Raw genomic sequence first — 112,536 nt, forward strand, 5'->3', positions numbered from 1 at the left:
GGACAGAAGTTGCAACTCGTCGAGTTCTTCGGAGACGAGCAGGACGGCCCCGCCCGCTTCGCGGAAGTCGCGCAGGATACCGTGGATCGCGGCGATCCCGTTCAGATCCACGCCTCGCGTCGGCTGCGAGACGAGAAGCAGGGGCGGGGAGCCTGCGACCTCGCGGGCGAATACCACCCGCTGCTGATTGCCGCCCGACAGGCTGCCGACCGGATCGCGCAGGGTGCCGAAACGCACGGCGAGCCGCTCGAGCCGGTCCTGTGCGATGCGCCTAACCGCGCTGCGGGCGAGCCAGAGCCCATTCGAGATCGGTGATTGCCGATGCGATCCGGCAATTGTGTTTTCCTCGATGCTACCCAGTATCGACAGGCCTTCGTGGCGACGGTCCGCGCTGATATATCCGATCCCGGCGCGGCGGCGGCGTTCGGCGCCCATGCCGGAAATGTCGAGGCCGGCCAGTGTCACCGAACCTTTGGCGCGGCGCAGACCGAACAAGGCCTCCATCAGTTCAACCTGACCGTTGCCCGCCACCCCCGCGAGGCCGACGATTTCGCCGGCATGGACGGTGAGGCCGATGTCGTGCAAGGGGTGGGATTTCTCGACCGAGGGTGCCGAAAGGTTCGCGACCGTCAGCACCGGCGCGCCAGGGGTGCCGCGCGTCATGTCGTCGATGACCGGGTTTTCACCGTCCACGATATGCGAGGCGATTTCGGTGCCGTTGGAGTCCGCGACGTTGGAGGCGAAAACCACTTCACCGCGCCGGATCACGGTGACCTTGTCGGCCAGCGCGGTGACCTCGCGGATCTTGTGGCTGATGAAGAGAATGGTGGTGCCGCTGTCACGGATATGGCGCAGAAGATTGAAGAGTTCGTTGACCTGCTGAGGGGCCAGAACCGCGGTTGGCTCGTCGAGGATCAGAATGCGGGTGCCGCGCCGTAGGAGGCGGATTATTTCTACGAATTGCTGGATGTGGACCGGAGCGCTTCCGGCCCGGCGATGCCAGTCGACGTCGATGCCGATGCGGTTGGCCAGTTCGTGGCCCTGCGCCTCGGCCGCGGCCCAGTCGATCTTGGCGAGAGCGCCGCGCCCGACCGCTACGGGTTCGTCGCCGAGGACCAGGTTTTCCAGAAGGCTCAGGTCCGGTGCGAGCATGAATTCCTGATGGACCATGCCGATCCCCTGCGCCAGCGCTTCGGCCGGACCGGAGAAGGACACGGGCATATCCATCACCGTGATTTGCCCACGGTCGGGCCGTTCGATGCCCTGCAGCACGCGCATGAGTGTCGATTTCCCGGCTCCGTTTTCCCCCACGATGGCGTGGATTTCGCCGGGGGCGACGGAAAGCGAGATGCCGCGGTTGGCCTGAACCGGACCGTAGCTTTTCCAGATGTCGGTGGCGCCGAGTGCGATGGCGGTCATAGCAGGCTCACAGCATAGCTAACTGGTGCGGTGGGCCGCTCATGCGGCCCATCGCGGGTGCGAGTGGTTCGATCTGAAACAGAGAGAGTTACTGGTAAAAGTCCGGATAGCCCTGGGCGGACACGTCCCAGACGTCGATGTCACCTGCAATGATCCCCGCCTTGGCGGCTTCGACGGCCTCCATGTACTCGGCAGGAACGATCTCTTTCGTATATTGCATGTCGGTTAGGCCGACACCGTTTTCGGTCAGTCCGAACACCAGCGTCTGACCGCCAGGGTAGCTGTCGTTCGCATAGTGTTCGACAAGCTGCTGGGTCGCCACATCGACGCGCTTGACCATCGAGGTCAGCACATGACCCGGAGCCAGGCCGTCCTGATTTGTGTCGACGCCGATGGCATAATGGCCGGTGGCTTCGGCCGCAGCGATGACGCCAAGGCCGGTGCCGCCCGCCACATGATAGATAATGTCGGCGCCACTTTCGAACATGGCTTTGGCCATCTGTTCGCCTTTGGTCGGATCACCGAAGGTCTCGGCATAGCCGACCTTTACCTCGATATCGGGATTCACCGATTGCGCGCCCTGAATAAAGCCCACGACGAATTTGTCGATACCGGGGCTTTTGATTGCGGGAATAACACCAAGGATCGGTTCGGGGTTGATGCCCTCGACGCCTTCTGTGGTAGTCATCTGCGCGGCGAGAACACCCGCCAGGTAGGACCCCTGATGCTCGCCGAACAGGACCGAGGCGATGTTGTCGCCTGCACGGGTCTGGTTAAAGATCGCCCATTTGGTATTCGGGTAATCTGGCGCCAGGCTCTCCATCCCTTCGCCGTGGGCGTATTCGAGGCTCATGACCAGACCGAAACCGGCGTCGGCGGCACGGCGCATGATTTCTTCGCCCTGGGCCACAACGTCGTTTGACTCAATGGCGCGGCCTTCGAGGCCGGTGGCAGCAATGCCGGCTTCAAAGCCCGCGTTCGCGGTGTCGTTCCAGGCCCCGTCCCCCAGGCCGCCCTGTGCAACTACCAATGCCGCCGGCGCGTCGGCGGCAAAGCCGGTGCCGGCGACCAGGGACATCGCGATGCCGCCAAGAATCCTGCTAAGTGTCATGTCAATTCTCCTGTTGGATGTGGTTTATTGGTCGGCCGCGAGCGATCTGAAGCCGGTGCGGCGCTTCGTGCGTCTCAATTCGGAAAAGGTCCAAATTGTAGGTGTAGTAATCGGCGTGATAGACGGCCTCGGTGGCCTCGATGAGCCGGCCTTCCTGATCGGAGCTCTGCCGGATCACCACCATAAGCGCCGCCGGAAGTTGCAGGTGGAGCGCCTCGGCCTGTTCGGCGGTGGCCAGTCTGGCCGAGACATGTTCCGCGCCGCGGTGAATGGTGATCCCTTCGGCTTCAAAAGCAGCGTATAGCGAAGCTTCGCCCTTCAGAAGTTGTCCAAGGTTTTCCGCGGACAATCTGGCGACCACGTCGCATGGGATGAACGAGCGGTGAATGGTCACCGGAACGTGGTCAAAATACCTGAGCCGGGCAAGCAGCATGGCAGGCTCATGAACCCCGAAAGCGCGCGCCTCGCCGACGTCCGCGCTGCCGTAAGACAGCACCTTTTGGCCGGCCGAGTGACCTTGGGCATTCAGTGTTTCGGTGTAGGACATCAGCCTTGAAGAACGGCGATGCAGGGTCGGCATCGAAACGAAACTTCCTGACCCCTGCCGCTTGGTGACAAGACCCTCTCCAACCAGAGTGTCGATCGCTTTTACAACCGTACCCCGGCTCATCCCGAATTTTGTGGACAGTTCCGCTTCGGTCGGCAGCTGGGCGCCCGGCGCATAAGTGCCACCGACGATCTCCTGACGCAGCAGGTCTGCGAGGACGCGATAGCGTGGCTGAGTGTCTGGGGAATCAGGCCTTCTCATGGCATCCAACATCGGCTCAAATATTTGACTAGTCAAGTTATCATACTGGTCGATTTGATATGATCAAATGCTCAGGGCGTTAAGAACTGAAGTGCCAAAGCGGGTTGCCGCCGGGGTCTTCCCGCTGGTGATCGGGGGCAGTGCTGCGGCGATTGCCTATTTCGTCGCGGGAAGGTGCGTCTGGTCGCGACCTGCGCGGCCTGACAGCGGATCGCCCCTTTCGACGACGAGGCCTGATGCGAAGACCCACGCCGAAGGTTAATGTGGTCGGACCTGCCAACACTTTCACGAGGGCGAGAATGACCGAACAGCCGCGAGCCGACACGCATCGCTCAACTGCACCGCGCAAATACGCCCCATCCGCCAAACGCGCGGCCCGCACCTCGGAAGCGCGCGACCGCATTCGGCGCGCTGCGTGGCACGCCTTCTCCTCGCAAGGCTTGGACGCCGCCTCGATTGCCGGGATCGTGCGGGAGAGCGGCGTCTCGACCGGCAGCTTCTACAACCATTTCGGGTCCAAGGAGGCGCTGTTCGAGGTGTTTCTCGAGGAGCTTGCCGAAGAGGTCCGCGCCTTGACCGCGCGCGCACGGTCCAAGGCAGACGACCTAGAGACGATGCTGCGCATCTCGTTCGAGGCGTTGCTTGAGCACATCGTCTCGATCGAAGGCGCACGCGGCTTTATCGAACGCAACCAGCATCACGTGCGCGCCTCGCTCCACCAGTTCGACGCAATGGAACGGATGCTCGAGGACCTGCGGCGTGACGTGGCGCGGGGAGCGGGCCGTTCATTATCGGCGCAGGAACTCGATCTCGTTGCCCGGATGATCTTTGCGATGGGCCTCGAAACCATCCTGCAACTGGACGAGCGCCCGGGGCCCTCCAGTTCCGAGGCTGCGGCCCTGATGACCGCGATGATCGTGCGCGGCGTCGGCGGTTTGGGACTTGAAAAAACTTGAGAGGTCTATCAAATTTGCTTGACCGGCGTGTCCCGTTCAAGGAAGGCGCCGCCATGACTTGATGGGGAGCAACACTCATGGAGAACACCCTGGACCGCATGCGCGCGGCGGTTTTGGCCGAGCGCATTCCTGACGCCAACGTTCGGCGGCGGCGCTTGGACGCGCTACGTCGGATGGTGAAGGAGAACCGGGGCGAGATCGCGCGCGCGATTGATGCGGATTTCGGCGGTCGGCCCGGACAGGAGACCGAGCTCCTCGAGGTTGTCCCTCTGCTGGGTGCGATCCGGCATGCCGGGACCCATGTGGCTCGCTGGATGCGCGATGAGCGGCGCGCGCCGTCGCTCGCGTTCCGGGGCGGACGCGCCTGGGTGCGCCACGAGCCGCTGGGCGTTGTCGGCGTCGTCTCGCCCTGGAACTTCCCGCTCTATCTCTGCCTCGGCCCGCTGGTGGATGCGCTCGCTGCCGGCAACCGCGCGATGATCAAACCCTCGGAGCTGACGCCGCGCTTTTCCGAACTGCTTGCCGAGCTTGTCGGCAAGACGTTCGAGCCGGAGGAAGTCGCGGTGATCACGGGCGATGTCGATGTGGCGCGCGCCTTCACCGCGCTGCCCTTCGATCACCTGGTGTTCACCGGCTCCACCGCCGTGGGGCGCCAGGTCATGCGCGCGGCGGCCGAGAACCTGACGCCGGTGACGCTGGAACTTGGCGGCAAATCGCCCGCCATCGTGACCAATGGGTATCCCCTGGACGCGGCCGCGCGGGCGATCGCGCAGGGCAAGTTCCTGAACGCAGGGCAGATCTGCATCGCGCCCGATTACGCGCTCGTGCCGGCCGGGCAGGAAGAGGCGCTGGCCCGCGCCGTGCTCGCGGCCGCAGAGGCAAGCTATCCGGCCGCTTCTGCCGCGCGCGACTATGCCAGCGTCATCACCGCGCGGCATCGCACCCGGTTGGAGGACGCCATCGCCGAGGCCGAAGAGGCTGGCGCGCGCGTCCTGCGCGCCCAAGGCGAATGGGGCGGGCGGATGCCGCCGACCGTGGTGCTGGGAGCGCCCGAACAGGGCGTGCTGATGACCGAGGAGATCTTCGGCCCCGTGCTCCCCATCGTTCCCTACGGCGATCTCGGCGACGCGCTGGCGATCGTGAACCGCCGCGATCGACCGCTCGCGCTCTATGCCTTCGCGAAGGATCGGACCACGCAGAGGCGCATTCTCGACGGCGCCATTTCGGGCGGTGTGACGCTCAATGGCACGATCACGCATATCGCCCAGGAGAACCTCCCCTTCGGTGGTGTCGGCGCGAGCGGCATGGGCGCCTATCACGGGCGCGATGGCTTCCGGCGTCTGAGCCATGCGCGCGCGGTCTTCCGCCCCGGGCCGATCGATGCTTTCGCCCTGTTGCGCCCCCCTTTCGGGCGGTTCGCCGAGTTTGCCATCCGCATGTTTGGGCGCTGAGGAGACGGTCATGACAAAGATCGTAGGATGCACGGCGCTGATCACCGGAGGTGCCTCGGGCATCGGGCTCTTGATGGGGCGGATGCTGCTTGAGCGCGGCGCGGAGCGCCTGATCGTCTGGGACGCGAGCGCGGCCAATATCGAAGCCGCGCGAGCTGTCTTGAGCCCCTTGGGATCGGTCACCTTCGAGCGCATGGACGTGTCGGATACCGATGCCGTTCTCGCTGCCCCAGAGCGCTTGGAAACCGCGGGAGCGGCAATCGACCTGTTGTTCAACAATGCCGGGATCGTCGTTGGAAAACCGTTCCTCGATCACCAACACGCGGATATCGACCGCACGCTGGCGATCAACGCGGGCGCGTTGATGCATCTGACGCGCGCGCTTCTCCCCGGCATGGTGGCGCGCGGCGGCGGCCACATCGTCAATATCGCCTCGGCGGCGGCGCTCGTCTCGAACCCGAACATGAGCGTCTACGCCGCCAGCAAATGGGCGGTGACCGGCTGGTCGGATTCCCTGCGGCAGGAGATGGAACGCAGCAGCACCGGGGTGCGCGTCACCACGGTGCTGCCCTACTACATCCACACCGGCATGTTCGATGGGGTGCGCTCGCGCCTCATCCCGATCCTCCAGCCCGAGGATGTCGCCCGCCGCATCCTGCGCGCCGTCGAGCGCGACGCGGTCTTCCTGCACATGCCGGCCATCGTACGCCTGCTGCCGCTGCTGCGCGGGCTCTTGCCGACGCGGGCGCTGGACTTCGTCCTAAACCGCATCTTCGGCGTGGCCAGCAGCATGGACGCGTTCAAGGGGCGGACAGACACGGAGGAAGATACGCTTGACGCCAATAGCGGGCGGCGATGAGGGGTCTCACACGCGCTGCAACAGGCGGTCTCGGTGTGGTCTTGGCGGGGGCCATCATGCCCCAGATCGCCCGGGTGTGGATCGTGGCGGGGTGCCCCAGGGTGGAACTCGCCGCTACGAACCCGATGCGAGCTCTGCAACAACGCTGGGGAAGTGGCGTTTTTTCAGCAGGAGGGCAGGACAGAACCCAGCGGGCCGATGGACCTGAAACACGCCTCTCCGGCATGGGGTGTGGTCAGGGCAGGGCATGGACCCGGGCCTTTACGGTCGCGATATCGTTGGCGATCACGTCGGGCACGCTGCGGACCGGGCGGGGGCTAAAGGGAGCCTGTCCCGGACCGGGGCAGAAGCCCAGGACCTCGGTGACGGTCTCGTTGAATTTCACCGGATGCGCGGTCGAGAGCACCACTTGCGGTGCGCGCTCCGGCGATAGCCGTGCGGCGGCCTCCAGCGCGACGGCGGTGTGCGGATCGGCGACATATTGCGTCGCCGCATGGCTGCGGGCGATCCTGTCTCGGCAGGCGGGCTGGCTGACTGCGGAAGCCCGAAACGCGCGCTGGAACCGGCTGAGTGCCGGCGCGGGAAGGGCAAACCCACCGTGCTGCTCCAAATCCGCCATCAGCCGGCGCAGCGCTGCCGCGTCATGGTCCAGAAGCTCGAACAAGAGCCGCTCGAAATTCGACGCGACCTGGATGTCCATGGCCGGTGTGATCGTCGGTTTCAACGCCTTCGGCACATAGGAGCCGGTGGTATGGGCGCGGGCGAGAATATCATTTTCATTTGTGGCAATCGTCAACCCGGCGATCGGGGCGCCCATCTGCCGCGCCACGTGGCCGGCATAGATGTCGCCGAAATTGCCGCTGGGGATCACGAAATTGACGCCACTGTCAGGAAGGCCCAGCGCCAGGCAGGTGGTGAAATAGTAAACTGCCTGGGCCACGATCCGCCCCCAGTTGATTGAGTTCACCGCAGAGAGCGACACCGCATCGCGAAAAGTGTCGTCCGCGAACAGCCCTTTGACGATCCGCTGACAGTCGTCAAAACTACCGCTCACCGCCGCCACATGGGTGTTGTCGCCGCACAGCCCCAGCATCTGATCTTGCTGAAACGGTGAAACGCCACCCTCGGGAAACAGGAACAGCACCTTGATACCGGCACGCCCGGCAAAGGCTTTGAGCGCGGCGCCGCCGGTATCGCCGGATGTGGCGCCGACGATGGTCATCTGTCGCCCCTCCTCGGCCAGAAAATGCGCCATCAGAGGCGCAATCGCCTGCATGGCGAAATCCTTGAATGCCAGGGTGGGGCCGTGGAACAGTTCAAGAACCCACTGCTTCGGACCGGTCTGGACCAGCGGCGCCACGGCGGGGTGCCCGAAATCGTCATAAGCCCGCCCCAAAAGCGCGCGCAGCCGCTCGGGTGAGATGCAGTCGCCGGCAAAGCGGCGGAAGACCTCGAAGGCCACATCCGGATATGCGGCCCCACGCAGCGCGGAGAGTTCGGCGGCAGAGAATTGCGGCCACTCGGTGGGAAGGTAAAGTCCGCCATCGGGCGCCAGTCCCGTCAGGATCGCGGATTTGAAATCGACGGCGGGCGCCTGCCCACGGGTAGAGATATACTGCATGTCGGGCCTCGGGCTTTCTTTTGAGTGCGCGCGCCTGGGTCCGGGACGGGGCGAAGCGGGGCGGAGGCGGGAGCAGGTTGAAGGGCAGGGGCCTTCGAGATGGCAGCCCTGCCGATGCGGGATTCTTCAGGCTCGGGCGGTCCCGACGGCGGCGGGCGTGGTCGAGGCGCTGTGCCAGCCCTCGGTATGGCGCAGGAAGGAGAAATAGCTCAGGTCGAAGGCATCCGTCCGGTTGAAGAAGGGCGCATGCTTGCCGTCCTGGATATCCTGCGGCGCCCCCTTCCAGAGGTTGCCGTAATTCAGTCCCGCAACATAGGCGTGGTTCAGGAAGGGATCATCGTTGCCGTTGAGAATGGCGGTGGGAATCCGGCCTTCGGCGAGCACCCGCATCTGCCGCGGCCAGTCGACGATGGCCAGCTTGGTCATCATGTAGGCGCGTGCCCGCCCATCAGTACGACGTACCGCGCGATGCAGGAAGGCGCTTGCCTCGGAGAGCGGCGCCGTGGCGTGCTGTCCGTAGGACCGGGCCTCCTGACGCGAGAAGTACTGCTTGGCGGTCAGCACCATATGCGCGGTGGGCACATAGGCGCGGCCCATGTCATCGGGTACCACGGTGAGTGGCGGCGTGCCGCAGATCGCCAGCGAGGTCACCTCGACACGGTCCCGCGCCGCCAGTTCCAGAGCCACATAGCCCCCCAGCGACCAACCAAAGACATGCACCTGCCGGACACCGCAGTCTGACAGGACCTGTTCCGCGATCTCGGCATAGGCATTGACGTTATAGGCGGCCTCGGGATCGGCATTATCCGACACCCCGTGCCCCGGCAGATCAAAGGCGATCACCCGGTAGCGGTCGGCAAAGCTGCGGAACTGCTTGTGAAAGGCCTCCTTGCAGGCAGAGTTGCCGTGCAGCATCAGCAGCGCAGGTTTGTCGGTGCCGCCGGCAGGGGCGGTGTCGGCCACCGCGATTTTGCCGAAGCGGGTCTGCAGCATTCGCTCCTGCGCGCCGGTCATCGCCTCGCGGGTGGCCTTGCCGCGGTGGCGCTGCAGCCGTGCCAGGGACTGGCTGCGCAGCCCGTCAGCGAGTTCGCGCAGCTGTTGCAGCGCCGCCCAGAGCCCGCCGGGATAGAAGACCACGACCAGAATGATGGCCAGCGCGACGATGATGTTCTGCCATGGTCCGAATCCGGCCAGCCATTCCGACAGGAAAGCGATGGCGAACGCGCCGATCAACGGCCCCCAGATGGTGCCGGTCCCCCCCACCAACAGCATCGACAGCACCAGGGTCAGGAAACCTATGCCGAAGGCGTCGGGCGATGCGACGCGCAGATAGGCGCCGTAGAAGGCTCCGGCAATGCCGGTGAACAGGGCACTGGCAGCCAGCGTCAGGGCGCGGGTCCTTGCCTCGGACACGCCGCGGGCGATGGCGTAATACTTGTTGTCCCGTAACGCCATGATCGCCCGGCCCAGTCGTGATCGGGTCAACAGGTAGAGAAAGGCGATGTTGAGGAACAAAAGCCCCAGCCCGACATAGTAGTAGCCGATGCGCCCGTCATTGGAGAGCCGGTAGTCGCCGATTTTAAGCGTCGGCAGGGTGACCATGCCCGAGGTGCCGCCTGTGACATCCGACCAGGAGATCACGACCAGATAGATCAACTGGCTGAGCGCGATGGTCACCAGGATCACGTATATCCCATCGAGCCTGAGCACCGGTAGCGCGATCAACAGTGCCACGATGGTCGCCGTCCCGCCGCCCGCCAGAATGGCAAGCCAGGGCGAAACGCCCAACGTCTTGGCAAGGATCGCATAGGTGTAAATGCCCACCGCGAACAGGGCGACATGGCCGAAATTGAACAGCCCGGCATAGCCCAGCGACAGATCCCAGTTCGTCGCCACGATGGCGAAGACGAAGGCCAGGATCATCAGGTGGCGAAAATAGGTTGCCTCGAAGATCAGCGGATAGACCAGCAGCGCGCCTGCCGCGAGGATCAGCGGGAACAGCCCCTGGGTCTTGTGAAGGGGAGGGTCGTAGCGCATCACAGGGTCCTCTGATATTTGCCGAATAGACCCTCGGGCTTGAACAGAAGCACGACGATCATGGTGAAGAACAGTACCGCCGGCGCCCAGTAGAGGCCGACGAAATAGACCGAGAAGGCCTCGATCTGGCCGATTATCAATGCCGCGTAGATCGGCGAGGAAAAGCGCGCTACGCCACCGAAGATCACCACGATCAACGCTTTCATCAGCGGTTCGGATCCCATCGAGGGGCTCATGAAGCGGAGGGTCCCGACAAAGACTCCGGCCAGCCCGGCGGTCAGCGCGGCGATACCGAAGACAATCGAGAAATAGAGCGGCACGTTCAGCCCCAGAAGCGCGGCGGCATCCTGGTTCTGGGCTACAGCGCGCATCGATCGGCCGGGCCTGGAATAGCGCAGGAACATTCCCACACAGAGCAGGATCGCCAGTACCAGAGCCATTAACAACAGTTCGGAATTCCTCAACGACAGGGCGCCGAACTCGACTGCGCCATCGGCGAGGGAGGGGATCTGCTTGGACCGTGCCCCCCAGATCAGCTGCAGACCGTTTTCCAGGATCACCGCCCCGGCCAGCGTGCTGATGACCGAGATCAGGACAATGTCCTGGCGCCGTTCAAAGGGTTTGACCAGCAGGAAATGCAGCAGCGCGCCGATGGCGAACATCACCACGGAGCTGAGCAGAATGGCGGGGACCATCGGCAGTCCCCAGGCATCGGTGGAAGAGAACTGCCAGGCCAGATAGGCGCCGAGCGCGATGAAGGCCCCGTGGGCAAAGTTGAAGATGCCAAGCGTGGTCCAGACCAGAGACAGGCCGGTTGCCATCAGCGCATAGAGCGCGCCCAGAACCAGGCCGGACTTGACGATATCAATCAGAATGGCCGTATCCATCAGTGTGCCTCTCCAAAAAGCATCTCCATCAGGGTTTGATGGTCGGGCATCTCCTCTTTCTCCATCCGGCCCGAGAAACGTCCGTGGTCGAAGAGGTAGAGGGTGTCGATGATCTGTTCGAGAAAGGCGACATCCTGGTCGATCAGCACGATCGGAAGTCCCAGTTTGCGGACGCTGAGGATCGCGTCGCACAGCTCTTGCCGGACTTTCGGAGACAAACCCAGCGTCGGTTCGTCAAGGATCAGGAGTTTCGGTGCGGCCATCAAGCCCGCCGCCATCGAGACCATCTGTCGTTCGCCCCCCGACAGAAAGCGGATCTTGTGGCTGCCACGCTCGTGCAACCGGGGGAACAACGCGTGGACCTCCGGCAGCGACCAGCCCTTGCGGCCGTGCGCGGCGGTGGTGGCGATTGACAGGGTCTCGTCCACCGTCAATTCTGGAAACAGCAGGTTGCCCTGCTGCACATGGATCAGACCGGCGCGGGCAACGGCCTTGGGATCGATCCGGCGCCGGGTCACGGCGTCGTAGTTGAAATTACGCCAGCGGCGGCTGCCCCGTTCGCCTTCGCGGTTCATGCGTTGTCCCGAAAAGAAGATATCCCCGGCCCAGGGGTCGATCAGCCCGGACAGTGTTTTCAGGAATGTTGTCTTGCCATGGCCGTTGGGGCCGAAGATGCCGATGCTTTCGCCCTCGGCGATCTGCAGGCTGATGTCCGAGAAGATCTGTGTGGTGTCATAGCCACCCGACAGCCCGCGCACATCAAGAATATAGTCACTCATGGGCCACCCCCAGATAGGCTTCGATCACGATGGGGTCGCGGGTCACCGTGATCGGGTCGCCCTTGCCGATCATCACGCCCTGGTCTAGCACCAGCAATTGATCCGAAACCTCCATCAGCAAGCCCAGAACATGCTCGATCAGGACCACGGTCATGCCGTTGTCGCGCACTCTAAGGATAATCTGCTTCATCCGCTCGATCTCCGGCCCGGTGAGCGAGGAGGCGGGTTCGTCTAGCAGCAGCACCTTGGGCTGAAGCGCCAGCGCCGAGGCGATCATCAACTGCTTGCGGTAGAAGATCGGCAGGCTGCCGGCAGGCGAATTGTGCATGTTGGCGGGAAATCCGACCAGGTTCAGCGCCTCTTCCGCGCGTTCGATCTGTTCGGCGAAAGGGGCGTTGGGCAGGTGGCTTTCCACCGCGACCACAACGTTGTCGATCGCCGACAGCGAGGCGAAGACGTTTTCACGCTGAAAGGTGCGAGCGATGCCGGCAAGGGCGATCCGATGGGCGGAAAGCCCCATGATCGACTTGCCGTTAAGCCGCACCTCGCCTTTGGTCGGGCCGAAGGGCACCTTGGTCATGACGTTGAACAAGGTGGATTTGCCGCTGCCGTTGGGTCCGGCAATGCCGAATATTTGCTGTGGCAGGACGTCGAAGCTCACATCGTTGACGGCTTTGAGCCCGCCGAAATGTTTCGCCACGCCGCGGACGGACAAGATGGGGTCAACCATGCGTTGGCTCCGGAAAAAGGGGCCTCTCCGCCGCGGCCGGTCACCGCATTTGCGGCGGGAAAGAGCCGGGGGCAGAGAGGCAGTAGGGGAGTGTGGCGGTTATTTCTTCAGCCAGGGCGGCGTCCGGAAATCCGCGTCCGCATAGTCATTCGGAGCGATCATGTTACGTTTGCCGTCCCAGATCTGCCAAAAGGTGGTGGGCGATCGGTCATCGCCCTGGGTGGCGACATGGGTGGCCTGGTCGAATTCCAGGATGCCGGATGCAACCTCTTTCCTGGTCTGGCCGATGGCCGTGCCGATGGCATCGTGATCGGTGGGATCTCCAACCGCGCGCAGGGCGTCGAAATAGATATTTGCCTCTTCGTACAACCCGACGCCATAGGCGCCAGATTCGATGCCGTAGCGTTCCTTGTATTCGGCCATGAGCCTCTGACCACGCGGCCATTTCGAGGTGTTGAGCGGGGCGGAGATCAGGTTGTAGAGCACGCCGGTCGAGGCTTCGCCAGTCAACGTCAGGAATTCGGGGACCGAGGGGGCGTATTGCAGAAACACCAGGCTGTCGGTCGGCTGTTCAAGGAACTGTTTCATGAACAGAGCCGAGTTGCCGGGGATATAATCCGTGTTGACGACCAGATCAGGGTTGGTTTCCTTCACCTTGGTGAGAATCACGGTCCAGTCGCTGACCGCGCCAAACGGGACGAGTTCGTCGACAACCACGTTCCAGCCACCTTCCGCAAAGCTTTTCTTCATGCCTTCGGAGATGGTCTTGGAGTAGGGGTTGTCGGAAGAGATGATCGCGACGGTCTTGTCATCGACGGTGATCTTGCCGCCGGCGGCCAGTCCGTCGACCATCGGCAGCAGATCGGTTTCATAGCCTTCGAAGCTGGCGGTATAGGACCAGCAGCAATTGTAGTATTCCGGGTCTTGCGACACGATCCCGGCGAACGCGGGCGAGGGACCTGCCGCGATATAGGGCATGTTCTCCTCGGCCATCAGGTCGACCTCGAACATCGACAAGCTGGCGTAGCCGGTCAGGATGACCTCGACCCCGTCGGTGCCCAGAAGACGTTCCACCGCGCTCGACACGTTGGCGGCGGAGTGGTCCTTAACATCGGCCACTTCCAGTTCAAAGGTGTACCCGGCGACGCCGCCGTTGGCGTTGGCTTCCTCGATCGCCCATTTGGCGCCGCGCACATATTCCTCGCCGTCCGAGGCGGTGGCCCCGGTCAGGGGGGCGAGGACCCCGATCTTGACCACATCGGCCAGGGCCGTGCTGCCCATCAGGGCAGCGGCAAGGCTGAGCGCCAGCGCTGTTTTATTGTGCTTTGTCATGATGACCTCCTGTTGTTCAGGCCAGACTGACAGAGCAAGAGGTGGGCTGTGTACTGGCAAATCTTGCAAAAAGAGCACCGTTTCGGCAGGATCTTCCGATGGCCGGTTCAGGTCGCGAGCGAAAGGATCAAGGCGTGCCGCTGGGCGAAATCGACTATTTGCCACAAGGAATGATGCAGGATCGCGACCAGTTTCTTGGCGAGGTTGAGCAATTCCTCGAGCCGATCGGCCTCATGCGGTTTTCCTATGCCGTCTTCAGCGGGGCCGGAGATGCAGCGGGAGACACGTTCTTCAAGCTCGAGAGCAACTATCCCATCGATTGGGCGACCCGGTATCAGGGGCTACATTACGATCAGATCGATCCGGTGATCGAAGTGGCTCGCATGTCGCGCGCGCCGTTCTTGTGGGGGGTGGGCGGCTTCCTCAAGCAGTTCCGCAAACGCCAGCGGCAGGTGTTTCACGAGGCGAGCGAATTCGGCATCGCCCACGGGGTTTCGATTCCGATCAGCGGCCGCCACGGGCTGGAGCTGGTCACCTTCACAGCCGAGAACCGCAGCGTCGTGCGCCAGGCCTTTGCAGATCATGGCGGCAAGCTGATCGTGGCGGGATATCATATCGCCGACGCGCTGAACGCACTGGCGGCACAGCCGGATGAGGCCGAAGGGCGGATGCCGCTGACCCCGCGCGAGCGGGAGAGCCTGATCTGGGTGGCCGAGGGGCTGACCAGCCAGGAAATCGCCGGGAAAATGAACATCTCCGCATCCGCGGTGAACTATCATCTGAACAACGCCGGGCAGAAGTTGTCGGCGCGCAACCGTCATCACGCGGCGCTGCTGGCCTTGAAGAAACAGTGGATCTGAACGGCCATGTTCGCCTGCCCCGGGTGCGGGATCGCGGCGGTCCCTTCCCGGGTGAAGGTCGGTTTCGGGCTTTGGACGGTGTTCTGGCAAGGGTCTTGTTAGTTTTTTCCGCTCGCTACAGGTGGCCCCGAGTATCTTTGCCTTGGGACGCGGTGGCGTTTGTCGCTGATCGAAGGCTGGGTCATGAACGTCGGTTATGCTGATGTCGGCACGCCGACAACCAACGCCGCGTTTACCTGGCAACACCCATTTCAAAGCTCAAGATACCCACGCGCTTGGTCCTTGGTTTCGAAAATATGTGTCCGGGCGTGGGGGAAGACCATTCCCAGTTTCATCCGCATGAAGGCCGAGCCGGAGTAGCGCGAGACCTTGCGGTAGAAACGCTCGGTCAGGTCCGCCACCATGCGGGCCCAGGCCGGCTCCAGGGCCTCGTCGATGCGGAAACCGTCATAGTTGACGATGACGTCCACCCGGCGATCCAGCGGCGCGCAGCGTTCGGCCACGAGGAGCCCGACCTGGTCGACCTCACCCTGTGTCCGCACGCGCATCTTTTCGAAGTTCAGGAACAGCTGGGTCGTGGTCGTATCCAGCGCGATCCGGTCCGGCAGGTCGAGGTGCAGCAGGTCGGTGCGCAGATCCATCTCCCGGTTGTGGAAGATACGCGCGTCCATTTCGGCCAGTTCGTCGATCAGCGGGCGCACTGCCATCAGGGCAAGGATGTCCCGGTCGAGATCGATGCCCGGCGCAATCTCGGTCAGTTTCAGACCCTCCGGCGTCAGTTCAAAGACACAGCGCTCGGTGACATACAGCACCGGCTGGCCAAGCCGCGCGGCGCGGGCGCCCGAAAAGGTGACCTGTTCGACCTGGTCCAGGAATTTGCGCTGGTGGCCTTCCTGCCGGATCGCGACGGTGCCGTCGTCAATGACAACCTCCAGCCCCTTGGCCGTGAACGTCCCCGCGAACACCACCGCGCGCGCGTTCTGGCTGATGTTGATGAAGCCGCCCGCGCCGGCCAGCCGCGAACCGAAGCGCGAGACATTGACGTTGCCAGAGGCATCCGCTTGCGCAAGGCCGAGGCAGGTCATGTCCAGCCCACCGCCGTCATAGAAATCGAACTGGCTGTTCTGGGGGATCACCGCGTCGGTGTTCACGGCGGCCCCGAAATCAAGGCCAGAGGCGGGCTGCCCACCGATCACGCCCGGCTCTGCTGTCAGCGTCATGTGTTCAAGCAGGCCCTCCTCGGCGGCCACCGCCGCCACCCCCTCGGGCATGCCGATGCCAAGGTTGACGACGCCATTGACCGGTAGCTCGAAGGCACAGCGCCGAGCGATCACCTTGCGCGCGTCCAGCTTCATCGGCGGGATTTCCCCTTCGGGCGTACGTATCCGGTTGGTGAACCCCTGGTTGAAGGCGGTGGCATAGGTCTGCAGGTGGTTTTCCGGCTTCGACACCACCACCGCGTCGACCAGGATGCCGGGAATGTGCACGTCCCGTGCCGGCAGGGTCCGTGCCCGCGCCACGCGTTCCACCTGAACGATCACCACGCCGCCACAATTCTTGACCGCCATGGCCTGCGCCAGGTTGTCGATGGTCAGCGCCTCGCGCTCCATCGTGATATTGCCCGCCTCATCCGCCGTGGTACCGCGCAACAGAGCAACGGTCAGCCGCTGTGCGGGATAGAACAGCACCTCTTCGCCGCCGATCTGCATCAGTTCGACCTTCGGTTCGGTGGACAAGGCGTTGATCGCGCCGCCGCCGTTGCGGGGATCGACAAAGGTTTCCAATCCGACACGGGACAGCATCCCCGGCTTGCCCGCCGCGATGTCGCGATAGAGCTGGCTGATGCAGCCTTGCGGCAGGTTCCAGCCCTCGATCTTTCCTTCCACGGCCAGCGCGGCGACCTTGGGGATCAGCCCCCAATGCCCGCCGACGACGCCCTTCAGCAGACCTTCGTGGCCCAGACGGTTCAGCCCCCGCGTCTTGCCATCGCCCTGGCCTGCGGCAAAGACGAGGTTCAAGCCCTTCGGATGGCCGGTCTCCAGGAATCGCGCCTCGATCGCCGCCAGCAACTCATCCGGCACCCCGATGCCGACGAAGCCCGAGGTCGTGAGCGTATCGCCGTCCTTGATCAGGGCGGCGGCATCTGCTGCGGAAACGATCTTGTTCACCATGGTCACAGCCTATGCCGCGGTCCAACCACCGTCCACTGGCAAGGCGATGCCGGTGATGTTTTCGGCCGCATCGGAACACAGGAACAACGCCACCCCGGCCAATTGCTCGACGGTGACGAATTTCTTCGTCCATTGCGCGGCCAGCAGAACGTCGCGCTTGACTTCATCCTCGGTCATGCCGCGCGCCTTTGCAGTGTCGGGGATCTGTTTTGCCACCAGCGGTGTCAACACGTAGCCGGGGCAGATCGCGTTGCAGGTGATGCCCGCCTCGGCCACCTCCAGCGCAACGGTCTTGGTCAGGCCGACGACACCGTGCTTGGCCGTGACATAGGCCGATTTGAAGGGCGAGGCGACAAGGCCATGCGCCGAGGCGATATTGATCACCCTTCCCCAGCCCGCCGCCTTCATGTGCGGCACGGCGGCGCGGATCACGTGAAAGGCCGAGTTCATGTTGATGTCGATGATCATGTCCCAGCGGTCTTTCGGAAAATCCTCGACCGGCGAAACCGTCTGCACCCCGGCGTTGTTGACCACGATATCGACCCCGCCAAAGCGCTCAGCCGCGCCGCTGACCAGCGCCTCGATCTCGTCGGGCTGTGTCATGTCGGCACCGTCGTGGACAACCTGCCCGGCGCCAAGACCGTCCAGTTCGGCCCGCATGTCCTCGATCTCGGCGGCGTCGCCGAACCCGTTCAGGATCACGTTGGCATTCGCCGCCGCAAAGCCCCGCGCAAGGCCAAGCCCGATACCAGAGGTCGACCCCGTCACAATGGCCGTCTTGCCGAGTAGGTCTGTCATGTCAGGAGCTCCTTAGGGTCTTGCGCTCGTCGGGACGGAATGCGCATTCGACGAAGACGCGCTTGTCACAATGGGCGCAGGTGTCCGGCGCGATATTGTCGACCGCGGCGGAGATGGCGGCTCCCTTGTTCATGAAGAAGCTGTCCTCGCCGATGATGACCGCCAGCCCCAATTGCCGAAGCCGTTCTGCCAGCGGCGGATAGTGGCACACCACGAAGAGGTCTCCGCCCGCCGCACGGCGGCGCTCGGCCTCAATCTCGAGCAGCTCGACGCCCGACAGATCAACATCGCCGACACCATGAAGGATCAGGATCAGGTTCACCTGCTCAGGTCGCCGCCGCGCCAGTGCCCGGAAACGGGCGTTGACGGTATCGACCGAGCCGAAGAACAGCGGTCCGTCGAGGCGCAGGATCAGCGTCGCGGGGCATTCCGGCAGCCCGAAGATCTCCGCATTGCGAATGGTGCGATGGCCGCCCGAGGTATCTGGTGCACCGATGGCCAGTACCGGGTTGGCGCTCTTGTTCAGAAAAACCGCGAGTGAGACCAGCACACCAACATAAATTGCCAGTTCGAGGTTCACCGTCAGCCCAACGAAGAAGGTCAGGCCGGCAATGACACTCTCGGTGCGGCTGGTTTCCAGCAGATGCCGGATCTCGGCGAGGTCGATCAGCTTGTACGCGACGTAGAGGATCAGCCCGGCTATGGCGGCGATCGGAACTAGGCTCACGAAGGGGCGAAACAGCGCGACAAGCACAACAAGGAACACAGCCGCAGCGATGGCGGCAATGGGGGACGTGGCCCCCGATTCCAGGTTGACGCCCGAGCGGGTGAACGACCCTGAAGCCGGATAACATTGAAAGAGCGAACCGGCCACGTTCGACAGGCCCTGCCCCAGAACCTCCTGATTGGCATCGAAATCGGTGCGGGTCTTGTGCGCCATGCTGCGGCCGATGGCGATGGCCTCGAGAAGTCCGATCAGCGAAATGGCAAAGGCGCTTTCCAGCATCTCGGTCCAGTTTCCCGCGTCGAGAGAGGGCAGCGAAAATACCGGGTAGGCCGATGGGAGCGAACCGACAAAGGCAAGATCCCCTGCGGCCCCTCCGAACAACTGCACCACAACGGTCCCGGCAGCGATGGCAATCAGAAAACCGGGCCAGCGCGGCAGGTATCTGCGAAAGACGATCACGGTTATCAGCGTCACCAGTGCCGAGAGCATCGCGATCATGTTCGCCTCGCCCAACCGTCCGAAGACCGCCAACAGCCGGTCGATGATGCCGTGCGCCTGGGATTTCGGCAGGCCAAGCGCGCCGCCCATCTGGCTGACCGCGATCAGGAGCGCCGCGGCGGCGGTGAAGCCGATCATCACCGAATGCGACACGAAGCCCGCCAACCGCCCGGCGCGGGCGAGCGCAAAGAAAAGCTGGATCACCCCGACCATCATGGCGAGCAGGATCGCGCCTTGCACGAATTCCGGCGAGCCCGGTTCCATCTGGCCGGCAAGCGCACTGAAGACCACGGCGGAAATCGCTGTCGTCGGCCCCGAGACCATGACCAGAGACGAGCCGAAGAGCCCTGCCACCACGGGCGGCACCATCGCCGTGTACAGCCCGTATTCCGGCGGCAGTCCGGCAATGGCGGCAAAGGCCACCGCCTGCGGCAACACGATGGCTGCGCCGGTCAGCCCGGCCAGCACGTCGGAGCGAAGGCTCGCGGCCGTGGCCGCATGCATCCAATCGAAGTTCACCAGGCCGGTCAGACGGTTCATGTTCCGGTGTCCTCGTGTCGGGGACGTTTCAGCCCCACTTGCCGATCATTATACCCGAGGTATCCTCGTCGCGGCGCAGCGCCCGGACGCCCTCGTCTGTCATCGTCACCCGGTTCTTTCGAGCGGTCAGCCGATCCAGCAGCCGGGCATGCATCTCCTGTCGAACAGTTTCATAGTCCGGGTGACGGCCGAGATCGGAGAACTCATCCGGGTCCTGTTCCAGATCAAAGAGTTGCGGCGCGAAGCCCCGGAAATGGATGTATTTCCACCTCTCGGTGCGCAGCATGTAGGCACGCGCATCCGACGGGCCGACGCCAACGGTCTCGCGGGCGGCATAAAATGCATAGTCGATTTCCGAGAAGACCGCGTCGCGCCAGTCCTGCGGCACTTCACCCCGGAGCAGCGGCATCAGCGAGCGCCCTTCCAGCCGGTGATCAGCGGGCGGCGCACCGGTGGCTTCGAGGAAGGTCGGAACCAGGTCGATCGCTTCGACCAGCGCGTCGCAGGCGGTGCCGCGCGTGGCGTCGGCCTCGGCCCGGGGATCGCAGATGATCAGTGGCACGCGCACGGATTGCTCGTGAAACAGCTCCTTCTCGCCCATCCAGTGATCGCCGAGGTAATCGCCGTGATCCGATGTCAGCACGATCATGGTCTCATCCGCCTTGCCGGTTTCTTCCAGCCAGTCGAAAAGCCGCCCGAGATGGTCATCGATCTGCTTGATCAGGCCCATATAGGCCGGCAGCACGGTCTCGCGGGTGCCTTGGGCCGAAAAGACTTCGCTGACCTCCATCTTCATGAAGGCATCGAAGACCGGGTTGGGATCCTCGCGCTCCTTTTCGCTGCGCACGACCGGCAGGAAGGTCTCGGGGCCGTACATGTCGTGGTAGGGCGCCGGGGCCATGTAGGGCCAGTGCGGCTTGATATAGGACAGGTGGCAGAGCCAGGGGGTATCGCCGCTGTCTTCGATGAACTCGCGGGCGCGCAACGTCATATAGGCGGTTTCGGAATGCTCTTCCTTCACCCGCGCGGGGAGGTTCGAGTTCTTCAGGTGCCAGCCCGACAGGATCTCGCCGTCCGGTCCATCGGCAGCATTGGCATAGTCGTTCCAAGGATTTTCGCCCTCGTAGCCTTGCTCGCGCAGCCAGTCGTTGTAGCGCAGCATCCCGCCCTTGTTGCGCAGCAGCGGCGTGGGGTGCAAGCCGTCGTCGCGCTCGTATGGGTCAAAGCCCGGCTGGCTGATGATCATCCCCAGTTCGGTCGTCGGGTTCAGCCCCAGCCGCGCCATGCCTTCACGGTCGGGCACCATGTGGGTCTTGCCGACCACCGCCGTACGCACCCCCAGCGGCCGCAGGTAGTCGCCCAGGGTCAACTCGCCCACCGGCAGCGGCACCCGGTTCCAGGTGGCCCCGTGACTGAAGACCGTGCGCCCGGTATAGCAGGACGCACGCGACGGACCGCAGACCGGCGATTGCACGTAGGCCCGGTCAAAGCGCACCCCCCGCGCGGCCAGCTTGTCGATATTTGGAGTGTGCAGATGCGGGTGACCGTAGCAGCTGAGGTAATCCCAGCGCAGCTGGTCAGCCATGATGAAAAGAATGTTCTTGATCATGCTCATCTGAATTACCTCATGAGGCCCGGAAGGAAGGTCGCGACCTGCGGAATGATCAGCACCAGGATCAACCCGGTCACCAGCGCGAAAATGTAGGGCAGAACGCCCGCGAAAATCGCGCCCAGCCTGACGTCCGGAAGCACCGATTTCACCACGAATACGTTCATGCCGATGGGTGGTGTGATCAGGCCGATCTCGGAGACCAACACCACCAGGATGCCGAACCAGATCATGTCGATGCCGTTGATCTGCAACGCGGGCAGAAACACCGGCACCAGCAGGACCAGGATACCGATCGCCTCGAACACCATACCCATCAGGATGGCGATGATGCAGACGAAGATCACCAGCTGGAAGGGCGAAAGCTCCCATTCGTCGACAAGGTCAAGCAGGTCGTAGGGCATGCCGCTCAGGTTGATGAACTGCGAAAACACGATGGCGCCCAGAAGCACGATAAAGATCGTCGCGGTGGTTGTGGTGGCATCTACGAGGCAATCGCGCCATTCGCCCAAGGTCAGCAAGTGGCCACGCATGACGGCGATCACCGCCGCGCCAAAGCTGCCGATCCCCGCGGCCTCGGTTGCGGTGAAAGCACCGGAATAGATGCCACCCAGCACGACAAGGAACAGGATCAAGACCGGCAGGGTGCCGCGAATGGCCTCCTTGCGGCGGGCGGGTTCCAGCGGCGGGGCCGAAGGCGCGGCCATAGGGTTGCGGCGCACGGTGATGCCGACAGCAATCAGGAACAGAATGACCAGCATCAGACCGGGCAGGATCCCTGCGATGAACAGCAGCCCGATATCCTGCTCGGCGATCAGCCCATAGATCACCAGCGGCACCGAGGGCGGGATCATGATGCCCAGAGTACCGCCTGCGGCAATCGTCCCCGAGGCGAGCCGGTCGGAATACTTGTAATTGCGCATCGGCGGCATCGCGACCTTGGCCATGGTGGCCGCGGTGGCCAGCGTAGAGCCGCAGACCGCCGAAAACCCGCCTGCTGCCAACACCGTCGCCAGCGCCAGGCCGCCCCGGAACCGTCCCAGCGCGGCATAGGCCGCGTCATAAAGATCCTGGCTGATCCGCGCATGAACGATGAAGACGCCCATCAAGATGAAAAGCGGAATGACCGACAGGTTGTAATTCATGCTGTCGTGGAACACCTGCTGGCCCACCATGGCCAGCGACGCGTCGAACCCGCGCAGCATGGCAAAGCCGACAAAGCCCACGATCAGCGTCGCGAAACCGACGCGAAACCCGATGAAGCAAAGCGCGAATAGGACGGCGAACCCGATCAGAGCCGTGGTCATCACACGTCCTCCAGATGATGTTTGTTGGGTTGGTTCGCGCCGGTGAGCAGACCCAGGATCTGGCTGACGACGCTTAACGCCGCCAGAACGGCGACAGTGCCGGTGATCCAGGCCAGCGGCCATTCAAGAACGATGGTGGTGGCGCCGGTATGCGCAGTCTCGATGGCCTGTTCAAACAGCACGTAGACGATCAGGCACATGGAGAGGATCGAAAAGCCCTGCACCACCACATCGTAGAAACCGGGCGCCAGCGCGCGGATGCGGCTGTCGAACAATTCGACCACGATGTGCTTGTCGCGGGCATTGGCGATGCCAAGGCCCATGAAGATCACCAGAGCCAGCATCGTCGAGATCATTTCCGACGCCCCGAAAACCGGGGCGCCGAGCAGGTAGCGGCCAATCACGTCGACAAAGGTCAGCAGCATCATCGCCGCGAGGACAATGCTGGAGAGGACTTCAAGCACCTGGATGATGCGGGTCAGAAAGCTGCTGGTCATGGGTTTGCCTCCGTGACAGGGCTCAGTTGGTCATTTCGCCGATCTGGCTCTTGTAGAAATCCAGTGCGCCCTGGCCATCGATCCCGGCAGCTTCCGCCGCCTTCAGCCAACCCTCGGTGACAAAGGCAGAAGCCTCCTGCAGCGCGGTCTCGAAGGCTGGATCAACATCGACCACTTCGATCCCGGCATCGGCATAGGCCGCTTCGGCCATTGCCGCCGCTTCGTTCCAGGCCCGACCAAAGGCCGCGCCCAGCACTTCGCCCGACACGCTCATGATCGCCTCTTGGTCCTCGGGCGAGATCTCGGCCCACTTGTCCTTGTTGGCGAAGACCGAGAACGAGGTCGAGTAGATCGCGCCGCTGAACTTGGTGGTCGACTTGGTATAGGGCATCAACTGAAAGGCCTGCACCGCCTGCGGGTCAAGCCCGAGATGGCCATCGACCACCCCGCGCGAGATGATCTCGTTCGACTGCACCGCCGGTCCCGAGACCACGCCGGTGCCAAGTTTCTTGGTGATCTCTGCAAGCGGCCCCGGCAGTACCCACATCTTGCGGCCCGCCAGATCGTCGAGCGAATTGATCGGCGTGTCGGTCTGGCTGTAGAGCTCGGCCGGCGAGATGACGAATTGCGACAGCAGGTGCACCTGCTCGATTTCGTCCGCGAAATATTCCCGGTTGGTGGCCCAGAGCGCCTTGGACATCGCCTCGGCATCGTGGCTGCCGACAAAGGGCTGCATTGCCACTTTCGGGCCGACCGCCGCGTCGCCGAAGAAGCCGTTGAACATCACCGCCACGTCGGCAATCCCGCGCTCGATCGCGGCAAGCTGTTCCGGCGGCGGGGCCACGGATTTCGGCGGGATGATGCCCGTCACGCGGCCTTCGGTCACGCGCTCGACCTCTTCCACCCAGTTGGGCAGCACCGTCGAACAGGCGAAGTGGCTCGACGGCCAGAAGCAGTTGACCAGAAGCCGGGTCTTGGCCTCGGCGCCGGTCGCGGCAATGGCAACTGTCATCGCCGTCAGGAACGTGATGGATTTCATCGTTAGTCCTCCTCGTTGTGACCGCCTCCTCCGGCGGCCTTGGCGTTATGTTGACGGGCGACCTCTTATCGCCCGGTCAACTGTTCAGACTTCCATAGGCTCGAATGTCAGAGCCCTCAGCACGCCGTTTCCCGGTATAGGCCGCGAAGGCCCCGGCGGCATGTTCGTTCTGCCAGTCGAGCAGCGCGGTGCGGTAACTGTCCCGCGCCTTGACCCGCTCGAACCAGTCGGCCAGATGCGGCGTGCGCTCGAACGGCCACCCCATCAGGGCAAAGCGATGAACGTTCGGCATCCAGGCGATGTCGGCAAGCGAAAAGCTGTCGCCCGCCAAAAACGGCCGGCCATCCGACAGCAGAGCGTCAAGGTGGCGGAAGCCGTCGTCGGTGCGCGTTACCGCCTGATCCAGCCTGTCGCGGTCAAAACCGGCAGCAAAATCGCGGCGGAATTGTTTCAGCCAGTCGTTGCCATGGTTGCGTTGGAAGGCCTCGGCGGCCTCCGCCGACGGCGGAGGGGCGGCCCGGAACAGGAACTCGAAGGTCAGGAGCTTCAGATCGACCTGTGCCGCATCGGCCAACTGCAAGAGTTCCGGCGCGTCGGTCGCGGCCAGCGCGCTGCCCTCACCCGCGACATGCTGGATGATGTCGATCGATTCGATGATCAGATCGCCATTGTCGACGAAGGCCGGCACCAGCCCCTTGGGGTGGATCGCCTGGTACTCCGGCGTTGCATGTTCGTCCTTTTCCAGGTCGACGGGATGGCTTTCCCAGTCCCTGCCGGTCTCTGCCAGCACCAGCCGCACCCGCTGCGAACAGGACGACATCGGTGCGTGCCAAAGGTGCAGCCCCTCCAGCGTCTTCAGCGTTTGATCCTTCGGTTCGATATGTGGCATCGCGCGATCCTCAGAAATTCACCCGGTCGCCGCCCTTGAGCGCGAGGATCTCGCGCGCCTCGTCCGGTGTGGCGACTTCGCAGCCCAGGTCCTCCACGATGCGGCGGATCTTGGCGACTTGCTGGGCATTCGACTCCGCCAGCTTGCCGCGCGAGATGAACAGACTGTCTTCCAACCCGACGCGCACGTTGCCGCCCATCTGGCTGGCGGTGGTAGCGAGGTTCATCTGCGCTCCACCCGCACCGAGCACCGACCAGCGGTAATCGTCGCCGAACAGACGGTCAGCGGTGCGTTTCATGAACACCAGGTTGTCAACCTCCGGGCCGATACCGCCAAGAATGCCGAAGATGAACTGGATGAAGACCGGCGCCTTGAACAGCCCGATGTCCATGCAGAATTTCAGGTTGTACAGGTGGCCGACGTCGTAGCATTCGTGTTCGAACTTGATGTCATGCGGGGCCAGGGTTTCGGCCGCTTCCTTGATGTCGCGGAAGGTGTTGCGGAAGATGTTGCCGTCGGAGTTGGCGACATAGTCCTTCTCCCAGTCGAACTTCCAATCATCATCGGAATACCGCTTGGCCAGCGGGTGAAACGAGAAGTTCATGGACCCCATGTTCATCGAACACATCTCTGGCGAGAATGTCTTGGCCGGGGTGATCCGGTCCTGAATCGACAGCGACAGCGAACCGCCGGTCGAGATGTTCACCACCGCATCCGTTGCCTGCTTGATGCGCGGCAGGAAGGGCTGAAAATCCTTGACGTCGACCGACGGCGCGCCGGTTTCGTTATCGCGCGCATGCAGGTGCAGGATCGAAGCGCCGGCCTCTGCTGCCGCGACGGCCTGCGCCGCGATGTCGTCATAGCTGTAGGGCAGCGCGTCGGACATGGTGGGTGTGTGGATTGCCCCGGTGATGGCGCAGGTGATGACGGTTTTCTGGCGTGCCATGGATCAGGCTCCTTTGGATGTGTCGCGTTTTACGCGGTAGCCGAGCGGGAAAAGTTGCAGGTCGAAACGGTCACGGATGAAGCCCCAGACGCCCTTGGGGGCTTTTAGCATCATCACGATGGCGACAAGGCCGAGCACCATGAGGTAGATCGTGCCCAGGTCGGCGAGGGTTTCGCGCAGCGCGAAGAAGATCAGCGTGCCGATGATCGGGCCTTCGATGGTGCCGATGCCGCCGATCACCACGATGAAGATCACGAAGGCAGTCCAGTCGTTGACCGAGAACGCGGCGTCAGGCGAAATGCGCAGTTTCTGCAGGAAGATCAGCGCGCCAACCATCGCCGTCAGCGCCGAGGTGACGACATAGACAAGGAATTTGGTGCGCCAGATGTCGATGCCGAGCGAGCCTGCCGCCAGCTCGTTGTCGCGGATCGCGGTCAGCGCCAGCCCCTTGCGGGAGCGCAGCAGCAGATAGACGGCGGTGACGACCAGCAGCGCCGCGCCGAGCGCGAGCCAGTAGCTGAGTGCCTCGCGCGCGGAACGGCCATCCGCCATCGAGCGCACGATATCGGTGGGCAGAGAGGTGCCGGAGCCGCCACCCAAGGCCGAAACCTGGGCGAAGACCAGCCGGAAGATCTCGGCCATGACCCAGGTGCCGATGGCGAAATAGGCGCCGCGCAGCCGGAAGATCAGCGCGGCGACCGGGACGGAGATCAGCGCGCCGAGTACGCCTGCGGCGCCGATGGCGACCAGCGGATGCATCCCCACGAACATGGTCAGCGCGAACAGCATGTAGCCGCCGAAGCCGGCATAGGCCTGCTGGCCGACCGAAACCAGCCCGGCATAGCCCGCCAGCAGGTTCCACAGAGAAGCCAGCGACAGGTAGAGGAACAACTCGCCCAGCAGCCTCAGGTCCGCCCGGCCTGCCCACCAAGGCGCGGCGATCAGGATAGCAACGGCGATGGCACCGATCACGGCAGCCGCACGCGCGGCCGGAGAGGAGCGGGAGACGCGATACTGACTCATCAGGAAATCCTCGGGAATAGGCCGTTGGGACGCACGGCAAGGACAATGAGAAAGGCGATATGGCCTGCGAGCAGTTGCCAGCCGGGGTTTATCGCCGCGCCCAGCGTCTGCGCGACACCGAGAATGATGCCGCCCGCCAGCGTGCCCCAGAGGTTGCCTAGCCCGCCGATGATCACCGCCTCGAAGCCGAAGATGAGCCGGCCGCCGCCGATCGAGGGGTCAAAGCTGGTACGGATGCCCAGCAGCAGGCCGGCGATGGCCGTCACGGCCAGCGCCAATGCCATGGCGAGACCGAAGACGTGGCGCTTGTTCAAGCCCATGAGCTGCGCGATGTCCTGATTGTCCGACACGGCCCGGAAGGCGCGGCCAAGCGCGGTGCGGTAGAAGGTCCATTGCAGCCCGGCGATCACACCAACGGCAATCGCGAAGGTCAGCAGCGGCAGGACACCGATGGCCAGCGGACCAAGGCCGATGCTGGCGGTCTCCAGCGCGCCCGCATCCATCTTCTGCGGGTCGGCGGAATAACCTTCCAGCAGCGCGTTCTGGATGATGACGGACAGCCCGAACGTCACCAGCAGCGGCGGCAAGATGTCGGTGCCCAGCGTCTGGTTCAGCACGCCGCGTTGCAGGACATAGCCGATCCCCGCCATTGCCGGCACCACCACGACCAGCGCCAACAGGGGATGCAGCCCCAGCACCACGGTCGTTGTCAGCCCCAGATAGGCGGCCAGCACGATCAGGTCGCCATGCGCGATATTCACCAGCCGCATGACCCCGAAGATCAGGCTGAGCCCGGCGGCGAAAAGCGCATAGAGCCCGCCCAGCAAGGTGCCCTGCACGATGGCGTTTAACCATTCCATGTCATTCGATCCCGAAATAGGCGCGGCTGATCTCGTCGCGCGATACAGTTTGCGAGTTGCCTTCGAGCGAGACCCGCCCCTCTTGCAGGCAATAGACGCGCGACGAGACGGCCAATGCCTTGGTCACGTCCTGCTCGACGATCACCGCCGACATGCCGCCGCCGACGATGCCGGGCAGCGCGTCGTAGATGTCCTTGATGATGATCGGGGCGAGGCCGAGGCTGATCTCGTCGAAGAGGATCAGGTCGGGGTTCGACATCAGCGCGCGACCAATGGCGACCATCTGCTGCTGCCCGCCCGAGAGAGAGGTGGAGGCCTGGTGTTTGCGCTCTTCGAGGATCGGGAACAGCTCGTAGACCTTTTGCAAAGACCACGGGCCCTTGCGCCCGACCCGCCCACCGATGATGAGGTTTTCCTCGACCGACAGCGAGGGGAACAGCTGCCGCCCCTCCGGCACTAGTGCCAGCCCGCGCGCGGCGACTTGATCGGCCCTCAGCGCCCCGATGGGTTCGCCGCGATAACGGATCTGCTCGGGTTGGTTCGCCATTAGACCTGCGATGGAGCGCAGAAGCGTCGTCTTGCCCGCGCCATTGGCGCCGATGATGGCCAGCACTTCGCCCTGGGCCAATGTCAGGTCGAGGCCGTAGAGCGCCTGGAAATCGCCGTAGAATGCGTCGAGCTTCGCAATGTTCAGAATGGGGTCAGGCATCGACTTCGATCCCCAGGTAGATTTCCTTGACCTCGCGGCTGTCCATCACTTCGCGCGGGTCGCCCTCGGCGATCTTGCGGCCGAAATCGATCACCACGAGGCGGGAGACCACGGCCAGAAGCGCGTGAACCACATGTTCGATCCAGATGATCGAGACGCCGGTGGCGTGCACATCCTTGATGGTCTGCACCAGCGAATGGCATTCCGCCTCGGTCAGCCCACCCGCGATCTCGTCAAGCAGCAGCAGCTTGGGTTTCGCACAAAGCGCCCGCGTCATTTCCAGCCGCTTGCGGTTCAGCAGCGTGAGACTGCCCGCCGGCGTGTTGGCCCTGTCCATCAACCCGGTCTGCTCCAGCACATCGAGGCAGAGCGTTTCTGCCTCGCGCCCCGACAGGCCGGCGGCCTGCGTCGCGGCGATCATGGCGTTTTCGAACACCGTCATGTGGGTGAAGGGCTGCGGCACCTGGAAACTGCGGGCGATCCCGGCGCGGCTACGCTGGGCCGCGCTTTGCGCAGTCACGTCGCGGCCGTCAAAATGCACCTTTCCCGCATTGGGAGAGAGGGTCCCGGTGATCAGGTTGAACATCGAAGTCTTGCCCGCGCCGTTCGGCCCGATCACGCCCAGGGCCTCACCCTGGCTCAGCTCATAACTCAGACCATCGGCCACCGTCACGGCACCGAAGGCTTTGGTCAGGCCGTCAAGTTTCAGGATCGTGCTCATAAGAGCCTCGCATCAAGAGGAAGTGAGGGCGCCGGCCATCCCGGCGCCACTTCGGATCACGCAAGCAATTTCAGCTCGCCGGTGGTCGGAATGTCGGGCGCGTGCGCATTGGCCACGATCTTCAGATCGAAAGCATCGCCCTCTTTCTGCCATTGCCCGGCGACCAACGGCGTCTTGGTGACGTTGTTGATCGGGCCGTTCGCCCAATTGACGTTTCCGACGATGGTATCGAGGTTGGTTTCGGGGATCGCGGCGGCGATTGCCTCGTAATCCTCCAGATCCTCGGTCCGGCGCACCACGTCCGCCACCACTTCGAACATCGCGTGCTTGAAGCCGATCGGCTGGGTCCAGGGCCGGCCCGAGGCCGCCGTGTACCCCTCGGCAAGCGCCTTGGCCGACGCACCGGTCAGCGACGACGCGAAGGGGTGGTTCGGGGACCACCAGACTTCGGAGGAGAGCCCATCTCCGCGCTCGCCGAGGGATTCGATGACCGACGGGAACAGCAGCGCCTTGCCGATGGTCACGACCTTCGGAGTGAAGCCCTGCTGCGCCGCCTGCGCCCAAAAGGTGGCGAAATCCGGCGGGATCATGTTGCCGGTGACGATTTCTGCACCTGCGTCCTTGAAGGCGTTGATGTAGTTCGAGAAATCGTCGGTCAGCGGCTGATAGCGCCCCGGATCGGTCAGGTCGTATCCCGCGGCGGCGAGCGGTTTGGGCAGGCCCAGCTCCGCATCGCCCCAGGCATTGCCGTCAGCATCGTTCGGGAACAGCCCGCCGACCACCTTCGCCACGCCCGCCTTGTCCCACATGTCAAGGAAGGCGGCGATCACGTCCTCCAGCCCCCAGAAGAAGTGGTAGGTGTAGTCAAACCCCTGGCCCGGCACACCATTGCGGCCAAAGAAATAGGGCTGCCACGGGCAATCCGTCGTGATGCAGGGCACCTCGTTGATCTCGGCCTGATCCGAAACCGGGTTGACCGTGTCGGGGGTCGATGCCGCGACGATGATGTCGACCTCGTCGCCCAGGATGAGGTCCGCGGCCACTTCGGCAGCGCGGTTCGGGTTCGACTGGCTGTCCTTCGAGATGATCTCGATGTTCCAGGTCTTGCCGTTGTTTTCGATCCCGGCGTCGAATTGCTTTTGAATGGCGGCCAGAACGAATTCATCGGCCTCGGCAAAGCCCGCCAGCGGCCCGGTACGGGGGCTGACATGGCCGACCTTGAGCGTCGGGTTCTGCGCATAGGCGCGGGTGCCGGTCAGGATCGCGGGCGTCGCCACCATCGCGGCCCCTCCGGCGAGGAACCCACGGCGCGTCGGGGTCAGCAGTGTCTTCGTCATCGGTCTCTCCTCCTCCCGGCCTCCCCGCCGGGCTTGATGTGAAGTCTTCTGGCGCTTAGTCGTCGAGAATGCCGTCCAGCCGGGTCAGGTGGCGGCCCACGCGGGCGCGGACCGCCTCGGCCGCCTCCGGTGTCCATTTGCGGAATCCCTCGCCGGACTTCATGCCCAGCTTGCCGTCCCGCACGAGTTGTTCGAGATAGGGCGACGGCCCCTGCCGGCTCTCCAGATCGAAGAGCACGTTCTCGTGGATATCAAGCGTCAGGTCGGTGCCCACGAGATCGGCGTTCTCCAGCGGGCCGAGCACGGCCAGCCGGCGGCCAAAGCAGGACTTCACCACCGTATCCACCGCCTCGGCATCGCAGATCCCGCGCTCGACGAGACTCACCGCCTCGCGCCAGAGCGCATGCTGCAGGCGGTTGCCGATAAAGCCGGGCACGTCCTTCTCGACCATGACCGGGGTCTTACCGGCACTGGTCAGCAGGGCCATCATGCCTTGTGCCACCTCGGGCGCGGTCCATTCGGTCTTGATCACCTCGACCAGCGGGATCATGTGCGGCGGGTTCCACCAATGGGTGCCAAGCGCGCGGCCGCGCAGCTTGAGCCCCTCCATGATCTTGGTGATCTGGATCACCGAGGTGTTCGAGGCCAGCACCGCCTTTTCCGGTGCATGCGCTTCGATCTCGTCAAAGATCCGGCGCTTGAGGTCAAGCTTCTCCGGCGCGGCCTCAAAGACGAAATCCGCGTCTTTCACTGCCGCCCGCACCGACGAGCACAGCTCGATCATCTTCAGCGCACGGGCAATCGCTTCTTCCCGGACGCCCATCGACTTCAGGCTGTCAGATATCCGCTTTGGCGCAGATTTCAGCGTCTCTTCATGCGGGTCGGAGATCGTCACATATTGCCCGGCGCGGGCCAGCGTAAGGGCGATTCCATGGCCCATCAAACCGGCGCCGATGATGGCCATCTGCTGTTTCTTGGGAACCATCGCTCAACCCGCCGTATAGCCGCCGTCGGCATAAAGGATATGCCCGGTGTAGAAATCCGATGCCTTCGAGGCGAGGAACAGCAGCGGCCCGGCCAGATCCTCCGGCTCGCCCAGACGGCCTTTGGGCACACGGGCGAGGAACTGCTTGCGCACCTCTTTTGCCTTCTCGGTGTCTTCGAACATCCAGGCGGTCAGAGGCGAGCGGAACACGGTGGGTGCAATGGCGTTCACGGTGATCCCGGTGGGACCAAGCTCGCAGCCCAGGGCCTTGACGATGCCGTCGGTCGCGGCCTTGGAGGCGCAATAAGCGGTGTAGCCCGCCGGGTGGCCCAGCAGCCCGCGCGCCGAGGAAACCAGGACGATTTTGCCCCCGTCGCCCTGCGCTTTCATCTGGCCCGCCGCGGCGCGCGCCAGCAGCCAGCTCTGCGTGACATTGGCGTCCATCACGCTCTCGAATGTCTCGGGCGTCATGTCGTTGATCAGCGCGACCTTGTTCATGCCGGAGGCCACGACAAGGATATCGAGACGCCCGAAGGTGTTCACCGCCTCATCGACCAGCGCCTGACAGGCGCCCTCGTCATTGGGGCGCGTGTTGATGGCGCTGACTGCAACGCCCAGACCGAGACATTCCTCGGCAATCTCATCCAGCGCTGACGGGTTGCCCGCGGCCAGCACGAGGTTGCAGCCGGCCCCGGCAAGGATCCGGGCCGCAACCATGCCGAAAGCGCCCGAGGCCCCGGTGATCAGCGCCACCTTGTCCTTCACGTCGAACATCGACAGGGGGTTGGTCATTGCGTTCATGGCTTATGCCTCCACCTTGGGTTCCGGGGAATAGGGGATCACCACCAGCATCTTGCAGGTGTCGTTGCTGCGGTTTTCGATCTTGCGGACCTCGTTCGGCGGGATGGTGCAGCTATCCATCTTGTATAGCACGGTTTCCGCGCCATCGACGATCACGGTCATCTCGCCCTCGAGCACGACATAGACCTTCTCGAACGGGGTCGAGTCTGGGCCTGCGCCGCCACCCGGCAGGAACTGGCTGAACCCGATCCACTGGTTCTTCGGCCCGCTCTCTTCAAAGCCCTGGAGCCTGAGCCCGTGGCAGCCAAAATGGTTCGGCGCCTCGTAAGGGCCGGCGTCCTGGAAACGTTTCACATGCATGGCGTCCTCCCTCGCGCTTGCCGGAAAAGGGGCCGCCGGTCTCCCGGCGGCCAGTCGGGGAGAGTTCAGTATTCGGAACCGTCTTCGATGCGGAAACCCTGTGTCTTGTCGATCATCGCCACCAGGCGGATGATGCAGCCATCGCCGCGATCCCAGTTCCACGGGAAGAAGGCAAAGGTACAGCGCTTGCCGGTGACGGCATCCAGGTCGCCGCCGACATTCTCGATGCCCATGATGCCGTTCTTGAACAGGATGTTGTGCACCGGCTCCCAGTCCGGGAAGTCGTCTTTCCAGTCACGGCCGCCCGACCATTCCTTGTACTCTTCGGCCAGGTGCGGCAGCAGCGGCCCATTGCGCTGCGGACCGATCGCGGTGGCCAGCGGGTGGTCATTGGCCTGGGTATCGTGGCCGACGACCTTGACGCCCTTTTCCACCATCCATTCACCGGCAGAGGCGACGAAACCGGGGCAATAGGCAAAGTAGTCGCCGTCTTCATACTGCTTGTGCCAGCCGGTGTTGATAATCAGCACATCACCCTTGCGGATCGCATGGCCACAGGCTTTCTCAAGATCTTCACCGGTGATCGGCTCCCACTTTTTCTTGGGCAGCGAGACCACGATGCCGGAGCCGAAGAAATGCGGCAGCGGCACTTCGTCGATGAAGGGGGTGCCCTGTACCACATGGGCCGGCGCGTCGATATGGGTGGTGGCGTGCATCGTGGTGGTAATACGCTGGCTCAGCACGCCGGACTTGGCCATGTAATGGATGCGCTCGATCTTGGTGTCTTCGAAATAGGGCCAGTTCGGGTTCTGAAACCCGAAGCGGTGGCTGAGGTTGTAGAACTCCAGGCCCATGTCGTTGTCGGTGTTGCTCTGGAACTCGATTCCGCGGATTTCAACCATCGGATGCACCTTCTCTATTCGCCGGCGAGGGGCCGGCGTCGTTTGCGTCAAAACTGTCAGAGAGCTCCTCCCTCTGTCTCGATATACGGTACAGACGGCCCATAATACGGTCAACAAATATCTGCATCGCGATTGACTTGAACCACATTGCGGTACATATGCTGTTGTGACAAATCGACGGCGATGACGGGCTTTTTGGAAAGGAGAGCGGGTATATGGCTGAAGAAAATGACAAAAAAGACCGCTCTGGCATTCAGGTCATTGCGCGCGCCGCCGAGATTCTGCGTGCCCTAAAAGAAGCGCGCAGTGGCCTCAGCCTCGGTCAGATCGCGACGCGGGTGGACCTGCCCCGCTCTACGGTACAGCGAATCATCGGCGCACTGGTGACCGAGCGCTTCGTCATCCAGGACCCGAAAGGCGGCGGCATCCGGTTGGGTCCAGAGCTGGGCGCCTTTGCGGAGGCCGCGAATTTCAATGTCGTCGAACGCTGCCGCGCAATCTTGACAGAGGTGACACAGGAAACCGGCGAGACCACGGATCTTGCGGTGCTGCGCAACGGCGCCATGATTTTTCTCGATCAGGTGCCGGGGCTACATCGGCTGCGCACCGTATCCTCGGTGGGCGAGGTCTTTCCCCTCACCACCACCGCCAATGGCCGTGCCTGCTTGGCGCTGATGCCAGAAGACGAGGCGAAACGGTTGATCCTGCAGGAAAAGACTGGCGCCCTTTCAGAGAAAGAGACAGCCGAACTCCTCGAGCGGCTCGACGAAATTCGTCAGACCGGCTTTGCCCATGACCGGGATGAGCATACGGCCGGCATTTCGGCCATAGGTTTTGCCTTCCGTGATCTCAGCGGCAATTACCACGCGATTTCGGTGCCAGTGCCCAGCCTGCGGTTCGCGAAACTGCAAGACCGGCTGGAAAATGCTCTGAAAAAAGCCCGAGAGCGGGTCGCGACAGAGTTCTCCAACGGGGTTTGAAGGGCGACCGAGACCCTCCGATCGCAGGCACAAGGCCCCCAGTGGTCACACGCCCTACGAATATGTCTGCAAGATCTGGACTTCAGAGCCGGACAGATTCATCGTCAATCCGATCCACCAAGTGCCGGGACTGAACACCTGATCTCCTTCTCGTCGAAGATCGGCAGGCCGCAAAGCCTGGCCTGTGCCGGTGTAGGATCCCCAAGAATAGCTGAGCCAATCTGTAGCGCGTTTGCCCGCCCGTAAAGACGCAGGCAAACCGGTGCATCAGGCTGCAAACGATGGCGTGGTGGCTGATATCAAAACGGCAGCGGTGCGTTGTCCTTGACCTCTTTCATCACAAAAAAGGTCCGGGTCTGACGCACGCCGGGCAAGGCGATGAGTTGCTTGCCGTGCAACTTGTTGAAGTCGGACATATCGCGGACTCGGATTTTCAGTAGATAGTCAAAGTCGCCAGCCACCAGGTTGCAGTCGAGCACTTCCTTCAGCTTGGTCACCGCCTGTTCGAAGGCTTCAAAACTTTCCGGCGTCGAGCGGTCCAGCACCACACCGACCATGACGACCGCTCCGAGCCCGACGGATTGGGGCGCGATCTGCGCGTGAACGCCAGTGATGTATCCGTCCGCGAACAACCGCTGGGTGCGGCGGTGGCAGGTTGCGGGGCTGACATTGACGCGGGTGGCGAGATCCGCGTTGGACAGGCGCCCGTCCGACTGCAGGGCGCGCAGGATATTGAGATCGATTCGGTCGAGATCGCCTGTGGAAGATTCTTTCATATTCTGCGTCTTGCTTTGCCGGGCCGGTACATTTTTCGGAGATTATCATCGATACCGTAAAATATGTCTGGCAAATTCGGAAGCACCTTTCCGGCAACATCGCCTAGCGTCTGGCGCAGCAAGTCAGCTAGGAGATACCCATGTCGATGCTCGAAAAATTCGAACGTTACCCTCTCACCTTCGGCCCCACGCCGATCGAACCGCTGCCGCGGCTATCGGAGGCGCTTGGTGGAAAGGTGGAGATTTATGCCAAGCGCGAAGATTGCAATTCCGGCCTCGCCATGGGTGGCAACAAGCTGCGCAAATTGGAATATATCGTTCCCGACGCATTGGCTTCCGGCGCCGATACGCTGGTGTCGATCGGCGGGGTCCAGTCGAACCACACCCGTATGGTTGCGGCGACAGCGGCCAAGCTGGGCATGAAATGCGTCGTCATCCAGGAAAAATGGGTGCCGCATTTCGATGCTGTCTACGACCGGGTTGGCAATATTCAGATGACGCGCCTCATGGGCGCCGACAGCCGCCTTGTCGATGACGGTTTTGACATCGGCATCCGCAAGAGCTGGGAAGACGCAATCCAGTCGGTCAAGGACGACGGTGGCAAGCCCTATGCGATCCCGGCGGGGGCCTCGGTCCACAAGTTCGGTGCGCTTGGGTATGTCGGCTTTGCCGAGGAGGTGGCGCAGCAGGAAAAGGAGCTTGGCTTCACCTTCGACTATGTCATCGTCTGCGTCGTCACCGGCTCGACCCAAGGTGGGATGATCGTGGGGTTTGCCGCACAGGACCGTGCCAGCCGGGTGATCGGCATCGACGCCTCCGGCACGCTCGAGCAGACCCGCGCGCAGGTGCGAGGGATTGTCGACAAGACCGCCGAACTGGTGGGGCTTGGCCGCGAGGTGCGCGAAGACGAGATCGTCATCAACCCGGATTATGCCTACCCGGCCTATGGTGTGCCGTCGGACGAAACAAATGATGCCATCCGCCTGGCCGCCCGCACCGAAGCGATGATCACCGATCCGGTCTACGAGGGCAAATCCATGCAGGGATTGATCGATCTGACGCGCAAGGGGTTCTTCCCTGACGGCGCTCGGGTTCTCTATGCCCATCTTGGCGGTGCGCCGGCATTGAATGGCTACAGCTATCACTACAAGGACGGCTAAGTCGGAGTGGCCCGGCGGTTTCCGCGCCCCGCCGGGCCGCACTTCTTCCTCGATGCGTGTTGGGGCGACCTCCCTGCTTTGCGAGAGCGGCGCGGCTGCGGGCCTCAACCGAGAGATTCTGGAACGGGCTGCGACACGATCACGGCACCGCCTGACTCGGGCCTAGCCAGCCAGCCAGCCCCCTTCGACCATCATGCAACTGCCCGTCGTGAAAGACGCCCGGTCGGAGGCAAGAAACAGGATGGCCTCGGCAACTTCCTCGGGTCGGCCCAGCCGCCCGAGGGCATGGCGCGCCATCGACCGTGCCTTCGCGGCCTCGGGATCTGCGCTGCGGGCAAATCCACGGGCCAGCAACGGGGTGTCGATGGCACCGGGAATGACCGTGTTGACACGGATTCCCTCGTCGGCGTGCTCCAGCGCCATGCTCCGGGCAAGGCTCATCACGGCGCCCTTTCCCGCGAGATAGGCCGCGTTGTTGCGCCCCCCCGACAGGGCCAGTTGCGAGCCCACGAAAACGATGGACCCGCCGTGTTCGGACATCTGGGTGACGGCCTGATGCGCCCAAAGAAACGTGCCGTCGAGAACGGTATTGAGCACGGCGGTCCAGCTTGGGTAATCGCCCTGGGCCACGGTCTTGCCATCGGACCAACCGGCGGCAGTCACCAGGATATCCATCCGGCCGAACCGGTCCCTGATCGCCCTCGCGTGCTCGGCCACGGCGGCGGGATTGCCGACATCGCCGGTCAGACACAGCGCATCGGGAAACGCCTTTTGCAACGGCTGAGGGTCAGCGCGATCCACCAGCGCCAAACGCGCCCCGGCCGTGGCGAACAGGCGGGCAGTGGCCAATCCGATGCCCGAACCCGCCCCGGTTATGACCGCCGTGCGGCCCGCCAAAGGGGTGTTTCTATCGGTTTCAACGGGCATGGTTTTTCCTTCGTGGTTATAGGTTAAGCCAATGAACTTATTGGATTAGGCCGAGATTTAGGGTGCCTGGAGCATTGCAATGCCCAAAGATCAGGCGCGTCATTCGACTTTTTAGTTCGAATGGCCGGTTCCTTCTAGCGATGATCGGGGAAACATGCAGCGTCATCGCCAACACTGATCAAGAGGAACCGCGATGCGCATTTTTTCGAAACTGGCCCTTGGCGCGACTGTCGCGCTGTATCTTTCCCCGCTGGCGCTGGCCGCGCAGGAGGTGACGCTGCGCGTGCATTCTTTCGGGTCGCCGGCCTCGCTGGATCACACGGCGCATCTCGACCGCTGGGCGGAAAAGGTGGAGGCGGACAGCGACGGACGTATCGCGGTCGAGGTCTATCCGTCGTTGCAGCTGGGCGGCAGTGTCGCCGATCTGGTGTCTCAGATGGAAGACGGGATCGTCGACATCATCTGGACCCTGCCGGGCTTTACCCCTGGCCGGTTTCCCGGCGCACAGGGGCTTGAACTGCCGTTCATGAACACCGGCACCTCGGCCACGATGAGCCCCGCCGCGATGGAGTTCATCGAAGCGAACCTGGCCAAGGAATTCGAAGGCATCAAGATCATTTCGGTTCACGCCACTGACGCCGCGCTGATTCATACCCATGGAACACCCATCCGCGCGCTTGAGGATTTCCAGGGCATGAAGCTTCGTGTCGCCGGCCGATTCATCGGTGAGGCGGTCAAGGGGCTGGGCGCCACGCCGGTCGGAATGGGGCTGGGCGACGTCTATGAGGCGCTGAGCCGCGGCCAGGTCGATGGCATGTTGATCAACTGGGCGATCACCCAGCCCTTCCGGTTCTATGAAGTGACCGATTATCACACGGATTATCCGCTGTTTCAGTCGATGCTCATGACCCTGATGAGCCAGGACAGCTATGACCGCCTGCCCGACGACCTCAAAGCCGTGATCGATGCCAATTCCGGCATCGAATACGCTACCCGCATGGGCGAAATCTGGGACACGGCAACCGACCCGGCCCGGCAGGCCACGGTGGATGCGGGGGATGAGATCATCACCTTGTCCGACGCCGAGATCGCGCGTTGGAAAGAGGCGGTGAAACCCGCCTATGATGCATGGATCGCCGAGATGGACTCGCGCGGTTATGACGGTGCGGCGCTGTTCCAGAGCCTTCAGGAGATCACCGCCAAATACGGCCGCAAATGATCACCCGACTGCGCGCGCCGCTGGAAACGGCGGCGAACACGGTGGCGTTGGCGGGGGGCTGCGCGCTCTCTGCCATCGCGCTGTTGACGGTGGGCGCGGTGATCAGCGAAGCCTTTGGCGCGCCGTTCCTCGGGGACAGCGAAATCGTGGAACTGGTGGTCGGCGCCTCGGTCGCCAGCTTTCTGCCGCTCTGCCAATTGGCCGGTGGCCATGTCGCCATCACCCTGTTCACCGATCGCCTCCCGCGGCCGATCAGGCTGGCCTGTGATCTTGTGGCCAGCGGTCTGATGCTGGTCGTGGCGATAATCTTGACATGGCGGACAGGTGTGGGCGGGCTCGACGCCTTTTCGCGGGAACGGGCCACGATGTTTCTGCAACTTCCCCTGTGGTGGGGCTTTTTCGCGTCCTTTCTGCCCTGCCTTTTGTGGGTGCTCTGCGCGGCATTTGTCATGGTCGAACGCGCCTGCGGCGCCACCCCGAGACCGTCCGAGACACCGGCATGAGCAGTTACGAAATCGGCCTGACCATGTTCGGCGGCGTGCTTGCCATGCTGATCCTGCGCGTGCCCGTCGCGGTTTCGATGCTGGTGGCCGGCGGGCTGGGCTATGCGGCGATCCTGGGCTGGGCGCCCTTGTTGGCGAACCTCAAGACGCTGATGTTCAGCCGCTTTTCCAGCTATACCCTGTCGATCATTCCACTGTTCCTGTTGATGGGCGAATTTGCCACCAAGTCGGGCATGAGCACGGGGCTGTTTCGCTGCGCGCGCGCCTATCTCGGGCACCGCCCCGGCGGCCTGGCGCTTGCCACCATCGGGGGCTGCGCGGCCTTTGGCGCACTCTGCGGATCCTCGATTGCCACCGCTGCCACGATGACCCATGTGGCCGGCCCGGAAATGCGCCGCCACGGGTATTCCGGCGCCCTGACCACCGGAACACTGGCGGGTGGCGGGACGCTGGGTATCCTTATCCCGCCCTCGGTCATCCTCGTGATCTATGCGCTTTACACCGAACAGAGCATTGGCGCGCTGTTCGTCGCAGCGATGATCCCAGGGCTTTTGGCAGTGTTGGGATACATGGCGGTGATCTGGGTCTATGTAAAAATCTCGCCCCAATCGGCCCCCACCGCCGAACGGCACGGTTGGGCGATCCGGCTGCGGGAAACCCGCGCGGTCTGGTCGGCGGGTCTGGTGTTTTTTGTGGTTGTCGGCGGCATCTACAATGGCTGGTTCTCACCAACCGAAGCCGCGGCCATCGGCGCGGTGGCCGTGGGGCTTTTGGGCGTGGTCAATGGCACGATCCGATGGCGGCAGTTCCAGGAGGCGGTTCAGAGCACGGCGATCAACACGGCCTTTATCTTTCTGATCCTGCTCGGCGCCGAACTGTTTTCCTCGGCCCTTGCCCTGACGCGGATGCCCGCGGAATTGTCGGCGCAGATCGTGGCGCTCGAACTGCCGCCCTATGCCATCATCTCGATAATCCTGCTGGTCTATCTTGTTCTGGGCTGTGTTCTGGAAAGCCTTGCGATGGTTCTGCTGACCCTGCCGGTCTTTGTCCCGGTGGTGCTCGGGCTCGACCTGGGGATGAGCCCGGCGCAGACGCTGATCTGGTTCGGCATACTCGTGCTGATCGCGGTCGAAGTGGGGATGATCTCTCCGCCGTTCGGGCTGAACCTCTTCGTTATCAACTCGATGACTAAGGATGTTCCGATGAGCGCCACTTATCTGGGTGTTGCCGGCTTCTGTATCGTCGACATCCTGAGGCTGGCGCTCCTGATGCTGGTTCCGGGGCTGACACTGTGGCTGACCGGCGTCAGCTAGAACGCCGGGCAGGGGGCAGCGCCGTCATGCTCCAGCCCGGCCAGCCAGTCCGCATAGCCTTGCAGTTGTATCCGGAAATCTGGGGCGGCAAAGGACCGGCCGGTCAGATGCTGCAGGCGCTCCAGCGCCATGGGCGGCCGGTCGACCGCGAAGAAGGGGACATTCGCGCGGTTGGCATCCACGTCGGCGCTGACGCCGAATTGCCGGGCGACGGCCTCGGCAAAGTCGATGAGGTCCACAGACCGATCGGCCCCGAGGTTTACGATTCCGCCCTCCCACGGCGCCGTGACCAAGGCCGCCAGCATCTCGCAGGCGGTTTCGACATGGCACAGCGGTGCCGTGGCTGCGAAGGGCAGGTGGATATCCTCGCCGCGCCGCGCCAATTCGACCATGCAAAACGCGGGCGAGGGGGTGGCGCGCTGGCCGGAGCGATGCTCCCATTGTCCCCAGAGCACCCCGACGCGCGGGGTGAGAACCGGAATGCGATGCACCGCGCCCAACCGCAGCGCCAGCGCTTCGGCAGAGCTCTTGCTGATCGCGTACAGGTTCTGCGGCTGCGGTGGCATGCTCTCGACCAGTATCTCTGCCTCCGCAAGGCTCCGGCCGTAAACCGCGACCGACGACAGCGCCATGACCCGCCGAACGCCGCAGAGGGCGGCCTGTTCGATCACCGTGGCGGTACCGCCGATGTTGATCGCGACGATCTCGGCAGCATTGCCGGCGGCTTCGCGCTCCGCGTCCGGGGTTGCCGCGGCGGCATGGATGACCAACTCTGTGCCGGTCTCTTGCATCACCCGGGCCACGGTGTCGGCATCGCGAACATCGCCCGTGTGATACCGGGCACCGCGCTGCAGGGCTGCGCACATCCAAGGGGCTGGCAGTTCCGGCGCCAGGACATCAACGGAATGCCCCTCTGCAAGCAGGCGTTCGGTCAGGGCAAGCCCCAGAAAACCGGTGCCGCCGGTCAACAGAATACGCATTGAAGACCTCTGGAAAGGGACGAAAAATGAATGACGCCGGTGGACTGTCGATGCTGGAGTCCCAGATTGCAAGGGATCTGGACAAGATTGCATGGCCGTGCGCCTCTTGGGTCAAACCCGCCCTCGGTCCAGATGGCAAGAGGATGCTCAACGTCCTGGTTGTGGGCGCCGGGCAGGGCGGGTTGGCCATCGGGTTCCAGCTTTTGCGGGAACGGGTCGACGGGTTTGCGATCGTAGATGCCGCGCCTGCGGGGCAACGCGGCCCATGGAACACCTATGCCCGGATGAAAACCCTGCGCTCTCCGAAAGAGGTGACAGGCCCCGACCTCGACATCCCGTCGCTGACCTTTCAAAGCTGGTACGAGGCACAGTTCGGCGCTGCCGCCTGGAAGGACGTGGGCAAGATTCCCAAAGGCATGTGGGCAGAGTACCTTGGCTGGTACGAAAAGGTGCTCGGACTGCCGGTTGAGGGCGCCGCGCCGGTGGTGGCGATTCATCCCCATCCCGATCATGTTGCGGTCGAAATCGGCGGACCCGCGCCAAAAACGCTTTACACCCGGCAGGTCGTTCTGGCCAACGGCATCGACGGTTTCGGGCGCTGGTGGATGCCCGACTTCATCTCGGATCTGCCGGAAGCAAGGCGCAACCATGCCTGTGATCCGATCGACTTTGGCGCGATGCGCGGCAAGGTCGTGGCGGTGCTGGGCGCCGGGGCGGCGGCCTTCGACAATGCGGCCGCTGCGGTGGAGGCTGGGGCGGAAAGCGTCCACATCTTCGTGCGACGGCCCGAAATTCAACGGGTCCAGCCCTTCAAGCAACTGTCCTACAACGGATTTCTGCGCCACATGGGAGATCTGCCGGTGCCGCTGCGCTGGCGGTTCATGCGCTATCTTCTGACCCTGCGCGAGGCGTTCCCGCAGGAAACATGGGACCGGGTGGCACGTCACGACAATGTCCAACTGCACACCGGTGAAGGATGGTGCGACGCCCGTATGCGGGGCGACCGGGTGGAAATCGAGACCACCCTGGGCCGGTTTACCGCCGATCACGTCATCTGCGGGACGGGACTGGAAATCGGGGCCGGCCACCGCCCCGAGCTGGCGCCTTTTGCCGACCGGATCGCGACATGGGCCGACCGCCACCCGCCAGCGCAAGAGGTTCCGCGCCTTGGGGCCTTTCCGTTTCTGGGCGACACCTTCGAGCTCTTGCCCAGAGACCCCGCCGACGCCGAGGCGCTGGCGCGCATCCGGGTCTTCACCTTCGGCGCGACGATGAGTTTCGGGCCCTCCGGTTCGTCGATCAATGCGCTCAAGTTCGGTCCCGGCCGGGTTGTCCGCGGGATCACCAGCGCGCTTTTCGCCGAGGGCGCAGAGGCGCATCTGGACGATCTCATGGCCTATGACACGCCTGAATTCTGAGCCTTCGCCGGGCGCCAATCCCCTGTCGCGCGCTGGTCTGCGGCACTCGAAAACCGGATGCGGCGCGACCGACAATGCCCGTTTTGGGACATTTATATTCTTATCAGAAATTTAATCACCTCGATCAGCATGAGAGAAGGCGGTTATTTACACGTGAAAACAAGGGCTTGAGGCGTGTTTTGTGAATGTGACCCTCGGCTGGTGCTTGATTGACAAAAAACCCGCCTGTCCAGTGAACATTCCGAGCAAGACATGTGCAGAACGACCAAACCGGAGAATTCGATGATCAAGGGCTTTGAAGCCAACCAGGTGCAAGCGTGATGGGAACGCCCGTACATGCAGAGACCGTTTTGAAGAACGGCAAGGTTTGGTGCGGCCTCGGCCTGCCTCTGGCCAGTGCCATTGCGCTGTGGGGCGGCCGGGTTCTGGCGACCGGCTCGGATGTCGAGATCGAGCCTCTGATCGGGCCGCAGACCACCGTGATCGATTTGGCCGGTCGGCTTGCAACGCCGGGGCTGAACGATGCGCATATGCACCTGGTGCCTTACGGCACCGCCATGTCCGAGATCGACCTGCGCCCCGCTACCGTGCCGACGCTGGAATCGTTGTTGGCATCGCTGCGGGATCGGGCCGCGACCCTGCCCAAGGGCGATTGGGTGATCGGGCGCGGCTATGACCATTTCAAGCTGGATGTCGGCCGCCACCCGTATCGCGAAGAACTGGACGAAGCCTGCCCGGATCATCCGGTCTATATCGTGCGCACGGACGGACACCTTGCCGTGGCAAACTCGCTGGCTTTGAAGCTGGCCGGGATCACCGAGGACACGCCGTCGCCGCAGGGCGGGCTGATCGAACGGCAGAACGGCCGGCTGACCGGTCTGTTGGCCGAAACCGGCCGCGAGCCGGTGATGCAGGTGCTGCCCGAGAACTCGGTCGAGACGCTGGTGCAAAGCATCGAGCGGGGCGGCGCGGATCTTCTGTCGCGCGGGATCACCTCCTGCATGGAGGCGGCGGTCGGCATCCGCGACGGCTGGACCGAGATGCTGGCCTATCAGAAGGCGCATCGCGAGGGCCGGCTCCCGGTGCGGGTCTATGCGACGCTGATGGGCGACAAGGGCCGGACGGTCATGGCCGAAGCCGGTGCCGCGGGCATGGTTTCGGGCGGCGGCGACGACATGTTCCGCATCGGCCCGGTCAAGATCTTTACCGACGGCGCGGCGGGCGGGCGCACCGCCGCGATGACCCGGCCCTATCTTGGCGGCGATGAAACCGACACCGGCCTGCTCTGCCTCGACGATGCCGAATTGAACGCCATGATCGCGGACGGCCATCGCAAGGGCTATCGGTTTGCCATTCACGCCATCGGCGATGCGGCCATCGAGCAGGTGCTGAACGCCTTCGAGGCGGCGCTGGCCGAGGTGCCGGATCCGGATCGCCGGCACCGGATCGAGCATTGCGGCTGGCTGCGGCCCGATCAGATGGCGCGCATGAAGGCGATGCACGTTCTGCCCGCGCCGCAGCCCGCCTTTCTCTATTACTTCGGCGATCTCTACCTGACCCTGATCGAAAAAGAGCGTGTCGAGGCCAGCCACCCGATGCGGACATGGATCGACGCGGGGCTGCATCCCTCGGCCTCGACCGATTGTCCGGTGGTCGAGATCGATCCCTTTGCCAACCTCTACTCGATGGTGACCCGCAAGACCGAAAAGGGCACCCAGATCGGCACGGAACATATCCTGACCATGGAAGAGGCGCTGAACGCCTATACCTTCGAATCCGCCTATGCCGCACATGAAGAAACGATCAAGGGGCAATTGGTGCCAGGGCAGCTTGGCGATGTCGCGGTGTTCGACACCGATCTGCTGACCTGCGCGGCCGAAGATATCCTGACCACCCGTTGCGATCTGACCATCTTGGGCGGGCGCGTGGTGTACCAGCGGGACCAGACCGTCTGATGCTGGGCCAGATCGTCAACAGATTGCTGATCTCGATCCCGGTTCTCTTCGGCGTGCTGATGCTGGGTTTCGGGCTGTTGATCCTGGTCCCCGGCGATCCCGCCATCGTCATGGCGGGGCCTACCGCGACGCCCGAGGTTCTGGCCGCGATCCGGGTCGAGATGGGTCTGGACCGCCCGGTTGTTGAACAGTTTTTCAGCTATATTGGCCGGGTGATGCAGGGCGATCTGGGGCGTTCGCTGATTTCCAACAAGACGGTGGGATCCGAACTGTTGGCCGCCATCGGGCCGACCGCGGAATTGATGTTCGCCTGTCTGATTTGGTCGATCCCGGTGGGCATCGGGCTGGGCACCCTTGCGGCGGTCAAGCGTGGCACGCTGATCGACCGCATGATCATGGCGGTGTCGGTTGCGGGCGTGTCGCTGCCGATCTTCTTCATCTGCCTGATGATGATCCATTACTTCGGGGTGCAATGGCGTCTGTTGCCCTTCATCGGGCGCGGCGGACCGCTCTGGACCCTCGACGGGTTGCGCCATATCGCGCTGCCGGCATTGTCCCTTGGCGCGATCTTCATCGGGCCGGTGGCCCGGATGACCCGCTCTTCGGTGCTGGAGGTGCTCAAGCTCGACCATGTGCGCACGGCGCGCTCCAAAGGGCTGCCGGAAACCCAGGTGATCCTCAGGCACGGGCTGCGCAATGCGCTGATCCCGGTGGTGACATTGATCGGCCTTCAGGCGGGATACCTTCTGGGCGGGGCGGTCGTGACCGAGAGCATCTTTTCCTTTCCGGGCATCGGCCGGCTTGCGGTTGGGGCGATCCTGTCCTCCGATTTTCCGCTGGCGCAGGGCACGATCCTGATTCTCGCGCTGAGCTTCATCCTGATCAACATGATCGTCGACATCCTCTATGCGCTGCTCGACCCGCGGGTGCAGTCATGAGGGCGGTGTTGCAAGCCACTTCTGCCCGGCCCGCGGGCGGCAAACCCGAAACCGGACATGGACAGGACGGCAGCCAATGACACCTGTTGACGCACCATCTTGGGATGCTCCGGCTCCCGTTCGCCCGTGGTGGCAGCGGCTGTTGCGGGATCCGGTCGCTTTGGTCGCGGCGGTGGTTCTGGCGGTCATCGTGGCCTGCGCCATTGCCGCACCGCTGATCGCTCCGCATGATCCCTTTGCCAGCTCGCGGGCGGTGATGAAGCCGCCGATCTGGTCGGACAAAAGTGATCCGGCACATCTTCTGGGCACGGACGGGCAGGGGCGGGACATGCTGTCGCGCCTGTTCCACGGCACCCGCCTGACGCTGATCATCGGTGTCCTGTCGGTCGGTCTGGGGGGGGTGCTGGGCTCGTTGCTCGGTCTCTTGGCGGCGTTTCGCCCGAAGCTCGATCCATGGGTCATGCGGCTGGTGGATGTCATGCTGTCGTTTCCGGCCATCCTGCTTGGGCTGGCTCTGGTTGCGGTGGTGGGACCGGGCGCGATGCCGGTGGTGATCGCCCTTGCAATTGCCACCGTCCCCGACAGCGCGCGGATCGCCCGGTCGATCGCCGTGTCGGTGATGAAGCAGGAATATATCGAAGCCGGACGCGCATTGGGCCTGTCGTCTTATACGCTGTTTCATCGCTATCTGCTGAGGAACTGCGTCTCGACGATCATGATCTTCATGTCGATGCGGTTCGGACAGATCATCCTGATCGGCGCGGCGCTGTCGTTTCTTGGCCTCGGCGCGCGCCCGCCGACCGCCGAACTGGGGATGATGGCGGCGCAGGGCAGGGATTTCCTGCTGTTCGCCCCGCATATCGCGGTGATCCCCTCGGTTCTGATTTTCGTGATCGTCCTGGCCGCGAACATTCTTGGCGACGCGCTGCGCGATGTCCTCGATCCACGACTGAGATCCTGAAGAAACACATGGAAAAAACAGGGAAAGGAATAACCATGAAAAGACTACTAACGACAACGGCGCTGCTGTTTGCAGCGGGCCTCGCGCAGGCCTCAGAGCTGACGATTGTGCGCGAGGTGGACAGCAACAACTATGATCCTCACAAGTCCACCGCCCGAGCGGCTTCGGAGATCCTGTTCATGCTGGGCGACACGCTGGTATCGCTCGCGCCGGACATGCAGACCGTAGAGCCGGGCATCGCCGAAAGCTGGGAAGTCAGCGAAGACGGCAAGACCTATACCTTCAAGCTGCGCGAAGATGTGACCTTCTGCGATGGCAAGGCGCTGACCGCCGCCGATGTGGTCTATTCGATGAACCGCTGGATCGATCCCGAGACGAAATCGCCGGTCGCATGGCGCGCCGGCGAAGTCGAAAGCGTCACCGCCGTCGACGACTATACCGTCGAATACAAGCTGACCGCGCCCTTCTCGGAACTGCTCTACCAGTTGACGCAAGGGTTCGGCACGATCATCGATCAGGCCAATGTCGAGGCGCTGGGGCCTGACTTCGGGATTTCCGGTTTCAACGGCACAGGTCCCTATTGCTGGGTCGAATGGACCCCGCGCGACAAGATGATCCTCGAAAAGCACGAGGCATACACCTGGGGCGCGCCGTTCCATGCCAACACCGGCCCGGCGTCGATCGACCGGATCACCTGGCAGATCGTTCCCGAAGAGAACACCCGCACCGTCGCGGTGATCACCGGGCAAAGCCAGGTGACGCAATACGTGCCCTATATCGCGCTTGAACAGCTTGCCGCCTCGCCGGGCGTCGAAGTGGTGCGGTCTGATCTGGCCTTCTGGACCTATTTCATGGGCTTCAAGATCGACAAGGACACGGTTTCCGATCCGGCCGTGCGCAAGGCCATCAACCTCGCGGTGGATCAGGCGGCGATGTCCGAGGACCTGTTCTTTGGCGTGGTACAGCCGGCCTATTCCTATGTCAGCCAAGAGGCGCTGGATTGGAATTCCTCGATCGACGACAAGCTGCTGAAATTCGACCCCGCCGAGGCCAATCGCCTGCTGGATGAGGCCGGCTGGGTCCGTGGCGATGACGGCGTCCGGTCGAAAGACGGGGTCCGTCTGTCACCCACGGCCTATGTCTTTGCCGGGTCGACATGGGGCAAGCTGTCCGAGGCCGTGCAGGCCTATCTCCTCGAGATCGGGGTGGACATGCAGATCCAGGCCTTCGATGCCACGGTGGCATGGGGCAAGCTGGCAACGCAGGAGTTCGACATGTTCGGCATGTCCTTCCCCTATGTCTCGTCGGGTGATGCGCTGAACCTGTATTTCCGCAGCCAGAACATGCCGTCTCCGAACCGGATGAACTGGGACGATCCCGAGACCGATGCGCTGTTGCTGGCGGGGGCCACGGCGATCAGCGACGAAGACCGCGCGTCCGCCTATGGCGATGTGCTGGAGAAAGTCCACGATGCCGCTGTCTGGCTGCCGCTCTATCACGAGCCGATGGTCATCGCGCAGTCGTCGGACCTCGAGACTATCGTGCCGCACAACATCTATGGATCGGGCCTCTACAAAGGTCTCGACCTTAAATTCAAGGAGTGATCTCCGCCTCCGGGCCGCGCCTGTGAAACGGCGCGGCCCATCCCCCCTGCGCCGATCTCCGGTTTTCACCTTTTACGAAAGACCCTCGTCATGTCCGTCACCGTCATCCGAAAAGCAGCCTGGATCGTAGCCTATGATCCCGAAGCGGGCACCCACACATATCTCAGGGATGGGGACGTCGCCTTTGACGGCGACAAGATCGTACACGTCGGCGGAACTTATGAGGGCGCGGCCGAAACCGAAATCGACGGGCGCGCCCGGCTTGTCTCGCCGGGGTTGGTGAACATCCATTCCCATCCGAGTTCCGAGGCAATGAACAAGGGCTTCCTGGACGAGCTGGGCTCGCCTCGGCTGGGCATGTCGTCGCTTTATGAATTTATGCCGCTCTTTCGCTGTGACGACGAGGGGCGCGAAGCCTGTGTGCAGGTCACCTATTCCGAGCTGCTGAAATCCGGGGTCACGACGCTGGTCGATCTCTCGGTCAATTGGGACGGCTGGATCGAGACCTTTGCCGCGTCGGGCCTGCGCGGTGTCGTCAGCCCGATGTACCGGTCGGCTCGGTGGTACACCGACAACGGCCATGTGGTGAATTATGAATGGGACGAGGCCGCGGGCAAGGCCGATATGGACGCGGCGGTCAAGACGGTCGAGGCCGCGATCAACCATCCCTCGGGGCGTCTGTCGGGCATGATCTCGCCCTCGCAGATCGACACCTGCACGCCGGACCTTATTGCCGACAGCTTTGCGCTGGCGCAGGAGAAGGGGCTGCCGTTCCAGATCCACGCGGCGCAGTCGGTCGTGGAGTTCACCGAGATCACGCGCCGTCACGGCGTGACACCCCTGGAATGGCTGGACAGCCTGGGTGTGCTCAAACCCGGGGCAATCATCGGCCACGGCATCTTCCTGAACGACTATCCGAATGTGTTCTGGCCCGAAGCGCAGGATTTCAAACTGTTGCAGGAGTCCGGCGCAGCGGTTGCCCATTGTCCAACCGTATTCCAGCGCCGCGGCATCGCGATGAACACCGTTGGCCGCTATATCCGCGGCGGTGTCCCTGTGGGCATCGGGACCGACACCTATCCTCACAACATGCTCGAAGAGATGCGGACCGCGCTGTACCTCAGCCGGATAATGTCGAAGAACCCCTACGACCTGCGCACCTCCGACATCTTTGACGCGGCGACACTGGGCGGGGCCAAGGTGCTGGGCCGCGAGGATATCGGCCGCCTTTCGGTTGGCGCCAAGGCCGACCTGTTCCTTGCCGATCTGGCCGATCCGGCCATGATGCCGGTGCGCGATCCGCTTCGGTCGCTGATCTACGTGGCGGCGGAACGCGCGGTGCGCGACGTGTTTGTCGACGGGCGTCACGTCGTGGTCGACGGTGAGGTGCCGGCCTTCGATCTGCCCGAGGCGCTGGCGCGGCTCGAAGCGGCGCAGCGCCGCGCCGAAGAGCAATTCGCCACCCTCGATTTTGCCGGGCGCACCCACCAGGACGCCTCGCCCTATGTTTATGGACAAGCCTGATCATGGGCCAGTCACAGCCCCCCCTGCTTGAGGTTGATGACCTCGCCGTCGAGTTTCACACCGGCGGCACGGTGCAGCGCGCGGTTCAAGGCGTGTCTTTCTCGCTCGAGCGGGGCAGAACGCTGGGCGTGGTCGGCGAATCCGGCTGCGGGAAATCCGTCACGTCGCTGTCGATCATGCGCCTCGTGCCGCAGCCGCCGGGGAAATACGCCCGCGGCGAGATACGTTTTGACGGGAAGGATCTGTTGGCCCTGCCCGAGTCCGAGATGCGCAAGCTCAGGGGCGCGCGCATCGGGATGATCTTCCAGGAACCGATGACCTCGCTCAATCCGGTCTATACCTGCGGCGAGCAGATCGTCGAGACGCTGATGATCCATTCCACGCTAACGACGGCCGAGGCCCGCGAAAGGGCAATCGAGATGCTGGGTCTCGTCGGGCTTCCTTCGCCGCGCAGCAGGGTAGACGATTATCCTCACCAGCTGAGCGGGGGGCAGCGGCAACGGGTGATGATTGCGCTGGCGCTGGCCAACGATCCCGACCTGCTGATCGCGGACGAACCGACGACGGCACTGGATGTGACGGTACAGGCGCAGATCCTCGACTTGATGGGTGATCTTCGGAGCCGCACCGGAGCCGCCGTGATGCTGGTGACGCATGACCTGGGCGTGGTGGCGCAGACCTGTGACGATGTGGTGGTGATGTATGCCGGGCGCGTGGTGGAGCGCGCGGGCACCGCCGCGCTCTTCGCCGATCCGCAGCATCCCTATACCGTGGGGCTGATGGCGGCGATCCCGCGGATCAACACGGCGGTCGGGCGGCTTGCGACGATCCCCGGCTCGGTGCCGCCGCCTTGGGCCGCACTCTCGGGCTGCCGTTTCGCCAGCCGCTGCCCGCTGGCCACCGATCAATGCCGCACCGAGGATCCGCCGATGACCGAGATCTCGGCCGGCCACGCGGTTGCCTGCTGGCGCGCGCCGATCGAGGTGGCGGCATGAGTGCAATGCTTGAAGTCCGGGGACTGACCAAGCATTTCCCCGTCCACCGCGGCGTGTTGCGGCGCGTGGTGGGACAGGTCAGGGCCGTCGAGGATGTCAGCTTTGACGTGGCGCAGGGCGAGACGCTGGCCATCGTGGGCGAGTCCGGCTGCGGCAAGTCCACGATCGGGCGCACCTTGCTGCGGCTGATCGAGGCGACGGCCGGATCGGTGCGGTTGGAAGGCGAGCATGTGCTGAACCAGCCCGAAGCGAAGATGCGCGAGATCCGCAAGCAGATGCAGATCATCTTTCAGGATCCCTTCGGTTCGTTGAACCCGCGCATGACGGTTTCAGAAACGCTGGCCGAGCCGCTTTTGCTGCATGGCCTGGCCACGGCGAAGGATGTGCGCGAGAAAGTATCTAACCTGCTGGAGACCTGCGGGCTGCAACCTTGGCACGCCGAGCGTTATCCGCACGAGTTCTCGGGCGGGCAGCGCCAGCGCGTGGGCATCGCCCGCGCCCTCGCCACGCGGCCCAAGCTGATTGTCTGCGACGAGCCGGTTTCGGCGCTCGACGTGTCGGTGCAGGCGCAGATCGTGAACCTGTTGAAGGATCTCCAGCAGCAATTCGGCATCGGCTATGTCTTTATCAGCCACGATCTTGCCGTCGTCCGGCACATGGCTGACCGGGTGGCCGTGGTCTATCTTGGCCGGATTGTCGAAGAAGCGCCGACCGCCGATCTCTTTGCCCGGCCGAGCCATCCCTATACCCGATCGCTGATCGACGCGGCGCCGCGGCCCGATCCGGGCGAAAAGACCGCACGGGCCCCGCTGGAAGGCGATCTGCCCTCCGCGCTCGCGCCGCCGTCTGGCTGCGCCTTTCATCCCCGCTGTCCGATGGCGCAGGATCTGTGCCGGACCGAGCGGCCGGCGCTGCGCAAGCTGGGCCAGGCGCGCGTCGCCTGTCACTTTGCCGAAACCGTCACCGCCACCGGATTGACCACGGCCGCCGCGCCGTCGCCGGCCTTTCGCGACCGGCTCGCGGTGCTGAATGCCGCTCGAACACATGAGAAACCATGACTGAATACCCCACTATGAACGGCGCCGAATCCGTGGTGCGCAGCCTGCACGGGGCGGGTGTAAGCGTCTGCTTCGCCAATCCGGGAACCTCCGAGATGCAGTTCGTCGATGCCCTCGACCGGACCGGGCTGATGCGCTGTGTTCTGGGCCTTTTCGAAGGTGTCGTAACCGGCGCCGCCGACGGCTATGCGCGAATGGCCGGCGTCCCGGCCGTGACGCTGCTGCATCTTGCACCGGGACTGTCGAACGCCAGCGCCAACATGCACAACGCGCGCAAGGCGCGGTCGCCGATGCTGAACCTCGTGGGCGACCACGCCGTGCGCCACCGTGGCTATGACGCACCGCTGACTTCGGATGTCGCGGGGGCCGCGGCTCCCTTCTCCGATTGGGTGAAGACGGCGACCAGCCCGGACACCTTTGCCCGTGACGCGATGGAGGCCCTGGGCGCCGCCATGGCCCGGCCGAACCGGGTTGCAACGCTGATCGCCCCAGCGGATATCGGCTGGGATGAGGGTGGGGTGGTCGCGCCGCCACCGCCGCCGCCCGATTTCGCACCGCTGGACGAGCATGCGCTGGAACGTGCCGCCGGGATGCTTGACGCCGAGACCGTGCTGCTGGTGGGGGGCCGCGTGCTGGAACAGCCTGACGCCGTGGCGCTCTTGCACGGGATCGCGGATAAGACCGGCGCACGGGTGCTGGCGCCGACGTCGAACCGCCGATGTGACCGCGGGGCGGGCCGCGCCGGGATCGACAAGGTGCCCTATCCCATCGACATGGCGCTTGAGACGCTCGCGCCGTTTAAGCGCGCGGTATTGATCGAGACCGTGCCGCCGGTCGCCTTCTTTGCCTATCCGGGAAAGCCCAGCCTGTTGCTGCCCGCAAGCTGCGAGGTGATGACGCTTGCCGGGTTGGACGGGGATGGCCCCGCCGCGATCGCAGCACTGGCCGAGCGGGTCCGGGCCAGCAAGCTGATCGCGCCGGTGGAGCTGCCGCCAAGCCCCGCAGCGGGCGCGATCACTCCGGCCACGATCGCTGCGGCCATTGCACATGCGCTGCCCGACAACGCCATCGTCGTGGACGAGAGCATTTCGGGGGGCCGCGACATCTGGCGCGCCACCAGGGCCGCCGCGCCACATGCGTGGATTTCCTTGACCGGCGGCGCCATCGGCGACGGCATTCCGATGGCGCTTGGCGCCGCAGTGGCCTGTCCGGATCGGCCGGTCGTTTCGCTGCAAGCCGACGGTTCTGCGATGTACACGATCCAAGCATTGTGGAGCCAAGCCCGCGAACAGGCCAACGTCACCACGGTGATCTTTGCCAACCGGACCTACGAGATCCTCAAGAAAGAGCTGTTCGCCGTCGGCGCCAATCCCGGCCGCTCGGCGCTGGACATGCTGGATCTCGACCGGCCCCATCTCGATTTCGTGTCGCTCGCCCGCGGCATGGGGGTTCCGGCCCGGCGCATCGAAGACGCCGCAGAGCTGCAACGGGCCATCGCCGACGCGGCACACGAGCCCGGGCCGTACCTGATCGAGGCGATGATGTAGGGACAGATGCAACGCCCTGACGCAATTCGATTAATTGCAACCGCCGCTGACAAGTCTCTGGGTCAGGGGCGACGACGTGAAGACCCTTGTTCCAGCGACGCAACTCACAACAGGAGAGCCCGGATGACCAGACAACTCACACTCGGTACCATCGCAACGCTTCTCGCCCTCGGCGGGGCCGCCCAGGCGCAGGAGACCACCTATACCGTCGCCTTGGACGGGACATTTGCACCGCATGCCATGCCTGCACTGTCGGGCGGCATCGAAGGCTTCAACGTCGATCTGGCCAATGAGATCGGTGAACGGCTTGGCGTGTCGATGGATATCGTGGCGACGCAATTCTCGGGAATCCTGCCGGGTCTTGCCGCCGGGACTTATGATTTCGTCGTCGCCCCCGTGACCATCACCGAAGAACGCGCCGGCAACCTGTTGTTTTCCGAAGGCTACCTGAACACGGATTTTCAGTTCGTGGTCAAGGCCGGCACCGAAGAGATCACAAGCCTTGAGGAGCTGAGCGGAAAAACCATCGCGGTGAACAAGGGGTCTGTCTATGACTCCTGGGCTCGCGAAAAGGCCGAGGAGATCGGCTGGATCGTCGAAAGCTATGGCACCAACAGCGATGCGGTTCAGGCCGTCGTCTCGGACCGCGCCTTTGCCAATGTCGCGGGCAACACCGTCTCCGCCTGGGCGGTCAAGCAGAATCCGGCCATCGAGCTCAGCTACCTGTATTCCACCGGGCTGGTCTGGGGCATGCCCTTCAAAAAGGGCGATGAAGCGCTGCGCGACAAAGTCGAAACCGTTATCGAATGCCTGAAGCTTGACGGCACCATGGCCGCGCTGAGCGAGAAATGGTTCGGCGTCACGCCGGCTTCGGGTTCGGCGGCGGTCACGCCGCAGCCCGGTTTTGGCCAGCCCGGCTTTGAAGGCTATGCCATGGATGATCACACGCCGGGTTGCGACTGATATGACCCTGTCTCGCACCCCTGGGGGAGAGTCGGCCACGGCCACTCTGTCGCTGCGAGCCTTGCACAAGTCCTTCGGCACCATTCCGGTGCTGAAGGGGATAGACCTGCACGTTCAGCGCGGCGAGATGGTTTTTGTCCTGGGCCCTTCGGGGTCTGGGAAATCGACCATGCTGCGCTGTTGCAACCGGTTGGAAGAACCCGATTCCGGCGCGATCTTGATCGAGGGTGATCTGCTCACCGGACCCGGTGTTGATCTGAACAAGATGCGCCGGCGGATCGGCATGGTGTTCCAGTCCTTCAACCTTTACCCGCATCTCTCGGCGATGGGAAATGTCACCCTTGCGTTGCGGCGGGTGTTGAAGTTGTCCCGCGCGCAGGCCGAAGCCGAAGCCATGGCCGCGCTGCGCAGTGTCGGCCTGTCCGACCGGGCGCGGCATTATCCGGCGCAGCTTTCCGGCGGACAACAACAGCGGGTGGCCATCGCCCGCGCGCTGGCGCTGAAGCCAAGCGTGATGCTTTTCGACGAACCGACCTCGGCGCTGGACCCGGAACTGGTGGGCGATGTTCTGGACGTGATGCGCGAGGTCAAGGATCAGGGCATGACCATGCTGGTGGTCAGCCACGAGATGCAGTTTGCCCGCGAGGCCGCCGACCGGGTGGTCTTCATGGACGGCGGCGCCATCGTCGAACAGGGGCCGCCGGACCGGTTTTTTTCCATGCCAGAGCAAGAGCGGACCCGCGCGTTCCTGTCGCGGATGCGTGGATAAAACGCATGGACCTGTTTCTCGATCAGTTCGTCAATCCGGAGGTTCTGGCCAAATATGCGCCCCTGATCCTCAAGGGCGCCGGCGTGACCGTCGTGCTGTCGCTGCTGATCGTGCTGGCCGGGATCGGGTTTGGCGCTTTGCTGGCCTGTCTGCGCGCCTATCGGCTCCGGCTGGTTTCGTTTCTGATCGTGGTCTTTGCCGATGTCTTTCGGGCGCTGCCGCCGCTGGTGCTGATCCTGCTCGTGTTCTTCGGTCTGCCCAATATCGGCGTGGTGCTGTCGTCCTTTACCGTCTTGTTCATCGTGCTGACCCTCGTGCTTGCCGCCTTTGCCGAAGAGATCGTCTGGGCGGGCATCACCTCGATCCCGAAGGGCCAATGGGAAGCGGCGCGCAGCACCGGGCTCGGCTTTACCCAGGCGCTGTTTTACGTGGTGCTTCCGCAAGCGGTGCGCATGGTTATTCCGCCCCTGACCAACAGGGCCATCGCAATCACCAAGATGACGGCGCTTGGCATGGTCATTGGCGTGCCGGATATCCTGGGGCAGGCGACGACCGCGCAATCCTTCAGCGCCAATGCCTCGCCGCTGACGCTGGCCGCGGTGGCCTATGTGCTGCTGTTTCTGCCCTTTGTCATCGCCTCGCGCTGGCTCGAGGCGCGTTTCGCGCGCCCAGGGAGCTGAAGCATGGACGCGATCCTGCAACAATTCTTCAACATCGAGATCATGGCGAAATCCATGCCGCTTGTGCTCAAGGGCCTTGGCATGACGCTGTTGATCTGTGCCGTGGTCATCCCGCTGGGAGCATTGGGCGGGCTGGCGGCGGCGCTGGCCTCGGTCTCTGGCAACCGGTTTCTTCGCAGGGGCGCGATTGCCTTTGTCGATCGGTTCCGGGCGATCCCACCGCTGGTGCTGCTGATCTTCATCTATGCGGGCCTGCCATTCGCAGGCATGCGCATTTCGCCCTTCGCGGCGGTCACGCTTGGGTTTTTCCTGAACAATTCCGCCTATTTTGCCGAGATCTTCCGGGCCGGCCTGTTGTCGGTCCCGAAAGGTCAGGCCGAAGCCGCGCGTTCAACCGGGCTGACCCGGGCGCAAACCCTGATCTGGGTCACCCTGCCGCAGGCGGTGCGCAACGTGTTGCCCGACCTGCTGTCCAACATGGTCGAGATCGTGAAACTGACCTCGCTCGCCTCGGTCGTCTCGCTGGGCGAGATACTGCACGCTGCCGGGCTGGTACGCTCATTGACCTACAACGCCTCGCCGCTTGTTCTGGCGGCAGGCATCTACCTCTTGCTGCTTTGGCCGCTGATCCGACTGATCAGCCACTTCGAGCGGCGGATTGCGAGCTAAATAAGGAGTACGAGAGATGCGGGAAATCGTGATTGGCGCGGCGCAGATGGGGGGCATCCAGAAGGACGACAGCCGCAAGGCGGTGGTGGACCGGATGCTGGCCCTGCTGGCACAGGCCGCCGAGGCGGGATGCGATCTTGTGGTCTTCCCGGAACTGGCCCTGACGACATTCTTTCCGCGTTGGTGGATGGAGGATCAGGCGGAGGTCGACCGCTGGTTCGAGACCGAGATGCCGGGAGCGGAGACCCAGCCGCTGTTCGACGCGGCCAAGCGCCATGGCATCGCCATTACCTTTGGCTATGCGGAGAAGACGCCGGAGGGCCGGTATTTTAACACCTCGATTCTGACCGACCGCAGTGGGACCATCATCGGCAAGTATCGCAAGGTCCATCTGCCGGGCCATTCCGAATACGACACTGAACGCGCCTTTCAGCACCTCGAAAAGCGTTATTTCGAGCCCGGCGATCTTGGGTTTCCGGTCTGGCGCAACCTCGATGCCTGGATGGGGATGTGCATCTGCAACGACCGCCGCTGGCCGGAGGTCTATCGCGAGATGGGGCTTCAGGGTGTTGAACTGATCACGCTGGGCTATAACACCCCGGCGGTGAACAGCCAGGACAGCGCCGAGGGCCTGAAAGAGCGGCTTTATCATTCCGAGCTGTCGATGACCGCGGGCGCCTATCAGAACGCGGCCTGGGTAGTCGGCGTGGCGAAATGCGGCGACGAGGACGGTCATCCGCTGATGGCGGGCTCGATCATCGTGGATCCCAACGGTTTTGTCGTCGCCCGGGCCGAAACCGACGGTGACGAATTGGTGGTACATGCCTGTGACATGGACCTCTGCGACTTTGGCAAGCGGACGATCTTCGACTTTGCCCGCCATCGCCGGGTGGAACATTACGGGCGGATCACCGGGCAGACCGGGGTTGTCCTGCCCGACGAGGCGGGCTGAGCTGCGCGGCGGCACAAGACGGGCTGATCCTTCCCGATATCTGGCGCCTTGCCTGCGGCGGAGGCCAGCCTGTCGCGCAGCTTTTTGCAGACAAATATGCAAGGTTGGTGGGGATCGAGCCGCGCTCGATCCCGCCACGACCGAAAATCAACGGAGACTGATTTGACTAGTCTGATTAACAGAAATTCGGAAGGCGTTTTCATTATCGCCGCGACGCCCTTCGACGACACCGGCGCCATCGATTATGACAGTACCGACCGGATGGTGGACTTTTACCTGGAAACCGGGGTCAGCGGCATGACGATCCTGGGCATCATGGGTGAGGCGCCCAAGATGGCCGGAGACGAGGCGCAGAGCTTTGCCAGCCACGTGATCAAGCGGGTCAACGGGCGCGTGCCCGTGGTGGTCGGCGTCTCGGCCGCGGGGCTGGACAACATGGCGCGCCTCAGCGCCACCGCGATGGACGCCGGGGCAGGCGGCGTGATGGTCGCGCCCCAGCCCGGGATGGCCACCGAGACCAAGCTCAAAGGCTATATGGCACAGGTCTGCGCGGCGCTGAAAGACACGCCGATCTGTTTTCAGGACTACCCGCAGACCACCAGCGTGCAGGTCTCGGTCGAAACCATTCTGAGCCTGACCGTGGATCATCCGCAGATCGTAATGCTGAAACACGAAGACTGGCCGGGGTTGACCAAGCTCAGCCGGGTGCGGGCAGAAACCGGCACCGCCGATGTGCCGCGCCTGTCGATCCTGACCGGCAACTCGGCGCTGTTTCTGGCACAGGAAATGCAGCGCGGCGCCGATGGCGCGATGACAGGCTTTGCCTATCCCGAGATGCTGGTGCAGGTTGTCGCAAGGCACAAGGCCGGCGACGTGGACGGGGCGGAGGACCTGTTCGACGCCTACCTGCCGATGGTGCGGTACGAGCAACAGCTGGGTCTCGGCCTTGCGATCCGCAAGGAGGTGCTGCGCCGGCGCGGCGTCATCGCGAGCAACAAGGTCAGGGCGCCGGGACCCGCGTTGACCGCACGAGACCACGAGGAGCTGACGCGGTTGATGGCGCGTCTGGAAAAGAGACTGGGAGAATTGAACTGATGGATCTGGGACTGGCAGGAAAACGCGCCTTGGTGATGTCGTCGTCCAGAGGCTTGGGGCTTGGCTGTGCGCAGGCACTGGCCGCCGAGGGCGCGCATGTGCTTCTGACCGGGCGTTCGGGCGACAAGCTGGCCCGCGCAGCGGCAGAGATCAACGCCGCGGGGCCGGGCAAGGCGGATTTCGTCGTCGCCGATCTGACCTCTAAGAGTGTTGTGGACACGCTGATCGCGGCGGCCGAGGAATTTCTCGGGGGCGTCGACATTCTTGTCAACAACACCGGCGGCCCGCCGCCCGGCCGTATGGTCGAGGCCGATACCGCCGTGCTTGCGGCGCAATTTGACACCATGGTGATGACGGTGGCCTCGCTGACCTCCCGATTGTTGCCCGCGATGCAGGCGCAGGGCTGGGGCCGGGTCATCACCATCGGATCGTCCGGCGTGATCCAGCCGATACCCAATCTTGGCCTGTCGAATGCCATCCGCTCGGCGCTTGTGGGCTGGTCGAAGTCGCTCTCGAACGATGTCGCGGCAGATGGCGTGACCGTCAACATGCTGTTGCCGGGACGCATCCACACCGAACGGGTCGACGAGCTGGACGAAAACGCCTCTCGCAAAAGCGGCAAGCCGCTTGATGATATCCGCGTCGCCTCGAAGGCGACGATCCCCGCCGGACGTTATGGGACGGTCGAGGAATTCGGCGCCGTCTGCGCCTTTCTCGCCTCGCAACAGGCAAGTTATGTCACCGGCAGCCTCGTGCGCTGCGACGGTGGCGCCATCAAGTCGGTATAGGCACATGTACGATCTGGTTATCAAGAACGGCACGATTGTCACGGCCGCGGACACATACAGCGCCGAAATCGGGATCAAGGACGGCAAGATCGCCACCATTGGCACCGGGCTGGAGGCCAGCGACACCATCGATGCCACCGGCAAGCTGGTTCTGCCCGGCGGGATCGAGGCGCATTGCCACATCGCGCAGGAAAGCGCGACAGGGGGCATGACCGCGGATGATTATCGTTCGGGCTCGATCAGCGCGGCCTTCGGTGGCAATTCCTGTTTCGTGCCCTTCGCGGCGCAGCACCGCAACATGGGCGTGATCGAAACGCTCGATCTCTACGACAGCCGGGCGCAAGGGGCGTCGGTCATCGACTATGGCTATCACCTGATCGTGGCGGACCCGACCGAGAAGGTGCTTGCCGAAGAACTGCCCGAGGCGTTCCGGCGCGGCGTCACCTCCTTCAAGGTCTTCATGACCTATGACCTGATGAAGATCGATGACCGTCAGTTCCTCGACATTCTAAGCATCGCCAAGGAAAACGGCGCGCTGACCATGGTTCATGCCGAAAACTCGGGCATGATCGCCTGGATGTCCGAGCGACTGGTCGAGGCCGGCCATACCCAGCCGCGCTATCACGCGGTCAGTCACCCGGCGCTGGCTGAATCCGAGGCGATCAACCGTGCGATTTCTTTGGCCAAGCTGGTGGATGCGCCGCTTTTGATCGTGCATGTCTCGACACCCGAAGGCGCGGCGCTGGTCAGCGATGCACGCATGGCCGGTGCCAAGATCTTTGGGGAAACCTGCGCGCAGTATCTGTTTCTCACCCGCGACGATCTGGATCGTCCGGGGATGGAGGGGGCCAAGTTCATGTGCTCGCCTCCGCTGCGAGACAGCGCCACGCAAGAGGCGCTGTGGCGGCATCTTCAGGCCGGGACGTTCAGCGTGTTCTCGTCCGATCACGCGCCTTATCGTTTTGACGAAAGCGGCAAGCTTGCCAAGGGGCCGGATGCCACCTTCAAGCAGATCGCCAACGGGATGCCGGGGATCGCGCTGCGCCTGCCGCTGCTGTTTTCCGAGGGCGTCGCCAAGGGGCGCATCACCCTGCAACAATTCGCCGCCCTCTCGGCAAGCAATGCGGCCAAGCTGTATGGTCTGAGCTCCAAGGGCAGCATCGCCATCGGCATGGATGCCGACATCGCGATCTGGGATCCGAAGGAAAGCCGCACGGTCAAGGTCGAGGATCAACACGACAACATGGATTACACGCCGTTCGAAGGCTGGACCGTCACCGGCTGGCCGGTCACGGTTCTGACGCGGGGCGCGCGGGTGATCGATGGTGGCGCGCTGGTTGCGGAACCGGGCCATGGCCAATACGTCGCCCGCGATAAGATCGACCTGACGGGCTATCCGGGTCACCGGGCCGCCGAGCTTGACCCGGCGACAAATTTCGGCGCGCGGATCATGCCGGAGACGCGTTCGTGACCGGCCCGATTGTCGTCATCAACCCCAATTCGAACCAGGCGGTGACCGACGGTCTGGACCGCGCGCTGGCGTCCTTCCGCCTGACCGGCGGGCCGGCCATTGAATGCGTCACCCTGACCGAAGGGCCCTTCGGGATCGAATCTCAGCTGCATTCCGATCAGGTCGTCCTGCCGCTGGTCGATCTGATTGCGCGCCGCAGCGATGCCGCGGCCTTTATCATTGCCTGTTACTCGGACCCCGGGATCGACGCCTGCCGCTCGGTGTCGCCCGTGCCGGTCTTCGGCATTCAGGAAAGCGGTTTGCTGACCGCGTTGAGCCGGGCGGACCGCATCGGGATCGTGGCCATCGCGGAAGCCTCGGAAAAGCGGCATCGGCTCTATATGCGGCGCATGGGCGTGTCGTCGCGGATCGCCGGGGAACGCGCGCTGAACATGACGGTCGACGAAACCGCCCGCGGCACCGGGACTTTCACGCGCCTGCAAGAGGTGGGCAGGGCGCTGATCTCGGACGGGGCCGAGGCGCTGGTGCTGGGCTGTGCCGGCATGGCCGTTCACCGGGCCCCGCTGGAACAGGTTCTGGGCATTCCGGTGATTGACCCCACGCAGGCGGCGGTCTCGATGGCGATGGGAACGGTGCTGGCGAACCAAATTTGAAAGCGCTAGACATGCGGCATGAAGATCGCAAGACGCAATGACCTGTCGCTTCGCCTGCTGGAAATTTTCGGCACATTGATGCTGCGGCAAACCACGGTTGCCGCGGCCGAGGAACTGGGAATTTCCCAGCCTTCGGTGTCGACCGCGATCAAGCAACTCGAAGAGCAGCTGGGCTTTGAACTGTTCGAGCGCGAGAAAAAGCGCATGATCCCCACGAACGAGGCGCGCAGCCTGTTCCAGGAGGTCGAGCCGCTGTTCGAACAACTCCGTTCGGTGGAATCCTGCGTGCGGGATCTGCGCGGCGGCACCGTGGGCAAGCTGCGCATCATGGCGACGCCGCCGCTGGGCCATTCGGTGGTGCCTGGCGCGCTTTCGGCCTTTCTGGCCGATCGTCCCGGCGTGACCGTGCAATATGATGTGCGGCGGATGGACGCCGTGATTGACGCCGTTGCCATCGGGGCCGCAGATATCGGGCTTTGCCTCGGGTTGGACAGCCATCCCGGCGTCGATGTGACCACCATACAGTGGGAGCGGATGGTGGCATTGATGCGCGATGATCACCCGCTGGCGGCGCTGTCGATTGTCAGCCCGCAAGATATTGCCGGCCATAATCTCATCGGGCTGGATCGTGCCTCGAGTCTCGGGCTGATGGTGCAGAACGCCTTTGACCTCGCGCGCGTGCCCTATACGCCGCAGATAGAGGTGCGCTATTGTCACACGGCGGCGGTGCTTGCGCATTCAAGCAACGGGATCGCCGTGGTGGATTATCACACCTCGACCTTCTTGCCCAACATGGCCCTGACCAGCCGCCCGTTCGACCCGGCAATCTCGGTCCCCGCCTGCGTGATTTCGCGCCCGGGCCGGTCGCTGTCACGCCTGGCGCTGGAATTTCAGAGGACATTCCTTGCCGCCCTGACGGGATAGGGGCAGCGCATTGGGTGCATGTTGAATGGCCCCTGGCTGTGGGCCCATGGCCTTCGCCAACATCAGCCCACACCCAGATGACCCGCTTGCCTGTGCTACACAGCTTTGGGTTCAGCTTGCTCAGCCCGCTGAAACACCGCCAAGGTGGCAAAGACCCCGGCAAGCACGAAAACGTGGCCGATCGTCGAAACTCCGAACGCCACATAGCTGCCGATCGCCACGGCGAAAATCGTACTCCACATCCATGCGAGGATTTGCATAAGCATATGCGCTGTCATCAATGGAAAGCTGCGAAGAGGATTGCGGCGCTCGTTCATCACCACGTCCCATGCCAGTTTGACTGAAGATCTGGAAATCATTTTCTCCTCCTTTTTCTTTGTGCCTTGGATACGCGCGCACCGGAGCGGCAGATCAACTTTTTCACGAAGTCGTCAGAAACATCCCGAAGGTGTGGGAGAAGGCCGGGGGCATTTCCGGAGCATCGCTATCGCTCTGACGCATTCGCATTTCAGGGATCGCCGGACGCGCGCGATCATCCGATTCCCGATCCAGTGTCGCGACGTCCTTCTCGGACATCGCCGGCTTGGTCGATGCGGCAGTGCCAAACGCCGATGCCATGTGCTCGATCACCAAGTTCGGCATGGCACTCGGTCCGGTGGCGTGCTCCTGCCTCACTCAATCCGCTGATCATTGCCGGATGGACACCGGTCTTCCTGCCCGGCCCGCAGCGTGTCCATCTTGGCCTGGTCGCTAGAGCCCGATCTCGCGTTGAGGCGCCTCGAACGCCTGGCGCAGCTCTAGGCAACCGTCAAGAATGGCGCCCCCGCCGGGCAGGAGATGCGGACGGAAGACGCCATCTTTCCAAAGAGCAATACCGTCGGCTTCAACGGTCGGGTCGATCACGTTCCAGCTGATTTCACCTGGAGGTTCGGCGCCGCAGGTGTGGAAATGCAATATTCGCGGGTTTCCGAAGGCAGAGCCGCTCCAGACCTCGTAAGAGCGTTCGATTGGCCCCTCGAATCGGCAGCCGGGATGGATGCCCGCGTGCCACGAGTGCACGGCGCGATGGTCGAGGCCGTAACGTTCGGCGACGGACGTCAGATGCTTGGTCGCGCGCCGTGCGCCGGCATCGTCCCCGGTGAATTCGGTGAACCTGCCCTGCTCGAAATTTGCAAAGACCTCGGGCGGCAAGGTGACGGTGAACGGGTCGTAATAGCGCGCACCGGTACCGGTAAGGAATCCCGGCATCGCCACCCGGCCCGAGAAACCCTCGGCGCTAATGGGCGAGAACACCGATAGTGGAAACCTCAGACAATGCGTGTCCGAGGGGGCGTGACCGCGCGGTGCGCGCCCGCGGACATCGGTGCCGCGGCCACAGGTGATCCGGATCTCGGTTGCGGCGGCAAGGGCGCGGTCGGTCAGGTCGCGCAGGGCCACGAGCGCCGGGTAAGGGATGGTTCCGAAAGTCGAGGCGAGGGTACGGGCATCGAGCGCATAGCACTGCACGGTGCGCGTCGCTGTCGAGGGGGTCTCGAACCGCAGCTGGTCGCCCAGGCGCGACAGCGACACCACGACATCGGCATCGGCATCGGCAAACTGCGGAAGTAGCTCGGCAGGGATGCTGCGGGCCTCGGGGTGAAATCCGGTGTCCACCTGGCGGACATCGCAGCCAAGAGAATGCGCCGCCGTCGCCACGCATGGGGCAAGATCAGCGGAATAGAACCTGTGTCCGGGGTCTTCAATGGCAAGCAGAACGCGCTCGCCAGCCCGGACCCCGGCGCAGGTTTCAAGAAGGTTGATCGCGCCCGGATTGATTGACGCGGCAGTCACGAGACGCTGTCGCAGTCTTGCTGCGCCTTGAACTGTGCGAAGGCTTCGAGCGCCTTGGCGCCGTAGGCGATAGAGGGCCCCCCGCCCATGTAGGCGGCCATCTCGACCACCTCGGTCACCTCTTCTTCGGTGGCCCGGAGCCGCGCGAGCGAGCGGGCATGGAAGCCGATGCAACTGTCACAACGCGTCGAGATGCCGATTCCGAGGGCGATGAATTCTTTCGTCTTCTCGCTCAGGGCGTCCTCGCGCTTGGCGGCGCGGGACATGGTCGAAAACCCCTTGAACAACTCCGGAGCGCGGCGGCCAAGACGAGCGATGCGATCCTCGGTTTCTGAAATGAATGCCAGCCAGTCCATGGTTTCACGTCGCCTTGTAATAGCCGATAACATCGCCGTCAGTGGTCACGCCGAGGCCGTTGAGCAGGCGGTTCGCGTAGTTGAAATAGCCGACGATCTGGTTCACTTCGAGGATCTCGCCATCGTCAAGCCCGGCGTCGCGCAGCGCGACGACATCCGCCTCGACCATGTTTCCGGGGTTCAGCGTGAGCTTTTCGGCATAGCGCAGGATCGCCAGTTCGCGACCTTCGAACACGGTTTCGGGTTGGCCCGCGTCCAGCGCGGCACGAATGGCGTCTGCCCGCTCTGCGTCACCGATCAAATGCGCGGCGTTCGCCCAGTGATTGGCGAAGGAATAGGGACAGGCGTTGAGCGTCGAGACCCAGGCACTGACGACTTCCTGCAACCAAGTCGGCAGGGCGTTGGAGTCGTCATGCAATGCGGCGCGGTAGAGGATGACATGGCCGCGCATCGTGCTGGGACGGAGCGAATGCACGCGCATCACATTGTCGACAGTTCCGTGGGGTGTGCGGGCTAGATCGAGCACCTCACGCAAGTCCGGCCCCGCCTCGTCGTCCGGAATCATTCTGATCCATGCGCCCATTCCCACGCTCCCGTTAGGCGGATTCGCCTGTTAGTGTTGCATGTCCGGGCCGTTCGGGAGGGCGCCGGCCGATTTCTTGGTATCGGCAAGGATAATGCGGTTGACCCAAGCGGATCAGCAAAAAAGCATAATCCTAAACATTAGGTGGCCTAATATGATTCGAAATCTGCCCTTTACCACGCTTCGCAGTTTCGAATGCGTTGCGCGCCTCGGGAGCATCAGCCGCGCCGCCGAAGAGCTGAACGTGACGCAAAGCGCGGTCAGCCAGCAGATCAAGGCGCTGGAGGAATGGACCGGGTGCAGTCTTCTGGTGCGCAGCCGATCGGGCAGCCGTCCGACCGACGATGGGGCCATGCTGGCCCGGACGATCGCCAGCGGTCTCGGTCAGATTTCCGATCTGTGTTCGCAAATCCAGAGCCGCAGGCAGAAGAACGCGACGATTGTGGTCGCTTCGCTGCCAGGGTTCGCGGTGAACTGGCTGTTCCCGCGGCTGATCCGCTTCGACGAGCAGAACCCGCAACTGTCGGTTTCGATCAATACCAACGTCTCGGGCGGCGACCTCGCCGCGGGGGACTGGGACCTATCAATTCGCTATGGTCTGGGCAGCTATCGCGGGATGCACGTTGAGAAACTGTTGCCCGAGACATTGGTGCCGGTCTGCGCGCCGCGTTTGCTGACGGAAGGGCCGCCGCTGGAGACTCCGGGCGACCTTGCGCGGCATACGCTTCTCATCGACGATGTGGCCGATTGCGGTGGCGAGCCGCCGACGTGGTCCTACTGGGCCGAGGCGGCCGGGATCAGCCTGCCGAAGCCGCAGAACATGCGCCAGTTCGGGCAATCGAACATGGTGGTTCAGGCGGCGATCGAGGGCTACGGCGTGGCGCTGGGACGTTCGCCGCTTGTCGAGGCGGCGCTGGCGGACGGTCGCCTGGTGGCGCCACTTCGGCACGAGGTGCCATCACAATACTCCTACTGGTTGGTCTGCAACCGGAATGCGCTCCGGTCGGCCCGTTTGCAGAGCTTCCGCGCGTGGCTGCTGGAGGAGTCGCGCAGTTCACGCAGCGAAGCAATGTTAAGCTCTGCTAATGCAACACATTAAGCATCGGCTATTTTAGTGAGCGTCTCGGACCCGGCACACTGATCCTGTCTCGCAGCGGGTAAGGTGCATGTTTCTGAGAAATTGCTGGTATGTCGCCGGATGGGGCGCGGATTTCGGGCGTCAGCTGAGCGCCCGGACGATTCTTGGTGACGAGATTGTCATTTTCCGCAGGACCAACGGGAGCGCCGTGGCGCTCGAGAACGCCTGCCCGCACCGCAAGCTGCCACTGTCCGAGGGTGCGCTGCGTGGCGATACGGTGGAATGCGGCTATCACGGCCTGACGTTTGATTGTTCCGGGGCCTGCGTCGCCGCGCCGACGCAGCCCGACAACATCCCGCGTCGTGCGCGCGTGCGCAGTTATCCGGTTGTCGAACGCTACCGGCTTCTTTGGATCTGGATGGGCGATCCGGACCTGGCGGACCCGGAGAAAATTGTCGAAATCGAGGAGTTCGATAATCCCGAGTGGGGGCAGACCGACGGCGGGACAATTGACATCGATTGCAACTACCTGTGGGTCTGCGACAACCTGTTGGATCCCAGCCACGTGGCCTGGGTGCACGTGTCTTCCTTTGCCGGGGCGGGCACGGATAGCGAACCCCTGACGGTGGCGCGGCGTGGAAACGGGGTGCTGGTCCATCGCTGGATCATGGGAACGAAACCCAGCCCGTACTATGCGCCGCTGCTCAAGTTCAAAGGCGCTTGCGACAGGCTGCAGCATTACGAGATGATCTACCCGGGCATCGGTATCAACAAGTCCGTCTACACGCCGGCCGGGACCGGAGGAGATGGCTCCAAGGCGGTTGCGCTCACCTACATCAACATCTCGTATAACTTCATGACGCCGATAGACGCGGACAGGACACGTTACTTTTGGTTCCAGCACCGCAATACGGATGCAACGGACAAGGCTATTTCCGAGAAGATGAATGCCGGCGCCCGGATCGCATTCGAGGAAGACCGTGCAGTCCTTGAGAAGGTGCATTGGGGCATGAAGCACAAGGCCAGCCCGTCGCTGGACCTCGGCCTCGATGCCGGGGCGAAACTTTTCCGGCTCGGCATGGAGAAATTGATCGCGGGGGAAAGTGCGCAGATGACAGAGGTGCAGGACGGGGCGCTGCCTTGATCCGCTGACGCCAAGACCCAAACGACCATTTCAATCAATCCGGCCCGTAAAGTAGAAACCAATGGCCGGCTCGCCAACAAGGAGACGACATGATGACATTCCCCAGACGGACTCTGCTGTTCGGTGCGCTTGCCGGCGCACTTTGCCTTGGCCTGACCATTCCGGGCGGCGAGGCCCGCGCCCAGGCGACGGAACAGACCTCGCTGCTCGACAAAATCCAGTCGCAAGGTGTGTTGCGGGTGGGAACCACCGGGGACTATTACCCGATGACCTTCCGCGAGGTCGGTGAAGACGAGTTCATCGGCCATCAGATCGACGCGGCGCGAGAGCTTGCCAAGGACCTTGGCGTGGAAGTCGAATTCGTCACCACGGATTGGAAGACAATGATCACCGGCATACAGGCAGGGCGCTACGATATCGCGATGAGCGGTACCTCGATGAGCCTGTCTCGAGCCAAGGTCGTGGGTATGAGCACCCCATGGGGCATCAACGGCTTCGTGCCGATCATCCTCAAGCAGAACGCGGACAAGTTCAGCTCTTGGGACGATCTCAACAGCCCGGACGTGACCGCGGGTGTCACGCTCGGCACCACGATGGAAGACTATATCCGCGCCGAGTTGCCCAATGCGAATGTTCGCAGCGTCGAAAGCCCGGGCAATGGCTGGCAGGAGGTTCTCGCCGGGCGGTCGGATTACACCGTGACCACACTGGTCGAGGCATCGGGCCTGCAGGAGCGTTACGAACAGATCCAAATGATCTTTCCAGATCAGGCCCGCAGCGCGCTGCCGATGGCCTTTCTCACGCCGATCGACGATCAGATCTGGCTTAACTATGTAAACAACTGGGTGTTCCTCAAACAGACCGCGGGATATTTCGACGAACTCAACGAGAAATGGGGCGTCGTGCTAAAGCAGTAAGCCCCTCCGCGGCTTGAAGTGACCAAGACCATGAACCCGAAAATCGAAACCTATTCGTCGAACCGCCCTTGGGAAGTGACGCATCGTCACTCCCGAGGGGTCAGCTATGGCGGCATTTTCGAGACCTGCCTCACGTCGCCCTCCAACCCGGACGGCACCATCATCGGCAAGGGTGATCTCTACGCTCAGACCGTCCGGTGTTATGAAATCATCCTCGAAACCATGAAGACCGCCGGATACACGCCCGAGGATCTGGTGCGCTGCGATGTGTGGCTTCTGGACACGGCGCAATACGAAATTGCCGCGAGGGCGCATCGCGACATGGTGCCGGAGACCATTCGCCCGGTGCTGTCGTTCATCGGCTGCGCGAACTTCTGGCACCCCGACATCCTGGTCGAGGTCTCGGTGAGGGCATTCCGGTGACTTCGGACACGAACATCGCCGTCCGGCTGACCTCGGTGCACAAGTCCTATGGCGATTACGAGGCGCTAAAAGACATAGATCTCGAAGTGCAGTCCGGTGAAAAAGTCATCATCTGCGGGCCGTCGGGCTCGGGCAAGTCGACGCTGATCCGTTGTATCAACCGGCTGGAGGCTCACAGCAGCGGGCAAATCGTCGTGGACGGGATCGAACTTGATGGCGATACCAAGCACCTTGCTGCGATCCGCAAGGACGTCGGCATGGTCTTCCAGCAGTTCAACCTGTTTCCGCATATGACCGTGCTTGAAAACCTCGTACTCGCTCCGATGCGGGTACGCGGTACAAGCCGGGCGGCGGCCGAAGCTATGGCGCTGGCTCTGTTGGAGCGGGTGCGAATTCCAGAGCAGGCGCACAAGTATCCGGCGCAGCTTTCGGGCGGACAGCAGCAGCGGGTGGCGATTGCGCGGGCCCTTTGCATGAAGCCGCGCATCCTGCTCTTTGACGAGCCGACATCGGCGCTGGACCCGGAAATGATCAGCGAAGTTCTGGATGTGATGGTGGAACTCGCGCGTGAAGGCATGACAATGATTTGCGTCACCCACGAGATGGGGTTCGCGCGCAAGGTGGCCGACACGATGGTTTTCATGGACCAGGGTCGGATCGTGGAAAAGGCACCGGCGTTGCAGTTCTTCGACGCGCCGGAAAACCCGCGGACGCGGCTGTTCCTCGACCAGATACTTTCACACTGAAGGATGTGACGTTTGCAAAACCCCGTTCGGCTTGCCGTCATCGGTGCCGCCCTGCTGTTACTGGGCGGGTGCGCGCAAAGCAATTACACTTGGGGCTGGCACGTGGTGTCGCCGTTTGATGCACGCGGCCTGACGAACGTGCAGTTCCTGCTCAACGGCGTCTTCTCGACCATCTCCGTGGCGCTGGTATCAATCACGCTTTCGGTGCTTCTCGGCTTGATCTTCGCTTTGCCGGCACTGTCTTCGAACCGCTACCTGCTGTTTCTCAACCGTGCCTATGTCGAGCTGTTTCGCGCCGTGCCGATGCTGGTGCTGATCCTGTGGGTGTACTACGGCGTGCCTGTCTTGACCGGATTGCAGCTGAGCGTGTTCGTCGCGGGGGTGATCGCACTGGCGCTCTGCGACAGCGCCTTCGAGGCCGAAATCTTCCGCGCCGGGCTGCAATCGGTCGAGGAAGGCCAGCGCGAGGCGGCCGACGCGCTGGGGCTGAGCTATGCCGACAAGCTGCGCTTTGTCGTCCTTCCCCAGGCCGTGAGGCGTGTTCTGCCGCCGCTGGGGAACCAGTTCGTCTACATGCTGAAGGCATCCTCGCTGCTCTCGGTTATCGGCTACAGCGAATTGACGCGCAGAGCCAACGAGCTTGTGGTGGTCGAATACCGGCCGCTGGAGATCTACAGCCTGCTTGTGTTGGAATATCTCGTGCTCATTCTTCTGGCCTCTTTTGGCGTGCGCAGGCTGGAACGCCACCTGGCGCGCAGCGACCGAAGCGCAGGAAGATCCTGAACGGCTCTGCCCTGAACGCGAGGGGGAGGGCGCCATGGCGATCAGCTCAGTCTACCCGAGGTATGGGAGTCGACTTACTCCAACTGCTCCAGCCTTTTGGCATCTGCGGCTCAGGCGGACAGCGTCACACCTCCAAGCGATATTTGTTGATTTTGTTGTAAAGCGTTCGAGTGCTCATTCCGAGTTCTTGTGCCGTCTTTCCCCGGTGGAACCCATTGCGCAACAAGGCGTCGGCAATCCAGTCCCGTTCGGTTCTGGGACGCTCGGCCCCTGCCTGTGGCAAGCCGGTGTTCACATCGGAAAGGATGTTCTGATCAAGGGGGCCGAGGTGGCGCTGGCCGACGATGCCATCGGCGCTGTTGATGGCGCGACGAACGATGTGGCGCAGCTCTCTGACGTTGCCCGGCCAGTCATATTCGAGCAACCGGCGCAGGGCGGCATTGGTAAAGCGTGGCGTGTCGCCCAGAGCCTCGCGGCCGAAATGCAGCGCCAGTTCCGGGATGTCGTCAGGGCGCTCACGCAGCGGCGGCAGGGCCAGCTCTTCGGCGGCGAGCCGGAAGTAGAGATCGCGGCGGAAGTGATCGCTGCTGCGGGGGTCAATTGAGCTGGTGGCGATGATCCTGGCGCGCACCTGCCGCGCAGAGGTCTCGCCGATGCGCTGTATCAGGCCCTCGTCAGCGAAGCGTAGCAGCTGGCCCTGATGTCCAGGGGAGAGGGCGACGACCTCTTCGAGGATGGCTGTTCCGCCAGAGGCCAGCTCCAGCGCACCTCGCGAAGTGGCCGTGCCGAGCAGCAGGGCGCTGCCGTCCTGCTCCGTCAGGCTGGGGCAGTCGATCACCACCGGCGCACGGCGGGTGCGGCGCCCGGAACCGTGCAGCACCCGTGCCGCCAGCGTCTTGCCGGTGCCGGTTTCGCCGCGGATCAGCACCGGGTCGTCGCGGTGCGCAAGATCGCGCAGCCTGCGCCGCGCCTCCTGCATCGAATGCGACGATCCGACCAGCGCGGCGTCTGCCGTGGTTTCGGCCGCCTCGACTGCGGCAAGCCGTGGGATCGCCTTGAAGCTTTCGGCCACGTCCCGCAGCGTCTGTTCCAGCGGGATGCGGTCCAGCGTCGAGCCGGCGATATAGCCCTGGGCGCGGCTGATCCGGGTCACCGCCAATGCCTTTTCCGGCGAGGTAATGGGGCCGCCGATGCAGAGCTTTTCGATCGGGGCCGGGATACCAGCGAGGATGCGGTTGATCTGGGCCGCCGCGCTTTCCACGCTCCAGCGCGTGGAAACGCCGGTGCTGCCGCCGGTAAAGCCGATATTGACGCAAATGGTGCCGGCACCTGCCTGCACCATCGCATGTGCCTGCGCGTTCGACACCACGTGCGCCAGCGCCTGCAGCCCGCGGGCAGAGGCCTGGCGCACCAGTTCGAGCTCGCGGTCAAAGCCCAGTCCCTCCCGGTCGAGCACGGTGGCAATGCGGCCGTCGAGCAGCGAGGTCGGAGGGAAGTTGCAGACGCCGGAAAATCCCAGCTCGCGGGTCCTGTCGACCAGCGCCGCGATGTCGAGCCCGGGGTCCGATACGCTGAGCCCGGCAAAGACCGGCGCCTTGCATCGCCCGAGGATCTCGCGTTCGGCAAATTCGAAGACCCAGTCATTTGCCGAGCGCACCGGGAGGTAGGATGTGAGCGAGGAGGCGCCCTGTACCCGGAACCGCCCGGCATTGAGCGCCAGCAGGTAATCGGCCCCGGCGCTGTCGGCGGCCTGTGCCGTCATGCCCGAGCCGACCACGGCACCGAAACGAAAATCGCGGCTCATGTCGGGGCGACCTCCAGGTGGACGAAGCCGTCGACCTTCAACCGGTGTAGCCCCAGCTGGTCATCGTGCAGGGCAGAGGTATAGGCCAGGATCTCGGACTTCGGCTTTTCGCGGCGGATCGCATCGACGATGGATTGCAGCGCGGCACGGTAGATGCCCTCCCTCGCCAAATCCGGGGCGTCGTGCAGGCCGGGGTGCAGCACCAGCCGTTGCAGACCGGCATCAAGCGCCTGGCGCGCCTGATCGAGCGAGACGAAGAAGGCCATCGTCTCAAATCCGGCCTGGGCGGCCCGGGCGAGATAGCCGTATTCGAATTCCGGGGTGGCCGGGATGGTGGACATGGATTGCCGCGTGGTGCCTTCCAGCAGGATCGACGAGGGCCAATTCGTCACGCCGCGATACCCGGCTGCGCGCAGGGCCGCGTGAAAGGCCGCCTCGGTGCCAAAGGGATCGCTCGCCAGCACACCGGCCCAGCGGCCATGGCCCGGTGTCTCGCGCAGGACGCGGTTGTGGTCCATCCGCGGCATGACAAAGGCCAGATCGGCCTGGGTTTCCGTCAGCCCGACGAGGCAGGGACAGAAGATTGTGTCGAGGCCGTCGGTGCGGGGGGCGTCATGGCCGGTGATGATGAAATGCTGCATGCCGGCAGTTCAGCAGGTTTCAGCATAATTCGGAAGCAATTTCTGAAAAGTACCGAGATTGGTGGTGGCGCGCCGGGCGCCATCGTCATAAGTTACTGAAAATAATGAAATATTTTTCCGTGAAGGCGCGCGTCCTACCGTTGTTGCATGCCGCCTTGGGCTGTCCAATACCAAACCAGGGGAGGCACAATGACACTATTCTTCATCGTGACGCTGAACGGCCTGACGCTGGCGGCGCTCTATTTTCTGGCCGCCAGCGGCTTCAGCCTGATCTTCGGGTTAATGCGCACCATCAACATGGCGCATGGCGCCTTGTTGCTACTGGGAGGCTATGTGGGCTTCAGCGTGACCGAAGCCACCGGCCTCTGGGGGCTGGGGGTGCTGGGCGGCGGCCTTGTGGCGGCCTTCGCGGGGGCGCTGGTGCAGTTCGGGGTGCTGGGTTGGATGCAGGGCGACGAGCTGCGCCAGACCCTCGCCTCGATCGCGATCTCGATCATCATGGCCGATCTGATGCTCTGGTATTGGGGCGGGATCACCTATCAGGTGGAGCTGCCAGAGATGCTTGCGGGCGGCCAGCGCCTGCCGCTGCTTGGGGTGGGGTATGCCAGCATTCGCCTGGCTCTGATGGGGTTTGCGCTGGTCACCGGCGTGGCGCTTTGGCTGCTGATCCAGAAGACGCGGTTTGGCGCCGTGATCCGCGCCGGTGTCGACGACCAGGCAATGCTGCGGGCGCTTGGCTTCCCGATCGAACGGATCTTCATCGGCGTCTTCGCGTTGGGCGGAATGTTGGCGGGCATGGCTGGCGTGGTGGCGGCCTCGGCGCTGTCGATCGCGCCAGGCACCGATCTGCAATTCCTGCTGTCCTCGCTGGTCGTGGTCATCGTCGGCGGCATGGGGTCGGTCGGCGGCGCGGCTCTGGGTGCGCTTCTGGTCGGGCTCGCCGAGCAATACGGTCTGGCCTATGCGCCGACCTATGGCGCGGTTTTCACCTTTGCAATCATGGTTCTGGTCTTGGCGGTGCGGCCGCAGGGGCTGATGGGAAAGGCTGAGGCATGAAATATGCTCCGCTCCTGATCGGGCTGCTGTCGCTGCCCTTTTTGCTGAACGATTTTTGGCTGACCCAGGTCGCCACGCGGGCGCTGATCCTCGGCATCACCGCGTTAAGCCTCAGCTTTCTCGCGACCTATCTGGGTGTCGTCTCCTTTGCCCAAGCGATGATGGCGGGTGTCGGGGGCTATACCATCGCCTTTTTCGGGCCGAATACGGTGGAGGTCGGGCGCGAACTGCCGTTCTGGCTGTCGATCCCGTTGGCGCTGGCGCTGGCGACGCTGACCGGCGCGCTGACCGGCCTGATCGCACGGCGCTCGCGCGGCATCTACGCAATCATGATCACGCTCGCCATCGGCGTGGCCTTCTTCTACTTCACCCGGCAGAACTATTCCCTGTTCAACGGCTGGACCGGGTTCTCCGGTGTCCGCGCCCCTGAGGTCATGGGCATCAGTCTACGTGCGCCGGCGCCGCTCTACCTGACAAGCCTCGCAGTCTCGGTGATGGCGCTGGCTCTCGTGGCGGGCTTTGTCCGCGCGCCTCTGGGGCTGACCATCCAAGCGTTGCGCGACTCGCCGGGCCGGGTGCGCGCCTTGGGCATTCCGACGACACTTCCTATTGTCGCGGCCTTTGCCTTTTCGGGCTTTCTGGCCGGGGCAGGGGGCATCCTCAACGTCTGGTACAACGAGCGGATCTCGTCTTTTTCGGTCGGACTGGGCCCGATCATCGACATCCTGATCATTTGCGTGATCGGCGGGCTGCGGCATCCGGCGGGGGCCTTCATTGGCGCGATCGCCTTCGTGCTGCTGGAAACCTTCGCCGTCGACCTGATTGACCGCGACCGCTTTAACACCCTGATCGGTTTGGTGCTGCTGGCCATCGTCATGCTGGCGCCACACGGGCTGCAGGGCCTGGCAGCGGGGCTTGTCTCGCGCCTGCGGCCCGGACCCGCCACCGCAAAAACCACGACCTGACTCATCAAATGGGAGGAACCAAGATGAACAAGTTCAAGACAGCCGCCTCGATCCTGGCGCTCTGCTGCCTCGCGGCGCCGGCTATGGCCGAGGACATCAAGATCGGCGTGATCTCGGTGCTCGAAGGCGCCTTCGCCGGGCCCGGCATGGACGGGGTGCGCGGCGCCAAACTGGCAGTGATGGAGGCTGGCGGCGAAGTGAACGGAAACGAGATCGAGGTCATCACCATGTCCTCGGACGCCAGCCCGGACAGCGCGGTAAATGCGGCGCGCAAGCTGATTGAACAGGACGGCGTCGACTTCATCGTCGGACCGCTCTCCGGCTCCGAAGGTCTGGCTCTGCGCGACCTGTCGAAATCCTACCCCGAGGTGACGTTCCTGAATGGCTCCTCGGCCTCGCAGGACACCACCCTGCGCGATGCCTCCGCGAACTTTTTCCGCTTTGGCGGCGACGGGGCGCAATGGATGGTGGGCGTGGGTGACTATGCCTATAACGAGCTCGGCTATGAAAGCGTGGCCATCGTGGCCGAGGATTACTCTTTCCCCTACACTCAGGTGTTGGGCTTCATGGCGGAGTATTGCGAGGCCGGTGGACGCGTGCCAGAGAAGTTCTGGACGCCGATCGGAAACAAGGATTACTCCTCGGTCGTCTATTCGATCCCGCAGGATGTCGACGCCATTTTCGTGGTGCTGGGTGGGGCAGATGCGGTCAACTTCCTGACGCAGTACGCCCAGGCCGGTGGCGACAAGCCGATCATCGGCAGCTCTGTCACCATCGACCAGTCGGTGCTGGATTCCCACGGTCCGTTCAAGAATTTGCTGATCGGCGCCCCTTCCGGCACGCCCACGGTGAGCAATTTTGACGGCGCGGAATGGAAGGCTTTCACCGCGTCCTACAACGAAGCCTTCCCGGACGGCTTCTCTGCACCTTCGATCTTCGGCCACCACTATTACATGAGTGCCAAGGCCGCGATGCTGGCACTCGAGGAAGTCGGCGGTGACCTCTCGGACGGGCAGGAAGCTTTCCGCGAGGCGCTGGCCAAGCTGGAGTTCACCACCCCCACCGGGGGCACCATGCGGCTCGACGAAAACCGCAACGGCATCGTCGACAACTTCGTGACCGAGGTCTTCGAGCGTGAGGACGGCACCTTGGGCAACCGGGTGGTCAAGGTGGTGCGCGATGTCGATCAGTACCTGGGGATGGACAAGGAGGAATTCCTTGCCATGGGCCCCGTCAGCCGGGACAACCCCTCGTGCCCGTGAGACCCGATCACACCCATCCCAATGCCCTGGAAGTCCGGGGCATTGGGCGGCGCTTCGGCGGGTTCTGGGCGGTGCAGGACGTGAGCCTCACCGTCCGCCCCGGCGAACGCCGCGCCATTCTCGGCCCAAATGGCGCGGGCAAGACCAGCCTGTTCAATGTGCTGACCGGCGATCTTGCACCCTCCGCCGGGACCATCTGCCTGTTCGGACAGGATGTGACCCGCACGCCCATTCACAAGCGCATCCGGCGCGGGCTGCGGCGAACCTATCAACACGCGCACCTCTTCGACGGGCTCACCGTGCGCGACACCTTGCTGTTGGCGGTGGCCGGGGTACAGGGCAGCTGGGCGCAGATTTGGCCGGTGCGGCAATCCGATGCCCGCCGGGCCGAGGCGGAGCGGCTGGCCGAAGTCGCCGGTGTTGAAGGGCTGCTCGACCGCGAGGTTGCCAATCTGAGCCACGGCCAGCGCCGCCAGCTCGAGATCGGCATTGCCCTGGCGGAGAACCCGCAGATCCTGTTGCTTGACGAGCCGGCGGCAGGTCTTTCGCCGGCCGAACGGCCAAAGTTGAGCGCGCTGCTCAAAGCGCTCCCGACCGATGTGGCGGTGGTGCTGATCGAACATGACATGGAGATCGCCCTGCAGACCTCCGAAAGCGTTTCGGTGCTCTATAACGGCCGCATGCTTGCCGAGGGCACGCCGGAGGCGATCATGCAAAACGAAAAGGTCCACCAGGTCTATATCGGAGGTGCCCATGGCTAGTGACCCGCTCTTGCGCATCACCGGGCTGAACCTGAGCTACGGGTCGAGCCATGTGCTGCATGATGTGACACTGGACGTGGACGCGCGCCCGCTGGGCATTCTCGGCCGCAACGGCATGGGCAAAACCAGCCTGTGCAACGCCATCCTGGGCCTCGCGCCGCATTTCTCAGGCAGCATCAGGCTGGGCGGCATTGAACTGACCGGGCTGACGCCCGAGCGACGCGCTCGCCTGGGCATCGGCTATGTGCCGCAGGGCCGTCGCATCTTCCGCTCGCTGAGCGTCGAGGAGCATCTGGCCATCATGGCCCAAAAGGACGGTGACTGGAATGTCGAGCGGGTTTACGAGACCTTCCCGCGTCTCAAGGAGCGCCGCCGCAACCTGGGCGACCGGCTGTCGGGGGGCGAGCAGCAGATGCTTGCGATTGCCCGCGCGCTGCTGCTCAATCCGCGGCTCCTGGTGTTGGACGAGCCAACCGAGGGGCTGGCGCCGGCTATCGTGTCGGACGTGGTGGCGCTGGTCCGACAGGTGGCACGCGAGGGCATCGCGGTGTTGATGGTGGAGCAGAACCTGCACGCGGCGCTGAGCGCAGTGGAGGACGTCGCCATCATGGTCGGCGGCCAAATCGTCGAGCGGATGCCGGCGCGGGCACTGGCCGAGGATACGGCGACGCAAAAGCGGCACCTGGCGCTGGAACTGGCATGACCGAGGGGAGGAATGGCATGAAAAAGGCATATGTGGTCGGCACCGCAGATACCAAGGGGCCGGAGCTGTGCTATGTGCGCGACCTGCTGGAGCAGGCGGGCATCGCCACGGTGCTGGTCAATGTCGGAACCAAGGGCGGAGAGCAATACGCCGACGTCGCGGCGGCGGAGGTTGCGGCCTGTCACCCCGAGGGCCCGGCGGCGGTTTTCGTCAATGACCGGGGAAGGGCGGTGACCCAGATGTCCCGTGCGCTGACTGGCTTTGTGTCCGCGCGTGACGACCTGGGCGGGATCATCGGGCTGGGCGGCTCTGGTGGGTCGGGGATCATCGCACCGGCGATGCAGGCGCTGCCGATCGGCCTGCCCAAGGTGCTGGTTTCGACGCTCGCTTCGGGCGATGTCTCGGCCTATGTCGGAGCCTCCGACGTCAACATGTTTCATCCGGTCACGGATGTTTCCGGGCTCAACCGCGTTTCGCGGCGCCTGTTGGGCAATGCGGCCCATGCTTTGGCCGGGATGATGGCCAACCCGGTGCCGGAGGCCGAAGCCGACAAGCCAGCGGTGGTGCTGTCGATGTTCGGTGTCACCACCCCGGCGGTGCAGGCGATCACCGCACAGCTTGAGGCGAGTTATGACTGTCTGGTGTTTCACGCCACCGGTAGCGGCGGGCGCTGTATGGAGCAGATCATCGACCAAGGCGGTCTGGCGGGGGTGCTCGACATCACGACCACCGAGGTCTGCGACCTTCTGGTCGGCGGCATGCTGAGTGCGGGTGAGGACAGGTTGGGCGCGGTGGCGCGCCACGGTCTGCCGATGGTCGGCTCTTGCGGCGCGCTTGACATGGTGAACTTCTGGGGGCCCGAAACGGTGCCGCCGGAGTTTGAGGGCCGCCGTTTCTATCACCACAACGCGCAGGTCACGCTGATGCGCACCACGGCGGAGGAATGCGCCGCCATCGGCGCCTGGATCGGGCGCAAATTGAATGCCTGCCACGGCCCTCTGCGCTTTCTGCTGCCGCTGCGCGGCGTCTCGGCGCTCGATATCGAGGGGGGCGCATTTCAAGATCCCGAGGCCGATGCCGCGCTGTTCCAAGCGCTGCGGGACACGGTGCAGCAGACCGACACCCGCCGGCTCGTCGAGCTGGACCTGCATATCAACGATCCCGCCTTTGCCGAGGCGGCGGTTGCCCATTTTCACGAGATCACCACAGACGGGGGCGCATGAGATGACCAAGACCGGACGCGACGAAATACTGGCTAGGCTGCGCGCCAAACTTGCCGCCGGCGAGACTCTGGTGGGCGGCGGCGCCGGCACCGGGCTCTCTGCCAAATGCGAAGAGGCGGGCGGCATCGACTTGATCGTGATCTACAATTCCGGCCGGTACCGCATGGCCGGGCGCGGCTCCCTGGCGGGCTACATGTCCTACGGCAACGCAAATGAGATCGTGATGGAGATGGGCCGCGAGGTGCTGCCTGTCGTACGCGATACGCCGGTGCTGGCCGGGGTCAATGCCACTGATCCGTTCTGCGTGATGGACACGTTCCTGGCCGATCTCGAAAGGCTCGGCTTTGCCGGGGTGCAGAATTTTCCGACGGTGGGCATCATCGACGGCCGCTTCCGCGCTGAACTGGAGGCCACCGGCATGTCCTATGCCCAGGAAGTGGCGATGATTGCCGCGGCACATGAGCGTGGCCTTCTGACCACGCCCTATGTCTTCAGCGCCGACAATGCGCGCGATATGGCCCGCGCTGGTGCGGATGTGATCGTTGCGCATTTCGGCCTGACCACCGGCGGCACCATAGGCGCGCAGGACACCGCGCCCGACATCGCCGGCTGCGCCGCGCTCTTCGAGGAGTGGTCCGCCGCCGCCCGCGAGGTCCGCGACGACATCATCTTCATCGCCCATGGCGGACCGCTGGCCGAGCCCGAGGATGCACAGGCCTTTCTTGATCTCTGCCCCGGCTGCCATGGCTTCTACGGTGCCTCCTCGATGGAGCGTCTGCCAACCGAACGCGCGATCACCGCGCAGACCGAAACTTTCACGCGTCTGCGCCGCGGCAACCGTGTCACCGAGGAGGCAACTGCATGATCAAGGCCTATGCTTCCACCATCCTCGCAGTTCCTGTCGATCGCGTCTGGGACAGGGTGCGCAATTTCAACGGCCTGCCCGATTGGCACCCGGCGGCCACAGACTCTTGCATCGAACCTGGTCACAACGCCGGCGAGGTGGGCTGCGTGCGCAACTTCGCGCTGACCGACGGCTCGGGCCGCATTCGCGAAACCCTGTTATCGATCTCCGAGCCGGAGCGCTGTCTAAGTTACGATATGCTGCCCGGCGGGCCGCTGCCCTTCGTGGATTACGTCTCGACGATGAAATTTTCCGAGATAACCGACCGGGGCGAAACCTTTGCCCAGTGGTGGGCAGAGTTCGAGGCCGGCGACGGCGACAGTGCGCGCTGGCACGGGTTTGTTGAGAATGAGGTTTTCCTCGGTGGTTTTCGGGCTTTGGAGGCCAGTTTCAACAATTGAGGCGGTGGTGCGCATTACCCTTTGCCAGATCGCGGTGGGGCGGGAAGCGGCATAGCGCGCCCCGAGGTCGGCCCGAACGAGCATATTGGACATTTCGCCGTCCTCTCCAGTGCGTGGCGTTGAACATCACGACCTAGGCACATCGCAATGCCGTCGGAGGTGGGTGGCAACCGCCCCTTCTTCGTCCAGTGCCGCGAATGGATTGCGCCAATAAACCGCTGGATTTAAATTCTATCGCCGGTAGTGAAAGTCGGACGGTTTCCGCCCCACCCGTCGATGGAACATCGCGGTAAAGGCCGAGGGGCTTGCATAGCCGAGATCACCGGCAACATTCGCCACCGGTTCGCCGCGTGACAGCCGTGCCACGGCGGTCAAAATCAAGGCTTGTTGCACCCATTCAAGGAATGTCATCCCGAGGTCGCGGCGGAACAGCCGTGTCATCGTCCGTACCGACATGTGACCGAGACGCGCCAGCGTCTCCTTGCCCAAGGTGATTGACGGATCGGTCAGGATGGCATCGCAAACCCGACGAAGGCGCGGGTCCGACGGCATCGGAATGGCGGTATCGAGTTGCCCGCAACCGGCAAGCTCTTCATGCAATAACAACAGCAATGCGTCGTAAAGCGGCCCCTCCTGGCGCCTCAATTGCTGGACGATAAGACGTTTGAGCAATGGCTCGAGCATATCCGAGCCCTGGAACACGGTGCAGCGGTTCGGCAGGCCGTTCAGAAAATCCGAACCCGAATAGGCCGAGAGCATACAGACCTCTTCCTGTGCCTGCGCAAGATGCATCTCGCCCGGCGGAATCCAGATCGCGTGACCCGCGGGTACGATATAGGTCGTTCTGTCGGTCACCATCGAAATAAAGCCAGAGCGGATAAACGAGACCTGGCCGTGGCGATGACTGTGATAATTCGAGGCGAAACCGGAGGTGTAGACGCTCTCGATCGCGAACAGCCTCTCGCTTTCCGAAGTCAACCTGGCGACGAGACGGCGGGTCTCGTCCATGGCTTCGGTGTAGAGCCGGTGCGCACCATGCACCGAAAGCATCTCGGGCGGTAGGACAGAGCGTTGATCCAGGGCCATAATAGTTATCTTGTTAGCATTCTGAGATCAGGCAGGTTCGCTTTCTGCCTGGGGGATGGGATCGAACGGCGCGATGGGACCCATGGCGCGTTCCAGCACCGCAGCAGCTTCCAGCAGCAGGCGGTCGCCGAAGCGGTTTGCAAGCAATTGCACGCCCATCGGCGCTCCGGGCCGAGTTCCCACGGGCACGCTGATACCGGGCAACCCGATAATTGGCGTACCCGTCATCGGAGCACAGGTTCGGCGGAACCAGTCGCCATCGGCACCGGGCGAGACATCGTAATCATCAACATAGGGCTTCGCCCAGTTGGTTGCGGTCAACACCAGCGGGTATTCCTGGAAGAACACCTGCCACTGGCGCAGCAGAGTGCTTCGCCGTGCAAATTCCGCCAAAAAGCTGTCGCGGTCTGACAGGTCGGGCACATCTTCAAGCAGCAGCGCCAGCGCCGCCTTCATTTTCGAGTCGCCATGCGTCTCCATCAAGGGGCCAAGGCCCGCACGCATTTCGTTGCCGAGGATGAGGTGCCAGTATTCGACGAGTTCTTGGAACGATGGTGGCGGCGTCTCCACGACCTCATAACCGCCATCGCGTAGCATGGCACCCGCCTGTCGTATGGCGGCGGAAACCTCCGTATCAGCGGGACACTCTGCGGTTTCGGCCAGCATCGCCACTCGGCAGGGTGCACCGGTCAACGGATCAAATAGCCGGCCGGCGGGAACCTGCATCACCTCGCGCGGGTCGTAGCCGCAAAGCGCCTCCATCGACAATCGAATATCCTCGACGGTGCGGGCGAGGGGCCCCTGGACTGCGGAAAGTTGCGAGACGATCTTGCGCTCAGGTGCCGTGCCCGAGAAGGCCGGCGCAAGGCCGAGCGTCGGCCGCAAGCCGTAGACGCCATTGCAATAGGCCGGATAGCGCACCGAACCGCCGATATCGTTGCCATGCGCCACAGCCCCGATCCCCACGGCAACCGCGGCGCCTGCCCCGCCGGACGAGCCGCCGGGCGTCAAACGCGCATCATGCGGATTGCGTGTGGCGCCATGGAGGTCGTTGTTCGTGAAGGCGCGCATCGAAAAACAAGGCGTATTGGTCCGCCCTATGATCACCGCGCCCGACGCTTTGAGATTGCGCACCACCGAGCCATCCTGATCGGCGATCAGATCCTTATAGGCAACGACCCCGTTTGTGGTGGCACGGCCCGCGTAATCGACGTTGATCTTGATCGTGAGCGGAACACCGTGCAGCGGCCCCAAGGTACGGCCCTGCGAGCGTGCTTGATCCGCCGCCCGCGCCGCTTCCAGCGCCTCATCAGGCATGGGATCCACCACGGCATTGATGGTTGGGTTCGCTGCGTCCATCCGCGCCAGCGCGCTTGTCGTCGCCTCGACCGAGGTTATGTCACCTGCGGCTATGGCCGTTGCCAAACGCGAAGCGGACCAGCTCCAAAGGTCGCTCACTTTGCACTTTCCTTCATCCTGTCCAGCCTGGACATGAAACAGGCGGTCTCCGCGCCCTCTGCCCTGTTGGACAAGGCGGCGCGAACCCCGGCGCGGTCGGTATCGCTTTTGTCTTGGTTGAACTTCAGCTTGCCATCGAGCCGGGTGATATCCAGTTCCAGCCCAACGATTGCACGCAATCGCGGCGCCGTCATCTCCTCGGGCATCTCATCAAAGCTCCACTTGGTCTCGGCTGGCTGAAACTGCCCGATAAAGCGGCGCAAGAGGGCGCGCAGCGCCTCTGGATCGCGCTCCAGCTTGACGCGGCCACGCGCGTGGATCGCGCCGTAGTTCCAGGTTGGGTACGTCAGGTGATTGTCATACCAATCCACCGAGACGAAGGCATGCGGCCCCTGGAAGATGACCAGCACCTCGCGGTCTTCCAGTGCTTCCCAATGGGGGTTGTTGCGGGCCAGGTGCGTGACCAGTCTTCCCAGTCCCTGGCTGCCGCCGGGATCGACGAGAAAGGGCAGATGCGTCGCCAGCGGCGCGCCCATTTCGCTTGAGACCAGCGTGGCGAAACTCCACTCCTGCATCAACCTGTGCAGCAAGGCGGTATCGGTTTCAGAATAGGCCGGGGGAGTGTACATCAGCCGACCCTCTCGCGCAGCCATTCGGCGGTTTCGCGGATGGCACGGCGCGACACCTTCGCAATGGACATGGCCTCAAGAAAGGAGTGCACCGTTCCGGGATAAAGCCGCGCGGTCACGTCCACCCCGGCCTCGCGCAGCGCCGCCTCGAACCCGATGTTCGAGTCGTAGAGCACGTCGCAGTCGGTCATCACCATCAGCGTCTGCGGCAGTCCCGCCTTGCTGTGCGCACGAATGGGGGAGGCCCAGGGGTGGGTGATATCTTCTGGCGTTCGCATATATTGCATCTGGAACCACACCATCATGTGGGTGGTCAAAAGGTAGGACCCGCCGCCCCATTTCACGACCGATTCCGTGAAGATGTTCAGATCGTAAGAGCCGTAGTTCAGTATCATCCCCGCCGGCAGCACCTTGCCTTCATCGCGCCGTTTAAGGCTGGTGGCGGCGGTCAGGTTCGCCCCGGCGCTGTCACCGCCCATAGCCAATCGCGCCGGATCGAAGCCCAGTTCGTCGGCATGTTCAAACAGCCAGTCGAGCACATCATCCAGTTCCTCCACCGGCTGTGGAAACCGGGCCTCGGGCGCGCGGGAATAGTCGACACCGATCACGATCATCTTCGCTGCTTCGGCATATTCGCGCATCAGCCGGTCATGGGTATCAACCGAGAACAGCACCCAGCCTCCGCCCGGAAGATAGAGGAAGGCGCCCTTTGCCGTGACCCCCTCGGGCCGGTGCAGGCGCATCCGAAGCTCGCCATGGCGCGTCGGGATCATCCGTTCCTCGGTGCGGGCCATAATCGGTCCACCCTCGAACCACTGGCGCCGGGTCTCCAGCGCCAGCAAACGCGCCTGCGGGGCGCTGAGCGTTTCGCGCGGCGGGTAACCGCGCCCAGCCTCCATCGAACGGCGAACGAATTCGGCGATTTCGGGGTCGAGCACGTCAAGCGGATCTGCCGCGACGGCGGGAAGGTCGAGGGTCATGCAATAGCTCCGTTCAGAAACTGTGACTGGTCCGGGGCGCTGCGCCCGGCAAAGAATTCGCGCCCCGGAACGGCGTCCAGCAGACGGCGCGTGTAGGGGTCTTGCGGGCGCTCAAACAGCGCCTGCGTCTCGTTCTGCTCGACGATACGACCACGGCTCATCACGACGACACGGTCGGCAATTTCGCGAGCAACACGCAGGTCGTGGGTGATGAACAGCATCGACAATCCGATCTCGGCTTTCAGCTCGGACAACAGATCGAGGACCTGCGCCTGCACCGAAACATCGAGCGCCGAGACCGCCTCGTCGGCGATCAGAAATTCAGGCTTGAGGGCGAGGGCGCGCGCGATGCAGACGCGCTGGCGCTGGCCGCCAGAGAACTCGTGCGGAAAGCGCCCGAAGGCCTGCGGGCCAAGGCCGACGCGATCCAGCCAGCGGCGCGCCTCGGCGGTGGCCTCGTGGCGCGAGGTGCCGAAGGCCATTGGCCCGCGCACGATGCTTTCTCCCACCGGCAATCTGGGGTCGAGGCTGGCATAGGGATCCTGGAACACGATCTGCGCCCGACGCCGAAAATTGCGCAGGGCGTGGCGGTTCATATTGCGGACATTGCGACCGCAATACAGGATGGCGCCGCCGTCCGGTTCGATCAGCCGCAAGATCATTCGGGCCAACGTGGATTTGCCCGATCCGCTTTCGCCCACGACGGCCAATGTATCGCCCCGGTCCAGCCGGCAACACACGTTCTCGGCGGCGACCACGCGTCGTGGAGGGCTGAACATGCCCTGCCGAGTGACAAAGGTTTTTTCCAGCGCCTTGATCTCAAGCAACGGCTCAGGCGCATCTGGACGATGTCGAAAGGCCCCTTTTCCCGGCACGGCCTCCAGCAGCATCCGGGTATAGTCGCAGCGAGGCGAATGAAGGACTTCGGCAGCCGCGCCCTGTTCCACCACTTCGCCCTGTCGCAACACCACGACCCTGTCGGCGATGTCGGCGACAACGCCGATATCATGCGTGATGAACAGCACGCCCATGCCGCGTTCGCGTTGCAGCCGGCGGATCAGGTCGAGGATCTGGCGCTGGGTCGTCACGTCAAGCGCGGTGGTCGGCTCATCCGCGATCAGCAATCGCGGGTTATTCGACAATGCCATGGCGATCATGACGCGCTGGCGCTGCCCCCCCGAAAGCTGGAAAGGAAACGCCCCGGCCAACCGGGCCGGATCGGGCAGGCCGACCTGTTCGAACAGCTCTTGGACACGCGTGGAAATCTCTGCCTTTGGCAAGCGTAGGGTGTGGACGCGGATCGCTTCGGCGACCTGTGCACCCACCTTCTTGAGCGGGTTCAGCGCGGTGAGCGGCTCTTGGAAGATCATCGAGATCCCGGCGCCGCGCAGGCTGCGCATTCTCTCAGCGCCTGCGGTTAGAAGGTCGGCGTCCTCAAAGAGAATCCGCCCGCCATCCGCATGCACCATTGGCGGCAACAATCCCAAAAGCGCGTGGGCGATCATCGATTTGCCCGAGCCGCTTTCGCCGACAAGGCACACGATCTGGTCGGGTTCGATATTGAAGCTCACTTTGCTGACGGCACGGGCGCGATCGGCGCCCTTGGGCAGCGCTATGGAGAGTGAATCTACGGTCAGAAGAGTCATGCGCGCGAAATCCTCGGGTTCAGGGCATCGTTCAGGGCCTCCCCCACCAAATTGATCGCCACGACGGTGACCAGGATGGCGAGACCGGGAAAGACGCTCATCCACCAGGCCTGACGGATGACCGTGCGCCCCGCGCCGACCATGTAGCCCCAGCTCATGTGATTGGGATCGCCAAGACCCATGAAGGACAGGGCCGCTTCGATCAGGATCGCCGCGGCCACCGTAAGCGAGCCGGTGACGATGATCGGAGAAATCGCATTGGGCAGCACATGGCGCAGCAAGACAGACAGGCTCGATTGGCCCTGGCAACGCGCCGCCTGAACGAACTCGCGCTGCGCCACGGACTTGACCTGCGCACGTGTCAGGCGGGCCAGCGGCGGCCAACTGACCAGCCCTATGCCCAGGATGATGGTGCCGATCGAAGGCGTCATGATCGCCACCAGGAGGATCGCCAGCACGAAATTGGGGATGGTCTGGAAGATTTCGGTAACCCGCACCAGCAAGGTTTCGATCCCGCCACCGGCAAAGCCGGCAACGGCGCCGATGCTGACCCCGATGACCAGCGCAGCGGAGGTCGCGGCAATTCCGATCAGCAGTGAAACCCGCGCACCATGCATGACACCTGCGGCGATGTCGCGCCCCATTGTGTCCGAGCCCAGCACCATGCCCGCTTCACCCGGACGGGCAAAGGGCATCCCTGCCATGTTCCAGGGGGAGCCGGGGTAGAGCACCGGCGCCAGCGCGGCGATCGCGCAGACCCCGGCCAGCAAGATCAGACCAACGATGCCCGCCGGCCGGGTGAGGAAAGTTTTCAGAGTTTTGTTCATCTTCTATCTCGCGGCCAGCCGGGGATCGACCAATCGGTGGATCAGGTCGGTCAGGAGGTTCACGGCGATCACCAGGATCGACATCACAAGGAACAGCCCCAACAGAACCGGGTAATCCCGTGTGGTCACCGCATCGAAGGTCAGCCGACCAAGGCCGGGCCAGGAAAACACCGTTTCGACCACCACCGCGCCACCCACCAGCGCACCGATCTGAAGGCCGGCAAAGGTGATCACCGGCAGGGCGGCGTTGCGCAACATGTGGCCGCGCAGAATGGCCCCCTCGGTAAGCCCCTTGGCGCGGGCGGTTTTTACATGGTCCTCACCGGCCACCTCGATCAGCGACGATCGCATCAGGCGCGTGTATACCGCCATGTAGATCGCCGACAGCGTGACCGCCGGCATCAGCAGGTGCTTGGCCACATCCCAGGCATATTGCAGCGTGCCAAAGCCGGCCGCACGCATGTCGCTATAGCCATAGGCCGGCAGCCATTCGAGCTGGATCGAGAACACCAGCACCAGCATCAGACCCAGCCAGAACACCGGCGTCGCGTAAAGCAGCAATGCCACCATCGAAATCGCGATGTCCGACCATCGTCCGTGCCGCAGTCCGGCCAGCGCGCCAAAGGTCACGCCACCGATCAACGACATAAAGAACGCCGAAAGGGTCAGCAGCAAGGTTGGCCCGAGACGTTCCGCGATCAGGTCTGCCACCGCGCGACGCTGTCGGAAGGAATAGCCCAGGTCGAAGGTGACCACTTTGCCGAGATACGTGCCAAGCTGCACGAGGTAGGGTTTGTCGAGCCCGTATTCCGCGCGGGTCTGGGCGATGAACTGCTCGTCCGTGGCACCTGACTGACCCGCGATCACCGTCGCGGGATCACCCGGCGCCGCCCGCACCAGTACGAAATTGATCGTTGCGATGACGAGGATCGCGAACACGATCCCCGCCACGCGCGACAGGAGATGTCGCAGCACTTCCATCAGCCCCAGCGCGCTTCGCCAAAGTTGCCGTTCACCCCGGTCGCCCCGGTGATCAGGTTCTGAAGACCGCTGGCATAGAGGGTTGGATAGTGTTGTTCAGTCAGCCAAAGCACCGGTACTTCATCGGTCAGGATTTTCTGCACCTCGCTGTAAAGCTGCTGGCGCTCGTCTTCCGAGGTGGAAATGGCCGCCCGGGCAAAAAGGTCGTCGACCTTCGGGTTCTCGTAGCCTTCAGTGTTGGAGAACAACACGCCTTTTCGGATGTTCGAACTGATATAGGTGCGCGCCACTCCAAGCGCCGGGTCACCAAACTGGTAAAGCATGTTGGTGGTGACATCGTAGTCCCAATTACCAACCGAGGTGCCCCAGCCCGCGACATCGGTGGACACCAGATTCACCTCGATCCCGGCCGACTGCATGGTCTGCCGGAAATACTCGGCCGTTCGCGTCCAGACTTCGCCATAGGGCGAGACCAGGAAGTTGATCGTTGTACGGATGCCGTTGGCGTCCGGTGTCAGGCCCATGTCGTCGAGCAGCGCGATCGCCGCATCGACATCGTAGGGATAGGTCGTGACGTTCGGATCGTGGAACTTGGTGGTCGAAGCGATGGGCCCGATCGCGGGGCGGGCCAGGCCGAACATGATCCGGTCGACCACAAAATCGCGGTCGATGAGATGCATCATCGCCTTGCGGAAGCGCACGTCGTTGAACGGTTCGCGGCGCAGGTTGATATCGTACCACATCACCGGGCTGAAGAATTCATACCCCTTCGTCGTCAGTTCAAGCTCTGGCATCGCTGCGAGGCGCTGAACGTCAAAGGTTTCGATGTCGCCCCATTGTGCGACCTGGGCCTGACCGGTTTCCATCGCCACAGAGCGCGAGGCGGCGTCCGGGATGATCTGGTAGTAAATTTCGGAAAGGCCCGGCTGGCCCGGCATGTAGTAATCTTCATTGGCGGTCAGGTGAATGTGACTGCCCCGCACCCATTCGACAAATTTGAACGGGCCGGTCCCGATCGGAGTGTCGTTGGCCGGGTTATTTCTGAAATCCGTGCCTTCATAGATATGGGCGGGAACGATCGGTGCCGACGAGCTTTCGAAGGCAAGAAGAAAGGGTGCGAAAGGCGACTTGAGTGTGAAGACCACGGTCTGCGGGTCTGGCGCTTCGATGCTTTCGCAGCGTTCAAAGGTGGTGCGGGCACGGGGATGAACCTCGCGCAGGAAGACGTCGCACGAGAACACCACATCGGCGGCGCTGAACGGTGCGCCATCGTGCCATTTCACATCGTCCTGAAGAGTAAATGTATAGGTCAGCCCGTCTTCGGAAACCGTCCAGCTTTTTGCAAGCTGTGGCTGAGGATTCAGCTCGAAATCATAGGTCAGCAGGCTTTCGTACATCTTGCCACCAACCACGCCGGTCGGCGTCTGCTGGTTCAGCGCCAGGTTCAAGAGCGGCGGTTCGGGCTGGATGATCGCGGTCAGCCCACCATTCGACCCCTGCGCATAGGCGACGCCATCACCGAACAGTCGGACGGCTGACAGCGCCGCGCCAGATGCAAGAAGCTTGGTGAAGTCACGTCTCTTCATAGGAATACCCTCTCTGTTGGCGGCCCGCTGGCCGCATCATTTCTCGGGCTCTGGTGGCCCCGATGAATTCTGATGCTACGCGACGAACACCGAGACATCGTCGCGATAAGGACAAGTAATGCTTCCGCCGGGTCTTGCGGCAAGCGCACCAAGTACAACTGGCCTAAACGCGATGCTTCTGTGCCCAGAGCCGATAATGGGCCGCCCGTTGACTGCGCACTGTCCACCGGGATCCGGCCTGCGGCCGATCCATGGCTCGCAATAAATGACAAAGGACAGCCAGATGCGCGTTGCATTGATCAACCAAGGTCCCCGGCTCGATTTTCTAGATACGCGCCTGCAAGAGGTGTTGCCCGCTGCCGAGCTGGTGCATTGGCCTGATCCGGGCGCGATGGAGGCCGAGATCGCGGTCTGTTGGAACCCCGAGCACGGAACGCTTGCGCGGATGCGCAAGCTGCGGCTGGTTCATTCCATCGGGGCCGGAGTGGACAACCTGATGGCCGATCCCGGCCTGCCGGACGTGCCGGTCTGTCGTATTCGCGACGACGACCTAGCAGTGGCGATGGCGGAATATTGTCATTGGTCGGTGCTGTGGTTCCAGCGCGGTTTTGACCGCATCGTTGCCCAACAAGCAGCGCGCCGCTGGGATCGTTTTGCACAACGTCCGGCCGCGGATTGCCGGGTCGGCATTCTGGGGCTGGGCAGCATTGGGCAGGTGGTGGCGAGACGTCTTGCCGATCTGGGCTATCCTGTCAGCGGCTGGTCGCGTGGCGCAAAGAGCATTCCCGGCATCACCTGTCTGCACGGAACGCAGGGCCTGCAGGCGGTGCTGGAAAACGCCGATGTGCTGATCTGCTTGCTGCCTCTCACGCCATCGACCCGCGGCCTGCTCGACCAAGCGCGGCTGTCGCAGCTGCCCAGGGGCGCCGGCCTGGTCCTGTGCTCGCGCGGAGAGCATCTTGTCGCGCCCGACCTGCTTGCCCTGATCGCGCAGGGACAGCTCGCCGGCGCCGTCCTGGATGTCTTCGAGCAAGAGCCGCTGCCGGCAGATCATCCGCTATGGGCCGAACCGCGCGTTCTTGTCACGCCGCACATGGCTGCGCTGACCAAACCCCGCCGCATTGCCGAGCAGATTGCCGAAAATATCCGGCGGCTGGATGCCCGGCTGCCATTGCTGAACCTGGTCGACCGGACGAATGGCTACTGACTGGGACGGATGTCACGACCAGCACCTTCGGCGGCGAATGCCACAGCAGTGGTGAACTACGCGCGTGAGGGCGAAAGGGCAGCATGGCTCGACGCGGCCAGAGCCAGTTTTCCACGCCTGTTCACTGTTATGCCCGTCCTCTTCGACTAAAGGGCCATCTGTATTTTGGCGCGCTGTGGGGCGGTTTTGAAACCGGCTGTAGATTCCCAACTGCGAAGACCGGCGGCGGCCGACAGCGGATACCGTCGGAGCAAGGGGGAGAGAGCGCGAGTTCGGGAAATCCGAAGTCTAAAGCCCGGCCGATGCGCCCAAGGCCATGACCGCAGCCGCAGCGACCGGATCGACGACGCGGATACCGATCTCTTGCTCAAGCGCCCTGCGGCGGGGCGAAAAGCCCGCGCAGCCCAATACAATCGCGCCGGCACCCAGGTCGCGCAGTCGGGCGCCGACTTCCAGCGTCTGTTGAAACACCTCCTCGCTTTGGCCCGCGTCTTCGGCCGACACGTTGTCCAGCGGCAGTTCCGCAGCCATGCGCGCTTCCACTCCCATTTGGCGGATGCGCAGGCGATGCCGTGCAACCGAGGCCGGGCCGAGCGCGACGATGCCAAACAAATCCGCCTGTGCCATGGCGCTTAGAATGCCGGCTTCTTGAATACCGATGACGGGCTGGCGCACCAATGTCCGGCACAGATCAACGCCTGGATCGGAAAAACAGGCAACCACGAAGGCCGACGCATCGGGGCGCGATTGCACAATGGCTGCCACGTTCAACGCGGCTTCGGCGCTGTCTTTCATGGTTGAAATGGTGGCGGGGCCATGCGCAATTCCGATGCACTCGAACTCCGGCCCATCCATGCATCGAAACGGCGCAACGCTGCGCGCGATTTCCTCGGTTACCTTCACCGAGGAGTTTGGGTTGATGATGACAATCGGCCCTGTGCGTGCCTTGCTATCGCTCATATCTGGGCTCCGAAATTCTGCGCCGGGTCGCGCTCTTTGGCAAGGTAGCCGTCACCTAGCAACCTCATCGGCGCACGGGGAACGAATTTGCCTTGCCCTTCCTTGGCGATGAGGCGGCCTTTGTGTGTAATCAAAGCGCCACGGGTCATCACCGTTTCCGGCAGGCCGGTCAATTCCAAGCCTTCGAACGGGGTGTAGTCCATGTTGTCATGCTGATCTTGCAGGCTCATGACCCGTGTCGCCTCCGGGTCCCAGATCGCAATATCGGCATCCATGCCTGGTGCGAGGCTGCCTTTGTCGGTCATTCCGAAGGTGCGCGCGGCATTGGTGGAAGACAGGCTGACGAATTGCTGCAGGCTGATCCGGCCCTTCACGACCCCTTCGGAGAACAGGTAGGGCAGCCGCGCGGCGATACCGGGCATGCCATTGCTGATCTGCGGGTAGGGAATATCCCGGCCCTTGATGAATTTGCCGGTTTCGTCATAGCGATACGGCGCGTGATCCGAACTGACCGAGGTGAAAGTTCCGGATTTAACATGCTGCCACAGCGCCGCTTGCGTCGCTGCGTCCCTTAGCGGTGGCGAACAGACGAACTTCGCGCCCTCCATCCCCGGCCGGTCCAAATCATCGCGCGTGAAGGCCAGATATTGCGGGCAGGTTTCGGCAAAGAGCCGTGTTCCCGCGAGGATTTCGCGCTGAACAATCGCAGCGCCGCCCGCCGTGGACACGTGCACGATGAACAGGGGCGCATCCACCAGTTTCGCCAACGAGATGGCACGGTTGATCGCCTCTTCCTCGGCAAGCTCGGGGCGGGAAATCGCATGGTATTTCGGCGCAACCAGCCCGGCCCGGGCAAGCCGGCCATTCATCCATTTCACCATGTCGTTGTTTTCGGCATGGACCATGGTGATCGCCCCATGATCGCGCGCAACACTCAGGATATCGAGCATACCGCCGTCGCCGATGTTCATCATGTCATAGGTCATGAACACTTTGAACGAAGTGATCCCGCGTGCAAATGCGCGCGGCAACTGGTCCTGCAAAACCGCTTCGCTCGGGTCGGTGATAATCAGGTGGTAGCTGTAGTCGATCACCGAGCGCGCGGCGCGGGCGTCATAGGTGGCAATCACATCATCTACGGATTGCCCGCGATGCTGCGCCGCGAAGGGAATGAACGACGAGTTTCCGCCGAAAGCGGCCGCTACCGAACCGGACAGGTAGTCATCCGCGCCCATCACACCCGAAGAGCTTTCCTGCGCGATATGGGCGTGGGCCTCGATTCCGCCCGGCATGACCAACCGGCCGCCAGCATCAATGCGCGCATCCCCGCCGCTCAGGTTCTCGGCAACCGCAACGATCCGGCCGTCGCGGATACCGATATCGCCCCTGGCAACGTCGCTGCTCGTGACCAGAGTGCCACCGTGAATCACCGTGTCGAATTGCATTATGGCGCTCCTTGCTGGGGGTCAGTCTGTGTTGCGATTCCGGCGCAGGTCGCGGGCATCGAGATGGGCATACCATTTCGTCATCACGTTTGCGGCGCGATCCGAAAACGGTTTGAACGGAACCCGCTGGAAGGGCAGATCGTCAAACGCGGTGTCGCTATCGCGCTCTTTCAGGATCTTGCGCGCCAGTTTCATGCCGAAATACACGCTGCGCGTCACGCCCGACCCGCAATAGCCCCCGGCCAGCCAAACGCCATCCACAAAGCCCAGATGGGGGCTGTGGTCGGGAGTATAGGCGACGTTGCCAGACCAGACATGGCTTAGGCGCACATCGCTTAGCTGTGGAAAAACCCGCGTAATGGACTTCGTGAAGGCCTTGCGTTGCGCCTCCAAGGCGCCTCCGGGGTTTCCGATCCGGCCACCAAAGATGAACCTGCGCCCGTCCGGAGTGGGGCGGAACCACATGAATACACGTCCAGACTCGCCGAACATGCGCTTTTGGGGCGTCAGGTTCTCCATCAATTGCGGCGACAGTTCCTCGCTGGCGACGGCGGCGGTACGGATCGACACGATACGCCGATGCAGCGCCGGGGTGCGCCCGTCCGAATAGGCGTTTGTTGCGACCACGACCTCTTTCGCGGTGACCGTGCCTTGCGGCGTTTGCAACATGGTTGTCGCGCCTTCGCGGCGCATGGCGGACACCGGACAATGCGGCACGATTTGCACCTCGGCGGCCCGCACGGCCTGTGCCAATTCAACCACCAGTTTGCGTGGGTGTATCCCGCCATCGCGCTGATAGACCGCGCCGCCATGGTAAAACGTGCTGCCGATCTCCCGATGCTGCTCTGCGCGCGGCAACATCGCCACTGGCAGCCCGAGATTGCGCGACAGCCAATCCGTTTCGCGCCCCATAGCATCGTAATCGGCCAGCGTGCGCGCGCCGCGAAACCGGCCCCGCATTTGCAGATCACACTCCAGCCCGTTCCCGGCGACAAATTCCTCGAAATAATCAAGCGCATGAATACCTTCACGCATGATCGCCAATGTCTTGGCCTCGCCGTATCGTGCAATCAGGCCAGCTGATCCAAGCTTGTGAAAGCTGGGCCCGACCATGCCGCCATTGCGAGAGGAACACCCGGATCCGATACCGCCGGCATCGAACACGACAACGTGGCGGCCGGCCCGCGCAAGATGCAGCGCGACGCTCAGGCCTGTATACCCGGCTCCGATGATCGCGATGTCCACCCGATCAGGGGCTTTCTCTGGCCGGTTCTCGGCCGGATCGCTCGCTTGCCAATATATCTGCTCAGCAGACAAGGCCTTAGTCCCTTAACGTCCAACTGTCGCGGTGCTGCGCCGTGGGGAACCGCGCTTGCAAGCCCAACTCTTCGATCCGTGCGATGCTGGCCTCGAACAGGCTGCGCATGACCGGAATCCCTTCTGGTGCCAGGGCGACGTCGCGCAGTATTTCGGCCCGGCCGGCATAGGCATCGACCAGCGCGCGCAGGTCCTCGACCGCCGTGCCTTCGGACATGTCGATGCGAAGGTCCATCGCATCGATCCCGTGCTCGCCGGTCACGCGTACGGCCGCGGATTTCAACGGCCCGACGATCTCACCGCCCGCGTCGCGCCCGGCTTCCAGCGCCTGCATCAGTCGCTCGCCCAGCGGCAGGTTCGGGTCACGGGCAAAGGCCTCGGCCATATGCCGTGTCACGGTCTCGTTTGCCAGGATGTTGCCAAGAGCGAGGCAGTCCGTCTCGATGCTGTGGGTATAGATCGAATACATGCGCCGCCCGTGATAGGCCGACGCGCGGCCCTTTGCATCAAGCGCTCCGATCTGGCGCCATTCGATATCCTTGGTCGAATTGCACACCTCGGTGACGGTGTCCTGGGCGTTTTTCCCCTCGGCGAGCAAAGAGATCCCAAGATCGCCCAAACGGCTATCGGTACGGTGTTGGGACAGCACAGCCCCCTTGCCGTGCAGCAAACGCACGCAGCGCCCGCCAACGGCAAGATCAGATGTTGTAATTGCCGCGCCAAATGCGCCAGTGCGCACGCAACGACCTATGATCGAGAAAGTCATGTTCGTTTCCCTTGATGTCTAGCGGGGATCGGTTGCCGGCAAAGGCACATCCCGTTCTTCGGCGCCAAAACGCTGCCACATGGCGTCGGTCGCTTGTTGGGCCTCGATGACCGCAGCGCGTTCGTCTATCGTGGTCAGAACGCCGTCCCGCATCAAAAACCGACCGTTTACCATCGTGTCCGTCACCGTGCCGGGGTGACCGTAATGCACAATGTTCGACACCAGCGAAACGCGAGGGTTCAAGGCGGGGGCATATAGGTTGAACATCGCCAGATCGGCCTTTTGTCCCACCGCGATGCTGCCAATGTCGGGCCGGTCCAGCGCCTTGGCGGCGTTCAGCGTGGCATAGTTGAACACCTGCCCCGGTGTCGGCGTGACCGATCGCTGATAGGCGCCGCGATGCAAGGTCAGCCCCAGTTTCATCGCGTGGAACATGTCCTCGGTCATGTTGTCGGTGCCCAGAACGATCTTGACGCCGTGATCGAGAATGGCGCGCATTGGCAAGGGGTGCGGCCCCTTGGCCGACATCGACGACGGGCAATGCCCCAGCCACGTGCCGGTTTCCGCCAGTCGCGCCACATCGCTTTCGTTGCAGAACGTCCAATGCACCGCGATCAGGTCATCGCCGAGGAAATCATTCTGGTCGAGATACTCGGTCGAGGTGCAGCCATGCAGCGCCTCGACCTGTTCTTTCTCGCTGATGATCTGGCTCAGATGCACGGTGCGGCGCAAACCGTGCTTGCGCGCCAGATCCTTCAATTGCCCGAGCATCCAGGGGCTGCAATTGTCGGGCGCATGGGCAGAGATCATGACGCGCACGCGGTCATCCTCGGCACCGTGAAACCGCTCGATCAGGGCTTCGGTGCGGTCAAGGAAGGTCTGCCCGAACGCCCGGTCAAAGCGATAGGTCCCGCTGCCCACCTCGGTTGTGACCGCATCGGCGCAGCTTTCCGCGAGCCAGAGCCGCAGGCCACTGTCGATCATCGCCGGCGCGTAATCTGCCACGTGGCGCAGCGGATCGACCAGCGTCGTCGTGCCCGACCGAATTGCCTCGGCACAGGCCAGACGCGCAATTGCTGCGCGTTCACCCGGTTCCAGCAGGTAGGAGGCAGGTACCATATACTGGTAAACAAGATTGCCTTCGATATCCTCGACCGTGCCACGCAGCACCAACAGAACCGAATGGGTATGGGCGTTGATCAGCCCTGGCGACACCAGCTTATCGGACATATCGAGCGGTTCGAAGGCCTCGAACTCGCTGCCATCAAGCGTTGCAGGCAAAGCGACGATGCGGCTGCCCTCGATGGCGATATGGCCGCGCCGCACCTGGGGCAACCCGCTATCATGGCTGATATAGGTCGCGTTTTTCAGAAGCAGACGGGTCATGATCTCCGCAGAACTCCAATGCCCGTGGCGATGAGCGTCAGGGCGATCAGCAGGGTCGCGACGGCGGCGATCGTGGGGTCGATATTGTCTTGAATGCCTTCCCAGATCATCTTGGGCAGGGTCTGCACATTGCGCACGGTAATGAACAATACTCCCACAATCTCATCGAAGCTGACGATGAATGCAAAGATGAACCCCGAGGCGATACCTGGCCGGGCGGCAGGCACGACCACCGCCCAAACCGTTTGCATGACCGAGGCCCCAAGGCTCCGCGCGGCCCGTGGAAGGTTGCGGTCCAGATTGCTCAGCGCCGCAAAGACGGAGATCGACACATAGGGCAGCGCCAGCAACGTATGTGCCAGGATGACGCCGAAATGTGTATCGATCAGACCAAGCGTGACCCAAAACCGGTAGAACCCCAGCGACTGCACCACCGGCGGCACGAGGATTGGCGTGATCAGGATCCAGCGCGCGATCATCGCCGCCCGGTCCGAAAGGAACCAGCATCCGATGGCGAAGGCTGTGCCCAGAACCGAGGCGCAGGTCGCAACCACCAGCCCGACCCAGACACTTGTCCACGTAGCGCGCAACCATTCGGGATCGGAGAAGTAGTTGGTGTAGTGTTGAAGCGACAACGACTCTTTCGGCAGGCCGATGTAGCTCGTATCAGTGAACGAAATCGGCAGTACGACGAGGATCGGCAAGACCAGAAACGCAATTACCAACCACGCGCCTGTCTGAAAGAAGATCCGGAAAGCAGAGCTTTGCATCACTTACGCTCCAATAGGGTGGCTCGCAGGTTCACGAACCGTGCCGAGACCAGGAGGACGAGGGCGGTCGCGACGAGCAGTGCAACCGACAGGGCCGAGCCCAATCCCCAGTTCAGGAATTCCTGAATTTGGTAGGTGATGTATTCGGAAATCATCAGGACACGCCCACCGCCCAGCAACGCGGGTGTCACGAAGAAGCCCAGTGAAAGCACGAAGACCAGCAGCGCGCCGGAGAGCACGCCAGGCAAGGTCTGGGGGAAATACACCTGCCGGAAACTGGTCCATTCGCTGGCCCCGAGGCTGCGCGCGGCTTGGACATAAATTCCCGAGATGCCCCGCATATTCGTCAGCATGGGCAACACTGCAAAAGGCAGCATCACGTGGATCATCGCGATCAGCACACCCAGTTCGTTGTGCATCAGGCGGAGCGGCCTTTCGATCAGTTCGGCATTGATCAGCGCGTCATTCACGAGACCCGAACGGCCGAGCAGGACGATCCAGCTGAACGACCGGATAAGCACCGAAACCCAGAACGGCAAGATCACCAGCGCCACCATAAGGGGGGTCAGGCGCGTGGCGAAATTGCTGATCGCATAGGCCACGATATAGCCCAGGATCAGGCACCCCAAGGTGGTAATGGCGGCGACGCGGAAGGTGATGACGAAACTGGTCTTCACCGCGTTGGAACCAGCCATCTTGACGAAGTTGTCAACCCCGGCTTGCGGCTCGGTAAAGGCGATCTCCCAGATGCCCAGCACGGGCAGAATGTAGAAGATCACCATGATCGACAATGCCGGCAGAACCAGCATCCAGTAGCTGGTCTTCTCGTTGACCCCTGGCATTCCGCCCCCTGTTGGTTTTGAAACTTCAATGGGTTAGCGGGCCCACCACCTGGCGGGCCCGCCTTGAACCGGGATCAGTTGATCAGCGCGTCCACGTACATTTCTTCGGCAGAAACTTGGTTCTTCGCGTACCATTCATCGTTGTAGATGATCTGCGTCGCCAGGTTCTCGGGGCTCGACGGATTATAAGGCGCGAGCTCGGCCGGAACCAACTCTGCCGCAGCCGGGTTGATCGGGCCGGAACCGATTTTTTCGAGCCATTCCACTTGCAGTTCCGGCTTCTGGCCGTGCGCGATGAACTTCATCACCTCGTCCTTACCCGCCGGGTTGCCCTTGGGCACGACCCAGATACCCGGTGCGATCACGCCGCCGTTGAAGCTGACATTGAAACTGCCGGGTTCCATCTGATCCTTCAGAAGGTGCGCACGGGTCGACCAGATATTGCCAATCGCCACCTCTTCCTGAAGGAACAGGTTCTGGCTGTCGCTGCCCGATCCCCAGACGATGATGTTCTCGCGCAACTCGCGGAACTTGGCGATTGAGGCCTTGATGCCGTCTTCGGTGCTCAAAGCGTCATAGACTTCTGCCAGTGGCACGCCGAGGGCTTGGGTTGCGCTTTCAAGCTGACCGCGCACCGATTTACGGAAGGTCCGCATGCCCGGGAAATCCTTGACGTTCCAGACATCTTCCCACGTCTGCGGGATATTGCCGCCAAGCATCTTGGGGTTTGTGGCTAGCACGTAGGAATAGACGTAGTTGCCGACACCATTGTTATAGGCGGTGCCTTCCAGAACCTTGGATTTGTCGACGATGCTGTAATCGATCGCTTCGGTCATGCCCTGCTGTTCGAGGATGATCGCAGAGCCGGCGCCGCTGTCGCACAAATCCCAGACCACCGCGCCGCTTTCGACCATGGCGCGGATCTTGCCCGCCGACGGGCCGGAGCCGTCAACCGTCACCTTGATCCCGGTTTCGGCGGTATAGGTGTCGCACAGCACTTCCTGCAGAACGTCTTTGGCGGCTCCACCCCAGTTCACGACGATGATTTCCGAGGTCGCGGCCATTGCGCGCTGGCCGAATGCGGGCAGAACGCCCAGAGCGCCCATCGCGGCGATGAAACCGCGCCGGGTCAGGCGGCCTTGCTTGTAACGCTCGACCGCAACTTCGGCGATATCGCGCTTGGCTTCAAAATCAGTGGTGTCAGTCATGTACGTTCTCCTTGTCATGGGGTGGGGTGACCTTTTCTTCTTCCGGTCACTCTTGGTTAAGCGGGGCCAGCACGACGGGCGCGTCTGCATCCCAGCCGATGCTGACCTCTAGTCCGGGGGTGGGGATGATGTCGGTTTTCCAAGTGGGGCGTGAGATCAAAAACTCTTCGCCACTCTTGCGCGTCACCATCACCTGGCAACGTTCGCCAAGATAGCTTACCTGCTTGACCGTCGCCGGAACGAACTCTTCGCCGGGCAAACCCAGGCGCAACCGCTCAGGTCGAAGCGCAAGGGTGATCGTCTCACCCTGACGGCAGGGCTCTTGCGTTGTCAGATCGAAAACCGCGCCCTCCGACTCGCATTGGCAGGAGGTGCCGCTTGCGGACAGGACAGCCGCTTCCAGAAAGTTGGACTTGCCCAGAAAGTCGGCCACAAACCGGTTGCGCGGCTGGTCATAGAGCGCATTGGGGCCGCCCTCCTGCTGGATCGCCCCATCTTTGAGGATGACGATCCGGTCAGACATGGACAGCGCCTCATCCTGGTCGTGGGTGACGTAAATGAAGGTCACGCCCAGTTTCTGATGCAGGTCTTTCAGCTCCCACTGCAAATCGGCGCGCAACTTCTTGTCGAGCGCCGACAAGGGTTCGTCCAGCAACAGAATTTGCGGGTCAAACGACATCGCCCGCGCCAGCGCGATGCGCTGCTGCTGTCCGCCGGACAACTGGCTTGGCATCCGGTCGGCAAAGGCGCTCATTTGCACCATCTCCAGTGCCTCGCCGACGCGCTTCTTGATCTCGGCGGCAGGGCGTTTGCGAATTTTGAGCGGGAAGCCGACATTCTCGCGCACGGTCATGGTGGGAAACAGCGCATAGCCCTGGAACACCATGCCGAAATCGCGATGCTCGGGCGGTTTGCCCGTGATGTCGGTGGAGCGCAGCGCCAGCCGTCCCTCATCCAGGGTAATAAAGCCCGCAATCGCACTCAGCAGCGTGGTCTTGCCCGAACCGGACGGCCCCAGAAGGGTCAGGAACTCGCCCTCGGCAACATCCAGATTCACCCCATCGAGGGCGTTGACGGAGCCATATCGCTTTACCGCGTTCTTGATGGAAAGGATCGGTTCATTCATCAGACAGGATCACCCGCTTTGCTCTCGTCGGTGGCGGCGAAACTGCCGCTTGGCTCCGAGCAGGTGAGCATGGCGGGAGTACATATTGAAATAAAAAATACACCCTCGTCTATATCTTCAAATTATAGCCTGGCCGCGTCCACGGCCTCTCCGGAGCCCGACTCATCATGCGACTTCAGGTAGTCCGCCAGGAAATGCTGAAACTGCATTGTCAGGTTGGTGGTGGGGAACATGTTCGACGTAAGTCCATATAATTTCAAAGGCAATGACGGTTTCGTCGGCCGTACGGCTATGTCGCCCCCGTTGGATCCGATCACCGCAAAGCTATCAACCAGGGCGACCCCCAACCCATTCCGCACCATCTCCAATGCGGTTGCAGTGTGGCGCACTTCGCAGAAATAACGCCGCTCCAATCCGCGCTCGGAAAACATCGCATCGATCATCTGCCCTAATGGTGTGCGGGATGCGTAAGAAATGTGCGAAACGTGATTGAGGCTCGAGATCGAAACAACCTCCTGCAACGCCAAGACATGATCGGCCGAGCAGACACACATAAGCTGCCCGTTGGCGATTTCCCGAACAGAAACAGCGGAATGGCGCGGCGGCGTGATCGAAAGCCCCAAGTCGACCCGGCCGCTGCCCAGCTTGCGGATGATCTCGTCCTGGCTGCCCAGTTCGATTGAAAGCTGTAGCTTCGGGCGGGCCTTGATGAATTGTCCCAGAACCCGCGGCAGAACCCCATGTCCAACCGATGGAGTGGCGATGATGCTCAGCCGTCCAATCGTGCCACCACGCAATTCGTCGATGATGTTGGCAATCCGGTTTTGCTGCATAAACAAGTGCTGCGCCTCCTGCGCAATATGCAGCGCCTCCTTCGTCGGTGTCAGACGGCCGTGCTCGCGCATGAACAACGGGAAGCCGATCAGATCTTCAGTATGTCGGATCATGTTGCTGATCGCCGGCTGACTGACAGAGAGCAATTCAGCGGCGCGGGCAGTGGTTCCCACCTCGATCACGGTGGACAGTACTTCGAGTTGGCGCGCGCTGATCATTCTATAACTCCCGATTATTCCAGTAGGCCCATTTTTTATTTCATACTGATGCACTCACTGGCTAGCAAGGAGGCAACGCACTAGTTCTGGAGGGTCGAATGAGCAGGAAAGAGGTGTTTGCCGTTGCGCAAATGGGGCCGGTACATCTGGCCGATACGCGGCAGCAGGTTGTCAGCCGCCTGATCGAAATGCTGCGTGAGGCACATGCCAGAGGCGCTGGCTGGGTCACCTTTCCGGAACTGGCGCTGACCACGTTTTTCCCCCGCTATGTCTATGACTCCCCAGAAGAATATGATGTGTTCTTCGAAACAGGTCTGCCCTCTCCCGCGATGGTGCCGCTGTTTGAAACGGCCAAGGATCTCGGCGTTGGCTTTTACCTCGGCTATGCGGAAAAGATCACCGAAGACGGCGTAACCCACCGCTTCAATACCTCGGTTTTGGTCGGTCCAGATGGCAGCATCCTGGGCAAATATCGCAAAATCCATTTGCCTGGCACCAAAGACCCGATTGGGGATCTGGAATTCGAACATCTCGAAAAGCGCTATTTCGAAGTCGGCGATTTAGGGTTTCCCACCTTCGCCACGCCCTCGGGGCGATTTGGCATGTGCATCTGCAACGACCGACGTTGGCCGGAAACCTTCCGCGTTATGGCGCTGCGCGGGGCGGAGGTGTTTATGCTCGGCTACAACACTCCGACGCGGAACATCCACCACCCCGAACCGGCCCATCTGCGCGACTTCCACAACCGGCTCAGCCTGGAATCCGCCGCCTATCAAAACGGCGCCTGGGTCATGGCCGCCGCGAAATGCGGCGCAGAAGACGGCTTTGCGATGATCGGCGGGTCTGCCATCATCGCCCCGACCGGTGAAACCGTGGCGCGCGCGGCTTCCGAGGATGACGAGGTCATCACCCACAATTGCGATTTGGACTTTGGCGCCTATATCCGCCGGTCGGTCTTCGACTTTGCCCGCCACCGCCGAATCGAACATTACGGCCCGATTACTGAACAAACCGGCGTGGAGATTCCCTCGTGACCTTTTCACTCGCGGGACGCGATCCGCAAACTCGAGAAATCGGGTTTGCGGTCGCGACTTCTTCGGTCTGCGTCGGTGGACGGGTTGGCGCGCTCACCGAAGGCTGCGTTGTGTTTTCACAATGCCGAACCGATCCGCGTCTGCACCGCCCCGGACTGCGTTGTTGGGAAGAAAGCCAGGACGCGACGGCTGCGATGGAAGCGATGCAGCAGGCTGCAACCGCCCTGCATTGGCGTCAACTCGGTGTCTTCCCCGCCACCGGTGCAGGTTTGCACTTCACCGGCAGCTCATGTCTCGGCGTGGCGGGCGGTTTAATCGGCGAGAACAGCCTGGCGTTGGGAAATTTTCTGGGCTCGGAAGATGTGTTGCCCGCGATGGTCAACGGTTTCGAGACTGCCAAAGGCAGCCTTGCAAATCGGCTCGTCGCAGGGATGCTGGCCGGGCAAGCCGCAGGCGGGGAGCGCGATCCACTACAATCGGCATCCATGGCGGTTCTTGGCGATGCGGGTCTGAAGGATGTCGATCTGCGGATCGATGATTCCAGCACCCCTTTGGAAGATCTGAGCCGCATGCTGGCAGAATGGCTCCCAAAGGCCGCTGCGTACCGCGTGCGCGCGCTCGATCCCGACGCGGCACCCTCTTCCTCCAGCATCGAACACGGCTGACCCCAAGTCGCGGATCAGGGCGGCGTTGCAGGATCTCCTCCAGAGCCACGCCATCCAAATCGATCGCCCGCCAGAGCCGCAAGGACCGGCCGGCGATTTTCTCCTGTACTTCATCCAGATGCCGGACATCGCCGGGCAAAGCACAAAACGTTGGCGGCTGTGGTGACCACGCGGTCAACAAGGCCCGCAAACTGGGGTGGGTTGCTGGCATCAGCCCACGCCAGCAACCACCGGCAGATCAGACGGAAACATCCAGTTCGGCGCGGACGATTTCGCTCCAGAATTTCACGCCGACGGGGATCACGTCGTCGTTGAAGTTGTATTTCGGGGTATGGACCATGTGCACCGAACCATCCGGTGCGGCGCCGTTGCCGATCCACGAGAAGGTGCCGGGTACGACTCGCATCATCTCCGAGAAATCCTCGCCCCCGGTGGATTGCGGGATATCCGAGATCACGTTGGCGTCGCCCACCGTGGCCGCGGCGGCGGCGGCGGCCACTGCGGTCTGTTCAAGCTCGTTGGTCACGCCATGGGTCTTGTGCCAATAGCTGACCTCGGCCTTGCAGCCCTGCATCGCGGCGCAGGCCTCGGCGATCTCGGTAATGCGGCGTTTGACGGTCTCGTTGATCTCGGGCTTGAAGGTCCGGGCGATGCCGGCCACCAGGAATTCCGCCGGCATCACGTTGGGCGAGGTGACGACACCGGACGAGACATGTCCCACCGAGATCACCGCGGTATCCGCCGACGGGATGTTGCGGCTGATGACGCTGTGCACCATCGCCAGGAAATTGCCTCCGGCCACCGTCACGTCGGTGGCCTTGTAGGCCCAGCCGCCGCCATGGCCGCCGGTGCCGACAAACTTGACCTGCCACCACGACCCCGAGGCCAGCAACGGGCCGGGGCGACAGCCGATCTTGCCGACCGGCATGCCGGGCCGGTTGTGCAGGCCGTAGACCGCATCGCAGGGGTATTTCTCGAACAGGCCGTCCTCGACCATTTTGCGGGCCCCGCCACAGCCTTCCTCGCCCGGTTGGAAGATCAGCACGACGGTGCCGGCAAAGTCGCGGGTTTCTGCCAGGTAGCGCGCCGCACCCAGCAGCATCGTGGTGTGGCCGTCATGGCCGCAGGCATGCATGATGCCATCGTTCCGCGAGGCATAGTCGACGCCGGTTTCCTCGATGATCGGCAGGGCATCCAGATCGGCACGCAGGCCGATGGTCTTCTGCCCCGGCCGCTTGCCGCGAATGATGCCGACGACGCCGGTTCCGGCCATGCCGACATCGGTTTCGATCCCCCATTCCTGCAACTTGTCTGCGACAAGTTTCGAGGTGCGATACTCTTTCAGGCCGAGCTCGGGATGGGCGTGGATATCGCGGCGAATGGCGACCAGTTCGTCGAGGTAAGGCGCGATATGCTGTGCCGCGTCGGGGCTGCTTGCGGTCATGTCAATTCCTTCATTGCTTGGCTGAAACGCGAGATATCCTCGCGCGAATTGTAGAAGAACGGCGAGGCGCGCAGATATTCGCCCTTGGCGGCGACGTGGATGCCGCGCCGGTCCAGCGCCTGTTTCAGCGCGTCGGCGTTGCCCACGCGCATGGTGGCCACCCCGGCACGTGCGCCGGGCGGGGCCACCAGCGGCAGGCCGATCGCCTCCATTTCGTCGGCGAGGCATTGCACCAGGTGGGCGGTGCGCGCATGCACCAAGTCCCATCCGATGGTGCCACCCATGATCTCTATTGCGCATTCAAGGGCATAGAGGCTGGAATAGTTCAGGTGGGCGTATTCATAGCTTTGATCGGCCAGGCGGTTGCGATAGCCGCGCACACCCGGATGCATCTGCGCCCGCGCTGTGGGTCGCAGCACCGCGATGCCGACGCCGAAGCCGGACAGCAACCATTTGAATGTGCCCGAGACGTAAACATCGACCTGCCCCAGATCGGCAGGCGTCGCCCCCAGTGCGTGGATGCCATCGACCACAAACAAGGTGCCATTGGCGCGGCAGGCCCGCCCGATCCGGTCAAGATCGATTCGGGTGCCGCGCACGGAGTGTACATGCGAGGCCGTCAGCACGCGGGTGCGGGGGGTCAGGGCGGCGATCAGCGCCTCGGTACGCTCGGCCTCGTCCGCCACATGGAAAGGGCGCAGGGCTGCGCCCGCGCGAACGGCGCTTTGCCAAGCCTGGGTGATCGAGGCGAAGTCGTCTTCGGCAAAGGCAACCTCGTCGCCGGGGTGCCAGGTCAGGCTTTGGCTGACCGTGTTCAGCGCCTCGGTGGTGCCGGACAGGAACTCGATCTCGGTGGCGGGCACGCCCAGCAAAAGCGCCAGGGTCGCGCGGAGGTGGTTGGCCCGATCCAACCAATGATCCATCAGGCGATAGCCGATCCGCGACGGGTCGGCGCATTCGTAGAAGCTGGCCACGCGACGGCCCTGACCACAAGGCGACACTCCACCACTGCCGGTATCCAGATAGCAGCAGCCGGACAGGGCCGGAAACAAGTCGCGACAGACGTCAGGCGCGTCGTCCGCAAACGCTGGATTCCCTGTAATCCCTTCTATAGTCATTTGTTTTCTTGGCCCTGCGAAAGCGGAGGCATTGTGCCGTGTCACTTTTCTCAGCATTTCGCGCGAAGCTTGGACGCGTCAAGTCAATATGTATTTAAATATGAAAAAAGCTCCAATATTGCTTGACTTGCATATCTTATGCTGCCGTTCTGGGCGCCAGGTCAGACACAAAGGACCGTTTCCAAGCAGCTGGAGGGTGACATGAAAGAACGCGAAATTCGGGGCCTGATCGAACAGGTCCGATCTGGAGAAATAAGCCGTCGGAGCTTTGTCCGCGGCATGATGTCGGTCGGTCTGACCGCGCCGATGGCGGGCATGATGCTGGCCCATAGCGGTGTCGCCCATGCGCAGCCGACGAGCGGCTACAAACCCACGCAGGCGGGTGGCGGCGGCACGCTGAAGGTGCTGCAATGGCAATCCGCGACCATGCTGAACCCGCATCTCGCGGTGGGGCTGGCTGACCAGCATTCCTCGTCGGCGTTTTACGAGCCGCTGGCCAGCTGGGATGAGGATGGCAATCTGGTGCCGATCCTTGCCGCCGAGGTGCCGACGCTGGAAAACGGCGGTCTGTCCGAAGACGGGCTGACGGTGACCTGGAAGGTGAAGCAGGGCGTGACCTGGCACGATGGCGCGCCGTTCACGGTCGATGACTGCCTGTTCACCGCCGAGTTCCTGGCCGATCCCGAGGTCTCGGCCAGCACGATCAAAAGTTACCAGGGTCTGACCTTCGAACGGCTGGACGATTTCAGCTTCCGCCTGACGTTCCCCAAGCCCACACCGTTCTGGGCCGACCCGTTTGTCGGTATCGCCGGCGCCATCCTGCCCAAGCACCTGTTCTCGGAATACAAAGGCGTCGCCGCGCGCGAGGCACCGATGAATATGAAGCCCATCGGCACCGGCCCCTATATCGTCCGCGAATTTGTGCCCGGCGACCTGGTTCTGGCCGATGCCAACCCGAACTATCACGAACCCAACCGCCCCTATTTCGACGCGCTTGAAATCAAGGGCGGCGGCGACGCGGTCTCGGCGGCGCGGGCGGTGTTGCAGACCGGCGATTATGATTTCACTTGGAATCTGTCGATCGGCGACGACATCCTGACCAGCCTGTCCGAGGGTGGCGCCGGCGAACCGGTGATCGTGGCCAGCGCGCTGATCGAGTTCATCTCGCTCAACCACACCGACCCGCGCACCGAGGTCGACGGCGAATATTCCAGCGTGGCAACCGAACACCCGGCCTTCAAGGACAAGGCGGTGCGGCAGGCGCTGTCCTACCTGGTGGATCGCAAGTCGATCGGCGATTTCATCTATGGTCAGGCCGGGGTTGAAACCGGCAACTTTCTCGTCGGCCCGCCTCGGTATGTTTCCGAGAACACCAACTGGGAGTTCAACATCCAGAAGGCCATCGACACGCTGGAGGCGGCCGGTTGGTCTGCTGGCGCCGGCGGCGTGCGCGAGAAGGACGGCGTGAAGCTTAGCTTCCTCTACCAGACCTCGACCAACCCGCAACGGCAGAAGACCCAGGCGGTCGTCAAGCAAGCCTGCGCCGAGGCCGGGATCGAGCTGGAGCTGAAGGCCATCGCCGGATCGATCTATTTCTCCTCGGACCCGGGCAATCCGGACACCTTTACCCGCTTTATGGCGGATATGGAGGAATATGCCTCACCCATGCAGCAGCCCGACCCGGGCAACCTGATGTACAACTATCACTCGTCGCAGGTGCCGACAAAGGCCAACAATTATCTGCTGCGCAACGTGCCGCGTTATCGGAACCCGGAGTATGACGCGCTGTGGGAACAGTCGGCGGTCGAACTGGACCCGGTCAAGCGGGCCGAGCAGCTGATCGCACTGAACGATTTGCTGGTGGGTGACGTGGCCGTGGTGCCAGTGGTTGCGCGGCAGTTCGTGGCCGGCAAGAACCTGGCACTGGTCGCTCCGACCACCGCCTGGGCCGGGTTCCTGTCGCTGGTCAAGGACTGGTATATTGATGCCTGACCAAGGGCATTCCCTGTTGCGCGGTGCTTGGATCGGGCCATGACGCGTTTCCTGCTAAGGCGTCTGGCCACCGCCGCCATCAGCATTCTGGGTGTCAGCATCGTGATCTTCACGGTGCTTGCACTCGCGCCTGGTGATGTCTTCAACGAGATGGCGTCGAATGCCGCCATCCCGCCCGAGGTGATCGAGTCCCTACGCGAGCAATACGGGCTGAATGACCCGGTCTTGCAGCGCTATTTCAGCTGGCTGATCGCGATGTTGCGTGGCGACTGGGGTTTCTCGTTCATCAGCCGGGTCGATGTCAGCACGCTGGTCCTGCAAAGGCTTCCGGCGACACTGCTGGTGGTGGGGCTGGCGCAGATCCTGGCGCTGGCCATCGCGCTGCCCGCCGGCACCTATTCGGCGATGCGACCCTATACCCTGTTCGACCAGGTGGTCAGCACCTTGACCTTTGTGGGCTTTTCGCTGCCGACCTTCTTTTCGGGCATGCTGTTCATCCTGCTGTTCAGCGTGACGCTGGGCTGGCTGCCGTTCATCTATCGGTCCGATCTCGAGGCCACGGGGCTTGCGTGGGTCTGGGCGCAGTTTCGACAGTCAATCATGCCGATCACCGTGCTGGCATTGTTCCAGGCGGCCTCCTGGACGCGCTATGTCCGCTCGGCGGTGCTGGACGTGATCCAGCTGGATTACGTCACCACGGCGCGGTCCAAGGGACTGCCGGACCGGGTGATCGTGGTCAAGCATGTGCTGCGCAATGCGCTGATCCCGGTCGTAACCATGGTCGCGCTGGAAATTCCAATCGTCTTCGGGGGCGCCATCGTGACCGAGCAGATCTTTCGGATCCCCGGCATCGGCTCGCTGCTGATCTCGTCGATCATGGCGAATGACACCCCGGTCATCATGGCCATCGCCTTCGTTCTGTCGGTTCTGGTGATCCTGTTCAACCTGGTCGCCGACCTTCTTTACCGCCTGCTGGACCCGAGGATTGCCACCCGATGAGCAGCACAGAATCCCTGTCTTCCGCGAAACGCGCGGTGCGCACCACCCCCGCAGCCGAAGCTTGGCGGCGGTTCCGGCGCCACCGGTTGGCCGTGGTCGGACTGGTGCTGCTGTCCTCGATCGTTTTGGCGGTGATCATCGGCCCTTTCCTGTGGACCACCCGGTTCAACGAGATCGATTTCTTCGCCACGATGAAGGGCCCGTCGCTCGCGCATCCCTTCGGCACCGACGACCTCGGGCAGGACATCTTGGCCGGGGTTCTTTATGGCGGGCGGATCTCTCTTGCGGTCGGTATCGCGGCAATGCTGGTGGCGCTGACGCTGGGCACGCTGATCGGCGCCATCGCCGGCATGTCGCGCGGGCCGGTGGACACGGTCTTGATGTGGGTGACCGACCTGTTCCTGTCGCTGCCGAACCTGCCGGTGCTGCTGCTGATCATCTACCTGTTCCGCGACTCGCTGACCGCGGCAATCGGGCCCGAGCTTGGGGTTTTTGTGCTGGTGGTGGTCGTCGTCGGCGGCTTCCGCTGGATGCCGGTGGCGCGTCTGGTACGGGCGCAGTTCATGACCATCCGCGAACGGGAGTTCGTCGAGGCCGCGCGCGCGCTCGGCGCCTCGGTGCCGCGACAGGTGGGGCGGCACATCCTGCCCAATGCCCTGGGGCCGGTGATCGTGGCCGGGACGATCTCGATCGCCGAGGCGATCATCGCGGAATCGACGCTGTCCTTCCTCGGCCTCGGCTTTCCGCCGGACACCCCCACATGGGGCCGGATCCTGTTCGATGCCAAGGACTATCTCAGTCTGGCGCCGCACTGGGCGGTGTTCCCCGGCATCGCCATCTTCGTATCGGTGCTGTCGATCAACTTCATCGGCGACGGGTTGCGCGATGCGCTGGACCCGCGAAAGGTGCGCTGACCATGTCTTCCCCCTTGTTGGAAATCCGCGGGCTGCGAACCGAGTTCGCCACCGATCAGGGCACCGTCGCCTCGGTCGAGGATGTGTCGATCACCGTCAACACCGGCGAAACCGTGGCGCTGGTGGGCGAGTCAGGCAGCGGCAAGACCGTCACCGCGCATTCGATTCTGCAACTGATCCCGATGCCTCCCGGCCGCATCGCCGCCGGACAGATCCTGTGGAAAGGGACCGACCTGGTGGGGCTGAAGAAGGCCCAGTTGAACAGGGTTCGCGCCAAGGAAATCGCCGTGGTGTTCCAGGAGCCGATGACCTCGCTCAACCCGGTCTATTCGGTCGGTGAGCAGATCGCGGAATCGGTGCGCTTGCATGATCGCCTGTCACGCAGCGGCGCGCGCAAGCGGGCCATCGAGATGCTGGAGATGGTGCGCATACCCAATGCCGCGCGGCGGGTGGATGATTACCCGCATCAATTCTCGGGCGGGATGCGACAGCGGGTGATGATCGCCATGGCGCTGGCCTGCAACCCGCAGCTTCTGATCGCGGATGAACCGACGACGGCGTTGGACGTGACCATCCAGGCGCAGATCCTCGACCTCTTGCAGGACATCAAGGAACAGATGGGGATGGCGGTTCTGCTGATCACCCATGACATGGGCGTGGTTGCCGAGACCGCGCAGAAGGTTGTGGTGATGTATGCGGGCCGGGTGGTCGAAGAGGCCACGGTGGAGCAACTATTCGATCATCCGCGCCACCCCTATACGCAGGGGCTGATCCGCTCGATCCCGCAGATCTACAAGCCGGGTGAGCGCAAGAAACGGCTAACAACCTTGCCGGGCGTCGTGCCGTCGCCGCTGAACCCGCCGCCGGGCTGCCGCTTTGCGCCGCGCTGCCCGGTCAGCAGCGACGCCTGCCGCACTTCACCTCCGGCGCTCGTCGAAGGCCCGGCGGGCCACAAGGTGGCCTGCATCCATCAACCCGAGGAGACCGCCGCATGACGCCGCCCCTTCTGCAAGCAAGCAACCTTCGCAAAACCTTTCCGGTAAAGGGCGGGGCGCGTGGCCAGGTGATCCATGCGGTGGATGGGGTCAGCTTTGACATCGCCAAGGGCGAGACGTTCGGTGTCGTCGGCGAATCCGGCTGCGGCAAATCCACCACCGGGCGCTGCATCCTGCGGTTGATCGAACCGACCGACGGCCAGGTCACCTTCGAGGGGCGCGACGTCATCGCCATGGACAAAGCCGACCTGCAAGCCATGCGGCGCGAAATGCAGATCATCTTCCAGGATCCTTTCGCCTCGCTCAATCCGCGGATGACGGTTGGCGCGATCATCGGCGAGGCATTGCAGATCCACGGGTTGGCCGGCAAAGCAAAGCAGCAACGCGAAAGGGTCGCGCACCTGCTGGACGTGGTGGGGCTGAATGGCGACCATATGCAGCGTTTTCCACACGAGTTCTCGGGGGGGCAGCGACAGCGCATCGGCATCGCCCGCGCCCTGGCGGTTGAGCCCAAGTTGGTGATTTGTGATGAACCGGTTTCAGCGCTGGACGTGTCGATTCAGGCGCAGGTGGTGAACCTGCTGGAAGATCTGCAGGAAGAATTCGGCCTGACCTATATGTTCATCGCGCACGATCTGTCGGTGGTACAACATATCTCAACCCGCGTGGCGGTGATGTATCTTGGCCGGGTGGTCGAGATCGCCTCGACCGATCAGCTGTATTCCGACCCACGGCACCCCTATACCGAGACGCTTCTCGAAGCGATCCCGCGGCCTGACCCGCGCCGCAGGCGCAAGCGGGTGCAGGTGGCGGGGGACTTGCCGAACCCGATCGATCCGCCAACGGGCTGCCATTTCCACACCCGCTGCCCGATCCGCAAACTGCCGCTCTGCGCAACCAGCCGGCCCGAGCTGAAGACCGGTCCCGATGGCCGCGCGGTAGCCTGCCACTTGCGCGGCTAGGCCGGCGACAATTTACCAAGTGTCGCCGTTGTAATGCTGGATGAACAGCCGGGCGGTGCTGCTGAGCGGCTGCGTGCCGTGGATCAGGGCAATTTCCAGTTCGGCCCTGGGTTCGTCGACTTCGATGTAATGCACCCGGTCATTGATGAGTGTGGCCAACGACTTGGGCACCAGCGACACCCCCAGCCCCTGCGCCACCAGCGTGACCACGGTGGGCCAATGTTGGATATGGAAATCGGGTTCGACGGTGACACCGGCGTTTGCCAGGCTGGAGATGATCCGGTCGTGAAAGCTGATTGCGTGTTCCCGTGAAAACACGATCACCCGCTCGCCCGCCAGTTCCGGCAGCTTGATCCGCCCACGCCCGGCCAGCCGGTGGTCTCGCGGCAAGCAGCAGACCAGTCTTTCGGTTTCCAGCACATGTTGGGTCACGGTGTCGGGCACCTGCACCGAATGGATGAAGCCCAGGTCGATTTCGCCGGTCTGTACGGCCTCGATCTGTTTGGTGGTGTTCATCTCGCGCAGGATCAGCCGGATTCCGGGATAGGCTTCCTGGAAAGCCTTCAGCGCAACGGGGAACCGCCGATACAGCATGGCCGACACAAAGGCGATCGATACCTCACCTGCAAAGCCGGTGGCGGCTTGGGCAGAGATCGCCTTGGCCGAATCCAGCAATCCAAGAATACGCTTGGCATGTTCCGCAAAGATCGCCCCCGCCTGCGTCAGCCGCACCGGCTTGCCGGCCCGGTCCATCAGCGAAAAGCCCAGGTCCTTTTCCAACTGCTTGATGCTGAGGCTTAGCGGAGGCTGCGACATGCCGAGCCGCTCGGCGGCGCGACCGAAATGCAGTTCCTCGGAAAGCACCGCGAAATACTCAAGCTGTCGAAGGGAAATGGCCACCGGAAACCTCTTGCTGGATTGCGCGGCGATTGCCACGTGATTGCCGCGACTGTGCCGGGCGCGCACGATCAAGTCCACACTTGCAACAGGGTGTTCTCGCGCATTCTCCGATAGCTCGGGGCGCTCGCATGATCCTGTCATATCTAAATAAGAATGATCAAACAGACGCCGGGTGGCGACTGCATGTTGTCGCGCCGATGAAACATATCGCCCGCATGGCGCTCAATCAAAAAAACCGTAGGCCTTTTAACCGGCTCCCCGGCGCAAGCT

108 protein-coding genes and 1 pseudogene (1 of these 109 only partly in view) are annotated in these 112,536 nt (G+C 63.0%); 51 read left to right on the forward strand and 58 right to left on the reverse strand.

Features of this window, described 5'->3' with window-relative positions:
- The 3 genes from CVM52_RS00550 to CVM52_RS00560 all read right to left on the reverse strand — a co-directional run.
- Positions 1-1,419: the 5' portion of an ABC transporter ATP-binding protein gene (locus CVM52_RS00550; protein ID WP_100160779.1), read on the reverse strand. The gene continues 108 nt to the left of window position 1, outside the view; 1,419 of the gene's 1,527 nt are visible here — the first part of the coding sequence; its start codon is at positions 1,417-1,419; its stop codon lies off the left edge, out of view.
- A gap of 88 nt (positions 1,420-1,507) precedes the next feature.
- Positions 1,508-2,530 carry a BMP family lipoprotein gene (locus CVM52_RS00555; RefSeq protein ID WP_100160780.1) on the reverse strand — a complete coding sequence of 341 codons (1,023 nt, stop codon included), beginning with the start codon at positions 2,528-2,530 and terminating at the stop codon, positions 1,508-1,510.
- Position 2,531: 1 nt separating this feature from the next.
- A complete protein-coding gene (locus tag CVM52_RS00560; protein ID WP_100160781.1) occupies positions 2,532-3,350 on the reverse strand; it encodes a GntR family transcriptional regulator in 819 nt (272 codons plus the stop codon).
- Between the two features lie 287 nt (positions 3,351-3,637).
- Between CVM52_RS00560 and CVM52_RS00565 the strand changes: the two genes are divergently transcribed.
- The 3 genes from CVM52_RS00565 to CVM52_RS00575 all read left to right on the forward strand — a co-directional run bounded on the left by CVM52_RS00565 (position 3,638) and on the right by CVM52_RS00575 (position 6,604).
- Positions 3,638-4,294 (forward strand): TetR/AcrR family transcriptional regulator, encoded by a 657-nt coding sequence (locus tag CVM52_RS00565; protein ID WP_172720870.1) that lies wholly within the window; start codon positions 3,638-3,640, stop codon positions 4,292-4,294.
- A 77-nt stretch (positions 4,295-4,371) separates the two neighbouring features.
- On the forward strand, positions 4,372-5,745 hold the full coding sequence (locus tag CVM52_RS00570; RefSeq protein ID WP_100160783.1) for an aldehyde dehydrogenase family protein: 1,374 nt from the start codon (positions 4,372-4,374) through the stop codon (positions 5,743-5,745).
- A 10-nt stretch (positions 5,746-5,755) separates the two neighbouring features.
- On the forward strand, positions 5,756-6,604 hold the full coding sequence (locus CVM52_RS00575) for an SDR family NAD(P)-dependent oxidoreductase (protein ID WP_100160784.1): 849 nt from the start codon (positions 5,756-5,758) through the stop codon (positions 6,602-6,604).
- Between the two features lie 235 nt (positions 6,605-6,839).
- On the opposite strand, the gene thrC is transcribed toward CVM52_RS00575, so the two are convergent.
- From thrC to CVM52_RS00605, 6 genes are all read right to left on the reverse strand, one after another.
- Complete coding sequence (gene thrC, locus CVM52_RS00580; RefSeq protein ID WP_100160785.1) at positions 6,840-8,225, reverse strand: threonine synthase; 1,386 nt, start codon at positions 8,223-8,225, stop codon at positions 6,840-6,842.
- A 126-nt stretch (positions 8,226-8,351) separates the two neighbouring features.
- Positions 8,352-10,262, reverse strand: a complete 1,911-nt coding sequence (locus CVM52_RS00585) for an alpha/beta fold hydrolase (protein WP_100160786.1) — start codon at positions 10,260-10,262, stop codon at positions 8,352-8,354.
- Positions 10,262-11,149 (reverse strand): branched-chain amino acid ABC transporter permease, encoded by an 888-nt coding sequence (locus CVM52_RS00590; RefSeq protein ID WP_100160787.1) that lies wholly within the window; start codon positions 11,147-11,149, stop codon positions 10,262-10,264. Before CVM52_RS00590 ends, CVM52_RS00585 begins: the two co-directional genes overlap by 1 nt.
- On the reverse strand, positions 11,149-11,928 hold the full coding sequence (locus CVM52_RS00595; protein WP_100160788.1) for an ABC transporter ATP-binding protein: 780 nt from the start codon (positions 11,926-11,928) through the stop codon (positions 11,149-11,151). Before CVM52_RS00595 ends, CVM52_RS00590 begins: the two co-directional genes overlap by 1 nt.
- On the reverse strand, positions 11,921-12,658 hold the full coding sequence (locus tag CVM52_RS00600; RefSeq protein WP_100160789.1) for an ABC transporter ATP-binding protein: 738 nt from the start codon (positions 12,656-12,658) through the stop codon (positions 11,921-11,923). The genes CVM52_RS00595 and CVM52_RS00600 overlap by 8 nt, the downstream gene beginning before the upstream one ends.
- A gap of 99 nt (positions 12,659-12,757) precedes the next feature.
- Complete coding sequence (locus CVM52_RS00605) at positions 12,758-13,990, reverse strand: ABC transporter substrate-binding protein (RefSeq protein ID WP_100160790.1); 1,233 nt, start codon at positions 13,988-13,990, stop codon at positions 12,758-12,760.
- 98 nt (positions 13,991-14,088) lie between these two features.
- On the opposite strand from CVM52_RS00605, the gene CVM52_RS00610 reads away from it, so the two are divergent.
- Positions 14,089-14,850, forward strand: coding sequence for a helix-turn-helix transcriptional regulator (locus tag CVM52_RS00610; protein WP_100160791.1), 762 nt, complete (start codon positions 14,089-14,091; stop codon positions 14,848-14,850).
- Positions 14,851-15,101: 251 nt separating this feature from the next.
- On the opposite strand, the gene CVM52_RS00615 is transcribed toward CVM52_RS00610, so the two are convergent.
- The 18 genes from CVM52_RS00615 to CVM52_RS00700 all read right to left on the reverse strand — a co-directional run bounded on the left by CVM52_RS00615 (position 15,102) and on the right by CVM52_RS00700 (position 33,569).
- Positions 15,102-17,021, reverse strand: a complete 1,920-nt coding sequence (locus tag CVM52_RS00615; RefSeq protein WP_205964836.1) for an acyl CoA:acetate/3-ketoacid CoA transferase — start codon at positions 17,019-17,021, stop codon at positions 15,102-15,104.
- A 9-nt stretch (positions 17,022-17,030) separates the two neighbouring features.
- Positions 17,031-17,819, reverse strand: a complete 789-nt coding sequence (locus CVM52_RS00620) for a 3-hydroxybutyrate dehydrogenase (RefSeq protein WP_100160793.1) — start codon at positions 17,817-17,819, stop codon at positions 17,031-17,033.
- A 1-nt stretch (position 17,820) separates the two neighbouring features.
- Positions 17,821-19,584, reverse strand: coding sequence for a SulP family inorganic anion transporter (locus CVM52_RS00625; protein ID WP_100160794.1), 1,764 nt, complete (start codon positions 19,582-19,584; stop codon positions 17,821-17,823).
- A 28-nt stretch (positions 19,585-19,612) separates the two neighbouring features.
- Positions 19,613-21,199 (reverse strand): alkaline phosphatase family protein, encoded by a 1,587-nt coding sequence (locus CVM52_RS00630; RefSeq protein WP_100160795.1) that lies wholly within the window; start codon positions 21,197-21,199, stop codon positions 19,613-19,615.
- 5 nt (positions 21,200-21,204) lie between these two features.
- Positions 21,205-22,500, reverse strand: a complete 1,296-nt coding sequence (locus tag CVM52_RS00635) for a TRAP transporter large permease (protein ID WP_100160796.1) — start codon at positions 22,498-22,500, stop codon at positions 21,205-21,207.
- The gene (locus CVM52_RS00640) at positions 22,500-22,997 is read right to left on the reverse strand and encodes a TRAP transporter small permease (RefSeq protein WP_100160797.1); all 498 of its coding nucleotides are present in this window, start codon (positions 22,995-22,997) and stop codon (positions 22,500-22,502) included. The genes CVM52_RS00635 and CVM52_RS00640 overlap by 1 nt, the downstream gene beginning before the upstream one ends.
- 22 nt (positions 22,998-23,019) lie before the next feature.
- Positions 23,020-24,036 (reverse strand): type 2 periplasmic-binding domain-containing protein, encoded by a 1,017-nt coding sequence (locus tag CVM52_RS00645; RefSeq protein WP_100160798.1) that lies wholly within the window; start codon positions 24,034-24,036, stop codon positions 23,020-23,022.
- 76 nt (positions 24,037-24,112) lie between these two features.
- Positions 24,113-24,925 (reverse strand): glutathione S-transferase family protein, encoded by an 813-nt coding sequence (locus tag CVM52_RS00650; protein ID WP_100160799.1) that lies wholly within the window; start codon positions 24,923-24,925, stop codon positions 24,113-24,115.
- A 10-nt stretch (positions 24,926-24,935) separates the two neighbouring features.
- Entirely contained in the window at positions 24,936-25,871 is a 936-nt protein-coding gene (kce, locus tag CVM52_RS00655) for a 3,5-dioxohexanoate:acetyl-CoA acetone transferase (protein ID WP_100160800.1), read from the reverse strand.
- Between the two features lie 3 nt (positions 25,872-25,874).
- Positions 25,875-26,894, reverse strand: a complete 1,020-nt coding sequence (locus tag CVM52_RS00660; protein WP_100160801.1) for a branched-chain amino acid ABC transporter permease — start codon at positions 26,892-26,894, stop codon at positions 25,875-25,877.
- On the reverse strand, positions 26,894-27,754 hold the full coding sequence (locus CVM52_RS00665) for a branched-chain amino acid ABC transporter permease (RefSeq protein WP_100160802.1): 861 nt from the start codon (positions 27,752-27,754) through the stop codon (positions 26,894-26,896). The genes CVM52_RS00660 and CVM52_RS00665 overlap by 1 nt, the downstream gene beginning before the upstream one ends.
- A gap of 1 nt (position 27,755) precedes the next feature.
- Positions 27,756-28,463, reverse strand: coding sequence for an ABC transporter ATP-binding protein (locus CVM52_RS00670; protein ID WP_100160803.1), 708 nt, complete (start codon positions 28,461-28,463; stop codon positions 27,756-27,758).
- Positions 28,456-29,184, reverse strand: a complete 729-nt coding sequence (locus CVM52_RS00675; protein WP_100160804.1) for an ABC transporter ATP-binding protein — start codon at positions 29,182-29,184, stop codon at positions 28,456-28,458. The genes CVM52_RS00670 and CVM52_RS00675 overlap by 8 nt, the downstream gene beginning before the upstream one ends.
- Before the next feature lie 56 nt (positions 29,185-29,240).
- A complete protein-coding gene (locus CVM52_RS00680) occupies positions 29,241-30,521 on the reverse strand; it encodes an ABC transporter substrate-binding protein (RefSeq protein WP_100160805.1) in 1,281 nt (426 codons plus the stop codon).
- 55 nt (positions 30,522-30,576) lie between these two features.
- Complete coding sequence (locus tag CVM52_RS00685; protein WP_100160806.1) at positions 30,577-31,506, reverse strand: 3-hydroxyacyl-CoA dehydrogenase family protein; 930 nt, start codon at positions 31,504-31,506, stop codon at positions 30,577-30,579.
- A gap of 3 nt (positions 31,507-31,509) precedes the next feature.
- Complete coding sequence (locus tag CVM52_RS00690) at positions 31,510-32,307, reverse strand: SDR family NAD(P)-dependent oxidoreductase (protein ID WP_205964837.1); 798 nt, start codon at positions 32,305-32,307, stop codon at positions 31,510-31,512.
- A 3-nt stretch (positions 32,308-32,310) separates the two neighbouring features.
- Positions 32,311-32,667 carry a cupin domain-containing protein gene (locus CVM52_RS00695; RefSeq protein WP_100160807.1) on the reverse strand — a complete coding sequence of 119 codons (357 nt, stop codon included), beginning with the start codon at positions 32,665-32,667 and terminating at the stop codon, positions 32,311-32,313.
- A 65-nt stretch (positions 32,668-32,732) separates the two neighbouring features.
- Positions 32,733-33,569: a cyclase family protein gene (locus CVM52_RS00700; protein WP_172720872.1), complete on the reverse strand. Its 837-nt coding sequence runs from the start codon at positions 33,567-33,569 to the stop codon at positions 32,733-32,735.
- Between the two features lie 215 nt (positions 33,570-33,784).
- On the opposite strand from CVM52_RS00700, the gene CVM52_RS00705 reads away from it, so the two are divergent.
- Both CVM52_RS00705 and CVM52_RS00710 read left to right on the forward strand, forming a co-directional pair.
- Positions 33,785-34,549: an IclR family transcriptional regulator gene (locus CVM52_RS00705; RefSeq protein WP_100160808.1), complete on the forward strand. Its 765-nt coding sequence runs from the start codon at positions 33,785-33,787 to the stop codon at positions 34,547-34,549.
- 40 nt (positions 34,550-34,589) lie between these two features.
- Positions 34,590-34,691: pseudogene (locus tag CVM52_RS00710) on the forward strand (IS481 family transposase); the annotation flags it as partial.
- Between the two features lie 157 nt (positions 34,692-34,848).
- Here CVM52_RS00710 and CVM52_RS00715 read toward each other — a convergent pair.
- On the reverse strand, positions 34,849-35,325 hold the full coding sequence (locus tag CVM52_RS00715) for an Lrp/AsnC family transcriptional regulator (RefSeq protein ID WP_100160809.1): 477 nt from the start codon (positions 35,323-35,325) through the stop codon (positions 34,849-34,851).
- Between the two features lie 140 nt (positions 35,326-35,465).
- Between CVM52_RS00715 and CVM52_RS00720 the strand changes: the two genes are divergently transcribed.
- Positions 35,466-36,485, forward strand: a complete 1,020-nt coding sequence (locus CVM52_RS00720) for a 1-aminocyclopropane-1-carboxylate deaminase (RefSeq protein ID WP_100160810.1) — start codon at positions 35,466-35,468, stop codon at positions 36,483-36,485.
- Positions 36,486-36,647: 162 nt separating this feature from the next.
- Here the strand turns inward: CVM52_RS00720 and CVM52_RS00725 are convergent, their stop codons facing one another.
- Positions 36,648-37,412, reverse strand: a complete 765-nt coding sequence (locus tag CVM52_RS00725; protein ID WP_100160811.1) for an SDR family oxidoreductase — start codon at positions 37,410-37,412, stop codon at positions 36,648-36,650.
- A 193-nt stretch (positions 37,413-37,605) separates the two neighbouring features.
- Between CVM52_RS00725 and CVM52_RS00730 the strand changes: the two genes are divergently transcribed.
- From CVM52_RS00730 to CVM52_RS00740, 3 genes are read left to right on the forward strand one after another with little or no spacing between them, the layout of a single operon-like run.
- Complete coding sequence (locus tag CVM52_RS00730) at positions 37,606-38,631, forward strand: TRAP transporter substrate-binding protein (protein ID WP_100160812.1); 1,026 nt, start codon at positions 37,606-37,608, stop codon at positions 38,629-38,631.
- Entirely contained in the window at positions 38,628-39,134 is a 507-nt protein-coding gene (locus CVM52_RS00735) for a TRAP transporter small permease (RefSeq protein WP_100160813.1), read from the forward strand. The genes CVM52_RS00730 and CVM52_RS00735 overlap by 4 nt, the downstream gene beginning before the upstream one ends.
- Entirely contained in the window at positions 39,131-40,447 is a 1,317-nt protein-coding gene (locus tag CVM52_RS00740) for a TRAP transporter large permease (protein ID WP_100160814.1), read from the forward strand. The genes CVM52_RS00735 and CVM52_RS00740 overlap by 4 nt, the downstream gene beginning before the upstream one ends.
- Here the strand turns inward: CVM52_RS00740 and CVM52_RS00745 are convergent.
- On the reverse strand, positions 40,444-41,415 hold the full coding sequence (locus CVM52_RS00745) for an NAD-dependent epimerase/dehydratase family protein (RefSeq protein ID WP_172720873.1): 972 nt from the start codon (positions 41,413-41,415) through the stop codon (positions 40,444-40,446). The two genes, CVM52_RS00740 and CVM52_RS00745, sit on opposite strands and share 4 nt — an antisense overlap.
- A 155-nt stretch (positions 41,416-41,570) precedes the next feature.
- On the opposite strand from CVM52_RS00745, the gene CVM52_RS00750 reads away from it, so the two are divergent.
- The 19 genes from CVM52_RS00750 to CVM52_RS00840 all read left to right on the forward strand — a co-directional run bounded on the left by CVM52_RS00750 (position 41,571) and on the right by CVM52_RS00840 (position 62,391).
- The gene (locus CVM52_RS00750) at positions 41,571-42,845 is read left to right on the forward strand and encodes an NAD(P)-binding domain-containing protein (RefSeq protein WP_205964838.1); all 1,275 of its coding nucleotides are present in this window, start codon (positions 41,571-41,573) and stop codon (positions 42,843-42,845) included.
- Positions 42,846-43,165: 320 nt separating this feature from the next.
- Positions 43,166-44,800, forward strand: a complete 1,635-nt coding sequence (locus CVM52_RS00755; RefSeq protein WP_100160816.1) for an amidohydrolase — start codon at positions 43,166-43,168, stop codon at positions 44,798-44,800.
- Positions 44,800-45,738: an ABC transporter permease gene (locus CVM52_RS00760; protein ID WP_100160817.1), complete on the forward strand. Its 939-nt coding sequence runs from the start codon at positions 44,800-44,802 to the stop codon at positions 45,736-45,738. Before CVM52_RS00755 ends, CVM52_RS00760 begins: the two co-directional genes overlap by 1 nt.
- Before the next feature lie 76 nt (positions 45,739-45,814).
- Positions 45,815-46,699: an ABC transporter permease gene (locus tag CVM52_RS00765; RefSeq protein ID WP_100160818.1), complete on the forward strand. Its 885-nt coding sequence runs from the start codon at positions 45,815-45,817 to the stop codon at positions 46,697-46,699.
- Between the two features lie 35 nt (positions 46,700-46,734).
- Entirely contained in the window at positions 46,735-48,303 is a 1,569-nt protein-coding gene (locus CVM52_RS00770) for an ABC transporter substrate-binding protein (protein ID WP_100160819.1), read from the forward strand.
- Between the two features lie 90 nt (positions 48,304-48,393).
- Complete coding sequence (locus CVM52_RS00775) at positions 48,394-49,827, forward strand: amidohydrolase family protein (protein ID WP_100160820.1); 1,434 nt, start codon at positions 48,394-48,396, stop codon at positions 49,825-49,827.
- Between the two features lie 2 nt (positions 49,828-49,829).
- A complete protein-coding gene (locus tag CVM52_RS00780; RefSeq protein ID WP_100160821.1) occupies positions 49,830-50,822 on the forward strand; it encodes an ABC transporter ATP-binding protein in 993 nt (330 codons plus the stop codon).
- Positions 50,819-51,880, forward strand: coding sequence for an ABC transporter ATP-binding protein (locus CVM52_RS00785; protein ID WP_100160822.1), 1,062 nt, complete (start codon positions 50,819-50,821; stop codon positions 51,878-51,880). The genes CVM52_RS00780 and CVM52_RS00785 overlap by 4 nt, the downstream gene beginning before the upstream one ends.
- Positions 51,877-53,427: an acetolactate synthase large subunit gene (locus CVM52_RS00790; RefSeq protein ID WP_100160823.1), complete on the forward strand. Its 1,551-nt coding sequence runs from the start codon at positions 51,877-51,879 to the stop codon at positions 53,425-53,427. Before CVM52_RS00785 ends, CVM52_RS00790 begins: the two co-directional genes overlap by 4 nt.
- Positions 53,428-53,550: 123 nt before the next feature.
- Complete coding sequence (locus tag CVM52_RS00795; RefSeq protein WP_100160824.1) at positions 53,551-54,390, forward strand: transporter substrate-binding domain-containing protein; 840 nt, start codon at positions 53,551-53,553, stop codon at positions 54,388-54,390.
- 1 nt (position 54,391) lies between these two features.
- Positions 54,392-55,159, forward strand: coding sequence for an amino acid ABC transporter ATP-binding protein (locus CVM52_RS00800; protein ID WP_100160825.1), 768 nt, complete (start codon positions 54,392-54,394; stop codon positions 55,157-55,159).
- Positions 55,160-55,164: 5 nt separating this feature from the next.
- On the forward strand, positions 55,165-55,839 hold the full coding sequence (locus CVM52_RS00805; protein WP_100160826.1) for an amino acid ABC transporter permease: 675 nt from the start codon (positions 55,165-55,167) through the stop codon (positions 55,837-55,839).
- Positions 55,840-55,842: 3 nt separating this feature from the next.
- Positions 55,843-56,508 (forward strand): amino acid ABC transporter permease, encoded by a 666-nt coding sequence (locus tag CVM52_RS00810; protein ID WP_100160827.1) that lies wholly within the window; start codon positions 55,843-55,845, stop codon positions 56,506-56,508.
- Between the two features lie 16 nt (positions 56,509-56,524).
- Positions 56,525-57,460: an N-carbamoyl-D-amino-acid hydrolase gene (locus tag CVM52_RS00815; RefSeq protein WP_100160828.1), complete on the forward strand. Its 936-nt coding sequence runs from the start codon at positions 56,525-56,527 to the stop codon at positions 57,458-57,460.
- A gap of 162 nt (positions 57,461-57,622) precedes the next feature.
- Entirely contained in the window at positions 57,623-58,555 is a 933-nt protein-coding gene (locus tag CVM52_RS00820) for a dihydrodipicolinate synthase family protein (protein ID WP_100160829.1), read from the forward strand.
- Positions 58,555-59,343, forward strand: coding sequence for an SDR family oxidoreductase (locus tag CVM52_RS00825; protein WP_100160830.1), 789 nt, complete (start codon positions 58,555-58,557; stop codon positions 59,341-59,343). The genes CVM52_RS00820 and CVM52_RS00825 overlap by 1 nt, the downstream gene beginning before the upstream one ends.
- 4 nt (positions 59,344-59,347) lie before the next feature.
- Positions 59,348-60,814 (forward strand): dihydropyrimidinase, encoded by a 1,467-nt coding sequence (gene hydA, locus CVM52_RS00830; RefSeq protein WP_100160831.1) that lies wholly within the window; start codon positions 59,348-59,350, stop codon positions 60,812-60,814.
- Positions 60,811-61,467: an aspartate/glutamate racemase family protein gene (locus tag CVM52_RS00835; RefSeq protein ID WP_100160832.1), complete on the forward strand. Its 657-nt coding sequence runs from the start codon at positions 60,811-60,813 to the stop codon at positions 61,465-61,467. Before hydA (CVM52_RS00830) ends, CVM52_RS00835 begins: the two co-directional genes overlap by 4 nt.
- Before the next feature lie 18 nt (positions 61,468-61,485).
- Positions 61,486-62,391, forward strand: a complete 906-nt coding sequence (locus CVM52_RS00840; protein WP_100160833.1) for a LysR family transcriptional regulator — start codon at positions 61,486-61,488, stop codon at positions 62,389-62,391.
- A 95-nt stretch (positions 62,392-62,486) separates the two neighbouring features.
- Here the strand turns inward: CVM52_RS00840 and CVM52_RS00845 are convergent, their stop codons facing one another.
- The 5 genes from CVM52_RS00845 to CVM52_RS00865 form a co-directional block, all read right to left on the reverse strand.
- The gene (locus CVM52_RS00845) at positions 62,487-62,750 is read right to left on the reverse strand and encodes a hypothetical protein (RefSeq protein ID WP_100160834.1); all 264 of its coding nucleotides are present in this window, start codon (positions 62,748-62,750) and stop codon (positions 62,487-62,489) included.
- 61 nt (positions 62,751-62,811) lie between these two features.
- Positions 62,812-63,033 carry a hypothetical protein gene (locus tag CVM52_RS00850; RefSeq protein WP_100160835.1) on the reverse strand — a complete coding sequence of 74 codons (222 nt, stop codon included), beginning with the start codon at positions 63,031-63,033 and terminating at the stop codon, positions 62,812-62,814.
- 108 nt (positions 63,034-63,141) lie between these two features.
- Positions 63,142-64,221: a hypothetical protein gene (locus CVM52_RS00855; RefSeq protein ID WP_133119763.1), complete on the reverse strand. Its 1,080-nt coding sequence runs from the start codon at positions 64,219-64,221 to the stop codon at positions 63,142-63,144.
- Positions 64,218-64,577: a carboxymuconolactone decarboxylase family protein gene (locus CVM52_RS00860; protein ID WP_100160837.1), complete on the reverse strand. Its 360-nt coding sequence runs from the start codon at positions 64,575-64,577 to the stop codon at positions 64,218-64,220. The genes CVM52_RS00855 and CVM52_RS00860 overlap by 4 nt, the downstream gene beginning before the upstream one ends.
- Positions 64,578-64,581: 4 nt before the next feature.
- The gene (locus CVM52_RS00865; protein ID WP_100160838.1) at positions 64,582-65,160 is read right to left on the reverse strand and encodes a carboxymuconolactone decarboxylase family protein; all 579 of its coding nucleotides are present in this window, start codon (positions 65,158-65,160) and stop codon (positions 64,582-64,584) included.
- 100 nt (positions 65,161-65,260) lie between these two features.
- On the opposite strand from CVM52_RS00865, the gene CVM52_RS00870 reads away from it, so the two are divergent.
- The 6 genes from CVM52_RS00870 (at position 65,261) to CVM52_RS00895 (ending at position 70,251) form a co-directional block, all read left to right on the forward strand.
- Positions 65,261-66,259 (forward strand): LysR substrate-binding domain-containing protein, encoded by a 999-nt coding sequence (locus CVM52_RS00870; protein WP_240620814.1) that lies wholly within the window; start codon positions 65,261-65,263, stop codon positions 66,257-66,259.
- A gap of 67 nt (positions 66,260-66,326) precedes the next feature.
- The gene (locus CVM52_RS00875; RefSeq protein WP_100160840.1) at positions 66,327-67,382 is read left to right on the forward strand and encodes an aromatic ring-hydroxylating dioxygenase subunit alpha; all 1,056 of its coding nucleotides are present in this window, start codon (positions 66,327-66,329) and stop codon (positions 67,380-67,382) included.
- 92 nt (positions 67,383-67,474) lie between these two features.
- Positions 67,475-68,299 (forward strand): transporter substrate-binding domain-containing protein, encoded by an 825-nt coding sequence (locus CVM52_RS00880; RefSeq protein ID WP_172720874.1) that lies wholly within the window; start codon positions 67,475-67,477, stop codon positions 68,297-68,299.
- 18 nt (positions 68,300-68,317) lie between these two features.
- Positions 68,318-68,722, forward strand: a complete 405-nt coding sequence (locus CVM52_RS00885) for a Rid family hydrolase (RefSeq protein ID WP_100160842.1) — start codon at positions 68,318-68,320, stop codon at positions 68,720-68,722.
- On the forward strand, positions 68,713-69,468 hold the full coding sequence (locus CVM52_RS00890; protein ID WP_370741351.1) for an amino acid ABC transporter ATP-binding protein: 756 nt from the start codon (positions 68,713-68,715) through the stop codon (positions 69,466-69,468). The genes CVM52_RS00885 and CVM52_RS00890 overlap by 10 nt, the downstream gene beginning before the upstream one ends.
- A gap of 12 nt (positions 69,469-69,480) precedes the next feature.
- A complete protein-coding gene (locus CVM52_RS00895) occupies positions 69,481-70,251 on the forward strand; it encodes an amino acid ABC transporter permease (protein ID WP_205964840.1) in 771 nt (256 codons plus the stop codon).
- 124 nt (positions 70,252-70,375) lie between these two features.
- Here the strand turns inward: CVM52_RS00895 and CVM52_RS00900 are convergent, their stop codons facing one another.
- Complete coding sequence (locus tag CVM52_RS00900; RefSeq protein ID WP_100160843.1) at positions 70,376-72,055, reverse strand: phosphoenolpyruvate hydrolase family protein; 1,680 nt, start codon at positions 72,053-72,055, stop codon at positions 70,376-70,378.
- On the reverse strand, positions 72,052-72,696 hold the full coding sequence (locus CVM52_RS00905; protein ID WP_100160844.1) for a phosphoenolpyruvate hydrolase family protein: 645 nt from the start codon (positions 72,694-72,696) through the stop codon (positions 72,052-72,054). The genes CVM52_RS00900 and CVM52_RS00905 overlap by 4 nt, the downstream gene beginning before the upstream one ends.
- Before the next feature lie 189 nt (positions 72,697-72,885).
- Here CVM52_RS00905 and CVM52_RS00910 point away from each other — a divergent pair, with 189 nt between their 5' ends.
- From CVM52_RS00910 to CVM52_RS00945, 8 genes are read left to right on the forward strand one after another with little or no spacing between them, the layout of a single operon-like run.
- Entirely contained in the window at positions 72,886-73,752 is an 867-nt protein-coding gene (locus tag CVM52_RS00910; protein ID WP_100160845.1) for a branched-chain amino acid ABC transporter permease, read from the forward strand.
- Positions 73,749-74,717, forward strand: coding sequence for a branched-chain amino acid ABC transporter permease (locus CVM52_RS00915; protein WP_100160846.1), 969 nt, complete (start codon positions 73,749-73,751; stop codon positions 74,715-74,717). Before CVM52_RS00910 ends, CVM52_RS00915 begins: the two co-directional genes overlap by 4 nt.
- A 23-nt stretch (positions 74,718-74,740) precedes the next feature.
- Complete coding sequence (locus CVM52_RS00920; RefSeq protein WP_100160908.1) at positions 74,741-75,979, forward strand: ABC transporter substrate-binding protein; 1,239 nt, start codon at positions 74,741-74,743, stop codon at positions 75,977-75,979.
- The gene (locus CVM52_RS00925) at positions 75,970-76,740 is read left to right on the forward strand and encodes an ABC transporter ATP-binding protein (RefSeq protein WP_100160847.1); all 771 of its coding nucleotides are present in this window, start codon (positions 75,970-75,972) and stop codon (positions 76,738-76,740) included. Before CVM52_RS00920 ends, CVM52_RS00925 begins: the two co-directional genes overlap by 10 nt.
- Positions 76,733-77,443 (forward strand): ABC transporter ATP-binding protein, encoded by a 711-nt coding sequence (locus CVM52_RS00930; RefSeq protein WP_100160909.1) that lies wholly within the window; start codon positions 76,733-76,735, stop codon positions 77,441-77,443. The genes CVM52_RS00925 and CVM52_RS00930 overlap by 8 nt, the downstream gene beginning before the upstream one ends.
- A gap of 17 nt (positions 77,444-77,460) precedes the next feature.
- Positions 77,461-78,666: a Tm-1-like ATP-binding domain-containing protein gene (locus tag CVM52_RS00935; RefSeq protein ID WP_100160848.1), complete on the forward strand. Its 1,206-nt coding sequence runs from the start codon at positions 77,461-77,463 to the stop codon at positions 78,664-78,666.
- A 1-nt stretch (position 78,667) separates the two neighbouring features.
- Positions 78,668-79,531: a phosphoenolpyruvate hydrolase family protein gene (locus CVM52_RS00940; RefSeq protein ID WP_100160849.1), complete on the forward strand. Its 864-nt coding sequence runs from the start codon at positions 78,668-78,670 to the stop codon at positions 79,529-79,531.
- A complete protein-coding gene (locus tag CVM52_RS00945) occupies positions 79,528-79,971 on the forward strand; it encodes an SRPBCC family protein (protein ID WP_100160850.1) in 444 nt (147 codons plus the stop codon). Before CVM52_RS00940 ends, CVM52_RS00945 begins: the two co-directional genes overlap by 4 nt.
- 231 nt (positions 79,972-80,202) lie before the next feature.
- Here the strand turns inward: CVM52_RS00945 and CVM52_RS00950 are convergent, their stop codons facing one another.
- From CVM52_RS00950 to CVM52_RS00985, 8 genes are read right to left on the reverse strand one after another with little or no spacing between them, the layout of a single operon-like run.
- Positions 80,203-81,057 carry an AraC family transcriptional regulator gene (locus CVM52_RS00950; protein ID WP_100160851.1) on the reverse strand — a complete coding sequence of 285 codons (855 nt, stop codon included), beginning with the start codon at positions 81,055-81,057 and terminating at the stop codon, positions 80,203-80,205.
- Between the two features lie 27 nt (positions 81,058-81,084).
- Positions 81,085-82,515: an amidase gene (locus CVM52_RS00955; protein ID WP_100160852.1), complete on the reverse strand. Its 1,431-nt coding sequence runs from the start codon at positions 82,513-82,515 to the stop codon at positions 81,085-81,087.
- Positions 82,512-83,144: an FMN-binding negative transcriptional regulator gene (locus tag CVM52_RS00960; RefSeq protein ID WP_100160853.1), complete on the reverse strand. Its 633-nt coding sequence runs from the start codon at positions 83,142-83,144 to the stop codon at positions 82,512-82,514. The genes CVM52_RS00955 and CVM52_RS00960 overlap by 4 nt, the downstream gene beginning before the upstream one ends.
- The gene (locus tag CVM52_RS00965) at positions 83,144-84,124 is read right to left on the reverse strand and encodes an alpha/beta hydrolase (protein WP_100160854.1); all 981 of its coding nucleotides are present in this window, start codon (positions 84,122-84,124) and stop codon (positions 83,144-83,146) included. Before CVM52_RS00965 ends, CVM52_RS00960 begins: the two co-directional genes overlap by 1 nt.
- A complete protein-coding gene (locus tag CVM52_RS00970) occupies positions 84,121-85,875 on the reverse strand; it encodes an ABC transporter ATP-binding protein (protein WP_306372741.1) in 1,755 nt (584 codons plus the stop codon). The genes CVM52_RS00965 and CVM52_RS00970 overlap by 4 nt, the downstream gene beginning before the upstream one ends.
- Positions 85,767-86,597: an ABC transporter permease gene (locus CVM52_RS00975; protein ID WP_100160856.1), complete on the reverse strand. Its 831-nt coding sequence runs from the start codon at positions 86,595-86,597 to the stop codon at positions 85,767-85,769. Before CVM52_RS00975 ends, CVM52_RS00970 begins: the two co-directional genes overlap by 109 nt.
- Before the next feature lie 3 nt (positions 86,598-86,600).
- Positions 86,601-87,578, reverse strand: a complete 978-nt coding sequence (locus tag CVM52_RS00980; protein ID WP_100160857.1) for an ABC transporter permease — start codon at positions 87,576-87,578, stop codon at positions 86,601-86,603.
- Positions 87,578-89,164, reverse strand: a complete 1,587-nt coding sequence (locus CVM52_RS00985; RefSeq protein WP_100160858.1) for an ABC transporter substrate-binding protein — start codon at positions 89,162-89,164, stop codon at positions 87,578-87,580. Before CVM52_RS00985 ends, CVM52_RS00980 begins: the two co-directional genes overlap by 1 nt.
- A 496-nt stretch (positions 89,165-89,660) precedes the next feature.
- Here CVM52_RS00985 and CVM52_RS00990 point away from each other — a divergent pair, with 496 nt between their 5' ends.
- Positions 89,661-90,371 (forward strand): 2-hydroxyacid dehydrogenase, encoded by a 711-nt coding sequence (locus CVM52_RS00990; RefSeq protein WP_205964841.1) that lies wholly within the window; start codon positions 89,661-89,663, stop codon positions 90,369-90,371.
- A 288-nt stretch (positions 90,372-90,659) separates the two neighbouring features.
- Here CVM52_RS00990 and CVM52_RS00995 read toward each other — a convergent pair whose 3' ends face one another.
- The 10 genes from CVM52_RS00995 to CVM52_RS01040 form a co-directional block, all read right to left on the reverse strand.
- The gene (locus tag CVM52_RS00995) at positions 90,660-91,331 is read right to left on the reverse strand and encodes an aspartate/glutamate racemase family protein (RefSeq protein WP_100160860.1); all 672 of its coding nucleotides are present in this window, start codon (positions 91,329-91,331) and stop codon (positions 90,660-90,662) included.
- Positions 91,328-92,776 carry a dihydropyrimidinase gene (hydA, locus tag CVM52_RS01000; protein ID WP_100160861.1) on the reverse strand — a complete coding sequence of 483 codons (1,449 nt, stop codon included), beginning with the start codon at positions 92,774-92,776 and terminating at the stop codon, positions 91,328-91,330. Before hydA (CVM52_RS01000) ends, CVM52_RS00995 begins: the two co-directional genes overlap by 4 nt.
- A 21-nt stretch (positions 92,777-92,797) precedes the next feature.
- Positions 92,798-94,021, reverse strand: a complete 1,224-nt coding sequence (locus CVM52_RS01005; RefSeq protein ID WP_172720877.1) for an NAD(P)/FAD-dependent oxidoreductase — start codon at positions 94,019-94,021, stop codon at positions 92,798-92,800.
- Between the two features lie 76 nt (positions 94,022-94,097).
- Positions 94,098-94,859: a DUF1028 domain-containing protein gene (locus CVM52_RS01010; RefSeq protein ID WP_100160863.1), complete on the reverse strand. Its 762-nt coding sequence runs from the start codon at positions 94,857-94,859 to the stop codon at positions 94,098-94,100.
- Positions 94,860-94,877: 18 nt separating this feature from the next.
- Positions 94,878-96,245, reverse strand: coding sequence for an amidohydrolase family protein (locus CVM52_RS01015; protein WP_100160864.1), 1,368 nt, complete (start codon positions 96,243-96,245; stop codon positions 94,878-94,880).
- Complete coding sequence (locus CVM52_RS01020; protein ID WP_100160865.1) at positions 96,242-97,015, reverse strand: ABC transporter permease; 774 nt, start codon at positions 97,013-97,015, stop codon at positions 96,242-96,244. Before CVM52_RS01020 ends, CVM52_RS01015 begins: the two co-directional genes overlap by 4 nt.
- Positions 97,015-97,857, reverse strand: a complete 843-nt coding sequence (locus tag CVM52_RS01025; RefSeq protein WP_100160866.1) for an ABC transporter permease — start codon at positions 97,855-97,857, stop codon at positions 97,015-97,017. The genes CVM52_RS01020 and CVM52_RS01025 overlap by 1 nt, the downstream gene beginning before the upstream one ends.
- A 74-nt stretch (positions 97,858-97,931) precedes the next feature.
- Positions 97,932-99,155 carry an ABC transporter substrate-binding protein gene (locus CVM52_RS01030; protein ID WP_100160867.1) on the reverse strand — a complete coding sequence of 408 codons (1,224 nt, stop codon included), beginning with the start codon at positions 99,153-99,155 and terminating at the stop codon, positions 97,932-97,934.
- Positions 99,112-100,191 carry an ABC transporter ATP-binding protein gene (locus CVM52_RS01035; RefSeq protein ID WP_100160868.1) on the reverse strand — a complete coding sequence of 360 codons (1,080 nt, stop codon included), beginning with the start codon at positions 100,189-100,191 and terminating at the stop codon, positions 99,112-99,114. Before CVM52_RS01035 ends, CVM52_RS01030 begins: the two co-directional genes overlap by 44 nt.
- A 122-nt stretch (positions 100,192-100,313) precedes the next feature.
- Positions 100,314-101,243 (reverse strand): LysR family transcriptional regulator, encoded by a 930-nt coding sequence (locus tag CVM52_RS01040; RefSeq protein WP_100160869.1) that lies wholly within the window; start codon positions 101,241-101,243, stop codon positions 100,314-100,316.
- 98 nt (positions 101,244-101,341) lie between these two features.
- Here CVM52_RS01040 and CVM52_RS01045 point away from each other — a divergent pair, with 98 nt between their 5' ends.
- Positions 101,342-102,277, forward strand: coding sequence for an N-carbamoyl-D-amino-acid hydrolase (locus CVM52_RS01045; RefSeq protein WP_205964842.1), 936 nt, complete (start codon positions 101,342-101,344; stop codon positions 102,275-102,277).
- A complete protein-coding gene (locus tag CVM52_RS01050; RefSeq protein WP_100160871.1) occupies positions 102,274-102,942 on the forward strand; it encodes a DUF1028 domain-containing protein in 669 nt (222 codons plus the stop codon). Before CVM52_RS01045 ends, CVM52_RS01050 begins: the two co-directional genes overlap by 4 nt.
- A 238-nt stretch (positions 102,943-103,180) precedes the next feature.
- On the opposite strand, the gene CVM52_RS01060 is transcribed toward CVM52_RS01050, so the two are convergent.
- On the reverse strand, positions 103,181-104,386 hold the full coding sequence (locus CVM52_RS01060; protein WP_100160872.1) for an amidohydrolase: 1,206 nt from the start codon (positions 104,384-104,386) through the stop codon (positions 103,181-103,183).
- Positions 104,383-105,360 carry an aminotransferase class V-fold PLP-dependent enzyme gene (locus CVM52_RS01065; protein ID WP_172720878.1) on the reverse strand — a complete coding sequence of 326 codons (978 nt, stop codon included), beginning with the start codon at positions 105,358-105,360 and terminating at the stop codon, positions 104,383-104,385. The genes CVM52_RS01060 and CVM52_RS01065 overlap by 4 nt, the downstream gene beginning before the upstream one ends.
- Positions 105,361-105,705: 345 nt before the next feature.
- Between CVM52_RS01065 and CVM52_RS01070 the strand changes: the two genes are divergently transcribed.
- Genes CVM52_RS01070 through CVM52_RS01090 form a run of 5 tightly spaced genes read left to right on the forward strand, consistent with a single transcriptional unit; the run spans position 105,706 to position 111,366 of the window.
- Positions 105,706-107,496 carry a peptide ABC transporter substrate-binding protein gene (locus CVM52_RS01070; RefSeq protein ID WP_172720879.1) on the forward strand — a complete coding sequence of 597 codons (1,791 nt, stop codon included), beginning with the start codon at positions 105,706-105,708 and terminating at the stop codon, positions 107,494-107,496.
- A gap of 39 nt (positions 107,497-107,535) precedes the next feature.
- Positions 107,536-108,495, forward strand: a complete 960-nt coding sequence (locus CVM52_RS01075; protein WP_100160875.1) for an ABC transporter permease — start codon at positions 107,536-107,538, stop codon at positions 108,493-108,495.
- Positions 108,492-109,409 (forward strand): ABC transporter permease, encoded by a 918-nt coding sequence (locus tag CVM52_RS01080; protein WP_100160876.1) that lies wholly within the window; start codon positions 108,492-108,494, stop codon positions 109,407-109,409. The genes CVM52_RS01075 and CVM52_RS01080 overlap by 4 nt, the downstream gene beginning before the upstream one ends.
- A gap of 2 nt (positions 109,410-109,411) precedes the next feature.
- Positions 109,412-110,404 carry an ABC transporter ATP-binding protein gene (locus tag CVM52_RS01085; RefSeq protein WP_100160877.1) on the forward strand — a complete coding sequence of 331 codons (993 nt, stop codon included), beginning with the start codon at positions 109,412-109,414 and terminating at the stop codon, positions 110,402-110,404.
- Positions 110,401-111,366, forward strand: coding sequence for an ABC transporter ATP-binding protein (locus CVM52_RS01090; RefSeq protein WP_100160878.1), 966 nt, complete (start codon positions 110,401-110,403; stop codon positions 111,364-111,366). Before CVM52_RS01085 ends, CVM52_RS01090 begins: the two co-directional genes overlap by 4 nt.
- Before the next feature lie 12 nt (positions 111,367-111,378).
- Here CVM52_RS01090 and CVM52_RS01095 read toward each other — a convergent pair whose 3' ends face one another.
- Entirely contained in the window at positions 111,379-112,266 is an 888-nt protein-coding gene (locus tag CVM52_RS01095; RefSeq protein WP_172720880.1) for a LysR family transcriptional regulator, read from the reverse strand.
- Positions 112,267-112,536: the final 270 nt, after the last annotated feature.

It is taken from the genome of Pseudooceanicola lipolyticus, assembly GCF_002786325.1.
Classification (GTDB): Bacteria; Pseudomonadota; Alphaproteobacteria; order Rhodobacterales; family Rhodobacteraceae; genus Pseudooceanicola_C; species Pseudooceanicola_C lipolyticus.

What these genes read in the sequence shown, in the direction of transcription:
- CVM52_RS00985 (WP_100160858.1), bottom strand. Translation starts at nt 89,164, where the DNA reads ATGAAGAGACGTGACTTCACCAAGCTTCTTGCATCTGGCGCGGCGCTG.
- CVM52_RS00910 (WP_100160845.1), top strand. Translation starts at nt 72,886, where the DNA reads ATGACACTATTCTTCATCGTGACGCTGAACGGCCTGACGCTGGCGGCG.
- CVM52_RS00725 (WP_100160811.1), bottom strand. Translation starts at nt 37,412, where the DNA reads ATGCCCGTTGAAACCGATAGAAACACCCCTTTGGCGGGCCGCACGGCG.
- CVM52_RS00600 (WP_100160789.1), bottom strand. Translation starts at nt 12,658, where the DNA reads ATGGTTGACCCCATCTTGTCCGTCCGCGGCGTGGCGAAACATTTCGGC.
- CVM52_RS00980 (WP_100160857.1), bottom strand. Translation starts at nt 87,578, where the DNA reads ATGGAAGTGCTGCGACATCTCCTGTCGCGCGTGGCGGGGATCGTGTTC.
- CVM52_RS00780 (WP_100160821.1), top strand. Translation starts at nt 49,830, where the DNA reads ATGGGCCAGTCACAGCCCCCCCTGCTTGAGGTTGATGACCTCGCCGTC.
- CVM52_RS01090 (WP_100160878.1), top strand. Translation starts at nt 110,401, where the DNA reads ATGACGCCGCCCCTTCTGCAAGCAAGCAACCTTCGCAAAACCTTTCCG.
- CVM52_RS00860 (WP_100160837.1), bottom strand. Translation starts at nt 64,577, where the DNA reads ATGGACTGGCTGGCATTCATTTCAGAAACCGAGGATCGCATCGCTCGT.
- CVM52_RS00900 (WP_100160843.1), bottom strand. Translation starts at nt 72,055, where the DNA reads ATGAGCCGCGATTTTCGTTTCGGTGCCGTGGTCGGCTCGGGCATGACG.
- CVM52_RS00740 (WP_100160814.1), top strand. Translation starts at nt 39,131, where the DNA reads ATGAGCAGTTACGAAATCGGCCTGACCATGTTCGGCGGCGTGCTTGCC.
- CVM52_RS00675 (WP_100160804.1), bottom strand. Translation starts at nt 29,184, where the DNA reads ATGAGCACGATCCTGAAACTTGACGGCCTGACCAAAGCCTTCGGTGCC.
- CVM52_RS00705 (WP_100160808.1), top strand. Translation starts at nt 33,785, where the DNA reads ATGGCTGAAGAAAATGACAAAAAAGACCGCTCTGGCATTCAGGTCATT.
- CVM52_RS00570 (WP_100160783.1), top strand. Translation starts at nt 4,372, where the DNA reads ATGGAGAACACCCTGGACCGCATGCGCGCGGCGGTTTTGGCCGAGCGC.
- CVM52_RS01070 (WP_172720879.1), top strand. Translation starts at nt 105,706, where the DNA reads ATGAAAGAACGCGAAATTCGGGGCCTGATCGAACAGGTCCGATCTGGA.
- CVM52_RS00575 (WP_100160784.1), top strand. Translation starts at nt 5,756, where the DNA reads ATGACAAAGATCGTAGGATGCACGGCGCTGATCACCGGAGGTGCCTCG.
- CVM52_RS00920 (WP_100160908.1), top strand. Translation starts at nt 74,741, where the DNA reads ATGAACAAGTTCAAGACAGCCGCCTCGATCCTGGCGCTCTGCTGCCTC.
- CVM52_RS00635 (WP_100160796.1), bottom strand. Translation starts at nt 22,500, where the DNA reads ATGACCACGGCTCTGATCGGGTTCGCCGTCCTATTCGCGCTTTGCTTC.
- CVM52_RS00565 (WP_172720870.1), top strand. Translation starts at nt 3,638, where the DNA reads ATGACCGAACAGCCGCGAGCCGACACGCATCGCTCAACTGCACCGCGC.
- CVM52_RS00850 (WP_100160835.1), bottom strand. Translation starts at nt 63,033, where the DNA reads ATGCCGAACTTGGTGATCGAGCACATGGCATCGGCGTTTGGCACTGCC.
- CVM52_RS00805 (WP_100160826.1), top strand. Translation starts at nt 55,165, where the DNA reads ATGGACCTGTTTCTCGATCAGTTCGTCAATCCGGAGGTTCTGGCCAAA.
- CVM52_RS01035 (WP_100160868.1), bottom strand. Translation starts at nt 100,191, where the DNA reads ATGAATGAACCGATCCTTTCCATCAAGAACGCGGTAAAGCGATATGGC.
- CVM52_RS01025 (WP_100160866.1), bottom strand. Translation starts at nt 97,857, where the DNA reads ATGCCAGGGGTCAACGAGAAGACCAGCTACTGGATGCTGGTTCTGCCG.
- CVM52_RS00730 (WP_100160812.1), top strand. Translation starts at nt 37,606, where the DNA reads ATGCGCATTTTTTCGAAACTGGCCCTTGGCGCGACTGTCGCGCTGTAT.
- CVM52_RS00750 (WP_205964838.1), top strand. Translation starts at nt 41,571, where the DNA reads ATGCTCAACGTCCTGGTTGTGGGCGCCGGGCAGGGCGGGTTGGCCATC.
- CVM52_RS00765 (WP_100160818.1), top strand. Translation starts at nt 45,815, where the DNA reads ATGACACCTGTTGACGCACCATCTTGGGATGCTCCGGCTCCCGTTCGC.
- CVM52_RS00605 (WP_100160790.1), bottom strand. Translation starts at nt 13,990, where the DNA reads ATGACAAAGCACAATAAAACAGCGCTGGCGCTCAGCCTTGCCGCTGCC.
- CVM52_RS00735 (WP_100160813.1), top strand. Translation starts at nt 38,628, where the DNA reads ATGATCACCCGACTGCGCGCGCCGCTGGAAACGGCGGCGAACACGGTG.
- CVM52_RS00690 (WP_205964837.1), bottom strand. Translation starts at nt 32,307, where the DNA reads ATGAACGCAATGACCAACCCCCTGTCGATGTTCGACGTGAAGGACAAG.
- CVM52_RS00625 (WP_100160794.1), bottom strand. Translation starts at nt 19,584, where the DNA reads ATGAACCGTCTGACCGGCCTGGTGAACTTCGATTGGATGCATGCGGCC.
- CVM52_RS00935 (WP_100160848.1), top strand. Translation starts at nt 77,461, where the DNA reads ATGAAAAAGGCATATGTGGTCGGCACCGCAGATACCAAGGGGCCGGAG.
- CVM52_RS00965 (WP_100160854.1), bottom strand. Translation starts at nt 84,124, where the DNA reads ATGACCCTCGACCTTCCCGCCGTCGCGGCAGATCCGCTTGACGTGCTC.
- CVM52_RS00810 (WP_100160827.1), top strand. Translation starts at nt 55,843, where the DNA reads ATGGACGCGATCCTGCAACAATTCTTCAACATCGAGATCATGGCGAAA.
- CVM52_RS00555 (WP_100160780.1), bottom strand. Translation starts at nt 2,530, where the DNA reads ATGACACTTAGCAGGATTCTTGGCGGCATCGCGATGTCCCTGGTCGCC.
- CVM52_RS01040 (WP_100160869.1), bottom strand. Translation starts at nt 101,243, where the DNA reads ATGATCAGCGCGCGCCAACTCGAAGTACTGTCCACCGTGATCGAGGTG.
- CVM52_RS01030 (WP_100160867.1), bottom strand. Translation starts at nt 99,155, where the DNA reads ATGCAGACGCGCCCGTCGTGCTGGCCCCGCTTAACCAAGAGTGACCGG.
- CVM52_RS00975 (WP_100160856.1), bottom strand. Translation starts at nt 86,597, where the DNA reads ATGAACAAAACTCTGAAAACTTTCCTCACCCGGCCGGCGGGCATCGTT.
- CVM52_RS00815 (WP_100160828.1), top strand. Translation starts at nt 56,525, where the DNA reads ATGCGGGAAATCGTGATTGGCGCGGCGCAGATGGGGGGCATCCAGAAG.
- CVM52_RS00915 (WP_100160846.1), top strand. Translation starts at nt 73,749, where the DNA reads ATGAAATATGCTCCGCTCCTGATCGGGCTGCTGTCGCTGCCCTTTTTG.
- CVM52_RS00865 (WP_100160838.1), bottom strand. Translation starts at nt 65,160, where the DNA reads ATGGGCGCATGGATCAGAATGATTCCGGACGACGAGGCGGGGCCGGAC.
- CVM52_RS00680 (WP_100160805.1), bottom strand. Translation starts at nt 30,521, where the DNA reads ATGACGAAGACACTGCTGACCCCGACGCGCCGTGGGTTCCTCGCCGGA.
- CVM52_RS00930 (WP_100160909.1), top strand. Translation starts at nt 76,733, where the DNA reads ATGGCTAGTGACCCGCTCTTGCGCATCACCGGGCTGAACCTGAGCTAC.
- CVM52_RS00960 (WP_100160853.1), bottom strand. Translation starts at nt 83,144, where the DNA reads ATGTACACTCCCCCGGCCTATTCTGAAACCGATACCGCCTTGCTGCAC.
- CVM52_RS00760 (WP_100160817.1), top strand. Translation starts at nt 44,800, where the DNA reads ATGCTGGGCCAGATCGTCAACAGATTGCTGATCTCGATCCCGGTTCTC.
- CVM52_RS01020 (WP_100160865.1), bottom strand. Translation starts at nt 97,015, where the DNA reads ATGCAAAGCTCTGCTTTCCGGATCTTCTTTCAGACAGGCGCGTGGTTG.
- CVM52_RS00715 (WP_100160809.1), bottom strand. Translation starts at nt 35,325, where the DNA reads ATGAAAGAATCTTCCACAGGCGATCTCGACCGAATCGATCTCAATATC.
- kce (WP_100160800.1), bottom strand. Translation starts at nt 25,871, where the DNA reads ATGGCACGCCAGAAAACCGTCATCACCTGCGCCATCACCGGGGCAATC.
- CVM52_RS00755 (WP_100160816.1), top strand. Translation starts at nt 43,166, where the DNA reads ATGGGAACGCCCGTACATGCAGAGACCGTTTTGAAGAACGGCAAGGTT.
- CVM52_RS00595 (WP_100160788.1), bottom strand. Translation starts at nt 11,928, where the DNA reads ATGAGTGACTATATTCTTGATGTGCGCGGGCTGTCGGGTGGCTATGAC.
- CVM52_RS01045 (WP_205964842.1), top strand. Translation starts at nt 101,342, where the DNA reads ATGAGCAGGAAAGAGGTGTTTGCCGTTGCGCAAATGGGGCCGGTACAT.
- CVM52_RS00825 (WP_100160830.1), top strand. Translation starts at nt 58,555, where the DNA reads ATGGATCTGGGACTGGCAGGAAAACGCGCCTTGGTGATGTCGTCGTCC.
- CVM52_RS01010 (WP_100160863.1), bottom strand. Translation starts at nt 94,859, where the DNA reads ATGACTTTCTCGATCATAGGTCGTTGCGTGCGCACTGGCGCATTTGGC.
- CVM52_RS00610 (WP_100160791.1), top strand. Translation starts at nt 14,089, where the DNA reads ATGGCCGGTTCAGGTCGCGAGCGAAAGGATCAAGGCGTGCCGCTGGGC.
- CVM52_RS00630 (WP_100160795.1), bottom strand. Translation starts at nt 21,199, where the DNA reads ATGAGCATGATCAAGAACATTCTTTTCATCATGGCTGACCAGCTGCGC.
- CVM52_RS01060 (WP_100160872.1), bottom strand. Translation starts at nt 104,386, where the DNA reads ATGACCGCAAGCAGCCCCGACGCGGCACAGCATATCGCGCCTTACCTC.
- CVM52_RS00840 (WP_100160833.1), top strand. Translation starts at nt 61,486, where the DNA reads ATGAAGATCGCAAGACGCAATGACCTGTCGCTTCGCCTGCTGGAAATT.
- CVM52_RS00875 (WP_100160840.1), top strand. Translation starts at nt 66,327, where the DNA reads ATGTTTCTGAGAAATTGCTGGTATGTCGCCGGATGGGGCGCGGATTTC.
- CVM52_RS01015 (WP_100160864.1), bottom strand. Translation starts at nt 96,245, where the DNA reads ATGACCCGTCTGCTTCTGAAAAACGCGACCTATATCAGCCATGATAGC.
- CVM52_RS00695 (WP_100160807.1), bottom strand. Translation starts at nt 32,667, where the DNA reads ATGCATGTGAAACGTTTCCAGGACGCCGGCCCTTACGAGGCGCCGAAC.
- CVM52_RS00880 (WP_172720874.1), top strand. Translation starts at nt 67,475, where the DNA reads ATGACATTCCCCAGACGGACTCTGCTGTTCGGTGCGCTTGCCGGCGCA.
- CVM52_RS01075 (WP_100160875.1), top strand. Translation starts at nt 107,536, where the DNA reads ATGACGCGTTTCCTGCTAAGGCGTCTGGCCACCGCCGCCATCAGCATT.
- CVM52_RS00665 (WP_100160802.1), bottom strand. Translation starts at nt 27,754, where the DNA reads ATGGAATGGTTAAACGCCATCGTGCAGGGCACCTTGCTGGGCGGGCTC.
- CVM52_RS00945 (WP_100160850.1), top strand. Translation starts at nt 79,528, where the DNA reads ATGATCAAGGCCTATGCTTCCACCATCCTCGCAGTTCCTGTCGATCGC.
- CVM52_RS00700 (WP_172720872.1), bottom strand. Translation starts at nt 33,569, where the DNA reads ATGGTTGAAATCCGCGGAATCGAGTTCCAGAGCAACACCGACAACGAC.
- CVM52_RS00940 (WP_100160849.1), top strand. Translation starts at nt 78,668, where the DNA reads ATGACCAAGACCGGACGCGACGAAATACTGGCTAGGCTGCGCGCCAAA.
- CVM52_RS00560 (WP_100160781.1), bottom strand. Translation starts at nt 3,350, where the DNA reads ATGTTGGATGCCATGAGAAGGCCTGATTCCCCAGACACTCAGCCACGC.
- CVM52_RS00785 (WP_100160822.1), top strand. Translation starts at nt 50,819, where the DNA reads ATGAGTGCAATGCTTGAAGTCCGGGGACTGACCAAGCATTTCCCCGTC.
- CVM52_RS00845 (WP_100160834.1), bottom strand. Translation starts at nt 62,750, where the DNA reads ATGATTTCCAGATCTTCAGTCAAACTGGCATGGGACGTGGTGATGAAC.
- CVM52_RS00640 (WP_100160797.1), bottom strand. Translation starts at nt 22,997, where the DNA reads ATGACCAGCAGCTTTCTGACCCGCATCATCCAGGTGCTTGAAGTCCTC.
- thrC (WP_100160785.1), bottom strand. Translation starts at nt 8,225, where the DNA reads ATGCAGTATATCTCTACCCGTGGGCAGGCGCCCGCCGTCGATTTCAAA.
- CVM52_RS00585 (WP_100160786.1), bottom strand. Translation starts at nt 10,262, where the DNA reads ATGCGCTACGACCCTCCCCTTCACAAGACCCAGGGGCTGTTCCCGCTG.
- CVM52_RS00615 (WP_205964836.1), bottom strand. Translation starts at nt 17,021, where the DNA reads ATGGTGAACAAGATCGTTTCCGCAGCAGATGCCGCCGCCCTGATCAAG.
- CVM52_RS00660 (WP_100160801.1), bottom strand. Translation starts at nt 26,894, where the DNA reads ATGAGTCAGTATCGCGTCTCCCGCTCCTCTCCGGCCGCGCGTGCGGCT.
- CVM52_RS00650 (WP_100160799.1), bottom strand. Translation starts at nt 24,925, where the DNA reads ATGCCACATATCGAACCGAAGGATCAAACGCTGAAGACGCTGGAGGGG.
- CVM52_RS00620 (WP_100160793.1), bottom strand. Translation starts at nt 17,819, where the DNA reads ATGACAGACCTACTCGGCAAGACGGCCATTGTGACGGGGTCGACCTCT.
- CVM52_RS00590 (WP_100160787.1), bottom strand. Translation starts at nt 11,149, where the DNA reads ATGGATACGGCCATTCTGATTGATATCGTCAAGTCCGGCCTGGTTCTG.
- CVM52_RS00950 (WP_100160851.1), bottom strand. Translation starts at nt 81,057, where the DNA reads ATGGCCCTGGATCAACGCTCTGTCCTACCGCCCGAGATGCTTTCGGTG.
- CVM52_RS00800 (WP_100160825.1), top strand. Translation starts at nt 54,392, where the DNA reads ATGACCCTGTCTCGCACCCCTGGGGGAGAGTCGGCCACGGCCACTCTG.
- CVM52_RS00990 (WP_205964841.1), top strand. Translation starts at nt 89,661, where the DNA reads ATGGCCGATCCCGGCCTGCCGGACGTGCCGGTCTGTCGTATTCGCGAC.
- CVM52_RS00670 (WP_100160803.1), bottom strand. Translation starts at nt 28,463, where the DNA reads ATGCCTGACCCCATTCTGAACATTGCGAAGCTCGACGCATTCTACGGC.
- CVM52_RS01085 (WP_100160877.1), top strand. Translation starts at nt 109,412, where the DNA reads ATGTCTTCCCCCTTGTTGGAAATCCGCGGGCTGCGAACCGAGTTCGCC.
- CVM52_RS00770 (WP_100160819.1), top strand. Translation starts at nt 46,735, where the DNA reads ATGAAAAGACTACTAACGACAACGGCGCTGCTGTTTGCAGCGGGCCTC.
- CVM52_RS00685 (WP_100160806.1), bottom strand. Translation starts at nt 31,506, where the DNA reads ATGGTTCCCAAGAAACAGCAGATGGCCATCATCGGCGCCGGTTTGATG.
- CVM52_RS00790 (WP_100160823.1), top strand. Translation starts at nt 51,877, where the DNA reads ATGACTGAATACCCCACTATGAACGGCGCCGAATCCGTGGTGCGCAGC.
- CVM52_RS00795 (WP_100160824.1), top strand. Translation starts at nt 53,551, where the DNA reads ATGACCAGACAACTCACACTCGGTACCATCGCAACGCTTCTCGCCCTC.
- CVM52_RS01080 (WP_100160876.1), top strand. Translation starts at nt 108,492, where the DNA reads ATGAGCAGCACAGAATCCCTGTCTTCCGCGAAACGCGCGGTGCGCACC.
- CVM52_RS00645 (WP_100160798.1), bottom strand. Translation starts at nt 24,036, where the DNA reads ATGAAATCCATCACGTTCCTGACGGCGATGACAGTTGCCATTGCCGCG.
- CVM52_RS00905 (WP_100160844.1), bottom strand. Translation starts at nt 72,696, where the DNA reads ATGCAGCATTTCATCATCACCGGCCATGACGCCCCCCGCACCGACGGC.
- CVM52_RS00720 (WP_100160810.1), top strand. Translation starts at nt 35,466, where the DNA reads ATGTCGATGCTCGAAAAATTCGAACGTTACCCTCTCACCTTCGGCCCC.
- CVM52_RS00995 (WP_100160860.1), bottom strand. Translation starts at nt 91,331, where the DNA reads ATGAGCGATAGCAAGGCACGCACAGGGCCGATTGTCATCATCAACCCA.
- CVM52_RS00775 (WP_100160820.1), top strand. Translation starts at nt 48,394, where the DNA reads ATGTCCGTCACCGTCATCCGAAAAGCAGCCTGGATCGTAGCCTATGAT.
- hydA (WP_100160831.1), top strand. Translation starts at nt 59,348, where the DNA reads ATGTACGATCTGGTTATCAAGAACGGCACGATTGTCACGGCCGCGGAC.
- hydA (WP_100160861.1), bottom strand. Translation starts at nt 92,776, where the DNA reads ATGCAATTCGACACGGTGATTCACGGTGGCACTCTGGTCACGAGCAGC.